Below are 112,256 nucleotides of genomic sequence, written 5' to 3'. Positions count from 1 at the left end.
TTGACGGTGTGCTGGACGAGGGAGCGCAGGTAGCGGGCGTCGGTCTCGTCCATGCCGGCGAGGGCGGCGGGGTCGTCGGGGTCGGCCCGGAAGGCGGCGACGCGCGAGCCGAAGGGCTGCGGCAGGGCCGCCGCCAGCTCCTGGAGCATGCGGTCGACGGCCGGGGTCATGAGGGTGCCCAGGCCACCGCCGTCGATGGCGGTGAGCAGCCGCTGGAGCTTGTGCGCGGCGCCGGTGGGGCCGGCCGCGCGGGAGGCGTGGCCGGGCGTGCCGTGCAGGGTCGCGCGGACCCATACGGCGCGCTTCTCGGCGACCACGACGGGGTGCAGCCGCACCTGGCGGCCGAGGCCGAGTTCGGCGCCGCCGTCCTCGCCGATGGCGTGGCGGACGCCCGCGAAGAGCTCGGGGTGTTCCTCGACGAGGAAGCGGGCGCCGGTGGCGCTGCCCGCCTCCTCGTCGGCGACGACCGCGAGGACGACGTCCCCGGCCGGCGGGGTCCCGGCGGCGGCGAGCCGCAGCAGGGCGGCCAGCATCATGGCCAGGTGGCCCTTCATGTCGACCGCGCCGCGCCCCCACAGTTCCCCGTCGACGACCTCGCCGCCGAAGGGGTCCCTGGTCCATTCCTGCCCGGCCACCGGGACGACGTCCACGTGGGCGTGGAGCAGCAGCGGCGGCACGAGGCCCCGGCCGGGCAGCCGGGCGATCAGGTTGGGCCGGCCGGGGTCCTTGGCCAGCAGCCGGGTGTCGAGCCCGGCGGCGTCGAGGAGGTCGCGTACCCAGTGCACGCAGGCGGCTTCCGCCCCGGGCGGGTTGACGGTCGCGAAGCGGATGAGCCGCTGGGCGATGCCGACGGGGTCGGTGGGGAAGCCGGTGGGGTTCTTCGTGCCGGTGCTCATGCTTCGACCAGTCCGTCCTGTACGGCGTCCCTCAGCAGGTCTTCCGCTCCGTCGCGCAGCCGGGCGGTCAGCGGCAGGTGCTTGATGCCGGCCACGAAGTTCGACTCCAGGTGCTCGACGGGGCCCGCGACCTCGAAGCGCTCCACCACGCGCACGATCTCCTCGAAGAGGAGGTTCAGGGCGATCTTCGCCAGGGGCGCGCCGATGCAGTAGTGCGGGCCGAAGCCGAAGGCGACGTGCCGGTTGGGGCGGCGGGTGATGTCGAAGCGGTACGGGTCGGGGAAGACGTCCTCGTCGCGGTTGGCCGAGCCGAGCCAGGTGACGAGCGCGTCGCCCCGTTTGATGGACACGCCGCGCAGTTCGAGGTCGTGGACGGCGTAGCGCATGAAGTGGTTGGCGGGTGAGGACCAGCGCAGGCCCTCGTCGACGGCGCCGGGCACCAGGGAGGGGTCGGCGAGCAGCCGCCGGTACTCCTCCGGGTGCTCGATGAGGGCGAGGACGGTCGAGGCGATGGCGTGCGGGGTGGTGACGTTGGCGCCCAGGAGCAGGCTGTAGCAGTTGTAGACGATCTCGTCGTGGCGCAGCCGGCGGCCGCCGGCCTCCATGCCGGTCAGGAAGCCGACGAGGTCGTCGTCCCCGCCGGGGTGCCGGCGGACGAACCGGGAGAAGTAGTCGAAGAGCTCGTGGTGGGCGGCGACCAGGGTGCCGTGGCCGCTGCCCTCCTGGAACTCGGAGTCGGTGGGGGCGACGGCCATGGTGGTGAGCTTGGTCAGCCGCGGCCAGTCCCGTTCGGGCAGGCCCATGAGGGAGCCGGTGAACGCCATGGGGAAGTCGGCGGCCGTGGTCGCGATGTCCCAGACGCCGCCGTCCAGCAGGTGGGAGAGCATGCGGCGGTGCACGATCCGGCGGATCTGCGGCTGCCGGTCCTTCAGGGCCCGGTGGGACATGACCTTCATCAGCGGCTCGCGCATCGCGGTGTGCGTGGGCGGGTCGCTGGCGGCCATCATCTTGCCGCCGGCCGGGTCCTGGGCGCCGAGGATGCTCAGCAGGGTGCCCTTGGTGGAGGTGAAGCGGGTGTGGTCCCGCAGTACGTCGTTGACGTCGTGGTATTTGGTCACCGACCAGAACGACCGCCCGTCGGGCAGGGTCTGCCGGTGGACGGGGGCCCGCTGCCGCAGGGCGTGCCAGACGGGGTGCGGGTCGCCGGTGGCGTACAGCCGGGGGTCGAAGAGGTCGACGGTGTCCAGGTCGATGTCCTGGCCCTCGACGGGAACGCTGATCCTCACCGCTTCAGCTCCTCGACGACCTGGGCCAGCTCGGCCACGGTGGGGTTCTCGTAGAAGGCGCGCGGCGGGACCTCGACGCCCCACAGGGTGGCGATGTCGGCCGTGATCTGGGTGGCCATCAGGGAGTGGCCGCCGAGCTCGAAGAAGTCGTCGTCGGCACCGATCTCGTCGATCTCCATGAGGTCGCCCCACATCAGCGCGAGGGCCGCCGCCACCTCGCCCTCGGGGGCGCGGTAGTCGCTGCCCAGGTCGGGGCGGTCGCGGTTGACGTCCTTGCGGAGTTCGGCGCGGTCGACCTTGCCGTTGAGGGTCAGCGGCAGGGCCATGAGCCGGGCGAAGGCCGCGGGGACCATGTAGGGCGGCAGGACCTCGGCCAGGCCGCGGCGCAGTTCGGGCACGGACAGGCCGTGGTCGGCGACGTAGAAGGCGACGAGCCGGCGGCCCATACGGGCGTGCTCCTGGGCGACGACGGCGGCGTCGGTGATCTCCGGCCGGGCGAGCAGCGCGGCCTCGATCTCGCCGGGTTCGACGCGGAAGCCGCGGATCTTGACCTGGTTGTCGGCGCGGCCGAGGAACTCCACGACGCCGTCGGCGCGGCGGCGTACGAGGTCGCCGGTGCGGTACAGCAGGCGGCCCGGGGCGGCGGGGTCGGGGACGAAGCGCTCGGCGGTCTGCTCCGGGCGGCCGAGGTAGCCGAGGGCCACGCCGTCGCCACCCGCGTAGAGTTCGCCGGGCTCCTCGCCGGTGACCGGCTGTCCCCGCTCGTCGAGGACGTGGATCCGGGTGCCGGTGACGGGCACGCCGATCGGCACGGTGTCGGAACCGACGGGCTCGGTCATCACGTGGCAGCAGGTGAAGGTGGTGTTCTCGGTGGGGCCGTAGCCGTTGATGACGCGGATGCCGGGGAGCATGGCCAGCGCCTTGTTCACATGGGCGACGGAGAGGACGTCGCCGCCGGCCAGGAGCTGGCGGACGCCGGAGAGCCGGTGCAGGGGGCCGTCGACCATCTGGTGGAAGAGCCCGGCGGTCAGCCACATGATGGTGACGCCCTCGTTCTCGACCGTTTCGGCGAGCTGGTCGAGGCTGGGCTCGTGGGACGGGAAGACCGCGAGGCGGGCGCCGTTGAGGAGCGGGGCCCAGATCTCCAGGGTGGAGGCGTCGAAGGCGACCGGCGCGAACTGGAGGACCGCGTCCTCGGGGCCGACGGTGAGGAAGTTCGGCTCGGTGACCAGGCGCAGCACGGCGCGGTGCGGGACCACGACGCCCTTGGGCGTGCCGGTCGAGCCGGAGGTGTAGGCGATGTAGGCGGGGCGCTCCGGGTCGCCGGGCAGGCCGGGGTCGGTGGCGGGCCGGTCCGCGAGGGTGGGGTCGGGGCGGTCGAGGAGCACGGGGTGCCCGACCAGCTCCTCCAGCCCGTCCAGCCCGGCGAGGAGGCGCTCCTGGGTGAGCAGGACGGTGGCGCCGGCGTCGGTGAGGATGGTGCGGTGCCGCTCGTAGGGCTGCTTGGGGTCGAGGGCGACGTAGGCGCCGCCGGCCTTGAGCACGGCGAGCAGTGCGACGATCACCTCGGGCGAGCGCTCGGCGCAGACGGCGACGTTGCTGCCGGGGGCGACGCCGCGCTCGCGCAGCAGGTGTGCGAGCCGGTTGGCCCTGGCGTTGAGTTCGGCGTAGCCGATCCGCTCGGTGCCGCGGCTGAGCGCGGTGGCGTCCGGGGTCAGCGCCACCCGGTGTTCGAAGAGCTCGTGGACGGACTGGGCGTTCCCGCTGCGGGCGGGTGCGCCGGCGTCTGCGGTGGTGGTCATCGGGGAATCCTTCTCCGCGGGAATTCGGATACCGGGGGCCGAGTGCCCGGTCAGGCGGCGTCGGCGGACGCCCGGCGCAGGCTCAGCGGACGCATGTCCAGCCAGATCTCCGCCACGTGGGCGAGGCATTCGGCTTTCCCGCCCTGGAATCCGGTGGGGCGCCAGCCGGCGGGAACGGGATTCCCGGCGGGCCAAATGGAGTACTGCTCCTCGTCGTTGACGACGACGGAGCAGATGGTGGAATCAGCTTCCTCGGCTGTTGTCATCGCGATTCCCTCTCTGCTGCGGGTATCCGCCTTCCACGGCACGTTTCGCAGGAAAGCTATGCGCCGGGGCGGCGGTACCGCGTCCACGCGGTGATGGATTCCGGGAGGGCTCAGCTGTGGACGCGCAACGCACCGGAGGTAGTCGTGTCGTTGACGGCGGCCCACACGGCCGAGGCGTGGGCGAGCAGCCGCCCGTCCTCGGTGTACAGGGCGGTGGCGTTGACGGCGGTGCGGCCGGCGCGCCGCACCCGCCGGCCCACGACGACGTACGGGTGGCCCGGCCGCGGCCGCTCGGTGATCCGCGCGGTCATCCGGCTGAGCACCATGGGTTCCCTGGCCGGATCGCCCGTCCAGCCGCCCGGGCAGTCCAAGGCGCCCCAGACGACGGGGAGTTCGGCGTATCCGTCACCGTCGGTGACGGACCGGCCGGGCGTCCACCGGCAGGCCACGGTGCCGGGCAGGCCCGGCACCGGGCCGGGGGTGAGCAGCAGCCCGTCCCCCTCCTCCCGGTCGACGCCGCACACGAAGCAGGTGCGGAAGGGGTGACCCGGCTCCCCTGCGAACCGCAGCTCCGCCTCGGCCGCCACCGCGCCGGACACCGGCTCGATGACGGGCGGCTCGCCGGTGTCGGCGGTGACGGTGGCGATCAGCCGGTCGCCGTGCTGGATCCGGGAGCGGCGCCCACCGAGGTGGAACTCCAGGTCCGTGTCCAGCGGTGGCGGGGCGAGCAGGGTGACGGCGACGTCCCGGCCGTGGTGGGCGGCGCCGAGGCCGGCGAAGAGCCCGCAGGCGTAGCCGCCGTTCGCGGAGTCGGCCGGTCCGTTGAAGCGGGACGGGACGGTGAAGGTGACGGTGGTGTCGACGGGGGGTTCCACGGGCACGGTCGGGGTCTCCTGGACGGGTGCGGGGCGGGGCTCAGGCCGCTTCACGCATGAGGCCCGTCTGGTAGGCGAAGGCGACGAGCTGGGCACGGTCCTTCAGGTCGAGCTTGTGGCGGATGCGGTGCAGGTGGGTGCGTACGGTGCTGATGCCGATGTACAGCTCCCCCGCCACGTCGTCGATGGACATGCCGCGACCTATGAGCTGGAGCACCTCGCGCTCGCGCCGGGTCAGTCCGCCGACCTCGGGCCGCTCGTCGGCGCGCGGCGCGGCGCCGCGCTCGCGGAACCAGTCGACGAGGCGGTCGACGAGCTCGGGGCCGAGCACGGTGCGGCCGCGGGCGGCCGTCCGGGTCGCGGCGATCACTTCGTCGCTGGTGGCGTCCCGGTTGACGAGCCCCTTGGCGCCGGCGCACAGCAGGTCGGCGACCATGGCGTCGGTGTAATCGGAGTGGAAGACGACCGCGTGCGGGGGGTTGTCGCGGGGGTGGTCCTCGACGCCGAGCCGGCGGATCAGGTCCAGGGCGGGTTCGAGCTCGGCGAAGCCGATCAGTACGACGTCCGGGCGCTGGGTACGGGTGAGGACCACGGTCTCCATGGCGCTGTCGGTCGTCGCGACCACGTCGATGTCGGGCAGGGAGCCGAGCAGGGTGCGCAAGCCGTCGCGCATGAGGGGGAGCTGGTCACAGATCAGGACTTTGATGGGCACGGGGTTCGATGCTCCTCGCGATTGCCGGACCGGCGCGGACCGGCGAAGAAGGTCAGTCAAAGTCGGAAGAGAGGGGCGCGACGCGGTCGCTGCCGGCGCCTTCATCGGCGAAGGGGACGGGATGCCCGTCAGGGCGTCCCGTGTGCGTGTCCGTACCGGGTCCGCGCGGCCTGTCCGGGCGCCGCGTGGGCCGCCGGCGGGCGGCTTCGGTGCGGTGGGGTGTTCCGGGGTGCAGTGGTGTCCGTACGCGTCACAGGACCCGGCTCTGTCGAGGTGGCTCGCCTGTCACCGCGCGCGGGCCCGTCGCGGCTGCTCCGGGAACGTCACGGGCGGGGACGGGGAGCGGGCGGGGCCGCGTGCGGCGGGGCCCACGGAGCCGTCCTGCCACCGGAGCCCCGCCCCGCCCCCGGCCGAGTCGTCAGGAGAGGGGAGTGGGAGGGGCTCGGAACGTCCGGCCCGCCGCTCAGGCGGCGGCCGACGGGTGGGTGACGGCCTGTCCGGGCTGTCCGGATCCGGCCACCGGCCAGTCGATGGCCACGGTGGACCGGCCGGGGCCGGGCCAGTCGATGCCGGACCCGGCGGGTCCGGTCAGAGCGGCGGCGAGGGCGGCCGCGCCGACGGCCATACACATGGCGACTGATACGCGGGCATACCGCAGGATCTTCTGCACTGCTTCCCCCTGAGATTGTGGAGCATCGCGAGACGCCACCGGGATTGCCAGGCTGTCGCCTCCAACCGCCCAGCAAACTAGTGGATTCCTCGAACGGTAGGCAAGATCTTGCCAAGTCTTTGGCAAACACAGTTGAATGTATTCCCTCCGTCGATCACGGAGGTCCTGCGGGAGCATTCCTCAACCCCCCGAACACTCAGGTCCGTCGGCGCCCGGACCGGCACCGGCCGGGCGGACGGCACCTACCTGACACCAGGCAACATTTTGTCAACCCTCGGCCGTCGGCTAGCCTGCGATCTCAACGATCGCCGCGTGCCGGGGCCGCGGACGGTCCGGACCACCGCTGGGGATTGATCACATGCTCGAACAGCCGTCCTTCGGACGACGGCTCAGGCAACTGAGGACCGAGCGCGGCCTGTCCCAGGCCGCGCTCGTCGGTGACGGAATGTCCACCGGCTATCTGTCCCGGCTGGAGTCCGGCGCCCGGCAGCCGACCGAACGAGCCGTCACCTTCCTGGCCGAACGGCTCGGCGTGCGGCTCGCCGACTTCGTGGAGCCCAAGGCCGACTCCCTGGCCCAGGCGCTCACCGTCGCGACGTCCGCCGAGACGGACGACGCCATCCTGGAGCTCGCCGGCACCCTGGGCCGGGGCATCGAAGGGGACCGGGCCCTGCGCTGGCAGGCCCTGTGGCTGCTGGCCAGGACCAAGCACAAGCAGGGCGAACGGGCGGAGGAGCTCGCCCACCTGGAGGAGCTCGTCGAACTCGGCGACGAGCTCGGCCTCCCCGAACTGCGCACCCGCGCCTGCACCAAGCTCGCCCAGTGCCTGCGGTCCATGGGCGACATCACCCGCGCCGGCGAGGCCGCGGCGGCCGCGTACCGCATCGCACGCGACAACGCCACGTCCGTACGCGACACCGCGGGTGCCCTGCTGGCGCTGGTGTCCGTGGAGGCCGAGGCCGGGCGCCTGTCGGACGCGCGGGCCCACGCGGACGAACTGTGCGATCTCACGCGCGAGTTGAGCGGCGCACTGCCCATCGAGGCCATGTGGACGGCCTCGACCGTGCGCTTCCGGCAGGGCGACCACACGGCCGCCCGCGAGCTGCTCGAACTGGCCCTGGAGCGCATGAGCGGCCACGACGGCCTCCTGCTGTGGATGCGCCTGCGGCTGGTCGCGGCCTCCCTCTACCTCCAGCTCACCCCGCCCGCCACCGAGGCCGCGCGCGGCCGCCTGGAGGAGGTCGAGCCCGTGCTCGGCCTGATCGGCACCGCCCTGCACTGCCAGGAACTGACCACGCTCCAGGCGCACCTCGCCTTCCAGGAAGGGCGGTTCGAGGAGGCGCGCGCCCTCCACGACGCCCTCCAGGGCACGAAGCTGCGCCTGACGTTCCGCGACCGGATCAAGCTGGCCGTCCTGGACAACCGGCTCCTCGCCCACGAAGGCCGCGTCGACGAGGCCGCGGAGAACCTCCGCGCGCTGGGCGACCGGACCCACCAGGGGTCCAACATCGACCTGGCGGCGGAGATCTGGCGCGTCCTGGCGGAGATCCTCTCCGCCGACCGGCTGCCGTCGCCGAAGAGCGCGACCTGAGGGCACGGGACCGACGGGCGGACGGGGCCGAGGCCGTGTCCGGGAGGAACACCGGACGCGGCGGCGTCCCCGGCCGCCGCCAGCCGCGCAGAGGCCGGCCCGTACCGGCCCGGTGGGCCGGTACGGGCCGGTGAGCAGTCGGCGCGGGCGATGTCAGCCGAAGCAGCCGAGCGTCTCGTCGAATCCCGCGCAGTGCCACTTCCCCCACCAGTAGCAGCCTTCGCCACTGACGGTCAGGCAGTGCTTGTCACCGCGGATGCCCACGGTGAGCTTGCCCCAGACGACTCCGAGGCGCTTCTCCCAGCTGATGCTGTTCATCTTGGAGTTGAGGTTGAAGCCCTCCGACCAGATGACCTTTCCGGAGAGCTTGATACCGGCCTCGGCGCGGGCGACCCATTCCTCGCCGCCGGAGAACTCGATGCCGCCGTAGACGCTGACGGGGCCGATGACGGCGATCTCCCAGGGATCCCACTTGTCGGCCTCCCCGGAGAGGGTCCGGGTGACCTTGGGGGGTTCCACCCCCTGGTCCTCGAATTTCCTGGCCTCCGCGATGTAGTGCTGCTTCAGCTGCTCGGCGGTCGTGGCGGGATCACCGCCCTGCTCCCGCTCGTTGACGACCCGGGCCAGCTGCTCCCAGACTCCCGGATCGATTCCTTGCAGGCCTGTCGAGGGGTCCGTCGCCATACCCCTTCATCTCCTCGTGATTCCGGACCACGTCGCCCGTGGCGCGTGGTGCGCACCTATGACCTCCCAGGTCATGGCCGTGAGCCTGAGTGGCGGACGGCCGTACCATCCGCCTGCCCGACCCGCTCACGGCAATCCTCGTGACCCTCCGATTCACGACAAAGGGTGAAGGTTCGCTTGTCCGCCCGAGCCGTATCACTCTTCGGTACCCAGCGGTAATCTGTGCGCCCGCCCGCAGCGAGGAGGGTGCGACGTGAGCGTTGCCCGCAGTGGCCCGGATCCCGTCGATGAACACGGGAAGACCCGCGCCGCGCTGCGGGCCACCGCCCCGCGCCTGGCGCGTCTGCTGCGTGACGTACCCGACCTCGGGGCGCCCTCCGGGGTACCGGTGTGGACGGTGGGCGACGTCGGCGCGCACGTGGGCGCCGTGTACCTCGCGTACTGTTCCGCCTTCACCCATGAGTTCGACGACTGGGACAGCGTCCTGCCGCCCGGCGACGTCCCGTTCGTCGAACGGATCACGAGCGTGAACGCCAGGTCGATCGGCCTCTTCGACGCGGACGGGCGCGGGCGTCTCGGCGACTTCGTGGCGGAACGGGGCGAGACGTTCCTGCGGGCCACCGAAGGACTCGCTCCGGACACCCCCGTCGTCACCCCCTGGTACGGGGAGGGGATGGTGCTGACACTGGCGGCGGCCACCGGGCTGGTGCTCAGCGAGAGCCTCCTCCACGGCCTCGACATCGCGCGCGGCGCCGGGCTGCCGTGGACGATCGGCCCCGAGGAGGCGCGACTGGTGATCGGCCAGGCGATGCCGACGATGATGCCGCTCGCCCTGGACACGGCGCGGGCCCGGGGCATCGGCATCGCCTTCGACCTCGCCGTGCGCGGTGGCCCCCGGCTGGCGGTCGTCATCGGCGACGGCACCGCCACGGTGACCCGGGACGCGCCGCCCAGGGCCTACGACTGCCGGATCTCGGCGGCGCCGGCCGCGTTCCTCCTCGTCGCCTTCCGGCGCACCCCGCTCTGGAAAGCGGTCGCGCGCGGCCGGATCCGGGCGGGCGGCCGTAAACCGTGGCTCGCCCCGCGGCTCGGCCGGCTCATCACCGGCCCCTGACCACCCGGGGCACGTGAATCATTTCCCCCGTACGAAACACCGATATCCAGAGGAACGTTTCCGCTTATTTCATCGAGTCGGATCAATGCAATCAAGAAAAGTCAATGTTATTGTTCTGGTCACGGCGCGACAGCATTGATCACCGATGAAATGGACGGGCGGCCGGTCACTCGATGACCGGGGCCGACGTCATCGAACATTCGCGCGACAGATCAGCAGTCAATGCTGACACTCGGGGGTGTCACGTGAAATCAAGCATGCATCGATTCGGGCGTTCGGCCCGAATTCCGGCGATAACCCTGGCCCTGCTGCTGGGACTCGGCGCCTGCGGCTCCGGGAGTTCCGGCGGTTCCGGGACGGGGGACGACAGTACGGGGGGCTCCACCAGCGCGGGCGGTGCGGGCAATGGCGGCAGCGCGAGCAGCTCCAGCAGCACGGGTGCCTCCGGCGGCACCACCACCGCGGGCAACTCCAGCAGCACAGGCAGCACCAGCGGCAGCCGCAGCACGGACGGCGCGAGCGGCTCCAGCAGCACGGGCGGCAGCGGAGCGCGGTCGCCGGTTCCGGAGGTCCTCGTGGGCGAGTGGTGCGGCGGCAGCAATCGCGCCCCCGAAGGCCACTGGACCTACATTTTCTCCAGGTCGGGGAAATTCATTGCCCGGAATCCGGTGGTGGGGGTCCGCTCCGGCTTCTTCGGCACCTCAGGCAATGCCATGGCGGTGAAATTCGACGGACAGAGCGGCACCGTGATGTCGAAATGGCGCGTGGAAGGCTCCGGCGAGATGGCCGTCCTCTTCATCAATGAATTCAGCTACGTCCGCGGAAGCTGTGAACGATGAAACCGTGAACGGTGAGGCCGTGAACAGTGAAACCGTGATCGATGAGGCCGCGCACAGCGGGCCTCAGTCCGTGGGAAGGCGGTCGGCCGCTTCCTTGAGGGCGTCGAGGACCGGCCGGATGAGCGGGTGGTCCTCGGCGCCCCGGCGGACCGCGGCGAAGACGCGGCGCGTGGCGGTCCGGCCTTCGACCGGGCGGACCACCGTGTCCTTGAGTTCGATGCCGCGCAGGGCCGAGCGGGGCACGAGAGCCACTCCGGCACCCGCGCCGGCCAGGGCGATCACCGCGCGGAAGTCGTCGGAGGAGTGCACCAAGCGGGGCTGGAACCCGGCGAGTTCGCAGGCCAGGACCATCACGTCATGGCAGGGGTTGCCGGGGTAAGGCCCGACCCAGTCGCTGTCGGCGAGGGCTTCGAGCCGGATGTGCGGTTCCTGCGCGAGCGGATGGGAGGAACGCAGGACGGCATCGAAGGGTTCGGCGTAGAGAGGGACCCGGGCCAGGCGCTGGTCGTCCTCGCGGGGCGCCCCGCGGTATTCGACGGCGAGGGCGACGTCGGCCCCGCCGTCGAGGACCAGGAGCAGGCTCTCGTCGCCTTCGGCGTCGCGCACGCGCAGGCGGATGCCGGGATGGCGCTCGGCGAGCAGGGTGACGACCGGGGCGAGGACCTCGGCGATGCCGGTGGCGAAGGCGGCGACGGTGAGCTCGCCGGCGGTGCCGCCCGCGTACGCGGCCAGTTCCGCCTCGGCGCGCTCCAGCTGGGCGAGGACCTCGTGGGCATGGGTGAGGAGGATCTCGCCGGGTGCCGTCAGGCGTACGCCGCGGCCGCTGCGGGTGAGCAGGGCGTGGCCGGTCTCCTGTTCCAGCGCCGCGAGCTGCTGGGAGACGGCCGAGGGGGTCAGGTACAGGGCCGCGGCCGCGGCGGTCACCGTGCGGTGGTCCGCCACGGCGCGCAGGATGCGCAGCCGCCGGGGGTCGATCACCAGGCCATTTTGCCAGGGATCACGTGGGTGCCGGTCCAGGGCGGCGGCCGCGCCGGAACGAGCGTGCCGCCGGCGCGGCCGGGCCCGTACCCGGAGCCGGATCGCGCGCGAAGTCGGCGGGTGTGCGTAGAGGACGCCCCGGGCGCGGCCCCCGCGTGGGGGCGCGCCCGGGACCGCCGGCGTCAGCCCTTCAGGGCTTCGCGGGCGTCGACGAACGCGGCCACGGCCCGCTCGACGTCGGCCGTGGAGTGGCCCGCGGAGAGCTGGACGCGGATGCGGGCGGCGCCCATGGGGACGACGGGGTAGGAGAAGGCGATGACGTACACCCCGCGCTCCAGGAGGAGTTCGGCCATGCGGGCGGCCTCGGCGGCATCGTGGATCATGACGGGGGTGATGGCGTGGTCGCCCGGCAGGATCTCGAAGCCGGCCTCGGCCATCTTGGTGCGGAAGAGCGCGGTGTTGGCGTTCAGGCGCTCGCGCAGGTCCCCGGCGGACTCCAGGAGGTCGAGGACCTTCAGGGAGGCGGCCGCGATGACGGGGGCGAGGGAGTTCGAGAAGAGGTACGGGCGCGAGCGCTGGCGCAGCAGGGCGACGATCTCGGCGCGGGCGGCGACATAGCCGCCGGAGGCGCCGCCGAGGGCCTTGCCGAGGGTGCCGGTGATGATGTCGACGCGATCCATGACGCCGTGCAGCTCGGGGGTGCCGCGGCCGTTGGGGCCGACGAAGCCGACGGCGTGGGAGTCGTCGACCATCACCATGGCGTCGTAGCGGTCGGCGAGGTCGCAGATCTCGCGCAGCGGGGCGACGTAGCCGTCCATGGAGAAGACGCCGTCGGTGACGATGAGGCGGCGGCGGGCGTCCTGGGTGTCCTTGAGCTGCTGCTCCAGGTCGGCGAGGTCGCGGTTGGCGTAGCGGTGGCGGCGGGCCTTGCAGAGGCGGATGCCGTCGATGATGCTGGCGTGGTTGAGGGCGTCGGAGATGACGGCGTCCTCGGGGCCGAGGATGGTCTCGAAGACACCGCCGTTGGCGTCGAAGCAGGAGGAGTAGAGGATCGTGTCCTCCTGGCCGAGGAAGGCCGACAGGCGCCCCTCGAGCTCCTTGTGGACGTCCTGGGTGCCGCAGATGAAGCGGACGGAGGCCAGGCCGTAGCCCCAGCGGTCGAGGCCTTCCTTGGCGGCGCCGATGATCTCGGGGTTGTCGGCGAGCCCGAGGTAGTTGTTGGCGCAGAAGTTCAGGACCTCGCCGGGGGTGCCGCCGGCCGTGACGTCGACGGAGGCGCTCTGCGGGGTGCCGATGACGCGCTCGGGCTTGAAGAGGCCGGCCTCGCGGATCTCGTCGAGGGTGGCGCGGAGGTCGTCACGGACGGACTTGTACATACGGGGGCTCCTTGAAGAGGGAGGAAGGAGTGGGGCGGCGGTGCCGCCGCCGGCCGGATGACGGGCTGCCGGCCGGCGGAAGGGTGAACCGTGCGGGGTCCCGGGGCATGGCCCTCGGGCCCGCCGGTGCCGCCGGTCAGGCGGTCCAGTCGAGGATGATCTTGCCGCTGCGGGCGGTGGCGGCCTCGTCGAAGGCCTTGTCGAAGTCCTTGTAGGAGTACCTGCCGGTGATCACGGGGCTGAGGTCGAGGCCGCTCTCGAGAAGGACGGTCATGGCGTACCAGGTCTCGTACATCTCGCGGCCGTAGATGCCCTTGACCGTGATCATCGAGGTGACGATCTTGGCCCAGTCGACGGGGAACTCCTGGGCGGGCAGGCCCAGCATGGCGATCCGGCCGCCGTGCGTCATGTTGTCGATCATGTCGCGCATGGCCTCGGGGCGGCCGGACATCTCCAGGCCGATGTCGAAGCCCTCGCGCAGGCCAAGTTCGCGCTGGGCGTCGGCGATCCTGGCCTCGGCGACGTTGAGGGCGATGGTCGCGCCGGCCTTGCGGGCCAGCTCCAGGCGGGGCTCGCTGACGTCGGTGATGACGACGTTGCGGGCGCCGGCGTGGCGGGCCACGGCCACCGCCATGATGCCGATCGGGCCCGCGCCCGTGATCAGGACGTCCTCGCCCACCAGGGGGAAGGACAGGGCCGTGTGGACGGCGTTGCCGAACGGGTCGAAGATCGCGGCGACGTCGAGGTCGACGTGCGTGCGGTGCACCCAGACGTTGGAGGCGGGCAGGGCGACGTACTCGGCGAACGCGCCGTCGCGGCCCACGCCGAGGCCGACCGTGCTGCGGCACAGGTGACGGCGGCCGGCCAGACAGTTGCGGCACTTCCCGCACACCAGGTGGCCCTCGCCGCTGACCAGGTCGCCGACGGCGATGTCACGGACGTCCGCGCCGACGGCCGCGACCTCGCCGACGAACTCGTGGCCGAGGATGCGCGGGGTGCTGACCGCGCCCTGTGCCCAGCCGTCCCAGGAGCGGATGTGCAGGTCGGTGCCGCAGATGCCGGTGCGCAGCACCTTGATCAGGACGTCGTCGGGGCCGGTCTCGGGCTCGGGAACGTCCATGAGCCACAGCCCGGGCTCGGCCTTGTGCTTGACGAGTGCCTTCATTGAATGCCGCTCCAGGCGTGGTGGGGCGCTGACCGAGCGCTGACGGGCCGATGGGTGCCGCCAGGGCGGACGGCCGCCGGGGTGATCCTTTGCGCGCACCAATGTGCCGATTCCCGGCCCTCAAGTCCATCGAGGTTTTCTTAAGCGCGGCAACAGCGGAGCTTCACGAAGGGCGGCTGAGCAGGCCGTTCGTCCTCCGGCGAGCGCGGCCGGTGCAGGCGGAAGCGCACCCGGAAGGGGCATCGGCGGGCACGGCGACGGGCGCTCGGCTCACGGCCCGACCGGGAGGCCCTTCGGCTCCTTGACACGCTTCATGACGATCTGCGAGTTCACCTCGGTGATCCCGGACAGCGCGGTGAGCCGCTCGATCCACAGCCGCTCGTAGGCCGCGAGGTCGGCGACCGCGATGCGGAGCATGCAGCCGGGGCTGCCGAAGAGACGGTAGGCCTCGATGACGTCGGGGATGTCCTGGAGGGCCGCCTCGAAGGCCTCCACCGCCTCGCGGTCGCGCTTGACCTCGATGGAGACGAGGACCTCGAAGCTCCGGCCGACGGCCTCGGGATCGATGACCGCCCGGTAGCCCTGGATCACGCCGTCCTGTTCGAGCTGGCGGACGCGGCGCATGCAGGGCGAGGGGGTCAGACCGACGCGGTGGGCGAGTTCCTGGATGGTCAGGCGGCCGTCGTTCTGGAGCTCACGCAAGATATTTCTGTCGATGCTGTCCACCGCGCAATTATCCACCACATATCGGCGGTAGCGCGCTCTGTTCAGCGATCCAATTGCGCGCGATTCGTCCTATTCTTCCCCTGCCTGGTCGCCACTCCCCCGTGGACGGCCGTAACGATCATGGGAAAGGCGGGCCGACGTGGGACAGGTCGTCGTCATCAGCACGGGCGGAACGATCGCCAGCCGCTGGCAGGGGTCCGGGTTCGCCGCCGACGCGCGCGGCGGGGACGTACTGGCCACGGCCGCGGTGCCCGAGGGCGTCGGCGTGCGGGTGGTCGACCTGATGAGCGTGAACAGCGCCCGGCTCACCACCCGCGACCAGCTCGCCCTGCTGCGCACCGCGCACGAGGTGCTGAGCGACCCCGGCGTCGACGGCATCGTCGTCACGCACGGCACGGACACCCTGGAGGAGTCGGCCTTCCTGCTCGACCTCCACCACGACGACCCCCGCCCGGTCGTCTTCACCGGCGCCCAGCTCCCGCTCGAAGCGGCGGACGGCGACGGTCCGCGCAACCTCCACGACGCCCTGCTCGCGGCCTCCTCCGCCGAGCTGCGCGGCCACGGCGTCCTGGTCGCCTTCGACGGGCGGATACACGCCGCCCGCGGCACGATCAAGGTGCGGACCCTGGCGGCCGACGCGTTCGCGGACCCGTCCGGCAGCCCGGTCGCCGACGTCGAGGACGGCCGCCTCCTCGTCCACCGGCGGCCCGAGCGCCCGGCGCCGCTGCCCTTGCCGCCGCCGGCCGAGGCCGCCGCCCTCCCCCGGGTCGACGTCGTCATGCACCACTGCGACGCGGACCCGCTGCTGTTCGAAGCCGCCGTCGGGGCCGGCGCCCGGGGCGTCGTCCTGGTCGCGACGGGCGCGGGCAACGCCACCCCCGAGGTCGTCGCCGCCGTCGAGGCCGCGGTCTCGCGCGGCGTGCTCGTCGCGCTCACCACCCGCGTCCCCGCCGGGCCGGTCGCCGAGATCTACACCCACGGCGGGGCCGTGGACCTCGCCGCCGCCGGAGCCGTGCTGACCGGCACCCTCCGCGCCGGGCAGGCCCGTATCGCCGTCCTCGCGGCCGCCCTCGCCGCTCCCGGTACGGACGCCGCGGACTCCGTGCCCGGCACGGACCCGCGGACCCGCGTGCTGCGCCGCCTCGTCGGCGCCCCCGCCGCCGACGCGCCCGCCGTCAGCGCGCCCGCCGCCGCCTGAACGTTCCTCCCCGCTCCCCCACTCGACCGATCGGATCCCCCCATGTCGGCCCCCGCCCCCGGCTCCACCCGCTCCGAGCACGACCTCCTCGGCGACCGCGACGTCCCCGCCGCCGCGTACTACGGCGTCCACACCCTGCGCGCCGTGGAGAACTTCCCCATCACGGGGACGCCCATCTCCGCGTACCCCGACCTGGTGACCGCCCTCGCCGCGGTCAAGCAGGCCGCCGCCCTCGCCAACCGCGACCTCGGCCTGCTGGACGGCCGCAAGGTGGACGCGATCGTGGCGGCCTGCGAGGAGATCCGCGCCGGGCGGTGGCACGAGCAGTTCGTCGTGGACGTCATCCAGGGCGGCGCCGGCACCTCCACCAACATGAACGCCAACGAGGTCGTCGCCAACCGGGCGCTCGAACTCCTCGGCCACGACAAGGGTGACTACAAGCACCTGCACCCGCTGGAGGACGTCAACGCCGGGCAGAGCACCAACGACGTCTACCCGACCGCCGTCCGCCTCGCGCTCCAGCTCGCCGCCGTCCGCCTGCTGGAGGCCATGGAGGTGCTGCGCGAGGCGTTCGCCGCCAAGGCGCTGGAGTTCGCGGACGTCCTCAAGATGGGCCGGACCCAGCTCCAGGACGCGGTGCCCATGACGCTGGGCCAGGAGTTCGCCGCCTACGCCGTCATGCTGGACGAGGACCGGGCGCGCCTGGCGGAGGCGTGCGCGCTGCTCCGCGAGATCAACCTCGGCGGCACCGCCATCGGCACCGGCCTCAACGCCCACCCCGCGTACCCGGCACTCGCCTGCCGCCACCTCGGCGCCCTCACCGGCGTCCCGGTGAGCGTCGCCGGTGACCTGGTGGAGGCCACCCAGGACATGGGCGCGTTCGTCCAGCTCTCCGGTGTGCTGAAGCGGATCGCCGTCAAGCTCTCCAAGACCTGCAACGACCTGCGCCTGCTGTCCTGCGGCCCGCGCGCCGGCCTCGCCGAGATCAACCTGCCGCCGGTCCAGGCGGGTTCGAGCATCATGCCCGGCAAGGTGAACCCGGTGATCCCGGAGGTCGTCAACCAGATCGCCTTCGAGGTCATCGGCAACGACGTGACGGTCACGTTCGCCGCGGAAGGCGGGCAGTTGCAGCTCAACGCCTTCGAGCCGGTCATCGCCCACAGCCTCCTCAAGAGCCTCACCCACCTGCGGGCCGGCTGCCTGACCCTGGCCGAGCGCTGTGTCACCGGCATCACCGCCAACCGCGAGCACCTGGCCCACCTCGTCGCCCGGTCCATCGGCCTGGCCACCGCGCTCAACCCGCACATCGGCTACGAGCAGGCCACCGCCGTGGCGCAGGAGGCGCTCACCACGGGTGCCTCGGTGCACGACCTCGTCCTGGCCAAGGGCCTGCTCACCCAGGAGCGGCTCCAGGAGATCCTCCACCCGGACAACCTCGCCCGGCCGCACGCCCGGGCCGCGGCGGCCGTCGCGGCCGTCGACGCCTGACCGGCCCCGGCAGCAGTAGCAGTCCCGCACACCAGCGACACCGGAAAGAAGAAGTTCCCTCATGGCAACGGCGCCAAGCGTCTCGTACTCGATGACGGTCCGGCTGGAGGTCCCCGCGAGCGGGACGTCGGTCGGTCAGATCACCACGGCCGTGGAGTCCTCCGGCGGATCGGTGACCGGCCTGGACGTCACCGCCTCCGGCCACGAGAAGCTGCGGATCGACGTCACCGTCGCCGCGACCTCCACGGCCCACGCCGACGAGATCGTCGAGAAACTCCGCGGCATCGAGGGCGTCCACCTCGGCAAGGTCTCCGACCGCACCTTCCTGATGCACCTCGGCGGCAAGATCGAGATGGCCTCCAAGCACCCCATCCGCAACCGCGACGACCTCTCCATGGTCTACACCCCCGGCGTCGCCCGCGTGTGCATGGCCATCGCCGAGAACCCCGAGGACGCCCGCCGCCTGACCATCAAGCGCAACAGCGTCGCCGTCGTCACCGACGGCTCCGCCGTCCTGGGCCTGGGCAACATCGGCCCCAAGGCCGCCCTCCCCGTCATGGAGGGCAAGGCCGCCCTCTTCAAACGCTTCGCCGGCATCGACGCCTGGCCCCTGTGCCTGGACACCCAGGACACCGACGCCATCGTCGAGATCGTCAAGGCCATCGCCCCCGGCTTCGCCGGCATCAACCTCGAAGACATCTCCGCACCCCGCTGCTTCGAGATCGAGGCCCGCCTGCGCGAAGCCCTCGACATCCCCGTCTTCCACGACGACCAGCACGGCACCGCCATCGTCGTCCTCGCCGCCCTCACCAACGCCCTGCGCGTGGTGGAGAAGTCCATCGGCGACGTACGGGTCGTCATGTCCGGCGCCGGCGCCGCCGGCACCGCCATCCTCAAGCTCCTCATCGCCGCCGGCGTCAAGCACGCCGTCGTCGCCGACATCCACGGCGTCGTCCACGCCGCCCGCCCCGACCTCGTCGACGCCGGCCCCGAGACCGCCCTGCGCTGGATCGCCGACAACACCAACCCCGAAGGCATCACCGGCACCCTGAAGGAAGCCGTCCGCGACGCGGACGTCTTCATCGGCGTCTCCGCCCCAACGTCCTGGGCGGCGAGGACGTCGCCGCGATGGCCGACGGCGCGATCGTCTTCGCCCTGGCCAACCCCGACCCCGAGGTCGAGCCCGGCATCGCCCGCCAGACCGCCGCCGTCGTCGCCACCGGCCGCTCCGACTTCCCCAACCAGATCAACAACGTCCTGGTCTTCCCGGGAGTCTTCCGCGGCCTGCTGGACGCCCAGTCCCGCACCGTCAACACCGACATGATGCTCGCCGCCGCCCGCGCCCTCGCCAACGTCGTCGCCGAGGACGAGCTCAACGCGAACTACATCATCCCCAGCGTCTTCAACGCACGGGCGACCGAGGCCGTGGCCTCGGCGGTGAAGGGAGCGGCCCTCGCGCTGCGTCCGTCCGAGTAGCCGACCCGGCCGGGCGAGTCAGGACGGGACCGCGCGCTCGCCGGGCGGCAGGGGCGCGGAGGCGGCCAGCGACGCCAGGTAGTCGTCGAGTAGCTCCGCCTGGCGATCGGGCGGGAAGTCCGCGGGGGCGAACAGCGCCTGCACCACCAGCCCGAGCACGAAGGCCTGGGTACCGGCGGCGACGCCCGCCGGGTCCCCGGCGGGCAGTTCACCGAGCCGCTGGGCCTCGGCGACCAAGGCGCACAGCTTGTCGCGGCTCTCCGCGTACCTGCGGGCGTGGTCGCCGCTCAGGGCCGGGTCGGCGAGCGCGACGTCCCAGGAGGACACCCAGATCCGGTTGGCGTCGGTGGCCTCGGCGGTCAGCGGCAGGATGTCGAGCAGGGCGGCCCGCACGGCCGCCAGGCCCGCCCCCGCGGCGCGCCGGGGGCGGGCGGCGCTGCGCTGTTCGAGCAGGTCGAGGGCGTACGCGACCAGGTCGCGTTTGGCGGGGAAGTAGTGGGTGAGCAGCCCGGTGGTGGCGCCGAGTTCGGTGGCGACGGCGCGCAGGGTGAGCCCGCCGAAGCCCTGCGCGGCCAGCACCCGCCAGACCGCTTCGGAGACGTCGCGGCGACGGGACTCGTGGTCCCCCTTGGTACGTGGCATGCTGCTACGGTACATAACCGTAACGCTTGTTATGTGAATGGGGTCATCATGTTCTCCCTCCCCCTGCGGGACAACGCCCTCCTCGAACCGCTGGAGATATGGCACGCCGAGGAGTTCGCCGCCCATCTGGACCGGGCCCGCGACCACATCCGGCCGTGGGTCGGGCCGGCGTTCGTCACCGAGGACCTCGACGGAGCACGGGCCACCCTGAGCCGGTACGCCGAGCGGCAGGCCGCGGACGGCGCCCGCCTGTACGGCATCCGGCTGGACGGCACCCTGGTCGGCGGCGTGATGTTCACGGACTTCAGCACCGCCTCCGGCTCCTGCGAGATCGGCTGCTGGCTGGAGCCCGCCGCCGAGGGCCACGGCCTGGTCACCCGGTCCTGCGGCGCGCTGCTGGACTGGGCCTTCGGCTCCCGGGGCCTGCACCGCGCCGAGTGGCACTGCCGGGCCGACAACGACCGGAGCGCCGCCGTGGCCGAGCGGCTCGGCATGACGCTCGAAGGCGTACGACGCGAGTCCTGGCCCTACGAGGGCGTCCGCCACGACAAGCAGGTCTGGGCGATCCTGGCCTCCGAGTGGCGGGCCGGGGAGACGCCCGCCCCCGAGGTCGGCCGGGCCGCGTAGCGGGCGACGCCTACGGCCGGGCACCGGCCGGGACACGGCGCCCCGCCCACCAGCCTCGGGGCGGGGCCGTCAACCCTTCGGGGAGATCCCCAGCGACCGGACGAGCTGGGCCAGTTCCTCGCGGAAGAGCTTGTCCGGACTCACGGTCTGCGTGCGGAGATGGCCGTAGATCTCCAGTGTGACCAGGCCGTGCAGGTGGCCCCAGATGCGCAGGGCGAGCGCCACACCGGCCGGGGGCAGGTCGGGGAAGGCCGGGCGGACCTTGGCGAGCAGACCGGGGTCGAAGTCGGACCACTGGAAGTCGCTGTCCGCGTAGAGATGTTCGGCGTGCGGCCAGGCGGTGGCCGCGAGGGCGGTGAGGCCCGTGCAGACCCGCTGCGCGGCGTCCGGGGCGGCGCCGCCCTCGGGGGCGGTGTAGCCGGGTACGGAGTCGCCGTAGATGAGGCGGAAGCCTTCGGGGCTGGCCAGCGCCCAGTCACGGAAGGCGTGTGCCCACACCTGGATACGGCCGGCCGGATCGCCGGCGGGAGCCGCGTCCCAGGCGGTGGCGACGGCGTCGGCGAGCGAGGTGTACACGTCGTCGACGAGCGAGGTGACCAGGTCGTCACGGGTGGCGAAGTAGCCGTAGATCGCGTTGGCGGTCATGCCCATCTCGCGGGCGATGGCGCGCAGCGTGATCGCGCCGGGTCCGCCCGAGGCCATCAGCCGAAGCGCCACGTTCTTGATCTCGGCCGCCGTCTCGGCCCGCAGCCGTTCGCGCCGCCCCGTGGCTCCCGTACCTGTCATGCCGTCACTCTACAGCGTCACCGAAATTGATTGCCGTATCAAAACTTCACACCGTATAGTTTTTGCACGGCGTCCAGTCGCGGCGATGACCACCGCGCGTCCGGGCGCGAACCACGCGCAGGAACAAGGGGAGAACCATGCACATCGGTGTGATCGGCGCCACCGGCACCATCGGCAGCCGGGTCGTCACGGAGGCACTCGGCCGCGGGCACCACGTCACGGCGCTCAGCCGCGACGCCTCAGGGATCGAGGAGAGCCGCGCGAACGTCACCTGGGCGAGCGTGGACGTCCTGGACCCCGCGAGCATCGCCGCTGTCCTGCCCGGCCTGGACGTACTCATCAGCGGGTTCCAGCCGGGCAACGCGGCCAAGGACTTCGCGGACACCGTGCGGCGCTCCATCGCCGACCCCACGGTCCACGTCACCGCCGCGCGGGCGCTGGTCAAGGCCCTGGAGCGGCACCCCCGGACCCGGCTCCTCGTCATCGGCGGGGCCGGCAGCCTGGAGACGGAACCCGGGGTGGTGCTCGCCGACGACGAGGACCGGATGCACGCGACCCTCGACGAGATAGGGCTGCCCCGTGAGTACGCGGTCGCGGCACGCGGAGCCCGGGACGGCCTCGACGTGCTCCGTACGTCCAACCGGCTCTGGACGTACTTCAGCCCCGCCGAGGACATCGCCCCCGGCGAGCGCACCGGCCGCTTCCGGATCGGTGGCGATCAGGTGATCCGGGACGCCGACGGCCGCAGCCACGTCTCCGCGGAGGACGCCGCCGTCGCCATCGTCGACGAGGTGGAGCTGCCCCGCTTCGTCCAGCGGCGTTTCACGATCGGCTACTGAACGCGCAGGTGCCGGGGCGCCGGCGGGACGCCCCGGGTCAGCTCCCGCGGCGGCCCGTCCGGTTCGGGGACGAGGCGGAGGACGGTCCGCCCACGCTGCCTGTCCGTGGGTGCGTTTCGAGCCGCGCCGGCGCCGCTCCCGCGGTCAGCCGACGCGGGCGGCGATGGTACGCGCGCACACCATGGACTCGGTCCGCGTCGTGTCGACCTCCAGGTCGTAGAAGACCCCCTCGTGCACCGCGTCGGCCTGCGACGCGGCCATTCCCTGGATGCGGTCCCCCGGGCGATCTCACGGCCCGCGGCGACCGCGCTCCCGCACCTGACGCCGACCCACAGCACGTCCAGTCCGCCCAGGGCCTTCCGCCACCGCTCCTGGGACGCCGCTCCGCCGAGGAAGACGTCATCGATGATGACCCTGGCGCCCGCACGGGCCATCGCCGCGATGCCGTCCGTCCAGGCAGCCTCCAGGGCCCGGAAGTCCGCGCCGACGGTCACCCCGCCGTCGGCCGCGAACGTGATCCCCTCGTCGGACTCCTGCATCCTCGCGGGCAAGGCGTCGACGAAGGAGTCGCACCCGAAGGCCAGCCACGGATCCGGCAGGACGGCCTGAAGACACCGTACGATCCCGGACTTCCCCGAGCTGGATCCACCGTTGAGAATGATCATCTGAGTCGCCACCGCGCCACAGTAGGACGTCATCCGCGCGGCGCGAAACGAATATCGGGCGGCGCCGCGCCCCACCGGGTCCCGGCCGGCCCGTCGGCCGGGACCCGGGACGGCTCAGCCGGCGAGCCTCGACGCCGCCGCGCCCTGGAGCGCCACGCCCCTGACGGCGCAGTAGACCTTGGCCGGGTCGCTGTAGTAGCGCCACGGAAGAGCCTCCACATAGCCGTCCACCAGCCGGAACTGTTCCAAGGCGGCCTCGTGGCGGCCCTGCTTGGTCAGGCAGTAGGCCAGCAGGTGCCGGACCTCCGCGATCCGGGGGTGGTCCGGCCGGGCCGCGGCGACATCCGCCAGGGCGGCCTCGATCAGGGCCGCCATCTCCGGCCAGCCGTAGGCCTCCTCGGGGGCCTCGTCGTCGTTGTGCTCGTACCAGCTGACCAGCGGGAACATCGTCAGCAGGCTGCCGCGCGGAGCCGTCGCCGCGGCCCGCGCGGCGAAGTCGCGGGCGAGCTCCGCGGAGCCGCACCACTTCGCGCTCCAGTACTGGAGCGCGCGCCAGTGGGCCTCGTAGTGGTACGGGGCGCGGGCGGTGATCTGGCCCCACAGCTGGTGCAGCGCCTCGTGCGGGGCGCTCAGGCCCATGTACAGCGGGAGCTGGAGGAGGTACGGGGTGGGGTCGTCGGGGTGGGCCAGGGACGTGGCGCGGTCGAAGTCCTCCCTGGCCTCGTTCAGCACCCGGTGGAAGCCGGCGAACCGCTCGGCCGAGGTGTCCTTGGCCCAGGCCCCGCCACGGATCTGCCAGGCCAGCGACACCTTCGCGGACGCGTGGACCACGGCCGCGTCGGGGTCGCCGGGGCGCGCGGCCTCCCAGGCCCGCAGCCAGGTGTCGTCGTCGGCCGCCCGCCCCGCGACGATGCCGACGAGGTACGAGCGGCGTTCCCAGTCGGTGCCCGCGGCGGTGAGCGCCTGGGAGGCGGGCAGCCAGTCGCCCCGGGAGAGGGCCGCCAGCACGGCTTCCGCCTCGGGGTCCGGGCCCGCCCGGTCCGTGTTCTGACGCTCCGCCGGCAGCAGGCCCGCGCCGATCTCGGCGGCGACCCCCTCCGCGCGCTTGGCGCGTCTCTTGGACCGCAGCCAGAAGCAGAGCATGACGATGACGATGATGAGCGGGAGGATCCCGGACATGGGTTTCTACGGTCCGATCAGTCGTGGGTTCTACGGATGTGCGAGAGGCTCGCGGGGGTGCGGGTCCGCGGATCCGCGAGCTCAGCAGGCGAGGAGCGCGCGCAGCGGCGCGGTGTCCGGAACGTCCGCGGTGGCCGCCCGTACCGCGGCGGACAGCGCCTCCTCCGTCTCGGACGGCTCCCCCGTCCCACCGGAGTACGCGGCCCCCGGCAGCCGCAGCCGCACCCGCTCGGACCAGGAGAGCTCCCAGTACGCCCCGGCCCTCTCCACCAGGGCCAGCTCGGCCAGCCGGTACGTCCCGGCCTCCAGCGCCGGGCGCAGGAACTCCCGTGCCGCCCGGCCCGTCGCCCGCGCCGCGTCCGGCGACTTGGGCAGGTGCCCCGCGACCAGCCACAGCCGTTCCGCGTCGGCGGAGTCCAGCAGGGCCGCGAGGTCGCCCGACGCGCTGCCCGCGGCGATCCCCGCGGTGGCCAGTGCCGTCCGCAGCGGCCCGGCGCCGGCGGTCGCCCGCGCGTGCATCGCCCGGTGCGCGAGCTCCGGCCATGCCGCCCGCTCCATGGCCAGGGCCTCCGGGGTGAGGAGGACGTCCTCCAGTTCCGCCAGCACCCGCTCGGCATCGCGCAGCAGCGCCAGCGCGGGCCGCGCCGGATCCGTCCCTCGGCCGTCGTCGGGCTGCGCCTCGATCAGCCGCACCCGCTCGGCCACCGGGGGGTGCGAGTCGTACGGGGACTCCTCGTCGGCCGGCAGTTCGCCGCGCAGCTCCGCCAGGGCGGACCGGCGCCGGGGGTCGGCGAGCAGGTGGCGCAGTCCGCCGAAGACCTCACCGCGCGGCGGGAGGAGTCCCGCCTCGACGCCCAGCATGGCGTACCGGCTCTGGTAGAAGTCGTGGGCGGCGTCGAGCACCGCGGTCTCCCGCAGCGCCGAGGCCGTGGCGTCCCGGCCCGCGACGCGGACCGCCATCCGGTCGGCGGCGAGCTCCTGCTGCCGGCCGACGCCGCTGGTGACCCGCAGGTAGAACCGCGCGTACGCCTGGAACGGCCTGGCCATGAGCCGGTACCGGAGCCCGGTGCGCCCGGTGTCCACGCCCTTCGCCTTCCTGCCCTTGCGCAGCCGCTTCGCGTCCGCCTTCTCCTGCCGGGAGCGCTCCTTGCCGATCCGCTTCCGCTCCTGCTCCTGGAACGCCGCGACGGTCCGCAGCACACAGTCGCGGCCGCGCCGGGTGATGCCCGCGAGGCGGGTGTCCGCGTTGCCGTAGTGGCCCAGCTCATGGGCGATCACCGAGTGGAGCTGCGGCTCGCTGAGGCCGCTCAGCAGCGGCACGCCGAGGTAGAGGCGACGCCGTCCGGGCAGCAGGCCCAGCAGCCGGGCGTCCTCGGAGACCGCCGCGTTGACCTCCCCGGTGAGGAGGATCTCGTCGGGCGGCCGGGTCCCGGAGCGCTCGGCCAACCAGCGTACGGTGCCCCACAGTTCGGGCTGGCCGGCCTCGGTGACCGGCAGTGCCTCCCGCTCGTCCCCGCTGCTCGCGCCCAGCGCGAAGGCGCCCCGCAGGACCGGGAGGCCGAGCAGGGCGGAGATCACGGTCACCTTGACCGCGACCGGGGCCGGCGCCCAGACCCAGGCCGCGACATCGGTCCCGACGAGCACGCCGAGCACGACAAGGGCGACCAGATAGAAGCCGGCCAGCAAGACCAACGCGCGCAGCGCGCGCGGAGATGCGCTCACAGAGCAGAGTCCCCCGCATGAAGAAGAATATGAGTGGAAAGATCATATGTGCGAATCGCGCACGGACTGGATCATTTTCGCCCGGGCCGACCGGCGGCAGGATGCCGGCCGGCCCGACCCCAGGGGAGGACGGATCATCGTGAGACGGACAGGGTCGGCGAGACGGACGGGACGGATGAACGGCGGGGCCGGAGGGCGCTGGCGCAGACGCGGGGGCTGCGTTCTCGCGGCCGTCGCCCTGGCGGGTGCGGCCGTACCGGCGCGGGCGGACACGGAGGGGGACGGCACCGTCCAGGTGAGCGTCGGCCTCGACGGCGCGCGGCCCGACGGCTGGTCGGAGCCGCTCGGGCTGAGCGCGGACGGCAGATACGGCCTTTTCTCGTCCCTGGCGTCCAACCTCGTGCCGGGCGACACCAACCGCCTGTACGACGTGTTCGTGCGGGACTTACGCACCCGGCGCACCGAGCGGGTCAGCCTCGCCGACGACGGCGCGCAGCTGAACGGGTCCACGAGCGAGGCGGCGATCAGCGGCGACGGCCGGTACGTGGCGTTCGGCTCCGACGCCGCCGGCGTCGTGCCGGGGCAGCCGGCGACCGGCGGGTCGAACATCTTCGTCCGGGACCGCCGGACCGGACGCACCGAGCTCGTCACCGCGGGCGACCCGGCCGGGGGCGACAGGGCCGGGAGTTCCCGAGCCCCCGCCCTCAGCTGGGACGGCCGGTACGTGGCGTACTCCTCCGACAGGCGCGACCTGGTGCCCGGGGCGAAGCCCGGTCCGGGCCGGAACATCTACGTCACCGACCGCGTCAAGGGGACCACCCGGCTGGTCACGGCCGGCCCCGACGGGTCCCCCGCCGACGGCGAGTCCCACGAGCCCTCGATCAGCGCGGACGGCACGGTCATCGGCTTCCGCTCGAAGGCGGCCAACCTGCTGTCCCGGGACCGGGCCCCCGCCGTGCGGCCGCCCGGGACGGCCGGCGCGCGGCCCTCGTCCGCCGCCCTCGCCGGTTCGAAGCCCCCTCCGCCGCGCCGTATGTTCCCCTTCTACGTGTACGACGCGCGCACCGGCCGGATCCAGGGCGCCGGCGTCGACCCCGCCGGTGTGCTGCGCGACGCGGCCCCGGACGCGAACCTGAGTCCTGACGGACGGTACGCCCTGTTCAGGATCTTCGAGCCCGGTTACGGGACGGACCCGGACGCCGCGCACAAGGAGCTCTACGTCCGCGATCTGCGGCGGGGGACGGTCACGAAGGTGGCCACTCCGCTGCCCGGCACCGAGACCGTCCTCGATTCCTTCCGCGCCACCATGACGGCCGACGACCGGGCGGTGTTCTTCGCCTCGGACGCCGACAACCTGGTCCCCGGTGACACCAACCGCGTCCCGGACATCTTCCGGCGCGATCTGCGGACCGGCCGGATCGACCGCGTCGCCACGGCCGGGGACGACCCGCAGGCCTCCCGGCCCGCCTCCGACCCGTTCGTCGACGCTCTCGGCACGACCGTGCTCTTCGGCGGAACGGGCGACGTCCTCGCCCGCAGGCTGCCGCCCATGTGACCGGGCGGGCCGGGCGGGCGGGAACGCCCGTACCTGGTGGCGGCAGCAGTCCGCCGGGGCCCCTGGCGAAGGGGGTCCCGGCGGACTGCTGATGAACGCCCGCGCGCGCCGGCCGCCCGTTCCCGGCCGGCGCGCGCCGCCGTTCCGCTACGGCGCCATCTCGTACGTCCCGGACAGCGCCGCGACGCGCTCCCAGACGCGTGCCGAGCGGCTGTCGTCGACGACCGGGCGACGGACCGCGCCCAGCGCCCAGCGCTGCTGGTCGGCGGTGGCGGAGTCCTTGCCGTGCAGCTCGACGGCGTGCGCGGAGAAGTCGCGGACGAGGACGGCGAACAGCTCGTCGAGGACGTCCTCGTCGAGGCCGGTCAGGTGCGCCTGCTCCAGGATCAGCTGGCTGTGCACGACCAGCGCGAACAGCTGGCCGACGGCGAGCAGCAGATCCAGGTCACGGCTCTGCTCCTCGTCGGGGGCGGCGGTGGTGACGAACTCGCACAGCGCGTCCGCCTGCTCCCGGAAGCGGCCGACGTTGGGCACCTGGGCGTACGGCTCGAAGGCGGCGCGCCAGTCGTGGAAGCGGATGGCGCCGAGGCCGCGGGCCGGCCCCTGGCGGAAGAGGAAGTCGTCGTCGGCCGCGTCGAGGCGGGTCGGCACGGGCGCGTACTCCGCCGGGTTCAGCAGGTGGTTGCCCATGAACTTGAGGATCAGCGCGAGGTTGACGTGGACGGTGCCCTCCAGCTTCGGCAGGCCCCGGATCTCGGTGGCGGCCTGGGCGAAGTAGGTGTCCTTCTCGAAGCCCTTGGCCGCGATGACGTCCCACATCAGGTCGATGACCTTCTCGCCCTCCGTGGTCACCTTCATCTTCGTCATGGGGTTGAAGAGGAGGTAGCGGCGGTCGTCGGGGCCGGCGGAGCGGAAGTAGTCGACGGCGCGGTCGCTGAAGAGCTTCATGCCGACCAGGCGGACGTAGGCGTCGGTCAGCTCACGGCGCACGTGCGGGAAGGCGGTGACGGGGCGGCCGTAGAGGACGCGGTTGTGCGCGTGGGTGACGGCCTCGTACATCGCGTGCTCGCAGATGCCGATCGAGGCGGTGCAGAGGTTGAACTTGCCGACGTTGACGGTGTTGAGGGCGGCGTCGAAGGCGGCGCGGCCGGTGTGCAGGACGTCCTCGGGCGCGACCGGGTAGTTCTCCAGGCGGAACTCGCTGACGTACTTCGACGAGTCGACGACGTTCTTGACCAGGTGGTACGCCGGGTGGCGGCTGTCGGCGGCGAAGAAGACGTAGCCGTCGGGGCCCTCGACGTCGGTGCGGCGGCCGAAGACGGAGACGAGGCCGGCGGCGTTGCCGTTGCCGATGTAGTACTTGGAGCCACTGGCCCGGAAGCCGCCGTCGCCGTCCGGCTCCAGCAGCATGTCGGTGGAGTAGATGTCGGCGCCGTGGGTCTTCTCGGACAGGCCGAAGGCGAACACCTCGCCCTGGGTGAGGAGTTCGGCGGCGCGGGCGCGGGCGGCGGCGTTGTCGCTCTGCCAGACCGGGCCGAGGCCGAGGACGGTGACCTGCCAGGCGTACCAGTAGTCGAGCCCGTAGAAGCCGAAGATCTCGTTGAGGGCGGCTATGCGGGCGGTGTCCCAGCGCTTGTCCTCGTGCCCGTCGGCGGCGGACGCCGGGGTGAGGAAGGTCGCGAACAGGCCCTCCTTGGCCGAGAAGGCGAGGAAGTCCGCGAGCCAGGCGCGGGAGCGGTAGTCCTCGATCAGCTTGCGCTTGCCGCGGTTCTCGAACCAGTCGACGGTGGCGCGCAGCAGCCTGCGGGTCTCGGGGTCGAAGTGCGCCGGGTCGTACGTGCGCGGGTTGAACAGCAGCGGGTCAGCCATGGGTGTTCGCCTTTCCTGCTGGAAGGTCGGTTGTCTTGTGCCGGTTCGGGGAGTGGTGCGGGTCGCCGGGTGTGCGGCGCGGCCCGCGCCGGTTCACCGCTCCGGCCGGAGGCGGTGGAGCGTGGCGAGTACGTCGTCGAGCCAGGCGAGCATCATCCGCTCGTACGCGATGCCGCCGCGCAGGACGGCGTGCTGGAGCTCCTGCCCGGCGTCCTGTGCCGCGGGGGCCTGGGGGCCGGTGAAGTCGCGCAGCTGCCCCGCGAGGTAGTGCGTGAGCCGGTCGGCGTGTGCCCGGTGGTGCCGTTCGACCTCGCTGATCAGCGCGGCGGGGTCGTCGAAGGCCGCGCCGCGGATCTTCACGGCGAGGTCGTGCCGGACGCTCTCGGGTTCGATCGGTTCGTGGAGCCACCCGGAGAGGACGGTCCGGCCGAGACCGGCGACGGAGTACTCCTTCTTGTCCGGCCGGCCCTGCTGCGGCACCTCGCGGACGTCGATCCAGCCGTCGCCCTCCATGCGCTTGAGGACGCGGTAGATCTGCTGGTGGGTGGCGGTCCAGAAGTAGCCGATGGACCGCTCGAAGCGCCGGGCCAGCTCATAGCCGGAGCCCGGCTTCTCCAGCAGGGAGACGAGGATCGCGTGCTCGAGGGCCATGCCCGGATCTTTCTATGCAACGAGTTGCATAGGCAAGAGCGTGCGAGTGAGACGCGGCTCACCCACGGGAGAGCCGGCGATGCGCCCGGGCTCTCGGGGACGTCAGCCCTGGAGGGCGTGAGCCGCCGGCTCGTGGGCGGTGAGGACGAGACGGGCGCCGTCCCCCGCCGCGACGACATCGACCAGGATCTCGCCACCCTCACCGAAGTGCAGGGTGAGGACGGGGTCGGCCTGGACCAAGGCGTCGAAGACCTCCTGACGCCCCTCCGGCAAGGGTCCGTCGAGGACCGCGTCGCACGTCCACTCGCCGTCGGCGGCGCGGGCCGTCACATGTACGCCGAACCCTCCCAAGCTCGTCGAGCGATCGGCCCACCACTCAAGCCTCGCGGGGCCCTCATACATATCCATCCCGGAAGTATCGCCGGTATCCGACACCGCCTGAACGAGCGTCAGGAGACGCGGCGGCCGCGCACCGGCGCCCAGGGGGCGTCATCGCGGCCCCCGCGCAAGAAGCGGCGCTCTCCCGGCATTTCCACCGTATATCAGGGAGGGGGCCTTGCCGCAAGGTCCCCCATAAGGGGCAAAATCGCTTCCTGTGTGCCGAAGGCGCGGCACACAGGACGGGGAGCACCATGCGTTTTCTGTTGTCCACCATCGGGTCGCGGGGCGAGGTCCAGCCGGTCGTCGCGCTGGCGGTCCGGTTGCGGGAGATGGGGCACGGCGCCGTGGTGTGCGCGCCGCCGGACTTCCGTGAATGGGCCGAATCCCTCGGGGTCGCCTACGTGCCCGTCGGACCCGAGCTGCGCGGGACCGCGAGGCGGGGCGCCGGAGCCGTCCCGACGGCCGAGCAGCGGCTGCGGATGGTCGAAGGCACGGTCACGGCGCAGTTCGAGGCGGTCCGCGCCGCTTCCGAGGGCTGTGACGCCGTCGTGGCGGGCGGCGCGCTGGCCGTCGCCGCCCGCTCGGTGGCCGAGCGGCGGGGCATCGGCTATGCCTACGCAGCCTTCGCCCCGGTCTCACTGCCGTCCGCCCACCACGCGCCGCCCGTCTTCAGGATGCTCGGGCAGCAGCCCGCGGCCGGGCCGGTCGACAACCGCGCGCTCTGGGCCGAGGACGCCGAACGCTGGAACTCCCTGTGGGGCCCGGCTCTCAACGCCCGGCGCGCGGCCGCCGGCCTGCCGCCGGTCGAGGACGTACGCGGCCACATCTTCACCGGCGCCCCGTGGCTGGCGGCCGACGCGGCGCTGGCCCCCTGGCCGGAGCCGTCCGAGCTGGAGGTGGTCCGGACCGGGGCCTGGCTGCTGGCGGACGACCGGCCGCTGTCCCCCGGGCTGGAGAGGTTCCTGGACGCGGGTGAGCCGCCCGTCTACTTCGGCTTCGGCAGCGGTCGCGTGCCCGAGGGCCTGACCGGGCTGGTGATCGACGCGGCCCGCGCGCTCGGCCGGCGCGTGATCCTGTCGCGGGGCTGGGCCGATCTGTCCCTCGTGGACGACGCCCCCGACTGCCTGCTGACCGGCGAGGTCAACCAGCAGGCGCTGTTCCCGCGACTCGCGGCGGCCGTGCACCACGGCGGCGCCGGCACCACGACCGCCGCCGCGATGTCCGGGACGCCGCAGGTGATCGCCCCGCAGAACTTCGACCAGTTCTACTTCGCCGACCGCGTCGAACGGCTCGGCATCGGCACCCATCTGCGCGGCGAACCCACCGCCGGCTCACTGACGGCCGCTCTCCACCGGGCCCTCGACGCCGAGGTGGTGGGCGCGGCCCGCGCCGTCGCCGGGCGCGTACGCACCGATGGGGCCACGGTCGCCGCCCGGCGGCTCATCGGGACCCGGTGACAGCCTTCCCCCGCCATGTGGCGCGGGGCCCGATCGCCGGCGCTCAGGCGCCGGCGGCCGGCCCGTCACCGCGGGCCGGCTCGAACGACCTCAGGCCGCCCGCCAGCTCGGCGAGGGTCTCCTCCGCCACTTCGCGCAGGAAGGCGGGGCACACCCACGCGTCCAGGGGTTCGTTCTCGTCGCCCGGCCCGTCCGCCTCGTCCCACTCGTCCCATCCGTAGTACTCGGCGATCTCCGCCCGGCCGCCGGGGCTGCGCAGGAAGTAGCCGACCTGGTTCGCGTAGTCCGGGTCGCCCGTCTCCGGGTGCTCACCGGGGCCGTGGGCGCACGGACGGTCCTCCAGCAGCAGCACGGCCTCCTCGACGCCCTTGATCATCGCGTCCAGCACCGAGCGGTCCGTGATCCTCTCCGATGCCGCGTACCAGCAGGTCGCGTTCATGGTCACGAGATAGCCGGCCAGCACCCCGCGGGTCGGCCGGGCGGGGAGGGAGGCCGCCTCGTCCTTGAGGTCCTCGTGCGGATCGCCGTACGGGTAGTCGTTCACGATGCCCGAGAGGGTGCTGATGCGGTCGTGGTGTGCTTCCGGCGCCCCCACGGGGATCCGGCGGACGGTCAACGGAGCGATCACGTCCGTGGCCAGCCGCGCCCACCCCGCGACGTTGGCCGGGCACAGCACCCGCTCGACGTCGGCGTCGGCGTCCGGCGCCGCGAGCTCGCCGGTCAGCAGCCCGGTGTCGCCGTTCCGGACCTCGTCCGCCATGGAGTCCATCTCGGCCTCGTACGGATGGCCGTCGTGCGAGCAGGGCGGCCGGCTGCCCAGCGCCTCCGCCGCGGCCCGCAGGGCGTCCAGGGCGGCGCGCCCGGCCGCCGGCTCGGGGCGCCAGGCGAGGTGGCCCGACATCGCCACCAGCCCGGACACCCATATGCGTGCCTGTTCACCGCCGGGGTCGGCGGCGAGCCGGCGGGCGCAGTCCAGGACGAGGGGGGTGGCTTCGTCCGCCGGGGACGTGTCGCGGATCCGCTCCCATGCGGCGGCGAGCCGGGAGACGTCGGGGTCGGTTGTAGTGATCATGCTCTGGACGACGAGCCGGTGCCCGGTACGGTTCCTGTCCACCGCGCCCGCGGGGCGGTGCGGAGCGGCAGGACCGTCCGGGCCCGGGCGGCGGCGCCGCTCCCCTTGTGCGGCTCGCCCGGCCGCCCTCACCATCTTGGCGTCGAGCTTTTGCAGAGGGGCGGGTGTGAATCAGCGTAATCCCGCATACGACTTCCAGGGCCTGCACCATGTACAGCTTTCGATCCCGCCGGGGGCCGAAGATCTTTGCCGTGAGTTCTGGGCGGGCGTTCTCGGTATGGCCGAGCTGGAGAAGCCGCCGGTGCCGGCGGCCCGCGGCGGCTGCTGGTTCCGTGGGGGCGGCCTGGAGGTCCATCTCGGCGTCGAGGACGACTTCCGCCCGAACAAGAAGGCCCGTCCGGGAATCCTGGTGAATTCACTGCACGCGCTCGCCCAGCGGTTGACCGACCGTGGGGTGAGCGTCACTTGGGACGACGACTTCCCCGGGCACCACCGCTTCTACGCCCTCGACAAACTGGGCAACCGGCTCGAGTTCCTGGAGCCCGCCTCCGACGACCGGCCGGCCGGCCGGCCGGGCACGGGGCGCACGGGCGATAAGTAAAGGCAAGGAGATTGCCCACTCCTTGCCACTCTCAACATATAGCGCACAGGGGGCCTTGCCGCAAGGCCCTGGTCGTGCCGCAAAATGGTCCGCCGAAGCCAGAACCCGCGGAAATGGCGCATTCGCGAAGCGCGTGTCCTCTGCCGATATCGCACGGACCCGGTGCCGGAGGTACGGGTGTGCGCGCCGTTGTACCGCGCGGAGCGGATGGCCGGAATCCGAATCTCGTGAAATGGGCGTTTCGATGATTGACGTGATCGTGGTCGGTGGCGGACCGACCGGATTGATGCTGGCCTGCGAACTGCGACTGGCCGGAGTGCGCGTGGTCGTCCTGGAGAGGTCGACCGAGCCGACCACGAACTCCCGTGGGCGCGGCCTGCACACGCGCAGCGTCGAGGTGATGGACCAGCGCGGCCTGCTGAACCGGTTTCTCGCGGTCAGTGAGAAGTTCCAGGTCGGCGGCTTCTTCGGCGGCATCTACAAGCCGTGGCCGGACCGGCTGGACACGGCGCACCCGTATGGCCTCACCACGCCGCAGCCGGTCACCGAGCGGTTGCTCGACGAGCGTGCCCGCGAACTCGGTGCGGAGATCCGGCGCGGCCACGAGGTGGTCGGGCTGAGCCAGGACGAGGACGGGGTGACCGTCGAGTCGGCGAGTGGGGGTGCCCCAGGCGGCGAGGGCGTGGCCGGCGGGGGAGGTACGCGGCTGCGCGCGCGGTATCTCGTCGGGTGCGACGGCGGCCGCAGCGTGGTGCGGAAGCTGCTCGGTGTCGGCTTCCCCGGTGAGCCCTCCAGGGTCGAGACGCTGCTGGGCGACATGGCGGTGACCGCGGAACCGGAGACGATCGCCGCCGTCGTCGCGGAGGTCCGCAAGGTCCAGCTGCGGTTCGGCGCCATCCCGCTCGGGGACGGGGTGTACCGCATCGTCGTGCCCGCCGAGGGCGTGGCCGACCGTACGGCCCCGACGACCCTCGACGAGTTCAGGCGGCAGCTGCGGACGCACGCGGGCACCGATTTCGGCGTGCACTCGCCGCGCTGGCTGTCCCGGTTCGGCGATGCCACCCGGCAGGCCGAGCGCTACCGGGTCGGCCGGGTGATGCTGGCCGGAGACGCGGCGCACATCCACCCGCCGACCGGCGGCCAGGGGCTCAACCTCGGTGTGCAGGACGCGTTCAACCTCGGCTGGAAGCTGGCCGCCGAGGTCAACGGCTGGGCACCGGAGGGCCTGCTGGACACCTACCACGCCGAGCGGCACCCGGTGGGCGCCCGCGTGCTGGCCAACACCCGCGCGCAGATCACGCTGCTGGGGACCGATCCGGGCGCGACCGCCCTTCGCGAGCTGCTCTCGGAGCTGCTGGACTTCGAGGAGGCGAACCGGTACGTGACCGCGATGATCACCGCGGTCGGGGTCCGCTACGACTTCGGCGAGGGCCACGAACTGCTCGGCCGCCGCCTGCGGGACGTCCAGCTGAAGCGGGGCCGTCTCTACGAGCTGATGCACGGCGGCCGCGGCCTGCTGCTCGACCAGGCCGGCCGGCTCTCGGTGGAGGGCTGGGCGGACCGGGTCGACCACGTCGTCGACGTCAGCGAGGAACTGGACGTACCCGCGGTGCTGCTGCGGCCCGACGGCCACGTGGCCTGGGCGGGCGAGGACCAGGCGGAGCTGCTGGGCGAGCTGCCGAAGTGGTTCGGCGCCGCCACCGGCTGAGCGCGCGGGACGGTTCGCCGCACGGCTGAACCGAGGTCCGGCCCCGGCGGCGCCGGCAGGTCCGCTCACCCGCCGGCGCCGTTCACGGGCCGCCCCGCCGCTCCGACGTCCCGCTACGGAGCGATGGGCAGCTGACGCTTGTGGTCGGTGAGGCGGTAGCGGCGGACGATCGTCTCGAAGGCGCGCTCGTCCACCGGCTTGCCCTCCAGGAAGTCGTCGATGTCGTCGTACGTGACCCCGAGCGCGTCCTCGTCGGCCTTGCCCGGGTCGAGGGTCTCCAGGTCGGCCGTCGGGGTCTTCCACACCAGCTCGGCGGGGGCGCCCAGGGCGTCCGCGACGGCGCGCACCCGGCGCTTGGTCAGGCCGGTCAGCGGGACGAGGTCGGCGGCGCCGTCACCGAACTTGGTGAAGAAGCCGGAGACCGCCTCGGCGGCGTGGTCGGTGCCGACGACCAGGCCGTCGTGCGCGCCGGCCACCGCGTACTGGGCGATCATGCGCTGCCGGGCCTTGATGTTGCCGTGCACGAAGTCCTGGTGGTGGGCGTCGCGGAAGCCGACGCCGGCGGCCACCGAGGCATCGAGCGCGGCGTCGCTCGCGGGCTTGATGTCCACGGTCAGCAGGTGGTCGGCCCGGATGAAGGAGAGCGCGAGCTGGGCGTCGTGCTCGTCGGCCTGGGTCCCGTAGGGCAGCCGCATCGCGTAGAACCGCGCCTCGTGCCCGGCGGCCCGGGCCCGCTCGACGGCGAGCTGGCACAGCCGGCCGGCGGTGGTGGAGTCGACGCCGCCGCTGATGCCGAGCACCAGGGAGCGCAGACCGGTGGAGGTCAGCCGCTCGGCGAGGAAGGCCACCCGGCGCTCGATCTCCCGCTCGGGCTCGAAGGTCTCGGCGACCTGGAGATCCCGGGCGATCTCCTGCTGAAGGGCGATGGACGCCGACTCGCTCACGTCTGCTCCTTGTTTCGTTCCACGATGTGCTGACCACCTTAGCCAGGGGCGTCCGGGGGTCGGGGAGGGGGCGTGCGGTGACGGTGCCTGTCCGGCGAGCCCTGCCCGGCCGTGATCCGCCTCCCCGGCGGCACGTCGTTGTCAGACCCCACCGCTAGCGTCCGCACATGGACCTGAAGATCGAATACGTGCACGGTGACGCGACCCGGCCGCAGGGGACGGGCCGCAAGATCATCGCCCATGTCTGCAACGACGTCGGCGGCTGGGGAGCGGGATTCGTCCTGGCGCTGTCCCAGCGGTGGCCGGAGCCCGAGGCCTCCTACCGCCGCTGGTACCGCGAACGCGCCACCAGCGGCTTCGCCCTCGGTCAGGTGCGGCTCGTCGAGGTCGAGGATGACCTGTGGGTGGCCAACATCGTGGGGCAGCACGGGATCCGTACCCGCGCCGGAGGCGGCACGGCGCCCGTGCGGTACGAGGCGATCGGCACCGCGTTGGACGCCCTCGGAGCACGGGCGGCGGTCCTCGGCGCCTCGGTCCACATGCCCCGCATCGGCTGCGGGCTCGCCGGCGGCCACTGGGACAGCGTCGAACCGCTCGTCACCCGGCACCTCACCCGGCGCGGGATACCGACCGCCGTCTACGACCGCGCGTAGTCGGTCGCGCCGGGGCGGCTAGCGCGCGCTTCGGGAGGCGGTGCCGGTCAGGCGCAGGGCGCCCAGGGCGAGCAGGGCGGCGACGGTCATGCCCGCGAACATCGGGACGGCCGTGTGCGCGCCCCCGACGCCGACCAGCGGGGCGGCCACCGCGCTGAGCAGGCTCTGGGCGGTGCCGAGGACGGCGGAGCCGGTGCCGGCGGCCTCGGGGACGCGTTCCAGCGCGAGCGCGGCCGCGTTGATGCTGGCCAGGCTGATGCCGGCGAAGGCGGCGTAGAGCAGGACCAGGACCACGACCAGGTTCAGCCGGCCGGCCAGGGCCAGCGCGCACAGGGCGGCGGAGCAGACCGGCATCGTGACCAGGCCGGCGCGCAGCAGTGACCTGGGGCTGAAGCGGCCGACGAGTCTGGTGACGGCGACACCGGCCAGGACGCTGACGATGCCGACGGAGGCGAAGGCCGCCGAGGTCCGGCCGACGCTCAGGCCGAGGAGGTTCTGGAAGAGGAAGGAGGCGCCGCCGAGGTAGCAGAAGAGGACGGCCAGGGCCATGCCGAAGCAGAGGGTGTAGCCGAGGTAGGGGCGGTTGCCCAGGACCTCGCGCGCGGTGCGCGCGGTGGCCGCGATGCCGCCGCGGTGGCGCCGCTCGGGCGGCAGGCTCTCGGGTACGGCGAAGGCCGCGGCCACCAGGGCCAGGAGCGACGCGGCCGACAGGACCCAGAAGACGTCGCGCCAGTCGCCGGCCTCGATCACGGCGCCGCCCACGACGGGCGCGACGACCGGGGCGATGCCCATGAGGGTCATCAGGACCCCGAGCAGCTTGGCGGCCTTGTCCCCCTTGGCCACATCGGAGATCACGGCGCGGCCGACGACCACGCCCGCGGCACCGCTGAACCCTTGGAGGAAGCGCAGGACGACCAGCCAGCCGAGGGAGGGGGCCAGCGCGCAGAAGGCGGTGGCCACGACGCAGGCGAGGCCACCGATGAGGATGGGAGCGCGGCGCCCGAAGCGATCGGAGAGCGGGCCGAGGACGAGCTGCCCCAGGCCCATTCCTATGAGGAAGGCGGTCAGGGTGAGCTGGACGCCTGAGGCGTCGGTGTGCAGATCGCCCGTCATCTGCGGGAAGGCGGGCAGGTACATGTCCGTGGCCAGCGGCATCACGAACGCGAGCAGCACCAGGGCTGCTGTCATCACAGGCATCCAAGAACTCCGTACGAACCGGGCGTGTGGAGCGGCAGCCGCGGCGCCCTGTCCTTGGCGGCCTGGGCATGCGGGACGGGCGGTGCCGTCCTCGGGCGTCGTGCCGTGCTGTCGCAGGTGACGACCGTAGGCAGCCGGGCCCGTGCGCCGCGTCGGCCGAAGGACCGGAAGGTCGCACTCCGCTAGACCTAAGGCAAAAGGTGCACACACGTCAATTTACGGTTCAACTAGCCGGAACCGCCGGCGCCGAGCCGCTCCAGGCCGGGGTCGAGGCGTACGCCACCGCCCGTCCGGCCAGGTCCGGCGGCGGACGGACCCGAACGACCCACCATTAACCGGCCTGTCCTCGCGATCTGGGCGAGACTACCCAGGACTGACCAATTCTGCGAGGAGTGAGTGGATATGGGCGGCAGGGAACGCGACCCGCGCGGGGATCAGGGCTACACGGAGGACATGACGGAGGAGACGCTCGCCGCCCGGGAGCAGGAGCGCCAGGAACGCCAGCATCGCCAGGAACGGCAACGCGGCCGGCAGACGGACGAGGGCGGTTCCTACGGCGACCAGGACGACACCGACGGCCCTCAGTGAGGGTGGGAACTCCTCCCGGCGTGGCATCCGCACGGACGGCGTGACGGTGGGAGAGCGACCCCGACGAGAACGGCGAGGGGAACCGCGACATGGGCGGCATCAGCGGAGCGCACATCATCTTCTTCACCCAGGACGCCGAGGCCGACAGGGCCTTCCTCCGTGACGTCCTCGGCTTCCCGGCCGTCGACGCCGGAGGCGGCTGGCTCGTCTTCAGGCTGCCGCCCGCGGAAGTGGCCGTGCACCCGACCGAGAGCGTGCCCAAGCACGAGCTGTATCTGATGTGCGACGACATCGCCTCCCTGCTCGGCGACCTCGACGCGCGGGGCGTCGAGATCACCCGGCCGCCCACCGACCAGGGATGGGGCGTGCTCGCGGCGATCCGCCTCCCGAGCGGCGCCGAACTCCCCCTCTACGAGCCACGGCACCCCACGGCGCTCGCCCTCTGACGCCTCCCGGGGCAACGCTCCACCCCGGACCGCATAATGGGGCGATGCCCGCGCCCTCCTCCCCCAGCCGTTTCCGGGACCCCGGACACGGGAAGCACCACTTCGCCACGGCCGGAAGCGTGCTCGTGCGCTGCCCCAGGTGCGAGCGGCAGGCCCAGGTCGTCACGGCCACCGGTGACGCGGAGGACACCCCGTCCGGCCCGTACGCGTCGCGGCGGCTCGTGTGCCGTCACTGCGGACTGTCACGGCAGCGGAGGCAGGGCGACCGGACCGCGTTCCACTGGGGCGGCACGGCGGTCATGCGCGACCCCTACTTCCACGTACCGCTCTGGCTCCAGACGGACACGCGGCACGGCCGCCTCTGGGCGTACAACCCCGAACACCTCGACCTGTTGCGGCGGTACGTGCGGGCGACGCTGCGCGAACACGACACCTGGTGCGAGCCGTGGCGCAAGATGGGGATCATCGGCCGCCTCCCCGCCTGGATCAAGCAGGCGAAGAACCGTGACGAGGTGCTGCGCGGACTGGACCGTATGCGGGGATCACTCATGAAGTGAGCCGCCGTGCCCACGACCGGCGGGCGCGGGGGGCCGGTCGTCGCCCCTCCGGGCGCTACTCCCCACGCACCGCCGCCAAGGGCAGCGGCTTCGCCATGACGTGTTCCCGCTGCCCGTCAGGCAGCACATCCCCGAGCCGGCCGGTGACCTCGAAGCCGTGCCGACGGTACAGCGCGATCGCGTGCGCGTTGCCGGGCCTGACCGCGAGTTCGAGGACCGCCGCCCGCTCCCGCACGGCCCACCGCTCCACGCCGCGGATCAGCGCGTCCCCCACGCCTCGCCCCCGTGCCCGCTCGCCGACCCACATGGAGATCAGCTCGGCGACGTCGTCCCGCGGACCCGGGACGCCACTCGCCATCCCGGCCGGCCTTCCGTCGAGCAGGGCAAGGAAGTTGCACGAGCCCGCGATGCCCAGCCGGGCCCGCCACCGTTCCTCCCGGTCACCGTCGCCCTGCCATTCCGCGAGCGTGGACCCGAAGGCGTACGGGGCCTCGGCGAGCGCCGCGAGCCTCAGCGCGCGCCACTCGGGCCAGTCGTCCGCTGTCAGCATCCGCAATTCGATCATGCGAGAAGGCTGTCCCACGAGGCCGGGAGCGGCAACCGAGATCCGCCGGCGCCCTCGGATCCGGGGCGTGCCGCGCAGGCCCTCTTCCCCCGCTCGCCTCCGGTGGGGCATGTTCCTTTTCCCTCTTCCCCGTTCCTGGAGGTACCGCTGTGTCCTCGCCTCTCCGTCGCGGCCGCCCCGATCCCGGCCAGGGGGCATGCCCCGACGACGACGCCCACCTGCGGCGGCTCGGCTACCGGCCCGTGCTGTCGCGGCGGATGAGTCCCCGCGGCAACTTCGCCATCAGCTTCAGCGTGATCTCGGTGCTGTCCGGCTGCATGACGCTGTACGGGTTCGGGCTGTCCACCGGCGGACCGGCCGTGATGATCTGGGGCTGGGCCGGCGTCGGCCTGATGGTGATGCTCGTCGGCGGGGCCCTCGCCGAGGTCACCTCCGCCTACCCGACCTCCGGGGCCCTGTACTTCATGGCCGACCGGCTCGGCGGCCGCCGCTGGGGCTGGTACACCGGCTGGCTCAACCTCCTGGGGTTACTCGGGGCGATCGCCGGCATCGACTACGGGGCCGCCCTGTTCACCGGCGCCTTCCTCAATCTCCAGTGGGGCTTCGCCCCCACCCCGGGGTCGGTCATGGTGATCTTCGCCGGCATTCTGCTCCTGCACGCCGTCCTCAACCTGTTCGGAGTGCGGCTGGTCAGCCGGCTCAACAGCGTCAGCGTGTGGTGGCACCTGACAGGCGTCGGCGTCATCGTCGTGGTCCTGGCCGTCGTCCCCGCCCACCACCGGACCGCCGGTTTCGTCTTCGGCCACTTCGCCAACGACACCGGCTGGTCGAGCCCTTGGTACGTGGCCGCCCTCGGCCTGCTCCTCGCCCAGTACACCTTCTCCGGATACGACGCCTCCGCCCATCTGTCGGAGGAGACGCCGGGGGCGGCCGTGGCGGCCGCGCGCGGCATCGTGCGGGCGATCCGGTGGTCGTGGCTGGCCGGCCTGATCCTGCTGGTCGGGCTGACCTTCGCGATCCAGGACTACGCCGGGACGCAGGCCAGTCCGACCGGCGTGCCACCGGCGCAGATCTTCCTCGACGCGCTGGGCGCCTCCGGGGCGAAGGCGCTGCTGCTGATCGTGATCGGTGCCCAGCTCTTCTGCGGCAACGCCGAGGTCGCGGCCACCTCCCGGATGGTGTTCGCCTTCTCCCGCGACGGCGCCCTGCCGGGCTCCCGGCTCTGGCGCCGGGTCCACGCCGGCACCGGCACCCCCCGGGCCGCCGTGTGGCTCTCGGTCGCGGCCGCGGGCGTCCTGGCCCTGCCGTCCCTGTACTCCCCCACCGCGTACGGCGCGGTCACCGCCATCAATGTCATCGGCATCACCCCGGCGTACGCCATTCCCGTGCTCCTGCGCCTGCGCGCCGGTTCGCGGTTCACGCCGGGACCGTGGCATCTGGGCGCGTGGAGCCGGGTGGTGGGCCGGGCCGCCGTCGGCTGGGTGGCCGTGGTCACGGTCCTGTTCTGTCTTCCGCAGAGCTACCCCGTCACGCCCAGGACCTTCAACTACGCGCCCGTGGCCCTGCTCGTGGCCCTGGGCCTGGCCGCCGCGTGGTGGGCCGCCGCCGGCCGCCGCTCGTACGGCACCCCCGCCCCCGTCAGCAGCGCCCCCACGGACGCCGTCGCGAAGGACATCGCGTAAATGCCCGCCATATCCCACCCCGGTTCCCCGGCCCCCGCGGGCGTCCTCACCCCGGAGCGGCTCGCCGGGATGATCGCCTCCGGAGACGTGGAGACCGTCCTGCTCGCGCTCCCCGACCTCCAGGGCCGGCTCAAGGGCAAGCTCCACGACGCCCACCACTACCTCCGGCAGGTCGCCGACCACGGCGCCGAGGCCTGCGCCTACGTCCTGGCCACCGACGTCGACATGCGGCCCGTCCCCGGCTACGCCCTCACCTCCTGGGACGACGGCTACGGCGACCTGCGGCTCGTACCCGACCCGGGCACGGCCCGCCTGCTGCCCTGGCTCCCGCGGACCGCGCTCGTCCTGGCCGACGCCCACCGCATGACCGGCCTCCCCGTGGAGGTCTCGCCCCGGCAGGTGCTGCGCCGCCGGCTCGACGAGCTCGCCGCCCTCGGTCTGAGCGCCAGGGCCGGGCTCGAAGCCGAGTTCTTCCTCTACCGGACGCCCGTGCCCGGCGACGGCACCGGACACGGCCTCGTCCCGGTCTGCGCGCACAACCTGGACTACGCGCTCGACCACCCGCCCGAGCTGATCCGGTACCTGCACACGCTCGCGGGCCGGCTGCGCGAAGCCGGGCTGCCCGTCGAGGCCGTGAAGACCGAAGGGGCGCCCGGCCAGGTCGAGGTGACCTTCCCCTACGGCGACCCGCTCGCCGCGTGCGACGGCCACCTCGTCCTCAAGCACGCCGCTCGCGCCCTCGCCGACGGGGCCGGTCTGGCGGCGACGTTCATGGCGGCGCCGGCCACGGGGCTGGCCAGCGGCCTCCACCTGCATCTCTCCCTGTGGGACGAGGCCCGCCCCGTACTCGTCGACGACGAAGGGGGCCTGTCGCGCACCGGGGAGCAGGCCGTCGCCGGTCTCCTCGCGGCCCTCCCCCACCTCGCGCCTCTCTACGCCCCCACCGTCAACTCCTACCGGCGGTTCAAGCCCGGTTCCTTCGCCCCCACCCACTTCACCTGGGGCCGTGACAACCGCACCTGCGCCGTCCGCGTGACCGGCCACGGCCGGGGGCTGCACCTGGAGATCCGCCTGCCGGGCGCGGACGCCAACCCCTATCTCGCCCTCGCCGCGGCCCTGGCCGCGGCTCTGCACGGCATCCGCGGCTCCCTCACGCCCCCGGCCGCCCTCACCGGTAACGCCTACCGTGCCGGCGCGGACGCCGCCGCGGTCCCGGCCGGCCTCCACGAAGCGCTCCTCGCCTTCGACGACCCTCTCGCCGACGAGGCCCTCACCCCCGAGGTGGCCCGACACTACCGCCACACCGCCCGCACCGAACTCGACGCGTACCGCTACGAAGTCACCGACGCCGAACGACGCCGCGGCTTCACCCGCGCCTAGGCGAAGGGAACCGCCGGATCAGCGGGCGTCCGCCACGGCGGGGCGCGGACCGGCCGGCGTCCCGGACAGGACGAAACCGCGGTATCCGTCGCGCGCGGCGGCGTCGCACTCCGCCCGGTACCGGTCCAGGCCCCCCGTGTAGGCGAGGAACACCCGGGGCTTGCCCGGTACGTTCGCCCCCGTGTACCAGGAGGCCACGTCCGGGTAGAGGGTGCGGGAGGCGAGGTCGGCGACCTGGGCGCACCAGTCCTCCTCGGCGTCCGGGGTGGTGTCGATCTCGGTGATGCCGTTCCGCCACAGGTGGGCGATGCAGTCGGTGATCCACTCCACGTGCTGTTCGATGGACACCACCGCGTTGCTGAGCACCGACGGGCTGAGGGGTCCGATGACGGTGAAGAGGTTCGGGAAGCCGGCCGAGAGCAGGCCCAGGTGGTTCCGGGGGCCGTCGGCCCACTTCTCCTTGAGGGTGGTGCCGCCCTTGCCGACGATGTCCACGGCGACCTGGGAGCCGGTCATGGCGTCGAAGCCGGTGGCGAAGACGATGACGTCGACGGGGTGTTCCCCGTCCGAGGTCGTGACGCCCTTCGGCGTGATTTCGACGATCGGGGTCCTGGTGAGGTCCACGACGTTCACGTGCGGCTTGTTGTAGGTGGCGTAGTAGTCGGTGTCCAGGCAGGGCCGTTTGGTGCCGAAGGGGAAGGTGCGCGGCGAGAGCGTCTCGGCCGTCTCCGGGTCGGTGACGATCGACCGGATCTTGGAGCGGACGAACTCGGAGACGGTCTCGTTGGCGTCCCGGTCGGCGAGGAGGTCGGTGTACGTGCGCAGGAGGCCGCTGAGCAGGCCGGATTCCCAGCCCGCTTCATAGGTGGCCGTGCGCTCCGCCTCGTCGACCTCCAGGGCGGAGCACGTGGGCGGCTCGAAGACGGTGCCGCCCCGGGACTTCCGCTGGGCGGCGCGGAACTCCGGGTAGCGGGCCTTGAACTCGGCGTTCTCCGCCGCGGTCAGCGGCCGGTTCAGGGCCGGCAGCGCGTAGACCGGTGTGCGCTGGAAGACCGTGAGCCCGGCGGCCCGCTCGGCCAGCAGCGGGATGACCTGGACGCCGGAGCAGCCGGTGCCGATCACGGCGACCCGTCTACCGGTGACGTCGACGCCCTCGTGCGGCCAGTCGGCGGTGTGCAGGGCCTGGCCGGCGAAGGTACCGGCGCCGGGTATGTCCGGTTCCTTGACGGCCGACATGCAGCCCGTGGCCAGCACGACGAACCGGGTGGTGACCGTCTCACCGGTGTCGGTGGTCACCTGCCAGACGTGGGCGCCCTCGTCGTACACCGCCCGGGTCACGCGGGTGCGCAGGGTGACGTCCTTGTGCAGGTCGAAGCGGTCGGCGACGTGGTGGAGGTAGCGGAGGATCTCCGGCTGCGTCGCGTAGCGTTCGCTCCACTCCCATTCCTGGTCCAGTTCGGGCGAGAAGGAGTACGAGTAGGACGTGCTCTCGACGTCGCAGCGGGCGCCGGGGTAGCGGTTGCGGTACCAGGTCCCGCCGATGTCCTCGCACGCTTCGAAGACGCGGGTGCGCAGACCCAGTTCGCGCAGCCGGTGCAGCTGGTAGAGGCCGGAGAAGCCGGCCCCGACGACGACGGCGTCGAGCTGCGGGGCGCCGGGGGCGGAAGGTGAGGGAGGCTGGGGGTCGGTGTGCATGCCGTTCTCCTGACAGGTGTCTCTCGCCGGGTGGTACGGGCGGGCGCGCACCGGTGCCGGGCGGTCTCCGGCGCGCGACGCCATACGGGTCCGTCCGGCGAGACCGCCGGTGCCGTTGACCGGCTCCTTCGCGCGCTTCCCGTAGCAGGACATCCTGGTTCACGTCCGGCCTGTTGAGAAGACCCGTCGGCCGGGTGACGAGGGGAGCCGCTTCTTACCGGATTCTTACCGACGCGGGGTCAGGTGGGGCCGGTGCTCCTGGTCGCGGAGGTCCTCGCCCTCACGGCTGGGGAGGCAGCAGGGGCAGTGTGACGTGGCAGCGGGGTGGCCGGGAGCCGGCCGGGTCGAGGGCGTCGCGGACCAGGCGCAGGGTGATGTCGTCGTAGACGGCGTTCGCGTGGTCCACGAGGTCGGTGGGGCACACGTCCTGGGTCACGATGTTGGTGACGTTACGGGCCGGTGGAAGCTGGGCCTCGGCCACGGTGACCAGGCCGTCGGCGCGGGAGATGATCGTGGTGTACTCGACGCCGGGCCGGGTGTGGCCGCCCTCGGCGGCCTCCCGCATGAAGGGCGATCCGGCCGTGAAGTCCGCGCACGCCGCGCAGACCAGGCCTTCGACCTGGGAGAGTCCGGGCGTACGGGCCATGACGGTGAGCACTCCGTGCAGGCGCACACCGCGGCTGACCGGCTCGATGCCGACCATGCGCCCGACCTTGGTGCGGCCGTCCAGGCGGTTGATGTAGTACAACGGCAGCAGGCCGCCCTGGGAGTGACCGACGAGGTCCACGCGCGCCGCCCCGGTCGCCGCGCGCACCCGGTCCACGAAGGCGGCGAGCTGCCGGCCCGATGCGCGCATGGGCCCGAGCTGCTGGAACGGGCTTCCCTCCTGGCCGCCGTAGTGGAAGCCGAAGACGCAGAAGCCGTCGCTCCGCAGTTGCGGTGCGAGCCGTGACCAGGTCGCGTAGACGTTCTCCAGGGTGCCGTTCACCAGGACCACCGGCCGAGGGTGCGCCGGGTCCGGCCGGCAGCCGGGCTCGTTGACGCCTCTCGGGTACGCCTGTGGGTGGGCCACCGAGTACAGCATGGCGGAGGCCCAGTTGTTCTGCACCGGGCCGGTCGGAGGTGGCCCCGGCGCCCGCGCTCCGGCGGGTGCCGGGACGAAGGCCGCCGCCACGCTCAGCAGCCCGGCCGCCGCCAGCCGGATCAGACGAGCCACCCTCATGTCACGCCTCTTCGTCCGCACAAGGGCTATGTGTCACCACGGACCACCGGGACCGAACGGCCGTCACGGGCATTTCACCTGCGGGAGGGACGGCCCGGACGCCGGTGCGAGACGGCGCGGCCGACCGGCGGCACCCGGGCCCTCGCCCCGGCTCCGTCAGCCGGCGCCGCGCCGGAAGCTCGCGCGGTAGTCCCTCGGCCGCCGTCCGGTGTGCTTGGCGAAGAGGGCGGCGAAGGTCCCGGAGTCCCGGTACCCGACCGCCGTGGAGATGCTGGCGACGGTCCGGTCCGTGGTCTCCAGGAGGTGACGGGCGCGCCGCACGCGCGAGGACTGGAGGTATTCGAGCGGACTGCGGCCCGTCTCGTCCGCGAAGCGGCGCAGCAGCGTCCGTGTGCTGACGTTGAAGGTGTCCGACAGCGCGGCGAGGTCGTACCGGGCGGCGAGGTTCTGGTCGAGGCGCCGCATGACCCTGCGGGAGAACTCGTTCCCCGGTTGCGGGAGAAGCCGCGCGTCGACGTACGGAGCCTGGGACGAGCGCGCGTCGTCGACGAGCGCCACCCGCGCGGTCGTCCTCGCCACGCCGGCCCCGCTGTGCCGGCGGATCAGTTCCAGCGCGAAGTCGTACATGGCGCTGAAGGCCGCCGTCGTCGTCACCCCCCGGTCGGTGACGACCAGGCACTCGGGCCGGACGTCCGCCTCGGGGCAGCGCCGGGCCAGTTCGTCCGCGAAGAGCCATGACGTCGTGGCCCGGCGGCGGTCGAGGAGCCCCGCTCCGGCGAGCAGGAACGCGCCGACGCAGAGGGAGACGACCGCCGTGCCCGCGGCGGCGTGCGCGCGGATCGCCGCGATCTCCGGGGCGAGGTGCGCGAGTTTCTCGTCCATGTCGAGTCCCGGCAGGAGCTCGAACCCCGGCACGACGAGGACGTCGACCTCGCGCAGCGGGGCGACGGCGATCGCCGCGCCGCCGGAGGCGGTGACGCGGAGGCGGGGCGAGACGACCGACACCTCGTATCCGGCGTGCTCCGGGCCGGCGACGTGCGTGGCCATCGTCAGGAGGTCGGGTATCCCGTACACCTCGGACGCGAAGCAGCCCGGATAGGCCAGGACACCGACCCGCAGCGCGCTCACGCTCGCCTCCTCACCGTCAACTCCCCATGGCGAGATTACCCTTGCACGTGGCGATCCGGCCCGTCCCCTTGTGCGGCACACCGGTTCACGCTGTCACCCATGAGTGCTGACAGCAGGTGTTCCGACGACGCGATCACGGATTTCTCCCGCCGGCTCGTGGAGGTGGACGGGGTGGCGAAGACGGTGTACGTCGCGGGTTCCGGGCCGGCCGTCGTACTGATGCCGGAGATGCCCGGCATCAGTCCTGACGTCCTCCGCCTGGCGCGGTGGGTGCGGGACGCGGGCTTCACCGTCCACGTCCCCTCGCTGTTCGGGTCCGACGGCGCCTGGCCCACGGCCGAGGGCGGGAAGGAGGTCGTCCGCCGCGCGTGCGTCAGCGCGGAGTTCCGCGCGTTCGCCGGGGGTGGCACCAGCCCCGTCACCGCCTGGCTGCGCGGGCTCGCGCGCCGGGCGCACGCCGCATGCGGCGGTCCGGGAGTCGGCGCGATCGGGCTGTGCTTCACCGGCAACTTCGCGCTGACCATGGCGGTCGAACCCGCCGTCATCGCCCCGGTGGTCAACCATCCGTCGCTGCCGCTGGACGACGACACCGCGATCGAGCTCGGCGACGAGGACGCGCGCGCGGTCCGGGACCGCGTCACGCGCGACGGGCTGAAGGTCCTCGCCTACCGCTTCGACGACGACCGCTGGTGCACCGGCCGGCGCTTCGCCGCCTACCGGGCGCTCCTCGGCGACGCCTTCGACGGCCGTGTCCTCCCGGGGAGTTCCGCCAACCCCGCGCCGCCGCCGTTCTTCCGTGACGTGGTGGCGTCCCCGCACAGCGTCGTCACCGCCCACTTCGTCGACGAGGAGGGGCACCCCACGCGGAAGGCCAGGGACGAGATCCTCGCCTTCCTGACGGACCGCTTGATCCGCTCCGCACGCCCGGCGGGCTGACGGCCGCCGCGCCCCGGCGGCGGCGTCGTGATCGAGCACGCCGACGCCCGGGGCGGCCAGGGGGCCGGCCGAGGGCGGCGGGTCACCGATGGGCCGGCGCGGTGGCCGACAGCGCGTCCCAGTCCTGGCCGGCGGCCCAGTCGGCGAAGGTGTGCCAGCCGACCTCGGGGTAGTCGCGGCGCAGTCCGGCGACGTCGACGTCGAGGCCGTGGGTGGTGAAGTACGCGAACATGGCCGCCAGGTCGGTGGACCAGTTCTGCACCTGCTCCAGAGGCACCTCCTGGTGGGCGACCGGACGGCCGAGGGCCGCCGTGAGGGTCTCCGCGATCCGGCCAGGGGTGAGTGTGTCGGAGGCGATGTCGATGCGCCGGCCGGTGAACTCGTCGCGGCGCAGGAGGACCAGGGCGGCGAAGGCGCCGATGTCGGCGGCGGGTATGAGGGTGAGCGGCAGGTGGGCGGGCATGGGCCAGGCGAAGGTGCCGTCGCGCAGCCCGTCGAGGGTCCAGCCGCCCGCGTAGTTGTCCATGAAGGCCGCCGGAGCGATCACCGTCCAGGGCACGCCGGCCTCGCGCAGGTGCCGCTCGATCAGGTGCTTGCTCTCGTAGTGCGGGATACCGGTGCCGCGGTCGGCGTGGGCGGCGGAGGTGAACACGACGTGCCCGAGGCGGGCGGCCGCCGCGGCGTCGACGAGGGTCCTGCCCTGCCGGGTCTCGGTGGCGGTGTCGGTGCCGAACGGGGTGGTGACGGCGAAGAGCGAGTCCGCGCCGGTGAGGGCGGCACGGAGCGAGGGGGCGTCGTCGAGGTCGGCGTGGCGCACGTCGGCCCCGAGGCGGCGCAGGGCGTCGGCGGCGGGGGATTTTGGACGGCGCGTGAGGGCGCGCACCCGGTGGCCGGCGGCGAGCAGGGCGCGGGCGGTGGCCCCGCCCTGGGCTCCGGTGGCCCCGGTGACGGCGACGGTGACGGTGAGCATGGTTCTCCCAAGGGATAGAATGACTGCGTGACGCAGTTAATGCGTCACACAGAAGACTAGGAGATTTCGCTGCGCCGCGCAGCGATTGGGAGTGTGATCCACGTGACAGACCCGCGCCGGGCCCGGCTCCACGAGGAGCTGGCGAAGGAGTCCCGCCGCCACCTGGCGGCGTACGTACTGTTCAACCAGGCCGTCGCCGATCACCTCGGACTGCACCCGACGGACGTACAGGCCCTGAGCCTGCTGACGGCCGGAGCCGAGCCGCTCACCGTCCGGCAGCTCGCCGACATGACGGGCCTGACCACGGGCTCGGCCACCCGGCTCGTCGACCGGCTCGAACGAGGGGGCTACGTCACCCGCACGCCCGACCGGCGCGACCGCCGCCGGGTGCTCGTCACCCCGGTGCCCGAGCGCATCGCCCGGGTCACCGCCGTGTGGGACGACCTCGGCCAGGGCTGGCAGGCCCTCCTCGACAGCCACACCGAGGACGAACTCGAAGTCATCACCCGCCACATGCGTCAGGCGCACGACCTCAGCCACGCCCAGATGCGACTCCTGCGGTCCCGGCCGAAGCCGGAATGAGGACGAACCCGGCGCGCGGCCACGGCTCCACGTCACCCGGCGGCCGGACCGGTCGCCCGTAGGGGTGACCGACCCCGGCCGTACGCCCTGCGCACCGGCCACCGCTGCCAAGATCACCCGGCGAGAGTGATCCAATTCGAGAGGGAGCGGCATGAACTCTGTGGGTGCGAAGGTGCGTTGGCTGCTGCGTACGGCCGTGAGCGCGGTCTGCGTCGGGGTGGTCACCGTCGGCGCGACGCCGACGGCGTCCGCCGGTGCGAACGGGTGCAACCACCGCACGTGCATCTCCGTCGAGGGCAGCGGGCTGCGCGTCGAGACGGTGTCCGCGTCGACCACCTGGAACGGCGACTTCACCGGGCACTTCCACATCTGGGGCGGCGGCATCGACCGCAACAGCGCGACGCAGTTCTGGGGCTACCACCAGAAGTTCTCCGTGCCCGTCCACCGCGACCTCCCCAACCGCGCGGTGCTCTGCGCCGAAGGCTGGGAGCACGTCAACGGACACCTGGAGTCGCGCGGCCGCGCCTGCGAGGAGGTCCGCTTCTGACACCTGCCGCGACGGCCCCGGATCGGCGTGATCCCGACCCCTGGCACGCGGCCGCTCCGCCGATAGACTCGACTTCCGTACGGCTGGTGCGGATCGGCGGAGCGGGCCGGGGGTCGGGATGGCCGACGAGGTGTTCGAGGCGGTCGCCGCCTGCGTGGTGGACGTGCTCCAGGTACCGGCCGGGAAAGTGGTCCGGGAAGCCGTCTTCACCGAGGATCTGGGGGCGACCAGCCTGACGCTCGTCGAGGTCGTCATGGCCCTGGAGGAAGCGTTCGGCATCGACGTGCCCGAGCCGGACGTGGAAGCGGTACGCACCGTGGGCGACGCCTGCGACCTGGTGCGCAGGCTCTCGTGAGGACCGATCGGCGGCGGACGGCGGGACGGCGCCGGGTCGTGGTGACCGGCCTGGGAGTCGTGCTGTCCCCGGGCACGGGCACCGACGCCCTGTGGCGGGCGCTGCTCGGCCCGCCGCCGGAAGGACACCGGGCGGTGGCCGACTGGGATCCCTCGCCGTGGCTGGGCCAGGCCGAGGCGCGGCACACCGACCGCTTCACGCAATTCGCCGTGGCCGCGGCGGAATCGGCCGTCGCGGACGCGGGGCACCCGCGTACGGCGCCGGACGCCGCGGGTGTCGTCCTGGGCACCGCGCTCGCCGGAGTGGGCACCCTGGAGCGGCAGGCGCTCGTGCGGTCCGAGCGGGGCGACAAGCGGGTGTCACCGTTCACGGTCCCCATGATCATGCCCAACGCGGCGGCCGCCGCCCTGTCCCAGCGCCTGGCCCGGCGCGGGCCGTGCCGGACCGTCACCACGGCGTGCGCGGCAGGCACCGACGCCATCGGCTCGGCGGCGCGGCTGATCGCCGGCGGCGTGTGCGACAGCGTGCTCACCGGTGGCACCGAAGCCGCCCTGAGCGACACGGTCGTGGCCGCCTTCCGCAACATGCGCGCGCTGTCGTCGGCCGGCCGCACCCGGCCGTTCGACGCCGGGCGGGACGGCTTCGTCATCGCGGAGGGCGCCGCCGTGCTGCTGCTGGAGGCGTACGGGACCGCGGCGGAGCGCGGGGCCCGTGTGTACGCGGAGGTCCTGGGTCACGCGAGCACGGCCGACGCGCACGACATCACCCTGCCGCTCCCGGACGGTTCCGCGGCGGCGCGGTGCATGCGCCTCGCCCTGCGCGACGCCGGGCTGGAGCCCACCGCCGTCGGGCAGGTGAGCGCGCACGGGACGGGCACGCGGCACGGCGACCTCGCGGAGGCACGGGCGCTGACAGCGGTGTTCGGTCCCGACGGACCACCGGTCACCTCCGCCAAGGGGGTCACGGGACACGCCTTCGGCGCGAGCGGGGCGATCGAGGCCGTCGCCGCGGTCCTGTCCATGGCGCACGGGCTGATCCCACCGGTGGCGGGCCTGGCGACGGAGGACGCCGGGCTCGGCGGCTCCCTGGACCTGGTGCGGGACGCGCCGCGCGCCTGGACGGCGGGCCCGGTGCTGTCCAACTCCTTCGGATTCGGCGGCCACAACGGTTGTCTGGTGCTGGGTCCGCCCATCACCTGACGACGGAGGGAGCGCGACCATGCGGGAACAGGCGCCCGGCGACGAACGGCACGGGCCGGAGGCCGCGTGGGCCTGGCTCGACGACACCGCGCGGCGCAGGGAGCGGGCCGGGCTGCGCCGTACGGCCCGCCCGCGCGACCCCGCCCCGGCGGGCATCAACCTCTCCGGGAACGACTACCTGGGGCTGGCCCGGCACCCCGAGGTGTGTGCCGCCGCCGCGGACGCGGCCTCGGTCTGGGGCGGCGGCTCCACCGGCTCCCGGCTCGTCACCGGGACCACACGGCTGCACGAGGAACTGGAGCGGGAACTGGCCGCGTTCGCCGGGACGGAGGCGGCGCTGGTGTTCTCCTCCGGATACCTGGCCAACCTCGGTGCGCTGACGTCGCTGTGCCGGCCGGGGAGCCTGATGGTGATGGACGGCCACGCCCATGCCTCCCTCATCGACGGCGGCCGGATGGCGGGGGCCGACATGGCCGAGTTCGCGCACGGCGACCTCCCGGCCGTGGCGAAGGCGCTGTCGGAGCGGCGGCAGCGACGGGCGGTGGTGGTCACCGAGTCGGTGTTCTCCGTCGACGGCGACCTCGCGGACCTCGCCGGCCTGCACGACGTCTGCCGACGGCACGGCGCGGCCCTGCTGGTGGACGAGGCGCACGCGCTGGGCGTGCTCGGCGACCGCGGCCAGGGCGCGCTCGCCGCCGCCGGGCTGGCCGGGGCGCCGGACGTCGTGATGACGACGACCTTGTCGAAGGCGCTGGGCGGGCAGGGCGGCGCGGTGCTCGGGCCGCGCCGCGTCGTGGAGCACGTGCTCAACGACGCGCGGAGCTTCCTGTTCGACACCGGTTTGGCACCCGCCTGCGCGGGCGGGGCGCTGGCCGCGCTGCGGCTGCTCGGGCGGGAGCCCGGCCGAGCGGCCCGGGTGCGGGAGGTGGCGGCCCGCATGCGCGACGGGCTGGCGGCCGCCGGGCTCCCGGTGAGCCCGGCGGAGGCGGCGGTGGTCTCCGTACGGGCGGAATCGGCGCGGGCGGCCGTCGCCTGGCAGGAGGCCTGCCGGGCGGCGGGCGTGGAGGTGAGCTGTTTCCGGCCGCCGTCGGTACCGGACCGTTTCTCCCGTCTGCGGCTGACGGCCCGCGCGGACCACACGGACGCGGAGGTGGAGCGAGCCGTCGAGGTGATCGTCGCGTGCCGGCCCGGCTGAGCGGGCACGGCGGTGACACCCGGCCGGGCGGCTCGCGCGCGGACCGGCCGGCGGCCTCCGGCGAAGCGTCACACGCCGGCCCGGCGTCAGAAGCGGACCGGCCGGCCCGGCTGCCGGCAGGGCGGCGCTCCGCCCCCGGGCGCGGTCAGCAGGCTCGGTGGACGGACGGTGACCGCGGCGCCCACGACGCCGTCCGCCACCCGTCCCTCGCCCCGTCCGTCCGTCCAGTCCGTGACCGCCCACCCCTGCCACCACGACCGGCGCACCAGCGCCCCGCCGCCGGGGTCGTCCAGCGGAAGCTCGGACAGATCCACGCGGCGCAGGCCCCCGAGGCGGGCCCGGCCCGCCTTGATCAGTGCCTCCTTGCGTACCCACTGGCGCAGGAACGCCGCCGGTGGGCACGGCGCGTGGGTGACGGCGGCCGCCTCGGCGCGGGTGAGCGACCGCGCGGCCGCCCGCCGCCACCCCGGGCCCGGTGGCAGCCGTTCGACGTCCACACCGACGGGCTGCCAGGAGGCGGCCGCCGCCACGTATCCGGAGCAGTGCGCCAGCGTCACGTACAGCCGGGGCTCCTGACGCAGCGCCGGCCGGCCGTGCGGTCCCTGGCAGCGTTCGCAGTGCTGGACGACGTCCAGGCCGTGGGCGGGGGCGCCGAGGAACGTGGCCGCGCACCGGCGGATCAGGAGATGGGCCGCGGTGAAGTCCCGCCGGGCGGCGGGCGCGAGGCGGGCGGCCCGGTCCCGCTCCTGGGGTGACAGGATCCGTGCGGGCCGGTCGTACGCGGTCAGGATGTGTGCCGACCGTCCGTGCAGCACCAGGGCGGCCCCACGCCCCTCCCCCTCGTCCGGTGCGGCGGTGAGCGGCGTGGTCAACCGGCGTCCAGGCGGACCGTCACCCGCGTGGGCGCCCGGAAGGACAGCAGCCCCAGGAGCGGTTCCTCGGAGGCCGGGCGGGCGAGCCGGAGCGCGGGGCACCGGCGGGAGACCGTGCGCAGCACCACGCGCGCCTCCATGCGGGCCAGTGCCGCGCCCGGGCACCGGTGGCGGCCGATGCCGAAGGACAGGTGGTCGCGGGCGCGCGGGCGGCCGGGGCGCAGGGCGTCCGGTGCGTCGAAGACGCGGGGGTCGGAGCCGGTCGCGGCGAGCATGAGCAGCAGCGGGGCGCCGGCGGGCAGGTCGGTGTCCCCGATCCTGACCGGGGTGGCGGTGACGCGGCGCCAGGCGGTCAGGGGCGGTTCGCGGCGCAGCATCTCCTCGGCCCAGGCCCGGGCGAGTCCGGGTTCCCTCCCGAGGCGTGGCCACAGGGCGGTGTCGTCCAGGGCGCGCCGGAGCATCGTGGCGAGCATCTGCCCGGTGGTCGCCTGCCCCGCGATGATCATGAAGTAGCAGACGGCGACGATCTCCTGGCGGCCGAGCGGGGTGCCGTCGGGGTGCCGGTGGGCGGCCAGCAGTCCGAGGAGGCCGGGTCGGCCGGGCGCCGCGCGGTCGGCGAGGCCGCCCAGCCAGGTGAAGAAGTCGGCCGCGAGACGGGCGAGGGCGGGCTGGCGGGCGCGGGGCGGGAGGCCCCAGAAGAGTTCGAGCGAGGCGTCGTTCCACCGTGCGAGGGTGGCGAGGTCGACGCCGGTGTCGGCCTCGACGTCGGCGCGCAGGCCGAGGATGTCGAGCATGACGGCGAACGGCAGGTCGCGGGTGAGCGTGGCGACCAGGTCGCAGTGCCCGTCGGCGGCGAGCGCGGCCTCCACCCCGTCCAGGTGCCGGTGGGTGAGGCGCTCCACGAGCGGCACGGCGGCCGCGACCCGGGCGCCCGAGAGCAGGCCGCTGACCAGGCGGCGCAGCCCGGCGTGCCGGTCGGTGCCGTTGTTCGCCAGGGTGGGCGGCAGGGCGAAGCGCGCGGCCGCCAGGTGGCGCAGGGCGGGCACGGACATGCGTACGACGGCGTCGAGGGTGTTGTCGGGCAAGAAGCGGTCCGGGTCGAGCAGGACGCGGCGTACGTCGCGGTACCCGCTCACCAGCCAGAGTCCGGTGACGGGGTCGCGGTGGACCGGCGCGGTGTGCTGGAGGCGGGCGAAGGCGGGCCAGGGATCGGCGATGAAGTCCGCCGAGAACAGGTCCGCCACGGGACAGCCGCCGGTGTGCTCTCCCGTGGCCGTTCGCTCTCCGCCCGTCCGTTCCATGCCTTGAGGGTTCCCGCCCGGCGCGGTTTCAGGCGTTGGGCGGCAGGACCGTGCCCGCGCCGCGCTTGCGGGGCGTCACGACGTCGTCGCGGTGTTCCGGCATGGTGACCTCGTCCACCCCTTCGACCCGGAAGCCCGCGTCGCGGATCATCTCCAGGTCGGCGGCGCCCGGCTGGCCCTCGCTGGTGAGGTAGTCGCCGAGGAAGACCGAGTTGGCGATGTGCAGGGCGAGGGGTTGCAGGGTGCGCAGGTGGATCTCGCGGCCGCCGCCGACGCGCACCTCGACGTCCGGGCAGACGAAGCGGACCATGGCCAGGATGCGCAGGCAGCGCTGCGGCGTGAGGGTCCACTCCTTCGCGAGCGGGGTGCCTTCGAAGGGCATGAGGAAATTGACCGGTACGGAGTCCGGGTCGAGCGCGCGCAGCGACAGGGCGACGTCCACCAGGTCCTCGTCGCTCTCGCCCATGCCGGCGATGAGGCCGGAGCAGGGGGAGAGCCCGGCGGCGCGGGCCTGGTCCACGGTCCCGACACGGTCCTCGTAGGTGTGGGTGGTGCAGATGTCGGCGTAGCGTTCGCCGGCGGTGTTCAGGTTGTGGTTGTAGGCGTCCGCGCCGGCGTCGCACAGCCGCGTGGCCTGCCCTTGGGAGAGCAGCCCGAGGCAGGCGCAGATCTCCACGCCGGGGCTCTCCTGGCGGATGGCCGAGATGGTGTCGGCGACGCGGTGGATGTCGCGGTCGGTGGGGCCGCGGCCGCTGGCCACGAGGCAGACCCGCTTGGCGCCGGCGGCCACGCCCGCGGCGGCGGCCTTCGCCGCCTCCTCGGGCTTGAGCCAGGTGTACTTGAGGACGTCGGCCTGGGAACCGAGGCGCTGCGAGCAGTAGGTGCAGTCCTCGGGACACAGCCCGCTCTTGAGGTTCACCAGGAAGTTGAGCTTGACGCGGAGCCCGAAGTAGTGGCGGCGGACCCGGGACGCGGCGGCGACGACGTCGAGGATGTCGCCGTCCCCGGTCCGCAGGACGGCCAGGGCCTCCTCACGGGTGGGGACCTCACGCCGCAGGGCCTTGTCGACCAGAGTGTCGAGTGTGCCGGGACCGTGCATGGGAGACGGACCTCTCTGAGTGGTTCGTGGGGGTGAGCGGGTGGCCGGGCGGATGCGTCCGGGGACCCGTTCGAAACCAGGGCGAGTGCCGTACTGGGGACGAGTATCACAGCGAGCGCCGGGGCCGTACAGGGACACAATCAGACAACCGGCATGACGGCATCCGTCGTGGTGCGTCCGGATCCGGTCAGACGGTGTGACGCGCGGTGAAGTCCGCGGCGTCGAGGACGCCGCCCAGTGACGGCGCCAGGCCCGCCCGGGCCGCCTCGGCGAAGGCCGCGGGCCCCCGGGCCGCCATACCCGCGGGCAGGACCCCCTCCAGCGGCGCCCCGGCGACCACCGGGAGGTCGCTCAGGTTGCACCGCATGGCCAGGTCCGGCGACTTCGGCCAGCTGCCGACGACCACGCCCGCGCAGTGCCCGCCGCGGTGCCGCAGGACCTCCGTGGTGAGGGCGGTCGCGTTGAGGGTGCCCAGCCCGGGAGCGGCGACGACCAGGACCGGCGCCCGGAGCAGGACCGCCAGGTCGGCCAGGGTCCAGCCGCGTTCGTCGAAGCGGGCGAGCAGGCCGCCCGCGCCCTCGCAGAGCACCAGGTCGTGCGTCTCCTGAAGGGCGTTCAGCGTGTCCGCCGCGCGTTCCAGGCCGACCGGTGGCATCCCGGCGCGCCGCGCGGCGGTGGCGGGGGCCAAGGGGTCGGGGTAGCGGGCGAGTTCGCGGGTGGTGACGGGGCCCGCGAGCCGGGTGACGTCCGCGAGGTCGCCGTCCCGGCCCGGCGGGAGCCCGGTCTGCACGGGCTTGACGACGGCCACCCGGCGCCCGGCGGCGAGGGCGAGCGCCGCCACCGCGGCCGTGGTGACGGTCTTGCCCACCTCGGTTCCCGTACCGCTGACCATCAGGAGCGCCACGTCACACCTCTCCACCGCTCGTCACGACCGTCACACCTGTCAACGGCACGCCTCCGCCGCCGGGCCGGCACGCCGTCACCCCGCCTCCGCCGCCGCCGTCATCGCGCGCGTCACGCGGGCGATGTCCTCCGGCGTGGAGCAGTACGGGGGCATGGCGTACACCAGGTCGCGGAAGGGGCGCAGCCACACGCCGTGCCGGGCGGCGGCCCGGGTCGCGGCGGGCACGTCCACGGGGTGGTCGAGCTGGACGACGCCGATGGCGCCGAGCACCCGTACGTCGCGTACGCCGGGGAGGTCCGCCGCGGCGGTGAGGCCGGCGCGCAGGCCGGTCTCGATCCTGCCGACGTCGCCACGCCACCCGCCGTCCTCCAGGAGGTCCAGGGAGGCGTTGGCGACGGCGCAGGCGAGCGGGTTGCCCATGAACGTGGGGCCGTGGGCCAGGACCGGTGTCTCGCCGGCGGAGATGCCGCGGGCGACCTCCGGGGTGCACAGGGTGGCGGCGAGGGAGAGGTAGCCGCCGGTGAGGGCCTTGCCCACGCACAGGACGTCCGGGGTGACGCCGGCGTGGTCGGCGGCGAGGAACTCCCCCGTCCTGCCGAAGCCGGTCGCGATCTCGTCGAGGACCAGCAGGACGCCTCGTTCCTCGGTGACGCGGCGCAGCTCCCGGACGTACCCGGGGTGGTGGAAGCGCATCCCGCCCGCGCCCTGGACCACCGGTTCGACGATGACGGCGGCCAGCCGGTCCTCGTGGCGTGCGACGAGCGCGGCCAGGCGGGCGGTGTACGCGGGGTCGACGGGGTCGTCGAAGCCGCCGGGCGGGGTGTCGGCGAAGACCTGGCGGGGCAGGATGTCGCGCCACAGGCCGTGCATGCCGCCGTCGGGGTCGCACACGGACATGGCGTGCAGGGTGTCGCCGTGGTAGCCGCCCCGCCAGGTGAGGACGCGGTGGCGTTCGGGGTGGCCGCGGGAGCGCCAGTACTGGAGGCACATCTTCAGGGCCACTTCGACCGCCACCGAGCCGGAGTCGCAGAGGAAGACGTGGTCGAGGTCCCCGGGTGCCAGGGCGGCCAGGCGGGTGGCCAGGCGCACGGCGGGCTCGTGGGTGAGGCCGCCGAACATCACGTGGCTGACGCGGTCGAGCTGGTCGCGGGCCGCGGCGTCGAGGGCGGGGTGGGCGTAGCCGTGGATGGCGGCCCACCAGGAGGCCATGCCGTCGACGAGTTCGGAGTGGCCTTCGAAGGGTGCGGCCAGGCGGAGTCGCACGCCGGAGGCGGAGGTGACCACCAGGGGGCTCCGCTCGCCGGGCATGGGGGCGTAGGGGTGCCAGACATGCCGTCGGTCGAGGGCGAGCAGCCCGGTTAACGCGTCGGGGGTCACGCTCCACGAGCATAGGAGCCCGCGCGAGGGAGCGGAACGGGGCCTTCGCCGGGGGTCGACCGTACGACCGCATGCCAAACTTCCGCACGAGGGCCGCGGCGACCGGGAAGCCGGCGAAGGCCGTCGAAGCCCGGCGGTCAGCCCGCGTGCAGAAGGATCTTCCCCGTCCGGCCGGGGGCGGCCTCGCGGCGCAGGGCCTCCCGGACGTCGAGCAGCGGCAGCACGTGCGCGACGGAGGTGGCGGCGGTGCCGTCGGCCACCAAATGCTGGGCCCGCGCGAAGGCGTCGGCGAGCGGGGCGGCCTCGGCGGTGTGCACCCAGTCGCGCAGGCGGAACAACACGATCCGGACGTCGGGGCGTTCGGCGGCGAGGGCCGCCGGGAGGGGACGGCCGGAGAGCAGTCCGTAGTGGACCAGCGTCCCGCCGGGCGCCAGGGCGCGGGCGAGGTCGCCGCCCTCGGGCCCGCCCACCGCGTCCAGGACGACGGCGGGCGGCCGGCCGCCGGCGGCCTCGCGGACGACCGCGGGGAGGGCTTCGCGGACGGCGGTGTCCGAGGTGCACAGGACGGCCGCGGTCCGCAGCCCGGCGAGTCGCTCACGGCCGCGGGGGTGGCGGACCACGGCCACGGGTTCGACGCCCTCCCGGTTCAGCATGCGGATCGTCATGCGGCCGATGGCGGAGGCCGCGGCGTTGACGACGACGCCCGGTGCCTCCGTGACGCGCGGGGCGTCGGCGGCCCCGGCAGCTCCCCCGCCCCCGGCGGGGATCACGTACTGCCGCAGCATCAACAGCGCGGTGAGCGGGTTGATGTACGAGGTCGCCGCCTGCTCGTCGGTCAGGAGCGGCAGCACCGGCAGGCACCAGCGGGCCTCGGCCACCTTCACCTGCTGCCAGGCGCCCGCGCTGCCGAGCGGCAGCACCCGCTGACCGGCGGCGAGCTCCCGCACCCCGGGGCCGGTGGCCTCGACCACTCCCACGCCCTCGAAGCCGGGCACGAAGGGCAGGGCGGTGCGGGAGGCGTACGCCCCCGAGATCGTCACGAGGTCCGAGGGGTTGACGCTCGCCAGGAGCATCCGCACGGAGACCTCCCCGGGGCCCGGCCGCGGCGGGTCGTACGTCTCGGTGGCGACCACGTCCGCGGCCGGGCCGAAGGTCCTGACGACGCATCTGAGCACGGGAGTTCCCCCCATGGTGGTGACGTTCCGGCGGCGGGCTGTGTACGGTGGCAGCGCGAGTGCACACCCCTTTGGGAAGCCGGTCTGGAAGCCAGTCGGAAGGAGACGGTCCGTGCGTGTGCGTGTGCCGTTCTCCGACGTGGACATGCACGGCCACGTGCACAACGGAGTCTACTTCTCCTACGTGGAGACGGCCCTCAACACCTTCCTGCGCGAAGCCGGGTTGTCCGGATCGTTCGACCCCCGGCACAACGACGTCGTCTACCACGTACGCAGGACCGAGTTCGTCTACCACTCCCCGGCCGGGTTCGAGGACCTGCTGGACATCACGCCGCAGGTGAGCCGTGTGGGCACCAAGAGCCTGACGTTCGCGGCCGCGGTCACCCGCGCGGAGGACGGCCGGCCGGTCGCGGACGCCGAGGTGGTCTGGGTGTGCGTGGACCGCCGCACCGGGCGGACCGCTCCGGTCCCCGGCCCGACCCGGACCGCCCTCGCCGCGGCGGCCGAGGGCGGGAGCCCCGCCCCGGAGGACGGGTGACGTGCGCATCGCCCTGGAGTCCGTCACCGTCCGCTTCGGTTCCCGCACCGTGCTCCACGACGTCCGCCTGGAGCTGTCCGAGTCCCGCATCGGTGTGATCGGGGCCAACGGCTCCGGCAAGAGCACCCTGGCCCGGCTGCTCAACGGCCTGGTCCTGCCCAGCGAGGGGACCGTCCGCGTGGACGGCCTGGACACCTCCGAGGACGCCCGGGCCATCCGCAAGCGCGTCGGCTTCGTCTTCCAGAACCCCGACAACCAGATCGTGCTGCCCATCGTCCGCGAGGACCTGGCGTTCGGTCTGAAGAACACCGGGGTGCCCCGCCGGGAGATACCCGGGCGCGTGGAGCGGCAGCTGGAGCACTTCGGCATCGCCCACCTCGCCGACCGCCCGAGCCACGCGCTCAGCGGCGGCGAGAAGCAGCTCGTGGCGCTGGCCGCCGTGCTGGTGATGCGGCCGGACCTCGTCGTCCTCGACGAGCCCACCACCCTGCTCGACCTGCGCAACCGCAATGTCATCCGCGCCGCCGTCGCCGCCCTGCCGCAGCAGGCCGTCGTCCTCACCCACGACCTGGACCTGCTGACCGGCTTCGACCGCGTGCTCGTCCTGGACGGGGGCCGTGTCGTCCACGACGGCAAACCGCGGACGGCCGTGCCGTGGTACGTGGAGCACTGCTCATGACGCCGCGGCTCTCCCTCTACGTGCCCGGTGACACGCTCCTGCACCGCGCCCCGGCCTCCTGGAAGATGGCGGCCCTGCTGCTCGCGGGCATCGGCATGTTCCTCGTCACCTCCCCCGCCGTGCTCGGCCCCTGCGCCGGCGTCGCCGCGGTGGCCCTGCTGTCGGTCCGGACGCCGCCCCGGCAGCTGGCGCGCCATCTGACCGGCCCGTTCGTGGTCCTGGCGCTCGTGGCGGTCGCGGCCGTCCTCTTCCAGTCGGCGGCCACCGCCGTCACCGTGGGCCTGCGGCTGTCCGCCCTGCTGCTGGCCGCGCTGGCCGTCACGCTCACCACCCGTACCTCGGAGATCCTCGACGTCCTGGAGCGCGTGCTCCGCCCGTTGGAGCGCACCCGGCTGGTGAACGCGGCGGCCGTCGGGCTCGCGGTCTCGCTGGCGCTGCGGTTCATCCCCGAGGCGTTCCACCGCTTCCACGAGATCCGGGAGGCCCAGGCCGCGCGGGGCCTGTCGGGGAGTCCGGTCGCGCTGCTGGTCCCGCTGGCCGTGCGGATGCTGAAGTCCGCCGAGGACATCGCGGCGGCGGTGGACGCCCGTTGCTACCCGCCGCCGGCCGCCTCGCGGCACGCGGACGCCGCGCCGCCGCCGGCCCGCTCCCCCGCCCCCGCCGGCCGTACGGACGAAGAGGCCACCGGATGATGAACGCGCACACCGCCCGGGGCAGGACGGCCCGTCGGCGCATGGAGACCAAGGACGTCGTCCTGATCGCGCTGTTCAGCGCGATCATCGTGGTGCTGGGCCTGGTCCCGCCCGTCGACCTGGGCGTCGCCGGTGTCCCGATCACCCTCCAGACCCTCGGGGTGATGCTCGCGGGTGCCGTGCTGGGCCCGGTCAGGGGCGCGCTCGCGTGCGCGCTGGTGGTGCTGCTGACGATCGCGGGGCTGCCCGTGCTGGCCGGGGGCAGGGGTGGCTTCGGGGTGATCCCCGGCCCCACGGGCGGCTATCTGCTCGGCTGGATCCCCGGCGCGTTCGTCACCGGACTGCTGGTCACCGTCCTCGCCACGCGGCCGCGTTCCCGCCTCGCCCGGCAGGCGGCGACGGTGGTCGCCTGCCTCGTCGGCGGGATCCTCGTCGTCTACGCCCTGGGCGTGCCCTGGACGTCCGTCTCGACCGGCCTGAGCCTGCGGCAGTCCACCGTCACCGCCCTGTACTTCCTGCCGGGCGACGCGTTCAAGGCCGTGGTGGCGGGGCTCGTCGCCCACAACGTACGGCAGGCGTACCCGATCGAACGGAGGTGAGCGGGACATGCCGGTGGCCCACCGGGTCGCCCGCGCGGCGGCCGGACCGGACGCGGACCTCCCCGCGTTCGTCATGGACCACGACGCCCTCACGCACCGGGAACTGGCCGGACGGGCCGCGGCGGTCGCGGCCGGGCTCCGCGCCGCCGTCCCGGCCCGCCGCCGGGACCGGCTCGCCGGCGGAGCCCGGCTGCTGGCCGTCGCCACCGGGAACGACCCGTGCTTCGCGGAGCTCCTCACCGGCGCGACCGCGGGCGACGGGGCCTGCGCGGTCCTCGACCCGCTGTGGGGGCCACGGCAGGCGGAGGCCGTGCTCGACCGGCTCCGGCCCGATCTGCTGGTCGTGCCCGGCGACCGGGAGGACCTGCGCGGCACCGCCGAGGCGCTCGGCATCCCCGTGCTGGCCACCGGCGGCCGTCCGGACGGGTACGAGGCCTGGCGCGAGGCGCACGCCCCCGCCGATCCGGCCCGCTTCCTGACGGCCGGGCGGGAGGCGTCGACGTTCCTGGTCGGCTTCACCTCCGGCACCACGGGAGTGCCCAAGGCCTTCCGCCGTACGCGCGGTTCGTGGCGCGCCAGCCTGTCCCTGGGCCGCTCGGTGCCCGGCATGGGTGCCGACCGGCCCACGCTCGCCCCCGGCCCGCTGGCCCACGGCCTGAGCCTGTACGCGCTGGCCGAGTGCCTGTCGGCCGGAGCGGCCTTCCACGGCCTGCGGGCCTTCGGCGCCGCCGCGTTCACGGAGCGCCTGGCGGCCGGTGGCGTCCGCCGTCTGGTCGTCGCCCCGACCATGCTGACCGCCCTGTGCGCGGCCGCCGGCGGCCGCGCCTTCCCCGGCGTGGACACCGTGGTCACCGGCGCCGCCAAGCTGCCGCCGGGCCTGCTGCCCGACCTCGCGAAGGTCCTGCCCGGCGCACGGGTCACCGAGTACTACGGGGCCTCCGAGCTCGGCTTCATCACCGTCCGCGAACTGGGCCCCGTAGGGGACGCGGTCCAGGACACCGGCCCGGACGCGTCCGCCGGGCCGCCGGGCGGCCTCGACGTGGGCGTCCCCTTCCCGGGGGTGGAGCTCCAGGTGCGCGACAGCCGGAACGGCACCGTCCTGCCGCCGGGCCGCACGGGAACGGTCCACGTCCGCACGCCGCTGCGCTGCGACGGGTATCTGTGGGACGACGGTGACGGGTACCGCGTGGACGGGGCCTGGGCCACCGTCGGCGACATGGGGCGGCTCGGGGCCGACGGCCGCCTCCACCTCGTCGGCCGCGGCGAGATGGTGATCAGCGGCGGGCTCAACATCTACCCGGCGGAGGTCGAACAGGCCCTGACCGCACTGCCGCAGATCGAGCAGGCGGTGGTCACCGGGGTGCCGGACGGCTACCTCGGCCGCGTCCTGGTGGCCGTGGTGACGGGCCCCGGCGCGGCCGGGCTCACCCAGGCGCGGCTGCTCGAACTGTGCCGCCCCTCGCTGGCCCGCTACAAGGTGCCGCGGCGCGTCTACACGCTCGGCCGGTGGCCGCTGACCTCCAGCGGCAAGATCGCGCGCGGAGTGGTCGAGCGGTGGATCGCCGAGGGCGACGACCGGCTCGTGCCCCTGCCGTCCGGGGGCGACCGTGGAACGGGCTGAGCACCGGCCCGCTCCTCCCCCGCTGCCCGACGAGCGGCGGCCCGTGGTCGTCGCCGCCCGCCGTACCGCCGTCGGGCGGGCGGGCGGCGCGCTGGCCCCGGTCGGGCTCTCCGGGCTCCTGGCCACCGTGATCCGGGGTGTCCTGGCGGACGCGCGCGCCGACCCGGAGCGGGTGGACGACGTCGTGGTCGGCAACGCGGCCGGTGGCGGCGGCAATCCGGCCCGGCTGGCCGCGCTGGAGGCCGGTCTGCCGGTCGGCGTGCCGGGGGTGACCGTGGACCGGCAGTGCGGTTCGGGTCTGGAGGCGATCGTCCTGGCCTGCCGGCTGGTCGCGTCGGGGGCGGGCGAGCTGTATCTGGCGGGCGGGGGCGAGAGCGTCAGCACCGCGCCCTGGCGGGTGCGCCCGCCCACGCGCCCCGGCGCGCTGCCGGAGTTCTACGCCCGCGCCCGCTTCGCACCGGATTCCGTCGGCGACCCCGACATGGGTGTCGCCGCGGAGAACGTGGCCGCCGCGTTCGGCGTCACCCGGCGGCGGCAGGACGAGTTCGCGCTGCGCAGTCACCGCCGCGCGGTGGCCGCGCGGCGGGAGGGCCGGTTCTCCGGGGAGATCGTTCCGGTGGTCACGGCGGCCGGTGCGGTCGCCGAGGACGAGTGCCCGCGCCCGGGCACGTCGTTGGCCGCGCTGTCGGCGCTCCCCGCGGCCTTCGCGCCGGAGGGCACGGTCACCGCGGGGAACTCCTGCCCCCTCAACGACGGCGCGTCGATGGCCGTCGTCACCAGCGTGGCCACCGCCCGGCGGCTCGGCCACGTCCGGGGCCTGGGGTTCGTCGACGCGGCCGCCGCGGGCGTGGACCCGAACCTGCTCGGGATCGGCCCGGTCGCCGCCACCCGCAGGCTCCAGGCCCGCGACCCGGGCCTGGATCCGGGCGCGGTGGACCGCGTCGAGTTCAACGAGGCGTTCGCCTCACAGGTCCTGGCGTCGCTCGACGCGCTGGGGATCGATCCGGAGGGGGTCAACCGGGACGGGGGCGCGCTCGCGCTCGGGCATCCGTACGGTGCCTCCGGGGCGATCCTGGTGACGCGGCTGTTCTCCCAGCTGGTCCGGGACCCCGGTCCCGGGCTGCCGGCTTCGGGGGCGCGCGGACTGGCCATGCTGGGGATCGCGGGCGGGCTGGGGATCACGGCGCTGTTCGAGTCCTGGGCGTGGTGAGGGGCGGCTCGCCCGTCGCCGGGCGGCGCCCTCACGCGTGGTGCGCGCGGCGGCGGAGCACGGTCAGCGCGGCCAGGCAGAGGACGGCGACGACCGCGGTGAACAGCTGGACGGCGTGCAGGAGGCCGGTCCGCTGGGCCAGGAGACCGCAGCCGATGACCGGGACGGCGACGCCGAAATAGCCGACGACGTAGAAGCTGGAGAGGACGTCGGCGGAACGGTGCGGCGGCGCGGCGCGGTTCACCTCCGTGATGCTGCCGAGGTACAGCCTGCCCTGGCCGATCCCGCCCAGCACGGTGGCGGCGCCGAGCAGCGGCAGCGAGGAGACGGCGCCGGCCGCGGCGAGCAGCACGGAGCCCGTGGCGAGCAGCGCCAGTCCGGTGATCTGGAGGACGCGCGTGCTCTTGCCGTAGGCGAGGAGCTGGGCGCCGCACGCGCAGCACAGCATCAGGGCGACGGCGCCGCCGGAGAGGGCGAGGTTGTCGCTGCCGGACAGTCCGGTGACGTAGGCGGGCACCAGGGTGAGGAACAGGCCGACGACGGTGAAGCCCAGGAAGCTGACCGCCGCGCTGGTGCCGAAGGTCCCGCGCATGGCCGGCGGGATCGACGGGCGGCGCGGTCGCCACGCGGCGCCGGGGCGGCCGACCGGCAGGAGGGCCACGGCGACGAGCGCCGGGACCAGCAGGACGATCTCGACGACGAACGGCAGCCGGTACGGCGCCGGCCCGTACTGCGCCAGGACCCCGGCGAGCAGCGGGCCCGCGCCCAGGCCGCCCGCGGACGCGAGGGTGGCGGCGAGTGCGGCGCGCCGGCGGTCACCGGAGGGCTCCGCCTCGTTCAGGGCCGCGGTGAGGGGGCCGGAGGCGGCCCCGACGGCGACGCCCTGGAGCAGGCGGGCGCCGAAGAGCCAGGTGAGGTCGGTGGCCAGCGCGAAGACCATGGAGCCCAGGGCGGCGACGGCCACGGCGGGCACCAGGACCCGGCGTCGTCCGACGGCGTCGGAGAGCGGCCCGAAGAACAGCAGGGACGGGACGAGGACGGCCACGTAGACGGCGAAGAGGAGCGTCACCGTCAGCGAGGAGAAGCCGAACCGCTGCTGGAGACCGTGGTAGAGGGGTGTGGGGAGATTGGTGCCCGCGATGAGGAACAGCAGGGCGTAGAAGGCGCCCCAGAACCTCAGCCGGCTCCCGGTAGCCGGACCCGGTGCCGTGGGCGGAGGCGCGACGTGCCTGATCCTCATCCCGTCTCCTCCTCGCCCCTCCTCGTCGCCGCGGAGAGCCGGCGGCCCGGGAGGACGAGGCCCCGAGGGCCAAGGGGCGGGCCGGTCTCCGCTTCCTGCTCCGGTGGACGCCCCGGGGGCCGCCGACCGTTGCCCGACGAGTGCCGTTGTGCGAGAAACGTCCCTCGAACGGCCGAATCCCCAGCACCTGACGTACCCTCACCCAGGCTAGCCACAGGGGCCCGACCACGCCCGGCGGGACCCACGGGTTTCGGCCGCCGCCCCCGATCCCCCGGGAGCGGCGGCCGCGCGCCGCGTCCCCCCGCGCGTCAGGAACCGGCGGAGGACACCGTCATGAAGGCCTGGAGCGGCTGCGGCCGCATCCCGTAGCGGACCTTGAAGTCGCCGTTGCGCCGGCCGCCTTCCAGGGTGGGCACGCCGGCCCGCAGGCCGAGCTTGATGATGGCGGACATCAGCACGTAGTAGGAGCTGAACGGGCGCCCGCTCGCCACGTCGGCGTTGCGGTCGTAACCGCCCGCCCAGGCGTGGATCTTCCTCGGCTCCAGGAAGACCACCGCCTTGGCGATGACCTCGCCGTCCATCGTCACCTCGAGGATGCGGGCGCCCTTGCGGGTGTAGCGCAGGAAGGCGGCGATGCGTTCCTTGCTGTAGTAGCCGGCCGAACCGACGTTGGCCATCAGCACCTCGAAGATCTGGAGGCTCTCCGGGTCCTCGTCCCCGTCCGGAACCCGTTCGGTGATCTTCACGCCGCAGTCGTCGGCGCGGCGCAGCTGACGGGCGTACTCGCGGCGGGCGTTGTAGCGCAGCGAGGAGAGGTAGCCCTCCCAGCTGCCCAGGGCGGCCAGGTCGACGGTGTAGCGCGTGTCCAGGTCGATGCCGGTCAGACCGGCTCCCTCCAGCGCGAGCGCGGTGGGCGAGCCGGTGGCGACGTTGATGAAGCCGCAGCGCTCCAGGCCCGCGTCGGCGGCGATCTCCCGCATGCGGGTGACGATCGCGCCGGCGACCCGCGGATCGGTGCGGGTACTGGCCAGTTGGGTGTCGCTGCAATGCCAGACGTGGCTGAGCAGCGCCTTCTCGTCGGGGGCCATGTCCAGGGCGCGCAGCGGGTCGCCCTGGACGTAGCAGGGCGTCAGGGCGATGACGCGGTCGTCCTCGTCGAGCACCTCGATGTAGTACACCGCGTGCACCGGCTGGATGGGCTCCCGCTCGTAGGCGCGCAGGAACTCGTGGCCGTAGTAGAACTCGGAGGCGCCCGCGGCGGCGGCGAGTTCGCCGGTCTCAGGGGCGAGGTCCTCGACGGTGCGGACGACGCGCGTGCGATAGGTCTCGGTCTCAGTACGTCGCAAAGTACTCACGGTGCTCCCATTCCGATACGTGTGCCTCGTCTCCCTGCGCGGTGCCAGCCTGCCACGCCGTGTACCGCCGCAGCTCGCTGGTCTTCAGCCGGAGCAGACAGTCCACCAGGGGCGCGCCGAGCACTCCCCGGTAGAAGTCGCTGGCGGCGAGGGCGTCGCGGGCCTCGCGGAGGCTGCTCGGCAGTGCGGGCAGCGCGCTGTCGTACGGGTCGGCGGCCGGCTCTCCCGGGGCGAGCGCGCGCCCCACTCCGTCCAGTCCCGCGGCGAGTTGACCCGCCAGGTACAGATAGGGGTTGGCGCAGGGTTCGCCCATGCGGTTCTCGATGTGCGTCGCCGGATCGCCGTGGGCGCCGAGCACCCGCAGGAACGCGCCCCGGCTCTCGACGGACCAGGCGCGGCGGCTGGGCGCCAGTGAGAAGCAGCCGTTCATCCGGCGGTAGCCGTTGACGGTCGGTACGCACAGCAGGGCCGCGTCGGCCGCGTGGTCGAGCAGTCCGGCCAGGAAGCGCCGGCCGGTCTCCGAAAGGACGTCGGCTCCGTCGGGTGAGGTGAACAGGTTCTCGCCGGTGCCGGCGCGTGCCAGGGACTGGTGCAGGTGCCAGCCGCTGGCGTCGAAGCCGGGGATGCCGGGGAGCGCCATGAACGAGGCGTGGTGGCCCAGCCGGGCGCAGATCTGCTTGGTCGCGGTGCGGAACAGCAGCATGGAGTCCGCCGCGTCCAGCGCGCTCTGCGGGGCGAAGGTGAACTCCAGCTGGCCGGGCCCGGATTCGTGCTCGACGGATCGCAGCGGCAGGCCCAGGCCGGTCAGGGACCGGGTGAGCGGCGCGAGGACCGGTTCCAGGGCGTCGACGAGGCCGTCCAGGTTGAACTGGTAGCCGCCGTTCACGGGTTCGACGGCGGGCGGGTGGCCCTGGACGCCGAACCCGCCCGGGCGGCCGGAGAAGTGCTCGCCGGTGAGCCGCGTGAGGTACCACTCGACCTCCAGCCCGACGACGTAGTCCTGGCCCCGGTCGCGCAGTCCGGCGCAGAGCCGGCGCAGCACGGCGCGGCCGGAGAGCGGGTGCGGGGCGCCGGAGCGCAGGTACTCGTCGCCGATCACCCAGCCGGTGCGCGGGCCGGTGTACGGCAGCCGCCGGAAGGTCAGCGGGTCGGGCACCAGGACGAAGTCGCCCGCGCCCAGCAGCTCGTCGACGCCGATGCCGCCGCCGGCGACGGTGAAGTCGACGGCGGTGGCGTGCCCGGTGTCGAAGACGAAGGGGCCGGGGCTGTGGTCCATGCCGTTGCGCAGGACGGTGCGGAAGGCTTCGGCGGTCAGCGTCTTGGAGCGCGCCAGGCCGTGCGGGTCCGCGAACACGAGCCGTACGAAGTCCAGGGATTCCAGGGCCGCCTCCAGTTCGGCGGCCGCTTCCTCGTGCCGGTCGTCCCAGAGGCCGTGGCGCGCGATGAAGTCCCGGCTTCCGGTGCTCATGTGCGCGTAGTCGCGAGGGGCCGCCGGGTGGGGGGTGTCGGTCACGTCAGGTGCCGGTCCTTTCAGGGTGTGCGTGGGCGTCGCGCCGGGGGTTCGCGGCCTCGACCTCCCGTGCGACGCGCAGGACGAGCGCGTCGTGGTGACGGGCGGCGGCGAGCTGGAGGCCCACGGGCAGTCCGCCGGGGCCGGAGCCGGCCGGTACGGAGACGGCCGGCAGGCCCGCCATGTTGAAGGGGAAGGCGGCGGGCGCCCAGGACAGCCACGCCAGCGGGTCGTCGTAGGCGGGCGCGTCGGGGTGCCAGGCGTCCACGGCGAACGGCCGTACCGGCACGGTGGGCATGGCCAGTACGTCGAACCGTGCCAGGCAGGCCAGCAGTTCGCGGGTCAGCTCGGCGCGCTCCGCCTCCGCGCGGACGAGCTGGACCGCGGTCAGCGTCCTGCCGTGCCGGACCACCGGCAGGCGGGCGGGGTCGGCCCAGGCCTCGTCCGCCTCGGGGGTGCCGGCCGCCTCGGCGGCGGCGAGCAGGGTGACCAGCGCCGGGTAGGCGTCGTCGAACGGCGGCGGTATCTCCTCCACGTGGTGCCCGGCGGCGGCGAGCCGTTCGACCGCCGCCCGCTGGGGGTCCGCCGGGACGCCCGCGGCCGGGGGCCGGAGCCCTTCGATCCAGGCGATGCGCAGCGGTCCGTCCGGGGCGGGCGGCGCGTCGTGCGGCGGGAGGAGGGAGTCGGGGTCGCGCGCGTCCGGCCCGGTCATCACGCGGACGAGCAGTTCGGCGTCGGCGACCGTGCGGGTGAGCGGGCCGAGGTGCGCCAGCCGGTCCGGGCAGTAGGGCACGTACGGGACGCGGCCGTGGGTGGGTTTGAGGCCGACGAGGCCGCAGAAGGCCGCGGGGATGCGGATCGATCCGGCGCCGTCGGTGCCGGTGGCCGCGACGCCCAGGCCCGCGGCGACGGCGGCGGCCGCGCCGCCGCTGGATCCCCCGGCGCTGAGCGAGGGGTTCCACGGGTTGGCGGCGGGCGGACCGACGCGGTTGACGGTGCCGGCGCTCCAGCCTCCTTCCGAGGTGGTGGTCTTGCCCAGGACGACCGCCCCGGCGCGGCGCAGCCGGGCGACGGCGGGCGCGTCCCGGCCGGGCACCGCGTCGCGCAGTGCCAGGGAACCGCGCGTGGTGCGGATGCCTTCGGTCGCGGTCAGGTCCTTCACGCTCAGCGGTACGCCCAGGAGCGGCTGCCCTTCCCAGGCGGCCTCGCCGAGGGCGAGGAGACGCTGCTCGGCGCGCGCGGCGTCGGCCAGGGCCCGGTCGGCGGCCACGGTGACGAAGGCGTTCAGGAGGGGGTCGAGATCGGCGATCAGGCCCAGGGTGGCCTCGGTGAACTCGACCGGGGACAGCTGCCGGGCCGCGTACAGGCGACGCAGGCCCGCGGTGTCGAGGTGGCGGAGGGCGTCATCCATAGAAGGCGCGGAACCATTCGTTGCCGAAGTCGCGGACGGCCGGGCGGTGCCGGCTCATCGCCTGGTGCAGTGCGGCGAGGACGCCTCCGCAGGCGACGGCCGCCCGTAGGTCCTCCGTCGTGTACGGCTCGCCGGTGGCGCGCATGAGCCGCAGGTCGTAGAGGCCGGGCAGACGGCGGCCGGCGTGGTCGATGCCGAGCGGGACGCGGATGGCGAAGCGCACGCTGAAGGTGACGTGTCCGGTGTGGTGCTGGTCGGAGTGGTGCGTGACGTCCGGCATGGCCGGGGCGAAGAACCAGTCGTCGCGCCCGGGGACGCGGTCGGTGATGCCGAGGGTGTGGGGCAGGTAGTGCCAGGTGTTGAAGCGCATGCGGGCGCTGTAGGCGCTCAGGGTCTTCACCAGGGTGGCGCGGTCCTCGCCGAAGGACTGGGTGAAGGCGGCGCTGGGGGCGACACAGCAGAAGAAGTCGCTGGTCCTGAGCGCCAGCGGATCGTCCGGGCCGCTGCTGCCGGGGTCCAGGGGGGCGAAGGAGCGCGGGCCCCGGCCCATCGCGACGTCGGACGCGGTCGCCTCGGCGAGGGTCGTCATGAAGCGGGTGAGCAGGGCCTCGTAGGCGCTGCTGAAGCCGCGGGGGGCGGGGGCGGCGTGGAGCGCCTCGCCGAACGCCTCGAAGGCGGGCGCGGTCTCCTCGACGGTCGTGGTGTCCGTCGCGATGCCCGCCTCCCGTTCCAGGAGGGCGCGCAGCGGGAGGGGGACGTCGGGGTAGCCCGCGGCCGGCCGCAGCAGGTGTTCGGTCTTGTTGAGGTTCGCCCCGTGGATGAGCCGGTAGAAGACCGTCCCGTTCCTCAGGTGGTCCTGCCGCAGGGCGGCGCAGCGCTCGGCGAGGGAGGTGAGCCGGGCGACGGTGGAGGTCTCCCCGGCGTCGGGGGGCTCGCCGCCGTATCCGCGGATCCGCTCGGTCATGAATGCCGCGACGGCGGCGGACGTGAGGTGGGTGCCGTTGGCCTCTTCGAGCCGGGCCTGGGTGCCGCTGCTCAGCAGGAAGGCCGAGAGGGCGACGAAGGCGGCTTCCTCGTCCGGCCATTCCGCGACCGGGGTGGCCTGGAGTCCGGCGATGATATTCCCGGCCGCCGTGCGGGACATGGATTTTCCAGGGAGATTACCAGTCTTCCCTAGATTGGAAAAGAACTTGTCGCCGACATAGAGCTGGACGGGCGCCATGTGGAGTAACGTGTGGCCGATGCGCTCCAGGTCGTCCTGGATCTCGTCCCGGGGGCGGCTCATCAGATACTTATGGAGTTCGGCGCGGTCCGCCTCTTCCGCCGCCTGCCTTTCCCGATATCGGCGGCGTAACTCCGTGCGCGTCGGCTCGTCGGTCACGAGTGATCCCACGATATGAGAGCCGGCCGGGAAATCGGACGCATTCCATAGGAAGCGCAGTCGGCCGGTCTGCTCGACGATCAGCAGGTCGGAGCCTTCGGATACCGGGCCCAGGCGTAATGCCCGCGCGGATATCTCCCGGACGAGAAGGCGGTCGGCGCCGGTGAGGGCCGCTCGGCCGACTTCTTCGGGGAGGCGCCCGTCGAGGGTGAGGACGGTGCGCACGGCCTTCCTCGCGCTTCGGTGCCGCCGGGCGTTTCCGGCTGTCGACTCGAGCAGATGAGGAAATCCCTCGGGCTGGATTGAAATGATTTTCCCCACCTCTTTTCGGGCTGCCCTATTACGGCAGCCTGAGGTCGTTACCAATTCAAATTCCAATAATTCCAGACGCTAGCACCGTGAACAGCGGGTGCACTAGAGGTTAACAGTGTGGTCAAGATCACACTCGCGGATGGTTGACTGAATCATGGAAAAGAGGAAACTCCGCCCTGCCGGTTATGCAATCAATATCGTCGGCCGGCGACCCGTTGCCGCCCGGGTGCCTTTCATTGGAATCTTGTGATAGGTGTGATAGGAAGGCGCTCGGCTGACCCCTGAGGCGGCCGATGAAAGAAGATGGAAAGCACACGAGGTAATCTCGAAAGAGGCATCGCCTTCCGACTGTCGCAGACCCGGCCGACGGGCCGGGCAATTCACGGGTGAGGTATCTGGATGAGCGAATTACTCACCGAGTCGGCGCGCCCGGCCACCGCGGCCGAGCTGGCGGACCTGTACGCCGCCCTCGACGGGCGGGGCCTCGTGCCCGACACCGTCGTCCCCTCCGTCGTCGTCGTGGAAGTGCCCGGCCACGACAGCCTGGTACCCCGGCTGACCGAACGGCTAGGGCCGTTCGGGGTCAGGGTCGTCGCCCTGGAGGCCGCCGCGCCGACCGGCCCCGGCGCGGGGCGCGGCCCCGGCCGGGCGGCGCACGGCACCTACTTCCTGGGCGGCGAACTGCACGGGTGGTACCTGGAGCCCCCGGCCCCCGCCGCCCTCACCGGCACCCAAGGCGCCCAAGGCACCGACAGCACCGACAGCACCGACAGCACCGACAGCACCGACCAAGCCGAGCCGATCGCCTCCGCGGTCATCGCCGCCCGGCTGCGCTCCTGGGCCGCGGCCACCCGCCCGGTCCCCACCGTCACCCGCTTCCACCGGCCGGGGTCCGACTCCACCGGGGTCGTCCAGTTCGACGCCGGGGACGGACCCGGCACCGAACTCGTCGCCAAGATCGGCGAAGCCGGGATGATCCGCTCCGAGACGGGCTTCACCTCCCGCACCAACGACAGCCTCGGCGGCATCGGCCGGGACCCCCTCTTCCCCCGGCTGCACGGCGTGCGCATCGAAGGCCACCAGGGCATCAGCATCATGGAGGCCGCCGAGTCCGCCGATCTGGAGCAGCGGCTCTTCAGCGACGAGGCCAGGACGGAACTCGCCCCCGACGCGCCCGGCATCCTCGCCCCTTACCTCGGCCAGCTGGCCCGCTGGTACCGGCTGACCGCCGGCGACCAGCGCCCCACCAGCGCCGACTACCTCTACCGCGAGCGCTTCCACGCCCTGCGGGAGCAGCCGGCCCTGCGCTCCACCTTCCGGCTGTGCTTCGGCGACCGCGACCTCGACGAGCACCTCGCCGCCGAGCTCACCCTGCCCGACGGCACCCGGATCCCCGGCTACACGGCGGCGACCGCGTGGCTCGACGAGCACGCCCCCGGTCTGCTGCCGCACACCGGCAGCCAGGTCCACGGCGACATCTACCCGACCAACATGCTCAGGCGCGCCGGCGGCGGCCCGGTCTTCATCGACCCGCGCACCGTCTGGGAACAGCGCCCGCGCCCCGACATCGGCTACGGCGACCCGGTCTTCGACCTCGCCACCCTGCTGCACGGCCTGCTGCCGATGCCGGCGATCCTGCACGCCGCCCGGCAGGGCAAGGCCGCGGCCCTCTTCGGTGACGCCTTCGACCCCGCCCGGCCGCACGACGTCAGCGCCCTGCGGCTGCCGCTGCGGTTCTCCGACCGCCTGCGGGCGATGGAGGACCGCCTGATCGGGACCGCCCCCGGCACCGAGCCGGCGCACCTCGTGCGCTGCCGCCTCTACATCGGCGCGGCCTGCTCGCTGGCCGGGTGGCTGAAGTACGAGAACACCCTGCGCACCCCGCACGCGTGGACGGCGACCTACGCCTACACCGTCTGGTACCTGTCGCAGGCCCGCACCGTTCACGAGCAGCACATCGCCAAGGAGCTCGCGTGACCGCATTGGACTACAACCAGCTCGCCGCCGAGTACGCCCGGCACCGCCGCCCGTACCCCGGGCTGGTGGAATTCCTGGCCGAACTCGCCGGTGTGAACGGCGACTCGAACGTCCTCGAGATGGGGTGCGGCACCGCCAACCACCTGGCCGCGCTCCAGCGGCTCACCGGCGCCCGCGCGCTGGGCGTCGACCCCTTCCCCGAGATGCTCAAGGCCGCCGCCGGCCACGAGGCCGAGCTCGAACTGCGCACCGGACGCGCTGAGGAGATCGACGGACTCGGCCTCCCCGAGGCGTCCTTCGACCTGATCTTCTCGGTCGACATGATCCACTACGTCCGTGAGCCCGCCCGCTACTTCGAGGGCGCGCTGCGGGCGCTCAAGCCGGGCGGCGTGCTGTGCACCGCCACCGACTCGGAGGAGATCATCCGCACCCGGGTGCCGGTGGCGCGGTACTTCCCGTCCACCGTCGAGGTCGAACTCGGCCGCCACCACGCCATCGACGACCTGCTGGCCGCGCTGCGGTCCGCCGGGTTCACCGACGGGCGGCGGCGCGTGTTCGAGAGCACCTACGAGCTGACCGACGTCACCAAGTACCGCGAGAAGGCGTTCTCCTCCCTCCACCTCATCCCGGACGAGGAGTTCGAGTCGGGCGTCACCGCGCTGGCCGCCCGGCTCGCCGAGGGGCCGATCCTGGCCAACAACCGCACCTGCGCCGTCCTGGCGCGGAGGCCCGAGTGATCCCCCGGTACGCCCGCCCCGAGATGGCCCGGCTGTGGACCGACGAGGCGAAATACGCCTCGTGGGTCCGGGTCGAGGTGCTCGCCTGCGAGGCGCAGGCGCGGCTGGGCACGATGCCGGAGGCGGATCTCGCCGCCGTCCGCGCCGCCCGGGTGCCCACCCCCGAGGAGGTGCGCGAGCAGGAGCGCACCCGCGACCACGAGATCCTCGCCTTCCTCGCCGCGTACACCGCCGGCATCCCCGACGACGCGGCCCGCTGGGTCCACTACGGCATGACCAGCTACGACCTGGTGGACACCGCGCTCGGCCACACCCTCGCCGCCGCCACCGACCTGCTGCTCGCGGCCGCGGGGCGGCTGCGGGACGTCCTGGCGTCGCGGGCGGTCGAGCACTGGGACACTGTCTGTGTGGCCCGCACCCACGGCATCCACGCCGAGCCGACGACCTTCGGGCAGAAGCTGGCCGGATTCGCGTTCGGCGTCCAGCGGTCCGTCGTCCGGCTGCGGGCGGCCCGCGCCGCGGTGGCGGTCGGTACCGTCTCCGGCCCGGTCGGGACGTACGCGAGCGTGGACCCGTTCGTCGAGAGTTATGTGTGCGAGGCGCTCGGACTGGGCGTCGAGCCGGTGCCCACCCAGGTGGTGGCCCGCGACCGGCACGCCGAACTGCTCGGTGCCGTGGCCGTCCTGGGCGCCGTCGTCGAGCAGATCGCCCTGGAGATGCGGCTCCTCCAGCGCACGGAGGTCCGCGAGGTCGAGGAGCCGCGCTCCAGCGCGTACCAGGGCTCCAGCGCCATGCCGCACAAGCGCAACCCCACCTCCAGCGAGCGGCTGTGCGGGCTGGCCCGGGTGCTGCGCGCCAACCTCGGCGCCGCCCTGGAGAACGTCGCGCTGTGGCACGAGCGGGACCTCGCCCACTCCTCGGTCGAGCGCGTGGTGCTGCCCGACAGCCTCATCGCCGCGCACTACCAGGTGACCGCCGCCGCCGAACTCGTCGAAGGCCTGCGCGTCTTCCCCGACCGGATGCGCGCCAACCTCGACAACACCGACGGCCTGATCCACAGTTCGACCGTGATGCTCCGGCTGATGGCCGACGGCGCCGAGCGGGAGAAGGCCTACCGCTCGGTCCAGGACGCGGCCACCGAGACCTGGGAGACCGGCCGGCACCTGCGCGAGACCCTGCGCGACCGTGGCATCGTCACGGACGAGGACGCCTACGACCCCACCCGCTTCCTGCGCTCGCGGGACGCCATGCGGCGACGACTGGAGGAACTGCTCCATGTGGAAATGTGAAGTGATCGACGCGGCCGACCTCGACGTGGCCGAGGTCGCCGAGCTCTACCGGGCGTCCGGCCTTGCCGAGCGGCGCCCGGTGGAGGACACCCCCCGCTTCACGGCGATGGTGGCCAACGCCAACCTCGTCGTGGTCGCCCGGATCGACGGCCGCATGGTCGGCATCGCGCGCTGCCTGACCGACGGCTCGTACGTCACCTACCTCAGCGACATCGCCGTCGACCGCGCCCACCAGCGGCGCGGCATCGGGGTGGACCTCATCAAGGCGGTGCGGGAAGCGGCGCCGCAGGCGAAGATCGTCCTGTTGTCCGCGCCGGCCGCGACGGAGTACTACCCGCACATCGGGTTCACCCGGCACGGCTCCGCCTGGGTCATGGACGGGACGAAGTGAAGGAGAGCACCATCGACAAGCCGACGGTGGGCATCACCACCTACCAGGAGGACGCCTCCTGGCGCGGGTGGCACCGGCACGCCTCCCTCGTCCCGACCGACTTCGTCGCCGCGGTGACCGCGGCCGGCGGCGTCCCCGTCCTCTTACCGCCCTCGGGCGCCGAGCCGGAGGCCGCCTCCGTCATGGCCGGGCTCGACGGGCTGCTGCTGGTCGGCGGCGCCGACATAGACCCCGCCCGCTACCGGGCCGAACCCGGACCGTGGACCGGCGTGCTCGCCCCCGAGCGGGACATCTGGGAGAGCGCCCTGCTGCGGCTGGCCCTGGAGGGCGACCGGGCGGTCCTCGGCGTGTGCCGCGGCATGCAGCTGATGAACGTGCTGTACGGCGGCACCCTCCTCGCCCACCTGCCCGACCGGGTCGGCAACGACGACCACATGCCGTCCGAACCGGTGTTCTCCTCCACCCGGCTCACCCTGCGCCCGGACGCCCTGCCCGGCACCCTCCTGGGCGCCGAGTACGACCTCCCCTGCTTCCACCACCAGGCCGTCGACACCCTCGGTGCCGGTGTCGTGGCCACCGGCTGGAGCGCCGACGGCGTCGTCGAGACGCTCACCGTGCCCGACGCGCGCTTCGCCCTGGGCATCCAGGGGCACCCCGAGGTCGGTCCGTGCCGCCCGGTGTTCGGGGCGTTCGTGGCGGCGGCCGCCGCCCACCGGTTCGCCCGCGACCGAGGCGGTGTCACCGCCGTATGACCACGCCCGACCCCGGCCACGTCGCCGGCCTGCTGCGGCGCACCGCCTTCGCCGACCGGGTGGAGCACGCGCGGCGGCGCTCGGAGCTGCCGTGGGAGCCCTGGCCCCCCACGGCCCCCGCGCCGTCCCACGACACCGGCGCGGCCCTGTGGAACCTGCTCCACCTCGGCCGGCGACCGGACCACCGCCCCGACCCCGATCTCGTCCCCCGGCTCGCGGCACTCGGTCTGACCGACGGGACGGGCGCGCCCGGCCGCTGGGAGGTCACCGCGTTCCGCGGGCTGCTCGCCGCCCGCGACCGGCCCGGGACCGCGGGCGGCGGCGCCGGCGACGTCTACATCGGCGAGGACTCGCTCCGGTTCGTCGACACGATCCTGCGGGCCCGCCCCGGCGGCCGTGCCCTGGACGTGGGCTGCGGCTCCGGCATCACCACCTGCGCCCTCGCCCTCGGGTGCGCCGAGGTGACCGGGGCCGACCTCCAGCGGAGCTGCGTGGAGGCCACCGCGCTCTCGGCCGCGCTCAACGGACTGGGCGACCGCGTCCGCACCTGGCACGGCGACTTCTTCCGGGACTACGCCCCGGACGCCCCGCTCAACTGCGTCGTCGCCAATCTGCCCTACGTGCCCGTGCCGCCCGGCCTGCGCTATTCCCCGGCCGGCGACGGCGGGCCCGACGGCCTGGACCTCAACCGGCGGCTGCTGCGGCGGGCGGCCGGTCTCCTGGATCCCCGGGACGGGCTGCTCGTCACCCGGTTCCAGAGCCTGGGGGACGCCTCCGGGCCTCTGCTGCTGCCCGACATCGAGGCCTTCGCCAAGGAGGCCGGCCACGACGTCACCGTCGTCGCCGACGGCCGTACGGTCCCCGAGGTGCGGGCCGCGCTGACGGCGCTGCACGCCCTGCGGCACAACCCGGAGCTGACGGCCGGCGAGGTGCTGGCCACCGTCGACGCCCACATGGGCCGCTTCGGACAGCCGCACTACTTCGCCTGCGGGATGATCAGCCGCTCCGGGGGCACCGGCGTGGTCACGTTCACCGACCTCTCCGGGGCGGTCACCCTCGACGACGCGCTCGCCGCCGTCCACGATCCGTCGCCCGGCGCGTCGGAGGCGGCGCTGCGGCTGTACCGCGGGCGGGCGCTGGACCTGCCCGACGGTTTCTGGGAGCTCGGCACGGCGGACGACGTCGCGGCGCCCGGGCGGCGGCTGCCGGACCTGCTCGGCGCGCTGGCCGGCGCGGGCCCCGCCGGCGTCACCGGCCGCGACCTCGCGGCCGCGGTCTTCGCGGACCGCTTCGCCGCCGATCCGCTCCGCGCGCGGGCCCTGTTCGTCACCACCGAGCTGATGGCGGGCTGCCTGGCCGACGCGGGCCTCGTGGAACTCGTGGAAGCAGAAGGCGGTACCGCTCGGTGAGTCCGACGAACGGTCGGGGCGGGACCGGGATGCCGCACCGGTCGGCGGTCCTGGTCCTCGCCCTCGGCGCCTTCGCCGTCGGTACGGACGGGTACGTCACCACCGGCATCCTCCAGTCGATCGCCGACGACTTCCACGTCTCCGTCTCGGTCGCGGGCCAGTTGGTCACCGTCTTCGCCCTCAGCTACGCCGTCAGCGCGCCCGTGCTGATGACGCTGACCGCGAACGTCGGCCGGCGCGTCATGCTCCACGGCTCCCTCGGGCTCTTCCTGTTCGCCAATCTGCTCGGCGCGCTCGCCCCCGGGTACCCGACGCTGCTGGCGGCCCGGGTGCTGGCGGGGGCCTCCGCGGCGGTGTACATGAACACCGCGGTGGCCGCGGCGACGGCCATGACCGACGAACGCCACCGCGGCCGCGCGGTGGCGTTCGTCGTGGGCGGTCTGTCGCTGGCCACCGCGCTCGGCGTGCCCCTGGGCACCCTGATCGGCGCCCTGGGCAGCTGGCGCGTCACCCTGGGCCTGATCGCGGGACTCGCCGCCCTGGGCATGGCCGCGCTGGCCCTCACCCTGCCGGCCACGCCGTCGCCGCCCCCGATCACGATGGGGGCGCGGCTGCGGGTGGCGGCCGAGCCGGCCGTCCTGCTCGCGGTGCTGGCGAACACCTGCGCGGTGGCGGGCAGCTTCACCGTCTACACCTACCTCGCGGTGTTCGCCCGTGACGTGACGGGCCTCGGCGCGGCGGGCGTCAGCGGGGTGCTGTTCGCCTGGGGCGTCGCCGCCGCGGTGGGCACGGCGGTGGGCGGCCGGATCAGCGACCGCCGGGGGCCGGACCGCGCGTATCTGACCGGGCTCCTCGGCGTGGTCGCGGCATTCGCGGCCCTGGCCCTGACCGCTGTCCTCTCCCGGGTCGCCGAGGGCCCGGCCACGGTCGCCTTCCTGGTGGCGACCGTGGCCTGGGGCGTCCTCTACTGGATCGTCCCGGGGGCCCAGATCCAGCGCGTCATGGACCGCGCGCCGGCCGCGCCCACCATCGCCGTCTCCGTCAGCAGCGCCTCCTCCTACCTCGGTGTCGCGCTCGGCGGCGGCCTGGGCGGGGCCACGCTCTCCCTGACCTCGTCCCCGTTCCTGCCCCTCGCGGGTGCCGCGCTCCTCGTCGTCGCCACCGTCCTGACCACACGGCAGATGAAGGAGCCGGTGGCGTCGTGCGCGGGGCGACGGCGAGGCGCGTGACGCGGCGGACGCCGGACCGGACCGGCCCTTACCGTGAGGTGCCGGTCCGGTCCAGCGTCGGCAGGTAGCGCGGTGCCCGCCAGGCGTCCAGGCGGTGCTCCACCGCGGCGCCGAGGGTGAGCAGTCCGGCGTCCTGGTGGCCGCCGGTCAGCAGGAGCAGGCCGACGGGGAGCTCGCCGACGAAGCCGGCCGGCACCGACAGGGACGGGTACCCGGCCACGGCGGCCGGCGTGGAGGACGGGATCACGTCGTTGTCGCCGCGCTCGCAGTCGGTCGTCCAGGCGGGCGGGTTCGTCGGGGAGGCGATGGCGTCCAGGTGGTGGGCGGCCATGGTCTCGTCGATGGAGCGCCGGGAGAGGTCCTTGAGCTCGGCCCTGATCGCCCGGTAGCGCGCGTCGGTGGTGGGAGGCGCGGCGAGCGCCTGCTCGAACAGCTCCTGGCCGGCGAAACAGGTCCGCTCGGCGGGGTGGGCACGGTTGAACTCGATCAGTCCGGCGAGGTCACGGGGCCCGCTCCGGGTGGCGAGGTAGGCGTCGATGTCCCGGTGGAACTCGCTCAGCAGCGCGGGGAATTCGAGTTGCGCGAGCCGCTCCTGGTACGGGGGTGTCACCTGGACGACCTCGGCCCCGGCGCCGCGCAGCCTCTCGGCCGTACGGGTCATCAGGGCGTCCACCTCGGGTCCGAGCGAGGGCAGCCGCCACAGACCGATGCGCTTGCCGCGCAGCCCGGATCCGGGGCGCGTCAGCCCGTCCGGGAGGGAGGCGGTGCTCCGGGGCCCGTCTCCGCTGAGCACGGCGAAGGTGAGCGCGGTATCGATCACGTTGCGCGCCATGGGGCCGGCGGTGTCCTGCTCGGCGGAGATCGGCACCACGCCGGCCCCGCTGACCCGGCCGAGGCTGGGCTTGAGGCCGACGACCCCGTTCATCCCGGCGGGGCACACGATCGAGCCGTCCGTCTCGGTGCCGATCGCCACCTGCGCCAGCGACGCGGCGAGGGCGGCGGCCGAGCCGGAGGAGGAGCCGCAGGGGTTCCGGTCCAGGACGTAGGGGTTGTTCGTCTGCCCGCCCACCGCCGACCACCCTGATGTCGGCTTCGTCGAACGGAAGTTGGCCCATTCCGAGAGGTTGGTCTTGCCGAGGATCACCGCTCCGGCGTCCCGCAGCCGGGTCACCAGGGCGGCGTCGGTGCGGGGCGGGCTTCCGGCCAGCGCCCACGATCCGGCCGTCGTCGGCATGCCGCGGGTGTCCACGTTGTCCTTGAGCAGGACGGGGATGCCGTCGAGCGGGCCCCGGGCGCGGCCCCGGCGGTGCCGGGCGTCGCTGGCCGCCGCCTGGCCGAGGGCCGTCGGGTCGGTGCGCAGCACCGCTCCGATGCCGGGGTTGACGGCTTTGATCCGCCGCAGGTAGGCGGCGGTCAGCGCCGACGAGGTCAGCGAACCGTCCGTCATGCGGGCCTGGAGTTCCGGGATGGTCACGGTGTCGAGATCGACTCCCGGCGCCGGCGGACCACCGGTCCCGACCGGCTCGGCCTGCGCTCGTGGGACCGCCGGTGCCCCGGCCAGGAGGGTCCCCGCGATCAAGGCGGCGACCATGGTGGCGACGCTTCTCTGCCTCATGGGGGTAGCCGACAACACCGCCCCCCTCCGGCACAAGAGGGCCGTGGCGCCGCGGCGTCCGTAATCCCCTTGCGGGAGGCGGGGGCCGTCGGTTCTGATTCCCCTACGGGGGCCGGTGGGGCGGGGCGGAAGGGGCGGTTCGGTGCGACCAGTGCTGCTGGTGGACGTGGACGGGCCGCTGAATCCGTACGCCGCGAAACCCACCCGCCGGCCCGACGGCTATCTCACGCACCGGCTCTCGACGCCTCGTTGGCAAGCCGCCGAACGGCGACGGCCGGCCGCGTGGGGGATGCCGTACGAGCGGCTCAGACCCCTCCGGGTGTGGCTCAACCCGGACCACGGGCCGGCGTTGGCCACGCTTCCCTTCGACCTCGTCTGGGCGACGACGTGGGAGGAGGAGGCCAACGACTACGTGGCACCGGTGCTGGGGCTGCCTCCGCTGCCCTTCATCGCCTGGTCCTCACCGCGGCCCGAGCCCGGGGACGGTGTGTTCTGGAAGACCCCCGAGGTCGTCGCGTGGGCGGAGGGCCGCGCGTTCGCCTGGGTCGACGACGACATAACCGAGGCCGATCGCCGTTGGGTCGGTGCCCACCACGACGGCCCCGCCCTCCTGCACCGGGTCGACCCCCGGACCGGCCTGACCGCCGGCGACTTCGGCGTGCTGGAGGAATGGGCCGCGGGGCTGGGCCGAGAGGCCGGCCCCGCCCGCGTCCCGGGGGCCGGGCTCATTCGCGCGCTCCCGGGGCCTCGCGCCGGGTGAAGCGGTGCCACCAGTGGTGGCGCCGGGGGTGTACGGCCCGGCCCAGCCTGCGGCCGAGGAGCAGATAGCCCAGCAGGGCGCCCGCGGTGTTGAGGAGCACGTCGTCGATGTCGAAGGCCCGGCCCGTGATGAGGGCGCCCTGGACCAGCTCGACCAGCAGCATCACCACCGCCGTGACGGCGACGACGCGGAGCGGTCCCCGGGCGCGCGGCACCAGCACCGGCAGCAGCAGGCCGAACGGGACGCCCAGCGCGATGTTGCCGCCGACCTGCTTGACGGTGTCCCGGAAGGCCGGCCGGGAGAGGTAGTCGCGGATGGAGTCGCCCGGGCGCAGGTTGCTGTGCGTCAGCGGTTCCGAGGCGGCGGAGGGTTCCAGGGTCAGCCGGGCCAGCACCACGCCGAAGGCCACCATCCCCGCGAAGGCCAGCAGCATGACCACGATGCGTAACGGCCGGGTGAGACGGCGCCCGCCGACGGCCTCCGCACGGTCGTCCGTGTCCTTCGCGGCCTTGTCGTGCGGGTCCTCGCGCGCCATCACGCCCTCCGTCGGGGTCGGCCTGCCTGTCCCTTCGGTTACCCCCGGCGGGATGCGGCACGCCCTCCGAAGAGGTCGGGGGTGTCCGTTCAGAGCACGGGCGGTACGCACGCGCGCCCCGGGGCGCCGCCGCCACGTCGGCGTACGGGCCGGTCCGCCCCGGCCGTGCCACGGGTCACGGGTCACGGGTACGACCGGGTGCGCCGGGCGCGTGTTGCGCTCCTCCGTGCGGGGAGGTGTCCTGACGGCAGACGGGGGCCGTGACATCCCGACGGCAGTGAAGGACTGTGCCATGGCATCACCACCGTCCCGCACCCGCACACCGGTCATGTTCATCCACGGTCTGTGGCTGCATTCGAGCAGCTGGCAGGGGTGGGCGGACAAGTTCCGCGACGCCGGGTACGAGCCGATGACACCCGAATGGCCCAACGTCCCGGATTCCGTGGCCGAGGCCCGCCGTCACCCCGACCGGCAGGCCGGCGTCGGGCTCGCGGAGATCTCCCGGCAGCACGCCACCGCCATCCGCGATCTCGGCGGGGTCAAGCCGGTGCTGGTGGGGCACTCCGTCGGTGGTTTCATCGCGCAGCACCTGCTCGGTCAGGGGCTGGCGGCGGGGGCCGTCGCGATCTGCCCGGGCCAGATCAAGGGCGTCAAGGCCGTCGGGCCGGCGCAGGCGAAGGCGACCTTCGCCTTCCTCGGCAACCCCGCCAACACCAAACGTGCCGTGTCGCTGGACGCCGGCCAGTTCAGGTACGCGTTCGCGAACGCGGTCTCCCGCGAGGAGTCCGACGAGCTCTTCGAGAAGTGGACCATCCCCAGCCCGGCCCGCCCGCTCTTCCAGCTGGCGCTGTCCAACTTCGCCCGGCACTCCCCCGCCAAGGTCGACACCCACAACAACAACCGGGGGCCGCTCCTGTTGCTGTCCGGGAAGCTCGACCACACCGTCCCCGACGTGCTGACCCGTTCGACGTTCAAGCGGTACCGCGAGTCGAGCGCTCTCACGGAGTACCAGCGGTTCGACGACCGCGGGCACTCCCTGATCGTCGACAGCGGCTGGCCCGAGGTCGCCGACGCGTCCCTGACCTGGCTCGCCGACCAGGGGCTCACATGACCGGCGGCCGCGGCCCCGGGCGCCTCCCCGCCCGCCCGGACCGCGCGGCCCCGTATCCGACGCCCTCGTCCCCACGACCCGCGGAGGAGTTCCCGTGAAACCACACCTGACACGACACCCGAAGCAACACCGCCCCGGCGCACGCGCCCTCGCCCTCGCCCTCCCCCTGCTGGCCGCCCTGCTGACGGCCGTGACACCACTCGGCCCGGCCGGGACCGCCCGGGCCGCCGACCCCTGCGGCACCAAGCCCGACGACTACATAGGCGCCACGTACCGCGTCGTCGCACCGGAACTCATCATCAGGATCACCTTCCTCGCCGGCGGCGTGTTCGAGTACGCGCTCGAGGACGGTGTGGTGCACAACGGCACGTACACGGCCACGGCACAGGCCCTGACGCTCGTCTCCGAAGGCACGGACCGCAGCGTGTTCCGGGGCTGCGACGGGACCTCGTCCAGCCCCGGCTTCATCGCGTTCCCGAGCGCCCTCATCAGCCGGGGCACCTGACCGCCCCGGGGCCGTCGTTCACCGACGACTCCTGGGAACCGGTGCGGGGCCGCCCCCGCCAGAGGCTGGTGCGCTCCCCCCTGGCCGTGCCACGGTTGCCTCCATGGACTGGACGGCGCCGGTCGGTACGGCCTTGGGCGGGCTCATCGGAGTGGTCTCCACGCTCGTCGCGCATCGCGCGCAGTGGAGAAAGGAAGCGAGGAAACAGGAGCGGGAGGAGTTACGGACCGCGTGTGTCCAGTTCTTGTCGGCGGTGACCCAGGCCAGGGAACAGATATTCCGTGCGAGCCGGGAGAGCCGCGCCGAGGAGCGGGCGGGGCGCGCCCAGGACGCGCTGGCCGAGCACGAGGTGTTTCCCGCGCGCATACAGCTGCACCTGGCCGCACCGCCCGAACTCGCCGACCTGTCCCGGGAGTCGGTGCACCTGCTGATCGCGTACAGAGACGCGGTGGTCAACGGTGAGCCCCACCAGGAGGCGGAGGCGGAGTTCACCCGGCACCGCGCGGGGCTGACGCGGGCCATGCAGGAGGCTCTGTCCTACTCGCGGTAGCGGGCCGGCCGGCCCTGGAGGCGGCCCGCGTGCGCGCGTCACCCGGGCGACGCGCGCACGGAAGGCCTTCGGTACCCGCGTGTTGTCGGACCCCTGGGCTACCGTCCGGGCCATGGACAACACCTCGTCGCCGGTACGGCTCGACCTGTGGTCCGCGCAGGACCTCGGGCTGCTGCGGGCGTTGAACACACCGGAAGTGATGGCCCATCTCGGCGGTCCCGAGACCGAGGAGCAGCTCCTCGCCCGCCATGAGCGGTACGTGCGGCTGAGCTCCGACCGTACGGGCGCGGGCCGGATGTTCCGGATCACCCTGCTCCCGGAGGAGGCCGTGGTCGGCAGCATCGGCTTCTGGCGGCAGGTCCGGGACAGCGAGCAGGTCTACGAGACGGGGTGGACGGTGCTGCCCGGGTTCCAGGGCCGGGGCGTGGCGACCGCCGCGACGCGGGCGGTCACCGAGCGGGCGCGGGCCGAGCGGACCCACCGCTTCCTGCACGCCTTCCCGTCGACGGACAACGGGCCGTCGAACGCGGTCTGCCGCAAGGCCGGTTTCGAGCTGCTCGGCGCACGCGACTTCGAGTACCCGCCGGGCCGGCCGATGCGGTGCAACGACTGGCGGCTGGCTCTCTGACCTCAGAGCCGCGGCGAGGAGCCGGGGCTCACCGGGCGGCGTGGCGTTCGAGGTAGATGGAGGTGAAGACGGCGACCTTGGCGCGCAGGGCCCACGGGTCGAAGGGCTTGCTGATGTAGTCGACCGCCCCGGCCGCGTACCCGCGGGCGGAGTGTTCCGGGTCCACGCCCATCGCGGTCAGGAAGATGATGGGCACGTCGCGGGTGCGGGGCCTGCGCTTGATGTGCGCGCACGTCTCGTAGCCGTCCATCTCCGGCATCTGCACGTCCATGATGATGACCGCGAAGTCGTCATGGTCGAGGAGCGCCTTGAGCGCCTCCCTGCCGGAGGAGACGGTGACGAGGTCCTGGTCGAGCGTCTCCAGTACCGCCCTCATGGCCAGCAGGTTGTCGGCCTGGTCGTCGACGATCAGGATCCTGGGCATGTCGCGGGGCTCGGACGCGACGGCGGGCAGGGCGGCCGCGGGCCGTTCGACGGCCTCCAGCTGCCGTTCGAGCAGATCGCACCGGGCCTCCGCGGCGGCGCGCTGTTCCCGTGCCTCGCGCAGCTCCTTCCCCAGGCGCGATACCTCGGCCTCCAGGGCGTTGCGCTCCTGGAGGAGGTCGGAGACGTCGGGGTGGGCCGCGGCGAGCTTGTCCGCCCGCTCCCTCTCCGCGCTCCGGTCGGCCTCCAGTTGGTTGAGGCGTACTTCCAGGTCGGCGATGCGGTGGGTGCGGTCCAGCAGCGCGTCGCCCAGTACGTCGCCGCGGACGCTCGACCTGCGCGAGACCCGGTCGGCGTCGGCCAGCTGCTGTTCCAGGATCTCCACCGCGTGCTTGGGGGAGGAACCCGCGTCGACCGCCGACCCGTACAGCTCGCGTACGAACTCGATGGCCTCGGTGGTGACGGCGGTGCCACGGTGTTCGGCGAGGTCCGCGAACAGGTCCATGATCACCTGCCAGGGAGGTAAGCGGGTTCCGTTCAGGTAGCGCGAGAACGTCCCGGGGTCGCGACGGCGCCGGGCCGCGTAGCGCCGCACGGACACCTCCATCCCCGCGAACAGCTCCCGCAGCGCCTGGGCGAGCGCGCGGGACGACTCCGTGAGGTCGTTCCCCAGTGGCCGGAGCTCACCCATGCCCTGCCCCCTTTCCGGTGCGGGCGTCCGCGTGCCGACGCGGACCGCCGGTGTCGGGCTCGCCGGCGACGAGCCGGTCGAAGAACCGCACCGCCAGCCCCGCCGCGACGAGGCCCGCGAGCACGCCGCGCGGCGTTCCCTCGCCGGCGAGCGCGGTCAAGGCGCCCGTCGTCGCGCCGGCGAGCGACGCGAGCAGGAACACCAAGGTCGTTCTCTGTGACAGCAGCGGCCGGTCCACCGAAGTCTCCATCCATCCGGCCCGTCGCACAACGGGACTTGTCACCCGTCCAGCGGATTGCGGGAAGGTGACTCACAGAATGGAGGGGCGTGGAGCCGTTGCGCCGTGCGATCGGGAAAGAAACGCAACGCTGCCCCTCGTCGCCGGCGCCGCCCACCGTCAGGGCACGCCCTTTCCCCCGGACCGGTGCGCTGTGGCCGCGACCGTTGCGCCGTTGCGCCGCAACGCTGCCGCCGAGGCGCGACGCCCGCCCGTCGCACGCTCTTCGCGTGGACGGGCGGGTGTCGGTTCCGGCTCGGAGGGGCCGAAGCGCGGGGCCGGCGTGGCGCGAGCCGACAGCACCGACCGCCTCCCCCGTGCCGACGGCCTCGATCACCGGCATGAAGCAGTCCCTGTCGGTCTGGCAACGGCCTGCGCCTTCGCCCCGGCGCGGTAGCCCCCGGCGGACCGCGGCGGGTGCGCCGCACCACCCGGAGGCCACAGTCGATCACCACCCTCAAGGCAGCCGCACGGAAAGGCTCGCCCCGGGCCCTACGCGGCCTCCGTGCTCCGTTCCGCCGCCCGGTTCACCTGCCGTGCCGCGCCGCGCCGCCGGTACAGCGGGACGGCCACGAAGAGGCAGACGACGAAGGCGGCCGCCAGCCAGCGGAAGGCCGCGTGGTAGCCGGCCAGGGCGGCGTGGGCGCGGGTCAGGGCGCCCGGGGTGTCGTGGTCGGCCAGGTAGGAGGCGGTGGTCGTGGTGGAGACCGTGTTGAGCAGCGCGACGCCGATCGATCCGCCCACGTACTGCATGGCGTTGACGGTGGCCGAGGCGACGCCCGAGTCGGCGGCTGCCACGCCGAGGGTGGCCAGGCTGGTGGTGGCTGTGATGATCGTCCCGAGGCCGGCGCCGGTGAGGACGAGGGCGGGGAGGACGGCGGTGGCGTAGGCGCTGTCGAGGCCGAGGGTGGCCAGCAGGGCGAGTCCGCCCGCGGCCGACGCCGCGCCCGCCGCGATCACGGTCTTGGGGCCGAACCGGGGCAGGAGCACGTTGGTGGCCAGGGGCGAGGTGCCGATGAGGCCGCCGATCATCGGGAGGTAGGCGAGCCCGGTCGCGGCCGGGCCGTACCCCAGGGAGTGCTGAAGGTAGTAGGTGGCGAACAGGAAGGTGCCGAAGACCGCCGAACTCGCCTGGAACAGGGCGATCAGGGAGGCCCCGCGGTCGCGGTCCAGGACGATGTGCAGCGGCAGCAGCGGGTGCGCCGCCCTGGTCTGCCACCAGGTGAACGCCACGAGCAGGGCGGCCGCCGCGGCGAGGAATCCCCAGGTGGCGACGGAACTCCACGGGTGGTTCTCGGCGGCGGCGAACCCGTAGACGAGACAGAACAGCCCGGAGCCGACGAGCACCGTGCCGGGCACGTCGAGGCGGGACGTCCGGGCGCGGGGGGCGGGGGCGAGGAGGAGGATCCCGGCGGCGAAGGCGAGGACCGCGGCCAAGGTGTTCATGTACATGGCCCAGCGCCAGCTCAGGTACTCCGTGAGGACGCCGCCGAGCGGCATCCCCACCGCGCCGCCGGCGCCGGCCGCCGCGCCCCACACGCCGAAGGCGGTGGCCCGCTCCTTGGCGTCGGTGAACGTGATGCCGACGAGCGAGAGCGCGGCGGGCGCCAGGAGCGCGCTGGACAGCCCCTGTCCGGCGCGCGCCCCCACCAGCATCCCGAAACCGTCGGCCATGCCCGCGAGGGCGGAGGTCCCGGCGAAGCCCGCGAGGCCGACGAGGAACGTGGCGCGGCGGCCGAACAGGTCGGCGACGCGCCCCCCGAGCAGCAGGAGGCTGCCGAAGGCGAGCGCGTAGGAGGTGACGACCCACTGCCGCCGGCCGTCGGGGAACCCCAGGTCGGCCTGGGCCGAGGGCAGCGCGATGTTCATGATGGTGCCGTCGAGGACCACCATCAGCTGCGCCGTGCTCAGGACGCCCAGGATCCACCAGCGGCGACGCGGTGCCGTCGCTCCGCTCCGGAGCCCGGGCACGGGGGTGGTGTGGCGCGGAGGCATCGTGGCGGTCTCCCGGAATGGCGCTGGTGGCTCACTGACGGCCCCGCACGGAAAGTGGCGGGCCAGGACCCGTCGGGGGCGGAAGGCAACAGAAGGCGGCCGAAGCGCGAAATGCCGCGGCCAGCAGCATAATTGAGTTTCGCCCGGACCCGAAGTCGAGTTCCCGAAGAACGATGGTCATGACACTCGTTCAACCGATCGTCCGATAACCCCCGGATCCTTTTTACCTCGTTGGAGGGGTTCCGGACGACGGCGGCAATTCAGTAACCTCTTGGCGTTATGGTCGCTGTGTGCTGGTCGCCAAATTTACTCGGCCGTGACGGGGAATCCGCGCGGGCCAGGAGTGAGGACGGGGACGATGAAACACACTGAGACCTCCGGAATGAAGGACCAGGGATTCCGGGCGGCGATGCGGCATCTGCCCACCGCCGTCGCCGTCCTGACGGTCAGAACCGGGACCGGCCCGGCCGGCATGACCGCCGGGTCGGTCACCTCCGTATCCATGGACCCCGAGCTGCTTTCGGTGTGTCTGCGACAGGGCAGCCGCCTCACCGCCGCGATCGCCGAATCCGGTGGGTTCGTCGTCAATCTGCTCCAGGAGCACCAGTCGGCGATCGCCCGGTGGTTCGCCTCGGCCGAACGCTTCGGCATGACCGACGAGTTCCACGGCATCGGCTGGCACCCCGCCGCGAACGGGGGCCACCCGGTCCTGGCGGACGCGGCCTGCGTGTTCGAGTGCCGCACGGAGGGGCAGGTGCCGAACGGCGACCACCTCCTCACCATCGGCTGGGTCACCGCGTGCAGGGTGAGCCCGTCGGCGCGCCCGTTGCTCAGTTATCAAGGCCGCTATCACAAGATCAGCAACCTCACCGGCGACGATTCGCCGGCCTCCCGGCTCCGGGCGTGACCGGGCCCTGAGGCGCGCACAGGCCCCTGGCCGGCAAGCGGGAACATCGGTCGCGGGGGCCGGTCTCCGCGCCGCCGGGCCGGCCGTCCGCCACATCCGTGGGAGCCGCCTTCGACGCCGACCGGCACGCCGTGCCCGCCACGGTGCGTCGGGACGGCTCGCCTCGGATCAGCGGCGGGGCGGCCCCGTCACCGGTGCCTCCACGGCTCGTCGGCGGGGCTTCGCACGGGTCACGGGTGCGGCGGCGCCCGTGCCCCGTCGCCGGCTCATACGACGCGGATCACGATCGCGCCGGACCAGCTGTCCCCGGGCTCCGGCCGGACCGTACGCCCGTCGACGGTCATCTCCAGGTCGCGGCCCCTGGGCGCGGTCACCCGCGCGCCGCGGTCCAGGCGGAGGGCCGACAGGTAGCAGGTGCCGGTGGGGATCCAGTGGCTTCCGGGGCCGAGGGTGAGGATCACTCCGTTGTTCACCACGGCGGACGGGGTGTTGGTGACGACGCCGAGCTCCCGGTAGCGGGAGATGCCGATGGTGCTCACCCGGTGCTTGACGGTGGTGGCCGAGACGGCGCCGGTGAGGCGGCAGCGGGTGAGGTTCAGGGAGAGGTTCAGGCCGTGGGCGGGGCCGGTTCCGCCGCGGAATCCGTTGAAGACGTCACCGGTCAGATCCATGTCGGCGAACTCGGCCATGGCGTCCATGGGGTGCGCGACGGTGGTGTCGAAGTCCGGCATGCGCTGGGGCGCGGGTGTCGGCTCGTGGAAGACGCCTTCGGCGACGCCCCAGCCGTCCGCGTGCGTCGGACAGGGGTCGTCGTCGTCCATCAGCTGGAGCAGGACGCCGTTGCCGGGCAGCAGCCGCGCGCCGTCGGATCCGTCGACGTCGAGCCGCGCCGGCTGGCCCTTGACGAGGAACGTCGTCTCCGTGGTGCGGAGGACGGTGCCACCGTCGATGCGCACCGACCCCGGGCCGTGCCACATCAGCCCGAAGCGGTGGGAGCGGAGTGCGCAGGCGCGCGGGGTGAGGTCCGTCAGATCGCTCGCGCTCAGGCCCAGGTTCCATTCGGCGTCCAGCCGCCGTACGGCCTGTGAGGTGCTGTCGCCGTAGTGCAGGGCGCCGCTGCGGATGATGCCGACATAGGCCGTGACGTCGAACTCGCAGCCGAGGAAGTGCTGGGTGACGTTGTCGACGACGTACGAGCCGTAGCCGTCACCGGCGACCGTGATCCGGCTGTTGACGGCCGCCAGCCGGCACTTGTCGCCGCTGATGTCGGCGGAGGACCCGTCGCCGCTCATGGGCCCGAAGGGGAAGGCGTCGCCGCTGGTCTCGGAGGAGAGCACGCCCCAGCTCTCCGAGGAGAGGGTGGAGGCGAGGTAGACGGTGGTGGTGTCCTTGCCGGAGAGATTGGTGGCGCGCACGTTGCCGGAGAGGCCGAGGACCCAGGGCGCGGTGCGCATGTACCGGGGGTTGACGTTGGGGATGTACTCGTCGGGCAGGACGCCGTTGGCCGTGTGCAGCCGGGAGTTCTTGACCACGACCGTGGCGCCGCCGAGGGCGACGACGGCGGTGCGCATCACACCGCGGCAGTCGATGCGGGCCCCGTCGGCCACCAGCCGGCCGCGGGGGCCGGAGGCCGTCAGGGCGGCGCCGTAGCCGACGAAATCGCTGCGGCCGTTCCCGGTCAGCTCGATGCGCGGGTCGCGCAGCAGGTATGCGGCGTCGGCCACGTAGACGCCGTTGAAGGCCTCGCCGGTGGAGACGACGGTCAGGCCGTCGGCGGCCGAGGTGCCGACCCGTCCGCCGCTCCGCGCGGCCGTCACGGAACGGGAGTCGTCCGGTCCGCGGGCGCCGACGAACAGCGCTTGCCGGAGGGCGAAGACCAGGCCCTTGAAGTGGACCGTGTGGGGGTCGCAGACCGTGACCACCACATCGCCGCGGTAGGTGCCCGGGGAGATCCGGACGGTCTCGGCGTGGGTCAGCGCCGCCCCGGTCTCGGTCCCGTCCACGGTGAGGGTCAGGGCCTTGCCGGCGGGGGCGGCGAGCGTGCCGCCGGGTTCGACGGTGAGGGTGTTCAGCCGTGTGGTGCGCTTGAGGACGACGGTGCGGCCCTTGCGCACGGTGAGGGACGGCTCGGGCGGGGGTGCCGCACGGTCGTCCCTGGTCGTGAGGGGCGCGGCGGCGGGGAGGAAGAGGGCTCCGCCCAGGGCGGCGCCGAGCCCCAGGACGCGGCGCCGGACCGGCCGGCGGGCCGTGGCCGGTGGTGGGGGGTCCACTGCCATGTCATGTGCTCCCTCGCGTCGCCCGGCGGCCGAGCTGCGATGCTAACCCCGCTCGCGGGGGATTTCGGAGTACCGCCGTTCGGCCGATCGGGTAATCCCAGAAATTTCAGGAGGCATTCATCTCCGTAAACATCAGGGACGCGTCGGATGACGGCGTGCCACATTTCCGCTGGCAGCGAGGCCGTCGTATTGGCATACAGATGCCCCGTTCGGGTCCATATCGCGCGACCCCGTATTCATGGATGGGACAGCAGCCTACGATCGTTGTGGGTGGGAAACCACGAACGAGGGGGTCTCCGTTGGCGCTTACACGTACAGTGCCGCAGGCCGAGGAAACCAGCACGGCCCTGGTACTGGGATCAGATGCATTGCGCGCCGAAGAAGTCGCGGACTTCGCGCGGCGCCCTGAGAAATGGGAAATCCGCCTCGACGGCGACGCCTGCGCGCGCATGGCCGCCGCCCAGCGGGCCAAGGACGCGCTCGTCGCCTCCGGTCAGCCGGTCTACGGCGTGACCACCGGGTTCGGCGACAGCTGCGGGCGGCACATCGGGCCGGCGAAGGCGGCCACTCTGCAACGCAATCTCATCTCGGGCCATCTGGCCGGCAGCGGCGATCCGGCGCCGCCCGAGGTGACCCGGGCGACCATGCTGATCCGGGCCAACTGCCTGGCCCGCGGGTACTCCGGGGTGCGGGTGTCCCTGGTGCAGCTCCTGGCGGACTGCCTGCGCGAGGACATCCTGCCGCTGATCCCGGAGCGGGGCTCCGTCGGCGCCAGTGGTGACCTCGTCCCGCTGGCCTATCTCGCCGACATGCTCACCGGCAACGGCACGGTGCTGCACCGGGGCACGACGCGCTCCGCCGCCTCCGCGCTGCACGACGCCGGGCTCACGCCGGTGGAGCTCGCGCCGAAGGAGGGGCTCGCGCTCATCAACGGCACCTCCTTCATGAGTGGCTACGCGGTCGCCGCCGTCCGCGCCGCGCGTGACCTGTCCGCGATCGCGGACCTGTGCACGGCGTTCGCGGTCGAGGCCCTCCAGGCCAGCGCCGGGCCCTTCGAGCCGTTCCTCCACACGCACAAACCGCACCCGGGGCAGCGGACCAGCGCGGCGAGGATCCATCACCTGCTGAAGGGCTCGAACCTCGCCATCGAGCACCGGGACAGGGTCACCGCCAACCCCCGGCTCAAGGGCGCCAGTTACCAGATGCTGCGTACGGGTCTCCAGGACCGCTACTCCGTACGCTGCGCGCCCCACGTGACAGGGGTCCTCAACGACACCCTGAGCTGGGTCACCGACTGGGTCGACACCGAGATCAACTCCACCAACGACAACCCCCTGTTCGACCCCGAGACCGGAGAGGTCCACCACGGAGGCAACTTCTACGGCGGTCACATCGGGCAGGCGATGGACGGCCTCAAGCTCGCCGTCGCCAGCCTCGGGGACCTGCTGGACCGGCAGGTCGCGCTGGTGGTCGACGAGAAGAGCAACCAGGGCCTGACGGCGAACCTCGTCCGTCCGACGGACGGCGCGGACTACGACTCCGGGCTCCACCACGGCTTCAAGGCCGCGCAGATCGCCTCCTCCTCGCTGGCCGCCGAGGCCCTGAAGAACAGCGCCCCGGCGACGGCCTTCTCCCGCTCGACGGAGTCCCACAACCAGGACAAGGTGAGCATGGCGTCCATCGCGGCCCGCGACGCGTGGCGGATCGTCGAGCTGGTGCAGAACATCGCGGCCATCGACCTGGCCGCGCTGTGCCAGGCCGTGGACCTCCGGGGCGGCGACCGCATGGCGCCCGCGACCCGGGCGGCCTATGACGTGGTGCGCACCGCGGTCCCCTTCGTCGACCAGGACCGCCGGCTCGACAAAGACCTGGCCGGGCTCGTCGACCTGATCAGGTCCGGGGAGGTCACCGCGGCGCTCAGGGCCGCCGGCGCCGACGTGGAGAGCCAGTTGCCCGAACAACCGCGGAGGTACTGTGTCCACTGACCTGCCCGACGCAGAACGCGTCGTCCGCGACACGGTCGGGGCCGTGCTCAACACCTCGGCGGCGGAGTGGCCCCGCGACCGGCCCCTGGACGAACTGCCGGACGCGATCTACGACAGCCTGGCGCAGCTGGAAGTGCTCACCCGTGTGGAGCGGGCGTTCCGCCTGGCGCCGCGCCCCGTCGACCCGGACCACCTGATGAGCATCGACACCATCATGGCCATGGTCGTGGAGTCCGGCCCCGTCCGCACACCCGCCGACGCCGGTGCGGCCGAGGGCGGTGACGGATGAGCGAGACCCCCCGACGGGTCGCCGTCACCGGGGTGTACCTGGCCTCCGGGCTGGGCGTCGGGACCGAGGAGGTCTGGCAGGCCGTGTGCGCCGGCTCCTCGGCCGTCGGACGCTGCTCCGACCTCGCGGACGTCTTCGCCGCGCGGCTTCCCGACGCCCCCGCCGCCGCGCTCCTGGTGGAGCGCGCGGGCCTCGGTGCGCTGCGGCACGCCGCGCTCGACCCGGACTCCCTCGACCCGTACGAGATCGGCATCGCCCTCGGGACCAACTCCGGCTCCGAGGAACTCTGGACGCACTACCGGCGGGCGGCCGAGGACGGCTCGGCGCCCGCCCGGCACCCGGCGCACACCTGCGCCGACCGGCTCGGCGCCGCGCTCGGCGGCCGGGGGCCCAAGGCGGTCTTCGCCACCGGGTGCATCGCCAGCGCGAACGCCATCGGCTACGCCTACGACGCGGTGGCCACCGGGCGCGCCACGGTCATGCTGGTGGGCGGTTACGAGGCGCTCAACATCACCACTGTCGCCACGTTCGCCAGCTGGAAGTCGATCGACTCCGCGCCGTCCGCGCCCTACGCCCGCAGCAGCGGGCTGAACCTCGGGGAGGCGGTGGCGTTCCTGGTCCTGGAGTCGGAGCGGTCCGCGCGGGCGCGCGGCGTGCCGATCCTCTCCTATGTCCGGGGCTACGGCCTGACCAGCGACGCCTACCACATCACCGCCCCGCCGCCGGACGGCTCCGGGCTGCGGACCGCCATGTTCGGCGCACTGGGCCGCGCGGGCCTCGCTCCGGACGAGGTCGGCTACGTCAACGGTCACGGCACGGGCACCCGCGCGAACGACACCGCCGAGCTCAACGCGATGCGGGCCGTCTTCACCGGGCCGAACCCCCCGCCGATGAGCAGCTCCAAACCCCAGGTGGGGCACACGCTGGGGGCCTGCGGGGCGCTGGAGGCGGTGCTGACCACGCTGGCCCTGCGGGACGGTCTCCTCCCGCCGACGGCCAACGCCGAGGGCACACCGCCCTGGGACGTCGTGCCCGGGACCGCGCGGCGGGCCGGGATCGAGGTCGCGCTGTCCAATTCGATCGCCTTCGGCGGGGCCTGCTGCTCGCTGGTCCTGGGCCGGAGCGGCGGGGAGCCGCAGGACCGGCCCCGGAGAAGCCTGTCGTTCACCGGTGCCGGGGTGGTCTCGGGGCTGGCCACCGGGCGGCGCCCGTTCCTCGCGGCGCTGCGCCGGGAGCGGCCCGGAGGGGCGCCGGACGGCTTCCGTTCCGCCCGTGACCTCCACGACTCCTTCAAGGATTTCATCGACCCGAAGTTCCGTCCGCGGCTCGACGGCCTCGGCGCCATGACCGTGGCCGCCGCGCGCATGGCGTGGGACGACGCGGGCCTGCGGGACGGCACCCGGGTCGGCATCGTGCTGGCGACCGCCGCCGGCCCGATCGGCACCGTGGAACAGATGAACGAGACCGTCGAACGGGAGGGACCGGAGTACATCAGCGCCGTGCACGCCCCGAACATCGTCTCCAGTGTGACGGCGGGTTACGCCACGCTGGAGCTGGGGCTGGGCGGCCCGCTGGCGGCCGTCTCCACCGGCGACGCCTCGGGGCTGATCGCGCTGGGCCACGCGGCCGACCTGATCCGCCAGGGGCAGGCCGACGCCGTCATCGTGGTCGCGGCCGACGACGTCACCGACACGCTCGCGGGGGCCTACGGCCGCTACGGCCTGCACGGCCCCGGTGCGTGCCGGCCGTACTCCCGGACCGCCGCCCCGGGGTCCGTCTCGGCCGGAGCGGCGGCCGTGGTCCTGGAGGCCTCCGAGCACGCCCGCGCCAGGGGTGCCACCGAGCTCGGCACCCTGCTCGGACACTCCGTGTCCTCGGGCCCCGGCCGGACGGAGGACGCCCCGCTGTGCGCCGAGTCGTGGTCCCGGGCCATGCGCCGGGCGCTGGACGAATCCGCTCCGGACAGGGCGGGCGCACGGGTCACCGAGGCCGTCGACGTCTACGGCGCCGCCCGGGGCGTTCCCGTCGTGGACGACGCCGAACTCACCGCGCTCACGTCCTGCCTCAAGTCGGCCGGCACCAGGCTCACCGCCGTCGCCGGGGCGACCGGGCACTGTCAGTCGGCCGGCGCCCTGCTGTCCCTGATCGCCGCTCTCGACGGCTGCGGCGGCGGTCTGCTGCCGCACCTGGCCGAACCGTCCGATCCGCTGCCCGGCGCGCACGCCTATCTGTCGGCCGGGCCCGCCGGTGGCCGCCGCCGGGCCCTGGTGACCGCCGCCAGCTGGGGTGGTACGTACGCGGCCGCCGTCGTCGGACCGGCCGGTGAGGGACCGTGATGGGGAGTTATCAGGAGCTGGCACCCCTGGAACTCCTCACCCGCAGCCTGGGTGCCGGGCCGGCCGGCCCGCTGGGGCCGACGGTCACCCGATGGGACCGGCTCGGGCGGGAGGCCGCCGAGGAGCTGGTGGTGAAGGCGCTGCCGGAGGTGATCGAGCTGTGCACCTCCGGCAGCACGGGGCCGGCCGCCCCCTGGTGCCACAGCGGACGGCAGCTGTGGACCGAGGCCGGGATGCTGGCCGACCTGGTCCGTGCCGACCGTCCCCGGGCGATCCTGTCCTTCGCTCCCCCCACCCACCTCTACGGCCTCATCGCCACCGCGCTGCTGCCCGCCGTGCTCGGCCTCCCGCTGTGCTACTGGCCGCGTTACGGGCTGCCGACACCGGCCATCGACGAGGACCGCTGGCTGGTCGTGGCCATCCCGTGGGCCTTCCCCGTCCTGCTCCGCGACCAGTCGGTGCTCGGCCGGCGCGAGCACGTCACCGTGCTGCACAGCACCGCCACGCTGCCCTCGACCGCCGGGGAGTTCATCGCGGCCTCCGGACCCGGCGGGGTCCGGCTGATCGAGCTCTTCGGGTCGACCGAGACCGGCGCCATCGCCTATCGCGAGCAGGCCGCCGGCCCTTCCCCATGGACCCTGATGGACGACGTCCGCTTCACCGGCGACCCCGCCGACGCCCGGCTCGGGGTGACCAGCCCCCGGCTCGCCCTCACCCCGGAAGGCCGCCCCATGACGAAGTGGACCACCGACGACTACGTCCAGCGGCTGGACGACCGCAGCTTCCACTTCCACGGCCGGCGGCACCGGCTGATCAAGGTCAACGGCCGCAGGATCGACCTCGACCTGGTCGAGGAGCGGCTGCGCGCCGCCCTCCCCTGCGCCGACCTCACCTGTGTGCCCGTCACCGACCGGATCCGCGGCGAGCACGTCGAACTGCTCGTCGCGGCACCGCGCGAGCCGCAGCTCGTGCACCGGCGGACGGCGGAGACGCTGCGGAAGCTCGGCGTCACCGTCGGGCGGATCACGATCGTGGACGCCATCGACCGCAGCGACACCGGCAAACCCCGGCGGATCACCGACCGACGGGCGGTCACCCCATGAGGATCGCCATCATCGGTGACGGCATCTCCGGCCTCCACCTCGCGCTGCGGCTCCAGCAACTGGACATCGACGTCACCCTCTTCGGGGCCAAGTCGCCGGAGGCCGTGCGCAACGGCCGGGCGCTCAACTTCGTCGCGCGCTCGGGCAGCACCCGGCACCGCGAGGAGCTGCTCGGCCTCGACCTCTGGGCGTCGCCCGACACGCTGGCCGAGGCCCGGACGGTCACGGTGCACGGCCCCGAGCCGCTGACCTTCCGCGCCGACCCGGACCCCGCGTACAGCATGGTCGACTTCCGGCTCTACCTGCCCGCGCTGGTGGAGGAGTACCTCGCGCGCGGCGGCCGGCACCTCGTCACGCAGCTCACCGCCCGCACGGCGCACGACGCCGCCGCCGACCACGACCTGGTCGTCGTCGCGGGTGGCCGGGCGGCCGGGGAGCTGTTCCCCCGGGACCCCGAGCGCTCCCCGTTCGACGCCCCGCAGCGGGTGTTGTGCGGCGGGCTGTACCGGGGCATCGGCGAAGCCGTCCCCCACAGCATCGAGTTCCACGTCATGCCGGGTGTCGGCGAGGTCCTGCGCATGCCGTTCCACTGCGCGGACGGTCACGTCGACGTACTGGGCCTGGAGGCCGTCCCCGGCGGCCCCCTCGACCCGCTCTGCCGCACCCCCTACGACGACGCCGATCCGGGGCGCTTCCACTCCGTCGTGCTCGACGCGCTCCACCGCTACGTGCCCGATCTGCGCGAGCGCGTCGACGAGCGGGCCTTCGGCCTGAACCGGCCCGCCGACCTGGTGCAGGGCGGGGTCACCCCGGTGGTGCGCCGGGCCTGGCGGCCCCTGACCGACACCACCTACGCGCTCGCGGTGGGCGACGCCTGGATCGTCAACGACCCCATCACCGCGCAGGGCGCCAACCTGGGCTCCCACTGCGCCCTGGAGATCGCCGAGGCGATCGCCGCCGGGCCGCCCTTCGACGACGCCTTCTGCCGGGCCGCCGAGGAACGGATGCGTCCCTTCGCGGAGAGCGTCGTGGAGTGGACGGCCGCCTTCCTGCGCCCGCCCACCCCCAGCTCCTGGAGCTCTTCCGGGCGGCGGACGCCGATCCCGCGGTGGCCGCGGCCTTCGCCACCAACTTCGACGACCCGCCGGCCATGTGGCACAGCATCGCCGCGCCCGAGCGGACGGCCGCCTTCCTCGCCGAGGTGCGTTCCACGCCGCCGGGCGGCTCCGCCTCCATCCCCTCCTCCGCCTCCGCGGAGGCCGGCACCTCAAGGACACCACAGTGGGCCGACTTGACCGCAAGACCGTCCTGATCAGCGGATCCAGCACCGGGATCGGCAGGGCGGCGGCACTGGAGTTCGCCAGGGAGGGGGCCCGGGTCGTCGGCTGCGGGCGCAACCCCGAAACCGCCGACGAGACCGTCCGTCTGGTCAAGGAGGCGGGCGGCGACATGGTCTCGCTGTCCCCGGTCGACCTGTCGGCCAGGGACGGGGCCCGGGCCTGGATCGACTTCGCGCTGGCCGAGTACGGCCGCTTCGACGTCCTGTGCAACAACGCCTCGTCGCTGCGCAACGCCCCGTTCGACCGGCTGGGGCCGGAGGACTGGCACCACACCATCCGCAACGAACTCGACCTGGTGTACCTGTGCACCCAGCTCGCCTGGCCGCACCTGGTCGGCCAGGGCGGTGGCGTCGTCCTCAACGTCGCGTCCATCTCCGGCTCCCGCGGCGCGCTGTTCGTGCAACAGGCCGCGCACGGCGCGGCGAAGGGCGGTGTCCTCGCGCTGACCCGCCACCTGTGCGGCGCCGGGGCCGCGCACGGCATCCGCGTCAACTCCATCAGCCCCGGGCTGATCCGCACCCGCGCCACGGCACCCCACATCGACGACCCGGGCAGCGGCGTACCCGCCCTGCTGAAGAAGATCCCGGCCGGGCGGGTGGGCGAGCCCGAAGAGGTGGCCAGACTCGCGGCGTTCCTCGCCTCCGACGACGCGGCCTACATCAACGGCGCCGACTTCGTCATCGACGGCGGCATCAGCGCCATGGCGGGCTGAGGCCGGGGGCCCGCGGTGCGGACGCACCCGGGCCCCGAGCACGCGGCAGCCGCGGAACCCGCGGGAACGGAACGACCGGCAAGAGGAGCGTCATGCCCGATCAGCACGTCAGCAGTGCGACAGCCCCGAGGCCGGACACCGGCCGTCGCACCCCCGACCGGCCGATGACCGGCGAGGAGTACCTGGAGAGCCTGCGCGACGGCCGCGAGGTGTGGATCTACGGCGAGCGCGTCGACGACGTCACCGCGCACCCGGCGTTCCGCAACAGCTGCCGGTCCCTCGCCTGGCTCTACGACGCCCTGCACGACCCCTCCTCCCAGGGCGTGCTCACCTCGGACACCGACTCGGGCGGCGCCTTCACCCACCCGTTCTTCCGTGCCCCGCGCGATTCGGCGGACCTGCGGGCCGCGCGCGACGCCATCGCGGCCTGGCAGCGGATGACCTACGGCTGGATGGGCCGGACCCCGGACTACAAGGCATCCTTCCTCGCCACGCTGGGGGCCGACCCGGACTACTACGACCCCTTCGCGGCGAACGCCCGCGACTGGTACGAGCGCGCCCAGAACAAGGTCCTCTTCCTGAGCCACGCCCTGGTCAACCCTCCGGTGAGCCGCCACGCGTCCCCCGGGCAGGGCACCGGCATCTGTGTCCGCGCCGTGGACGAGACGGACGCCGGAATCGTCGTCAGCGGGGCGAAGGGGGTGGCCACCGGGGCGGCGCTCACGCAGTACGCGTTCGTCGGCCACACCGGCCCGGCCCCGGAGGACCCGGCACAGGCCGTCTCCTTCATCGCCCCGATGAACACCCCCGGCATCAAGATCATCTGCCGTCCCAGCTACGAGAACCAGGCCCACCGGGCGGGCAGCCCCTTCGACTATCCGCTGTCCAGCCGGTTCGACGAGAACGACGCGCTCCTCGTCTTCGACCGCGCGCTCATCCCCTGGTCGCACGTACTGATCCACCGCGATCTCGACCGGGCCGGCGGATTCGCCCACCGGAGCGGGTTCCTGCCCCGGTTCCTCTTCCACAGCGCCGTCCGCATGTCGGTCAAGCTCGACTTCCTGTGCGGCCTGCTCCTGAAGGCCGTCCACAGCAACGGCAGCGACGTCCACCTCGGCGTGCAGTCCGGCGTCGGCGAGGCACTGGCCTGGCGGCACACCGTGCACGCCCTGGTCACCGCCATGACCGAACAGACGGAACCCTGGGCGGAGAAGTACGTCCACCCCCATCTGCACCCCTGCTTCGCCTACCGCGTGCTGGCCCCGACCGCCTACCGGACCGTCAAGGAACTCATCAACCGCCTCGTCGCCAGCCCCCTCATCAGCCTCGCCTCGCACGCAGACGACTTCCGCTCCCCCGAGCTGCGCCCCTACCTGGACACCTATATGCGCGGCGCCAACGGGATCGGGTCCGAGGAGCGCGTCAAACTGATGAAGCTGGTGTGGGACAGCGTCGGCAGCGAATTCGCGAGCCGTCACGAGCTCTACGAGAACCTGCACGCCGCCAACCCCGAGGTCACCCGCTTCGAGACCTACCAGTTCGCGGCCCGCACGGGGCTCCGCGACGAACTGTGCGACTTCGTCGACAAGTGCATGTCCGACTACGACACCGAGGGGTGGACCGTCCCGCACATGCGCACCCCCGACCCGCTGCCCGACCTCGGCGGCCGTTGAGGCTTCCCTGGCGGGCCGGCGCGCCCGGCCGCGTCCCGCCCCGGCGGCTCACGGTGCCCTCCGGTAACGCCTCCGCGCGGGCGAACCGTCCGGCGCGTGGGGCGGGAGGTCGAAGCCGACCTCCGCGCCACCGCCGTCCGCCGTGGTGGCGAAGACGGTTCCGGCGTCGGCCGCGATGATGTCGTGCACGATGGCCAGACCGAGACCGGAGCCGGGCACCGCCCGGGCCCGGGGGCCGCGGTAGAAGCGGTCGAAGACGGCGTGCCGCTCGCCGGGCGCGATGCCCGGGCCCCGGTCCCGTACGGCCAGCCTTCCCCCGGCGATGTGCACGGCGACCGGGGTGCCCTCGGGGCTGAACTTCACGGCGTTGCCCAGCAGGTTGTCGATGCACCGCTGGAGCGCGCGCGGCCGGGCGCGCACCGGCACCGGCGGGTGCGCGTCGTCCTCGATGACAAGGACGGCGCGCCCGGTCCGCAGGCGGAAGCGCTGCGCGCTGTCCTCCGCGGCGGCGGCCAGGTCGACGGCCTCGGGCTCCTCCTCCGTGCAGCGGTCGGTGGCCAGCTCGACGAGCTCGCGGACCAGGTCGTCGAGGGCGGCGGTCTCGGTGACCAGGGTGGTGAGGATCTGCTCCTCGTCCTCGGGGGCGAGCCTGCCGCGCGCCCGCTGGAGCAGCTCGGCGCTCCCGCGCACCGAGGTGAGCGGGGTGCGCAGTTCGTGGCTGGCGTCCTGGACCAGTTGCTGCTGCTGGGCGCGGGAACGGCGCAGCGCGGCGAGCATGTGCGCGAAGCTGTGCGTCAGTTGGCCGATCTCGCCGGAGCCTGCGGGCGGCAGCGGCGTGGTGAGGTCCTGTGTGGTGGTGATGCGCCGGGTGGCGCCGGCCAGCCGGCGGACCGGCCGCAGGATCCGGCCCAGGGCGAGCCAGCCGAGGAGCGCCGCGAGGGCGACGGCGGCCGCGGTGGTCCAGGAGATCCGCCGCAGTGACCGGTCGTCGACGCGCGCGGCGCCCTCGTAGCTCTGGCCGACCATGACCGCACCACCGCCGGGCAGGGGCCGGGTCAGGGTGCCGTACTCGGTGCCGGAGACGACGACGTCCGCGCGGCTCTCGCCCTTTCCCGTCCGGGCCACGCGCAGCGCGTCCGGCAGGACGGGCAGCGCGTCGCGGCCGGGCGCCAGCGGCCGTACCGCTCCCTGGGCGGACACGACCTGCTCGATCATGTCCGGCCGGGCGGGCGGGGTCAGGTCGGCGGCGAGGAGGGTGACGACGGTGTTCGTACGGTCGTCGAGGCCCCGTTCCAGCTCGCCGGCGACCAGGTCGCTCACGCCCCGGTACGACATGAAGGCGGCGAGGGAGATGGCGAGCGCGGCGGCCGCGGCGACGACGGCGGTGATCTTCGTACGGAGCATCACGCGGGCCGGATCGTGTAGCCGACGTTGCGGACGGTGTGGATCAGCCGGGGCGCGCCGCCCTGCTCCGTCTTCTGGCGCAGATAGCCGATGTAGACGTCCAGGGAGCGGGAGGTGGTGTCGAAGTCGAAGCCCCAGATGCGCTCGTACATCTGTGACCGGGTGAGGACCACGCCCGGGTGGTGCAGCAGCAGTTCCAGCACGTCGAACTCGGTCTTCGTGAGGTCCAGCCGCCGCTCCCCGCGGAACGCCTGCCGGGAGGCGGGGTCCAGGGTGAGGTCAGCGACCGTCAACGCCCCGCTGTCCGCCGGCGGCTCGGTGCGCCGCAGCAGCGCGCGTATGCGGGCGAAGAGCTCCTCGGTCGCGAACGGCTTGGCCAGATAGTCGTCGGCGCCCGCGTCGAGTCCCGCGACGCGGTCGCCGACCTCGTGCCGGGCGGTCAGGACCAGGACGGGCAGCCGGTCGCCGCGCCTGCGCAGCATCCGGCACAGGCCGAGGCCGTCGAGGCCCGGCATGACCACGTCCACCACCGCCAGGTCGGGCCGCTCCCGTTCCAGGAGGCCGAGGGCCTCCAGGCCGTCGGAGGCCAGCAGCACCCGGTAGCCCTCGAAGCGCAGCAGCTGGTCCAGGGTGCTGCGCACGCCCGGGTCGTCCTCGGCGACCAGCACCGTCCGGCGGTGTCCCGTTTCGTCAGTCATGTGATCATCTTCGTCGGTGGCGGAAACGCGGGGGAAGCGTGGCGCGGGTGGTCACGGTCCCGGTCCTCAGCCGCGGACGGGGGTGACGGCGATCGGCGGGAGGGCGCGCAGGCAGGAGGTGTCGCCCGGCTCACCGGTGCGGAGGAAGCGCGAGGAGACGCCTGTGACGCAGCGGCTGGGCTCCAGCTCGGGTACGTGCCCCGTGTTGCGGACCGAGAAGAACCGGCTGTTACGGAACTGCCCGGCGGCCTTCTTCCCGCTCGCGTCGGGTGTGTTGGCGTCGAGATCGCCGGAGAGCACGAGGACCGGGACGTCCGGCAGCCCGGGCTTCGTGGGCTGCGGGCCGGGGGTGTTCTCCCGCGGCCAGCCGATGCACACGTCGCCGGCGTCCGTGGTGCCCTCGGTGAAGCCCTTGGCACTGAACGCCCCGTGCTCACCGGGGCGTGCGGCGGCCAGCGCGGCGTCGTACTGGCGCCACCGGACGGACGGCGGCGCGTCCTTCGACCAGGCCCTGCGGTAGTCGTTGCAGGTGACCGCGATGTACGGCGCCTGGTCCACCGTGCTGCCCGTCTCGCCCTCCTCCTGGACGAGCTTCCGCAGCGGCGCGGTGTCACCGTTCACGAAGCGGTCGAGGGCGTGGGGCAGCCGGCCGAGCAGCGAGGGCTTGTCCGGCTCCAGGCCGACCTGGCTGCTGGCGGCCTCGAACATCAGGTTGGCGAGCTTGTCCTCGGTGAACCGCTTCTTGTAGACGCCGTGTCCGGTGGTGACCGGCACCGTCATGGGTTCGGCGCGCAGCCGCGCGGCCGTGGTGGCCAGGTCCTTCACGGCCCGCTCGCCGTCGCAGGCGACGGGGGTGCCGCGCTCGCACACCCGGCGCAGGGTCGAGGAGACCGCCTGGGCGCTGGGCCGCGCCAGCGGGTCGAGCGCGAGAGGGAACGCGCCGGACAGGACGATCGAGCGCACGCGCTCGGGGTGGCGGGATGCGTACACCGGCATGAGGTACGTGCCGTAGGACAGCCCGTACAGGCTGAGCTTCCGCACACCGAGACGGGCGCGGACGGCGTCGATGTCGTCGGCGGTGGCCGCCGAGGTGTATCCGGCGGCCTTGGGCCCGAGGTTCTCGGCGCACCGCTCGACCGCCGCCCGCTGCCGGTCCCGGGTGCCGAAGCGGTACTCGGCGTCGGTGACCCCGCAGGGTACCGGCTGCGACTCGCCGGTGCCGCGCGGGTCGACGAGCAGCAGGTCGTGGTCCTTCAGCAGGCCCTCCAGGCCCCAGGCGAACGCCTCGGCCTTGTCTATCGAGGTCTCGCCCGGGCCGCCCGGGTTGACGGCGACGGTGCCCTCGGCGGGGCCGGGCGCTCTGTGGCGTACGACCGCGTAACTCACCTTGACCTTGCCGAGCTCCGGCTTCCCCGCGACGAGCGGGCGGTCCACCTGGCCGCAGTCGACCTGGTGCCCGGCCACCGCCGGGCACCAGGCGGGTGCCGCCGTGGCCGCGCGACCGTGCACGGGCGCGGACGCGGTGGCGGTCGCCGTCGGCAGCACCGAGGCCATCACGCCCATCATGCTCACAGCCAGTCCCGCGCGCCGCGCCGTGCTCTTGTACGTCATCGCCTTCTCCTCCGCCTCGGGTTCCCCGGACTCCCCGGATCCCCCGGGTGTTCCTCGGTTGCGGGCACCACGTTGCCGGGCGCGTTTCGCAGGCGCGGCAGAGGGACGACAAAAACGTGTAAGAACCGGGGCGGTGTGCCGGAGGCCCGTTCGGCGAGGAGATCGCCGGTCGCGCGCCCTTTTCGGCCACCGTTCCCCACTCGTCCTCGCCCGTCCGAGGGGTGAAGGTGTCCCCCACACATCGTCGGGACACCGGGACGCGGGCCCACCGCGGGCCACGCGGTGACCGGTTCACGGGGAGGGGCTCGGCGGCCGGCGTTAGAATTTCCGGGTGTCCCGGCGGACGGCCGCGGTGGGTTCCATCTCCGTGGGGAAGGACAACGGATGAGCAGTACCGAATCGGCGCGCGAAGAGGTCGACAGGCCTCTGCTGCTGCAACTGGAGCGGCGGCTGAGACAGCTGATCGAGACGCTCTACCCCGACGAGCGCACCCGCCCGGGATACGCCCGTCTGGCCAAGGAGATCCGCGAGAGCACCGGCGGCGCCATCTCCGCCACCTACCTGTGGGAGCTGGCCACCGGTAAAAAGCGCAATGTGACGCTGGAACAGCTCGACATCCTCGCCCAGTTCTTCGGCGTCCCGCTGGAGTACTTCCTCAGCGACGAGGTCTGCGAACGCGTCAACACCCAGCTCGCCCTCGCCACCGCACTGCGCGACTCCAAGATCCGCAACCTCGCGCTCCGCGCGGAAGGACTCTCCTCCGCCAGCCTCGACGCCCTCCTCACCATGGTCACCGAAGCCCGCAAACTACAGAATCTTTCGAACGTCGACGACCCGGATCACGCCACCCGTCCCGTCGGGGAGTAGGACACGGGGCGGGGGGCAGCGGGTCGGGCCCGCCGCCTGGGGCACCGGCTGCCACCGGGGTCACGGGCGGGCGGGCCGCACGGCGCGGAGGTTCACGGTCGACGCACGGGGGTGCACGGTCATTTCTTCCCTCCACGGCAGGCTATGGGAGATACATGATTACCAAGTACACCCAGCTGCACCGGCGTTGCCAGGCCGTGCTGGACCAGCTGACGCTACCGCGCCCCTTCTCCATCGACGCCCTCTGCGAAGAGCTCTCCCGCAGCCGCGACCGCCCCCTGCACCTCCATGCCCTGCCCGACCAGGCCGCCGACGGCAACATCTGCGGACTGTGGCTCGCCACCCCCACGGACGACCACATCTTCTACGAACAACGCACCACCCAGATCCACCAAGAGCACATCATCCTCCACGAGATCGGACACATGCTGTTCGACCACCACGGAATCCGCCCCACCACCCCACCACCCGGTGTCCTCACGGGCGGAGGCGCGGGCGCGCTCGCCTTTCCGGGCCCGAGGAAGCGCGGCGGCGCGAAGGCGAGAGACACCGCCGTCGCCGGGGCGGGGGCGGGGGCGGAGACCGGCGACAGTGGTACGGCGGTCGGTGAGAACGCCGGGGTGCAGGCGCTGTTGCCCGACCTCAGCCCCCAGCTGATCCAGCGGCTCCTCGGCCGCGCCAGCTACACCACCCGCCAGGAACAAGAAGCCGAAATGCTCGCCACCCTCCTCCGCATCCGCGCCTCCACCCTGCCCGAGACCGGCACACCCCGGGACGTCCTGGGGCGCCTCGGCGCCGCCCTGGGGACCCCGGTCACCGACGCCCGGTGACCCCGGGGCGGGTGGCCGGTACCCACCTCGCGAGGCGCCGGGTGCGGCCCTCCGCCGTCCGGGCGGTAAGTCCGGCCCCGGGGGCCCCGGGGGTTTCCCGTGTCGCGCTCACGGATACCCGGTCCGAGGACCGGGATCGCGCCCACCGCCAGGAGGACACCACATGCGTATTTCTTCGACGCGCCCCGTACACCGGTGGATGCGCTGGCGTGACCGGCCCGACCTGCGCGTCACCCCGGGCGCGGACGACGTGGAGAACGCCACCCGCAGGTTCCTGATGTACGGGGTGCTGCCGCTGTGGTTCGTGCCGGCGGTGGCCGACTGGGTGATGCACCGGCGTACGCGCATCGAGGAGACCAGCGGGGTGCGCGAGTCGGCGGTGCACGCGCTGATGATGACCGAGGCGGGCGTCCCGGTCGTGGCGGGCCTGGTCGCGAAGATCAATCCGCTGGTCCTGTCCCTGATGGGCGGGGCGGCCCTCGCGCACGGCGCGACCGCGGTGTGGGACGTCACGATCGCCACGCACGACCGGGAGGTACGCCCGATCGAGCAGCACATCCACAGCTTCCTCGAAGTGATCCCGCTGTCGGCGGCCGCTTTCACCGCCTGCCTGCACTGGGACAAGGTCCGCGCGGGCCTGCGGGGCGGGAAGGAGTCCTCGGACGACTGGAAGCTCGTGCCGAAGGACCGGCCCCTGCCCGCCGCGTACCTCGCGTCGATCGCCGCGGCGGTGGGTGCCTTCGTGGCCCTGCCGTACGGCGAGGAGATGCTGCGGTGCGTGCGGGCGCGGCGGGGGCGGAGCACCCATGCCGCGTGAACCGCGCATGGCACCCGTCGTCTGGCAGCCCCCGCCCCGGCCCGGCCGGCGGCGGAGCGGGGCGGGCGGCCCGACGATGCCGCCCTTACGGCTCCTCCCGATCGACGGGGACGGCCCCGAACACCTCGCCCTCGACGCTTCCGGGAACCTCCTGACCGGTGTGGCCGACGGACGCGTCCTGCGCGTGGACACCGTCACCGGGCGGGTGACGGAGGTCGCCCGCACCGGCGGCCGGCCGCTGGGGATGCGGCGGCTTCCGGACGGGGAGCTCCTGGTCTGCGACGCCTACCGCGGGCTGCTGCGGGTCGACCCGGCGTCCGGCGCGGTCGGCACGGCGCTCTCCGCCGCCGCGGGCGAACCGCTGGGGCTGTGCAGCAACGTGGCCGTCACCAAGGACGGCACGGTCTTCGTGACCGACTCCAGCCGCCGGTTCCCCTTGCGCCACTGGAAGGGCGACATCCTCGAACACTCCGGTACGGGCCGCCTCGTCCGCTGGGAGCCGGGCGGGCCCGCGGAGGTCGTGATGGACGGGCTCCAGTTCGCGAACGGTGTCTGCCTGGCGGCCGACGAGTCCTTCCTGGTGGTGGCGGAGTCCGGGGCCTACCGGCTCCGGCGGCTGTGGCTCACCGGCCCGCGCGCGGGTGCCACCGACGTCTTCGCCGACGGCCTCCCCGGGTTCCCCGACAACCTCACCACCGGCCCCGACGGCCTGATCTGGGTGGCCCTCGCCGGACCGCGGAGCGCGCTCCTCGACTTCCTGCACCGGCACCACCCCGCGCTCCGCAGGGCCCTCTGGGCGCTCCCGCCCGGGCTGCTGCCCGAGGCCCGCCGCACGACACGGGCGCAGGGCCTCGACTCCCGGGCCGCCCGGTGCGGGACCTGTGGCGCGACGCGCGGAACTTCCACATGGCCACGAGCGCGCTGGAGCACGAGGGAACGCTGTACCTGGGAAGCCTGGTGGAGCCCGCGATCGCCGCGGTGCCCCTGCCGCCGCTCCGGGCCGCCGCTGTCACCGGCCCGGCGACGGCCGCACCCGGCTGACACCCGGACCGCGACGGGTGAGGCGCCGGGCGTGACGGGCGACGGCCGCACGGGTCCGGGGAAGCCGCTCCAGACCGGTCTCACCGTCCTCCTCGGTCTGGCGACGGCGGCCATGACCGCCTGGTGGCTCGCCCGGCAGCCCGTCGGCCGGCCCGCCGTCCTGCCGCGCCCGCCGCGCCGCGCCCCGCTGTGGACCGCCCTCGGCGTACTGCCCGCGGCAGGGCGCGGAGGGGGGCCGGGCAGCACCGGGCGGACGCCTCCTGACATCCCGCAGGGAGCGCTCGCGTCGTTCCTCGTCGTCAGGGGCCGGTGCTCGTGCCGGGGGCGCTGTCCAGGAGCTGGGGGCCGTTGTTGCGGACGTTGTTCACCGCGTCGTTCACCTCGCGCACGTCGAGCCGGCCCCCGGCGGGGGTGGTCAGGAGGGCGCGGAGTTCGCCGGGGTCCTGATGCGAGGGGTCGAGCCAGGCCGCGTAGTCGGCGTGGGGGATGACCAGAGGCATGCGGGGGTGGACGCGGCCGGCGGCGTCGGTGGCCTCGGTGGTGATGACGGTGCAGGTGGTGCGCCAGGCCGCCGGGTCGTCGTCCCCGGTCACCGCGGGGTCGCGCCAGAACTCGTACAGCCCCGCCATCGCCATGACCTGGCCGTCCGCGGGGCTGATGAAGTACGGCTGCTTGCGGGCCTTCGTCGTCGCGGTCGCCTCGACGGTCCGCCATTCGTAGAAGCCGTCCGCGGGGAGCAGGCAGCGGCGCTTGGCGAAGGCACGGCGGTAGGCGGGCTTCTCGTGCACCGTCTCCACCCTGGCGTTGATCATCTTCGCGCCGGTGTCCGGGCTCTTCGCCCATGACGGCACCAGGCCCCACCGCACCACTCTCAGCTGCCGTTCCAGCACGCCGCTCGCCCGGTCGGGCCGTTCCAGCACCGCCCACACCTCGTCGGTGGGGGCGACGTTCCAGCTCGGTTCCAGGAGCCGCTCCTGGTTCCAGCGGGTGACCTCGAACAGCCCGACCAGGTCCTGCGGACTGCGGGTGGCAACGTATCGGCCGCACATGGCCCCCACTCTGCCCGTACCCCGGGGCGGCCGCACCCGCACCGGAGCGTCTGCGATGATCTTGGCCTATGAGCAGTCGTGGAGGCGCGTGCGGGCGCTGTGGCAGGGGGCGCCGCTTCTGGCAGCGCAAGTGCAGGTCGTGCCGGTGGTCGTCGCGTGCGGAGCGCGCGGACTCGATCGCCGACGTGGGGGAGGCCGCCGTCGAGTTCGGCGCCCTGAAGTGGATAGGACGCGGCATTCGCGGCGTGGTGCGGGCGATCGTCGACTGACGGCGACGGCCGGCCCCGGCCGTCGCCGCACGGGACGGGAGGCGTGAGACGGGAGATATGAGGCGTGAGGACCGTCACCGGAAAATGGTGTGCGGATCGGGTATGCGGTTGACAGGCTGAGATCATGAATTCTCAGCACGACCCCGTCCCCGGCCCCTTGGCCACTCCTCCGGGGACGGACCGGACCGCCACGCCTCTCACCACCCCCCTCACCCCGGACCTCCTGCGCGGCGCGCTCGACGTGGAGCGCACCGCGCACGGGCTCCTGCCGCACCGGCTGCCCGCCCGGGCCCGCGCGCAGTGCGCCGACGGGCAGCTGGCCATGGCGGAGTCCCAGCCCTCCGGCGTGCGGCTGGTGTTCCGCACCCGGGCCACCGCCGTCGAGCTGGACACGCTCCGCACCAAGATGGCGTACGTCGGCGCCCCGCCCCGCCCGGACGGCGTGTACGACCTGCTCGTCGACGGCCGCCCGGCCGGGCGGGCGAGTGTGACCGGCGGCAACGTCCGGACGGTGGACATGACCACCGGGTCGGTGGAGAACAGGCCCGGCCCGGTCGGCACGGTCCGGTTCGCGGGTCTGCCCGAGGGTGTGAAGGACGTCGAGATCTGGCTGCCGCACAACGAGATCACCGAGCTGGTCGCCCTGCGCTCCGACGCCCCCGTCGAGGCCGTCGCCGGCAGCGGCCGCAAGGTGTGGCTCCACCACGGCAGTTCCATCAGCCACGGCTCCGACGCCGCGAGCCCCAGTACGACCTGGCCCGCGCTGGCCGCGGCCCTCGGCGGCGGGGAACTGATCAATCTGGGGTTCGGCGGCAGCGCCCTGCTCGACCCGTTCACCGCGCGCGCCATGCGCGACACCCCCGCGGACCTGATCAGCGTCAAGATCGGCATCAACCTGGTCAACGCCGATCTGATGCGCCTGCGCGCCTTCGGCCCGGCGGTGCACGGCTTCCTCGACACCGTCCGCGAGGGTCACCCGGACGCGCCGCTGCTGGTCGTCTCCCCCATCCTGTGCCCCATCCACGAGGACACCCCCGGCCCCAGCGCCCCGGACTTCAGCAGGCTGGACGAGGGGCGGCTCCTGTTCAAGGCCGCGGGCGACCCCGCGGAGCGGGCCGCCGGGAAGCTGACGCTCAACGTCATCCGGGACGAGCTCGCCCGCATCGTCGCGCGGCGCGCGGCCGACGACGCGAACCTGCACTACCTGGACGGCCGCGAGCTCTACGGCGAGGCGGACTTCGCCGAACTGCCGCTGCCCGACCAGCTGCACCCGGACGCCGCGACGCACCGCCTCATCGGCGAGCGCTTCGCCGCCCGGGTCTTCGGACCCGGAGGGGCCTTCGCGGTCCAGGGCGGCTGACCGCCCCGCTCCCCGTCCGGCTCCGGTGCTGTCCGGAGCCGGACGGGGAGCGCCCGGTGGTGGCGGTGACGAGGCACATGTCCCCCGCACGGGGGCGACCGGGTGAGAATCGGTGCCATGGGAAAGACGTACGACCGCATAGACGGCAGGCTCCGCGCCTTCATCGAGGCCCAGCCCCTCTTCTTCACCGCCACGGCGCCGTTGTCCGACGACGGCACGATCAATCTGTCCCCCAAGGGTGTGTCCGGCTCGTTCGCGGTGCTCGACGAACGGACGGTGGCCTACCTGGACTTCGCCGGCAGCAACGCCGAGACCATCGCGCATCTGCGGGAGAACGGCCGCATCACGTTGATGTGGTGCGCGTTCCAGGGCCCGCCGAACATCGTCCGTGTCCACGGCCGGGGCGAGCCGGTCTTCCGCGACGACGAGCGTTTCGAGGAACTGCTCGCGCGCTTCCCGGGCGTCGACCCGGTTCCGCACGGGCTGCGCGCCGTCATCGTCGTGACGGCCGACCTCATCCGTGACACCTGCGGTTACGCCGTGCCGCTCATGGCCTACGAGGCCGATCGCGACCTGCACCGCAGGCGGTTCGAGCGGGAGGACGACGCCTCCCTGGCGCGCTACTTCGAGAAGAAGGAGCACATCGCCACGAGCATCGACGGTCTGCCCGGGCTTCCGCTCCCCCTGCCGCCACGCGGCTCCTAGCGGGCCTCTCCCCGAGGCCCTGCCGGGCGGGCTTCGCCCGGCCCCTCCCCGCTACCGCACAACGGGGCTTTCGCAATGCTCACTTCACGAAGTCCTC

At 73.5% G+C, this 112,256-nt stretch carries 106 protein-coding genes and 3 pseudogenes (2 of these 109 running past the window's edge); 58 read left to right on the top strand and 51 right to left on the bottom strand.

Going from position 1 to position 112,256, the window contains the following annotated elements; all coding sequences use genetic code 11:
• The 7 genes from SMD11_RS32895 to SMD11_RS35640 all read right to left on the bottom strand — a co-directional run.
• Positions 1-896: the 5' portion of a M20/M25/M40 family metallo-hydrolase gene (locus tag SMD11_RS32895; RefSeq protein WP_087929910.1), read on the bottom strand. It extends 451 nt beyond the left edge of the window; the window shows 896 of its 1,347 coding nt (coding positions 1-896); its start codon is at positions 894-896; its stop codon lies beyond the left edge, outside the window.
• Positions 893-2,182 carry a cytochrome P450 gene (locus SMD11_RS32890; RefSeq protein ID WP_087929909.1) on the bottom strand — a complete coding sequence of 430 codons (1,290 nt, stop codon included), beginning with the start codon at positions 2,180-2,182 and terminating at the stop codon, positions 893-895. The genes SMD11_RS32895 and SMD11_RS32890 overlap by 4 nt, the downstream gene beginning before the upstream one ends.
• Complete coding sequence (locus SMD11_RS32885) at positions 2,179-3,984, bottom strand: non-ribosomal peptide synthetase (protein WP_087929908.1); 1,806 nt, start codon at positions 3,982-3,984, stop codon at positions 2,179-2,181. The genes SMD11_RS32890 and SMD11_RS32885 overlap by 4 nt, the downstream gene beginning before the upstream one ends.
• A gap of 50 nt (positions 3,985-4,034) precedes the next feature.
• The gene (locus SMD11_RS32880) at positions 4,035-4,250 is read right to left on the bottom strand and encodes an MbtH family protein (protein ID WP_087929907.1); all 216 of its coding nucleotides are present in this window, start codon (positions 4,248-4,250) and stop codon (positions 4,035-4,037) included.
• Between the two features lie 110 nt (positions 4,251-4,360).
• Positions 4,361-5,131, bottom strand: coding sequence for a hypothetical protein (locus tag SMD11_RS32875; RefSeq protein ID WP_087929906.1), 771 nt, complete (start codon positions 5,129-5,131; stop codon positions 4,361-4,363).
• A 34-nt stretch (positions 5,132-5,165) separates the two neighbouring features.
• The gene (locus SMD11_RS32870; RefSeq protein WP_087929905.1) at positions 5,166-5,837 is read right to left on the bottom strand and encodes a response regulator transcription factor; all 672 of its coding nucleotides are present in this window, start codon (positions 5,835-5,837) and stop codon (positions 5,166-5,168) included.
• 463 nt (positions 5,838-6,300) lie between these two features.
• The gene (locus tag SMD11_RS35640; protein WP_159395434.1) at positions 6,301-6,507 is read right to left on the bottom strand and encodes a hypothetical protein; all 207 of its coding nucleotides are present in this window, start codon (positions 6,505-6,507) and stop codon (positions 6,301-6,303) included.
• Positions 6,508-6,865: 358 nt separating this feature from the next.
• On the opposite strand from SMD11_RS35640, the gene SMD11_RS32865 reads away from it, so the two are divergent.
• Positions 6,866-8,098, top strand: a complete 1,233-nt coding sequence (locus SMD11_RS32865; protein WP_087929904.1) for a helix-turn-helix domain-containing protein — start codon at positions 6,866-6,868, stop codon at positions 8,096-8,098.
• A 153-nt stretch (positions 8,099-8,251) separates the two neighbouring features.
• Here SMD11_RS32865 and SMD11_RS32860 read toward each other — a convergent pair whose 3' ends face one another.
• On the bottom strand, positions 8,252-8,782 hold the full coding sequence (locus SMD11_RS32860; RefSeq protein ID WP_087929903.1) for a hypothetical protein: 531 nt from the start codon (positions 8,780-8,782) through the stop codon (positions 8,252-8,254).
• Between the two features lie 253 nt (positions 8,783-9,035).
• Between SMD11_RS32860 and SMD11_RS32855 the strand changes: the two genes are divergently transcribed.
• Entirely contained in the window at positions 9,036-9,896 is an 861-nt protein-coding gene (locus tag SMD11_RS32855; RefSeq protein WP_087929902.1) for a maleylpyruvate isomerase N-terminal domain-containing protein, read from the top strand.
• Between the two features lie 241 nt (positions 9,897-10,137).
• On the opposite strand, the gene SMD11_RS35635 is transcribed toward SMD11_RS32855, so the two are convergent.
• Positions 10,138-10,431, bottom strand: coding sequence for a hypothetical protein (locus tag SMD11_RS35635; RefSeq protein WP_087929901.1), 294 nt, complete (start codon positions 10,429-10,431; stop codon positions 10,138-10,140).
• Positions 10,432-10,471: 40 nt separating this feature from the next.
• On the opposite strand from SMD11_RS35635, the gene SMD11_RS35630 reads away from it, so the two are divergent.
• Positions 10,472-10,735, top strand: coding sequence for a hypothetical protein (locus tag SMD11_RS35630; RefSeq protein WP_159395433.1), 264 nt, complete (start codon positions 10,472-10,474; stop codon positions 10,733-10,735).
• Positions 10,736-10,798: 63 nt separating this feature from the next.
• Here the strand turns inward: SMD11_RS35630 and SMD11_RS32845 are convergent, their stop codons facing one another.
• The 4 genes from SMD11_RS32845 to SMD11_RS32830 all read right to left on the bottom strand — a co-directional run bounded on the left by SMD11_RS32845 (position 10,799) and on the right by SMD11_RS32830 (position 14,980).
• Positions 10,799-11,713, bottom strand: a complete 915-nt coding sequence (locus tag SMD11_RS32845) for a LysR family transcriptional regulator (RefSeq protein ID WP_087929900.1) — start codon at positions 11,711-11,713, stop codon at positions 10,799-10,801.
• A 182-nt stretch (positions 11,714-11,895) separates the two neighbouring features.
• Positions 11,896-13,089 carry a glycine C-acetyltransferase gene (locus tag SMD11_RS32840; protein ID WP_087929899.1) on the bottom strand — a complete coding sequence of 398 codons (1,194 nt, stop codon included), beginning with the start codon at positions 13,087-13,089 and terminating at the stop codon, positions 11,896-11,898.
• Positions 13,090-13,225: 136 nt separating this feature from the next.
• On the bottom strand, positions 13,226-14,254 hold the full coding sequence (tdh, locus tag SMD11_RS32835) for an L-threonine 3-dehydrogenase (protein WP_087929898.1): 1,029 nt from the start codon (positions 14,252-14,254) through the stop codon (positions 13,226-13,228).
• A 270-nt stretch (positions 14,255-14,524) separates the two neighbouring features.
• Positions 14,525-14,980 carry an Lrp/AsnC family transcriptional regulator gene (locus SMD11_RS32830; RefSeq protein WP_087929897.1) on the bottom strand — a complete coding sequence of 152 codons (456 nt, stop codon included), beginning with the start codon at positions 14,978-14,980 and terminating at the stop codon, positions 14,525-14,527.
• Positions 14,981-15,119: 139 nt separating this feature from the next.
• Here SMD11_RS32830 and SMD11_RS32825 point away from each other — a divergent pair, with 139 nt between their 5' ends.
• The 3 genes and pseudogenes from SMD11_RS32825 to SMD11_RS32815 all read left to right on the top strand — a co-directional run bounded on the left by SMD11_RS32825 (position 15,120) and on the right by SMD11_RS32815 (position 19,142).
• On the top strand, positions 15,120-16,178 hold the full coding sequence (locus SMD11_RS32825) for an asparaginase (RefSeq protein ID WP_087929896.1): 1,059 nt from the start codon (positions 15,120-15,122) through the stop codon (positions 16,176-16,178).
• Positions 16,179-16,220: 42 nt separating this feature from the next.
• Positions 16,221-17,666 carry an aspartate ammonia-lyase gene (gene aspA, locus SMD11_RS32820; RefSeq protein ID WP_087929895.1) on the top strand — a complete coding sequence of 482 codons (1,446 nt, stop codon included), beginning with the start codon at positions 16,221-16,223 and terminating at the stop codon, positions 17,664-17,666.
• Positions 17,667-17,727: 61 nt separating this feature from the next.
• Positions 17,728-19,142: pseudogene (locus SMD11_RS32815) on the top strand (NAD-dependent malic enzyme).
• Between the two features lie 18 nt (positions 19,143-19,160).
• Here the strand turns inward: SMD11_RS32815 and SMD11_RS32810 are convergent.
• Positions 19,161-19,784, bottom strand: a complete 624-nt coding sequence (locus tag SMD11_RS32810) for a TetR/AcrR family transcriptional regulator (protein ID WP_087930879.1) — start codon at positions 19,782-19,784, stop codon at positions 19,161-19,163.
• A 48-nt stretch (positions 19,785-19,832) separates the two neighbouring features.
• Between SMD11_RS32810 and SMD11_RS32805 the strand changes: the two genes are divergently transcribed.
• Entirely contained in the window at positions 19,833-20,411 is a 579-nt protein-coding gene (locus SMD11_RS32805) for a GNAT family N-acetyltransferase (protein WP_087929894.1), read from the top strand.
• A gap of 69 nt (positions 20,412-20,480) precedes the next feature.
• Here SMD11_RS32805 and SMD11_RS32800 read toward each other — a convergent pair whose 3' ends face one another.
• Positions 20,481-21,197 (bottom strand): TetR/AcrR family transcriptional regulator, encoded by a 717-nt coding sequence (locus tag SMD11_RS32800; RefSeq protein ID WP_087929893.1) that lies wholly within the window; start codon positions 21,195-21,197, stop codon positions 20,481-20,483.
• A 137-nt stretch (positions 21,198-21,334) separates the two neighbouring features.
• Here SMD11_RS32800 and SMD11_RS32795 point away from each other — a divergent pair, with 137 nt between their 5' ends.
• Positions 21,335-22,036 carry an NAD(P)-dependent oxidoreductase gene (locus SMD11_RS32795; protein ID WP_087929892.1) on the top strand — a complete coding sequence of 234 codons (702 nt, stop codon included), beginning with the start codon at positions 21,335-21,337 and terminating at the stop codon, positions 22,034-22,036.
• 144 nt (positions 22,037-22,180) lie between these two features.
• Here SMD11_RS32795 and cpt read toward each other — a convergent pair.
• The 3 genes and pseudogenes from cpt to SMD11_RS32780 form a co-directional block, all read right to left on the bottom strand.
• Positions 22,181-22,701: pseudogene (gene cpt, locus SMD11_RS32790) on the bottom strand (chloramphenicol phosphotransferase CPT).
• A gap of 114 nt (positions 22,702-22,815) precedes the next feature.
• On the bottom strand, positions 22,816-23,880 hold the full coding sequence (locus SMD11_RS35625) for a DUF4034 domain-containing protein (protein WP_087929891.1): 1,065 nt from the start codon (positions 23,878-23,880) through the stop codon (positions 22,816-22,818).
• Positions 23,881-23,961: 81 nt separating this feature from the next.
• Positions 23,962-25,602, bottom strand: a complete 1,641-nt coding sequence (locus SMD11_RS32780) for a M48 family metalloprotease (protein ID WP_087929890.1) — start codon at positions 25,600-25,602, stop codon at positions 23,962-23,964.
• Between the two features lie 175 nt (positions 25,603-25,777).
• On the opposite strand from SMD11_RS32780, the gene SMD11_RS32775 reads away from it, so the two are divergent.
• A complete protein-coding gene (locus SMD11_RS32775; RefSeq protein ID WP_087929889.1) occupies positions 25,778-27,157 on the top strand; it encodes a TolB family protein in 1,380 nt (459 codons plus the stop codon).
• A gap of 147 nt (positions 27,158-27,304) precedes the next feature.
• Here SMD11_RS32775 and SMD11_RS32770 read toward each other — a convergent pair whose 3' ends face one another.
• The 3 genes from SMD11_RS32770 to SMD11_RS32760 all read right to left on the bottom strand — a co-directional run bounded on the left by SMD11_RS32770 (position 27,305) and on the right by SMD11_RS32760 (position 30,007).
• On the bottom strand, positions 27,305-29,026 hold the full coding sequence (locus SMD11_RS32770) for an acyl-CoA dehydrogenase family protein (protein WP_087929888.1): 1,722 nt from the start codon (positions 29,024-29,026) through the stop codon (positions 27,305-27,307).
• A gap of 93 nt (positions 29,027-29,119) precedes the next feature.
• Positions 29,120-29,677 carry a PadR family transcriptional regulator gene (locus SMD11_RS32765; protein ID WP_087929887.1) on the bottom strand — a complete coding sequence of 186 codons (558 nt, stop codon included), beginning with the start codon at positions 29,675-29,677 and terminating at the stop codon, positions 29,120-29,122.
• Positions 29,678-29,779: 102 nt separating this feature from the next.
• Complete coding sequence (locus tag SMD11_RS32760; protein WP_234366284.1) at positions 29,780-30,007, bottom strand: hypothetical protein; 228 nt, start codon at positions 30,005-30,007, stop codon at positions 29,780-29,782.
• Between the two features lie 302 nt (positions 30,008-30,309).
• On the opposite strand from SMD11_RS32760, the gene SMD11_RS32755 reads away from it, so the two are divergent.
• A complete protein-coding gene (locus SMD11_RS32755) occupies positions 30,310-31,515 on the top strand; it encodes a glycosyltransferase (protein ID WP_087929885.1) in 1,206 nt (401 codons plus the stop codon).
• 43 nt (positions 31,516-31,558) lie between these two features.
• On the opposite strand, the gene SMD11_RS32750 is transcribed toward SMD11_RS32755, so the two are convergent.
• The gene (locus SMD11_RS32750; RefSeq protein WP_159395432.1) at positions 31,559-32,587 is read right to left on the bottom strand and encodes a hypothetical protein; all 1,029 of its coding nucleotides are present in this window, start codon (positions 32,585-32,587) and stop codon (positions 31,559-31,561) included.
• A 166-nt stretch (positions 32,588-32,753) separates the two neighbouring features.
• Here SMD11_RS32750 and SMD11_RS32745 point away from each other — a divergent pair, with 166 nt between their 5' ends.
• Positions 32,754-33,188, top strand: a complete 435-nt coding sequence (locus SMD11_RS32745; protein ID WP_087929883.1) for a glyoxalase — start codon at positions 32,754-32,756, stop codon at positions 33,186-33,188.
• A gap of 244 nt (positions 33,189-33,432) precedes the next feature.
• Complete coding sequence (gene rox / locus SMD11_RS32740; protein ID WP_087929882.1) at positions 33,433-34,896, top strand: rifampin monooxygenase; 1,464 nt, start codon at positions 33,433-33,435, stop codon at positions 34,894-34,896.
• 113 nt (positions 34,897-35,009) lie between these two features.
• Here rox and nadE read toward each other — a convergent pair whose 3' ends face one another.
• Positions 35,010-35,840 (bottom strand): ammonia-dependent NAD(+) synthetase, encoded by an 831-nt coding sequence (gene nadE, locus SMD11_RS32735; protein ID WP_087929881.1) that lies wholly within the window; start codon positions 35,838-35,840, stop codon positions 35,010-35,012.
• A 167-nt stretch (positions 35,841-36,007) separates the two neighbouring features.
• Between nadE and SMD11_RS32730 the strand changes: the two genes are divergently transcribed.
• On the top strand, positions 36,008-36,493 hold the full coding sequence (locus SMD11_RS32730) for a macro domain-containing protein (RefSeq protein WP_087929880.1): 486 nt from the start codon (positions 36,008-36,010) through the stop codon (positions 36,491-36,493).
• Between the two features lie 18 nt (positions 36,494-36,511).
• Here the strand turns inward: SMD11_RS32730 and SMD11_RS32725 are convergent, their stop codons facing one another.
• The gene (locus tag SMD11_RS32725) at positions 36,512-37,690 is read right to left on the bottom strand and encodes a multidrug effflux MFS transporter (RefSeq protein ID WP_234366283.1); all 1,179 of its coding nucleotides are present in this window, start codon (positions 37,688-37,690) and stop codon (positions 36,512-36,514) included.
• A 402-nt stretch (positions 37,691-38,092) separates the two neighbouring features.
• Here SMD11_RS32725 and SMD11_RS32720 point away from each other — a divergent pair, with 402 nt between their 5' ends.
• From SMD11_RS32720 to SMD11_RS32710, 3 genes are all read left to right on the top strand, one after another.
• On the top strand, positions 38,093-38,278 hold the full coding sequence (locus tag SMD11_RS32720) for a hypothetical protein (protein WP_087929878.1): 186 nt from the start codon (positions 38,093-38,095) through the stop codon (positions 38,276-38,278).
• A gap of 89 nt (positions 38,279-38,367) precedes the next feature.
• Positions 38,368-38,724 (top strand): VOC family protein, encoded by a 357-nt coding sequence (locus SMD11_RS32715; RefSeq protein WP_087929877.1) that lies wholly within the window; start codon positions 38,368-38,370, stop codon positions 38,722-38,724.
• A gap of 44 nt (positions 38,725-38,768) precedes the next feature.
• Positions 38,769-39,281 carry a hypothetical protein gene (locus SMD11_RS32710; protein ID WP_087929876.1) on the top strand — a complete coding sequence of 171 codons (513 nt, stop codon included), beginning with the start codon at positions 38,769-38,771 and terminating at the stop codon, positions 39,279-39,281.
• A gap of 55 nt (positions 39,282-39,336) precedes the next feature.
• Here SMD11_RS32710 and SMD11_RS32705 read toward each other — a convergent pair whose 3' ends face one another.
• Positions 39,337-39,846, bottom strand: coding sequence for a GNAT family N-acetyltransferase (locus SMD11_RS32705; RefSeq protein ID WP_087929875.1), 510 nt, complete (start codon positions 39,844-39,846; stop codon positions 39,337-39,339).
• A gap of 149 nt (positions 39,847-39,995) precedes the next feature.
• Between SMD11_RS32705 and SMD11_RS32700 the strand changes: the two genes are divergently transcribed.
• Complete coding sequence (locus tag SMD11_RS32700; protein ID WP_234366282.1) at positions 39,996-41,528, top strand: amino acid permease; 1,533 nt, start codon at positions 39,996-39,998, stop codon at positions 41,526-41,528.
• Positions 41,529-42,908 (top strand): glutamine synthetase family protein, encoded by a 1,380-nt coding sequence (locus SMD11_RS32695; protein ID WP_087929874.1) that lies wholly within the window; start codon positions 41,529-41,531, stop codon positions 42,906-42,908.
• A gap of 18 nt (positions 42,909-42,926) precedes the next feature.
• Here the strand turns inward: SMD11_RS32695 and SMD11_RS32690 are convergent, their stop codons facing one another.
• From SMD11_RS32690 to SMD11_RS32680, 3 genes are all read right to left on the bottom strand, one after another.
• Positions 42,927-44,603 carry a flavin-containing monooxygenase gene (locus SMD11_RS32690; RefSeq protein ID WP_087930877.1) on the bottom strand — a complete coding sequence of 559 codons (1,677 nt, stop codon included), beginning with the start codon at positions 44,601-44,603 and terminating at the stop codon, positions 42,927-42,929.
• A gap of 280 nt (positions 44,604-44,883) precedes the next feature.
• Positions 44,884-45,825, bottom strand: coding sequence for an esterase/lipase family protein (locus SMD11_RS32685; RefSeq protein WP_087929873.1), 942 nt, complete (start codon positions 45,823-45,825; stop codon positions 44,884-44,886).
• A 156-nt stretch (positions 45,826-45,981) separates the two neighbouring features.
• Positions 45,982-46,953, bottom strand: a complete 972-nt coding sequence (locus tag SMD11_RS32680) for a GlxA family transcriptional regulator (RefSeq protein WP_087929872.1) — start codon at positions 46,951-46,953, stop codon at positions 45,982-45,984.
• Positions 46,954-47,052: 99 nt separating this feature from the next.
• On the opposite strand from SMD11_RS32680, the gene SMD11_RS32675 reads away from it, so the two are divergent.
• Positions 47,053-47,889, top strand: a complete 837-nt coding sequence (locus tag SMD11_RS32675; RefSeq protein ID WP_087929871.1) for a dienelactone hydrolase family protein — start codon at positions 47,053-47,055, stop codon at positions 47,887-47,889.
• 82 nt (positions 47,890-47,971) lie between these two features.
• On the opposite strand, the gene SMD11_RS32670 is transcribed toward SMD11_RS32675, so the two are convergent.
• Entirely contained in the window at positions 47,972-48,859 is an 888-nt protein-coding gene (locus tag SMD11_RS32670) for an NmrA/HSCARG family protein (RefSeq protein WP_087929870.1), read from the bottom strand.
• A 93-nt stretch (positions 48,860-48,952) separates the two neighbouring features.
• Here SMD11_RS32670 and SMD11_RS32665 point away from each other — a divergent pair, with 93 nt between their 5' ends.
• The 5 genes from SMD11_RS32665 (at position 48,953) to SMD11_RS32645 (ending at position 52,737) form a co-directional block, all read left to right on the top strand.
• Entirely contained in the window at positions 48,953-49,441 is a 489-nt protein-coding gene (locus SMD11_RS32665; RefSeq protein WP_087929869.1) for a MarR family winged helix-turn-helix transcriptional regulator, read from the top strand.
• A gap of 151 nt (positions 49,442-49,592) precedes the next feature.
• Positions 49,593-49,988, top strand: a complete 396-nt coding sequence (locus tag SMD11_RS32660; RefSeq protein ID WP_159395431.1) for a hypothetical protein — start codon at positions 49,593-49,595, stop codon at positions 49,986-49,988.
• A gap of 118 nt (positions 49,989-50,106) precedes the next feature.
• The gene (gene acpP, locus SMD11_RS32655; protein WP_087929867.1) at positions 50,107-50,343 is read left to right on the top strand and encodes an acyl carrier protein; all 237 of its coding nucleotides are present in this window, start codon (positions 50,107-50,109) and stop codon (positions 50,341-50,343) included.
• Positions 50,340-51,542 carry a beta-ketoacyl-[acyl-carrier-protein] synthase family protein gene (locus tag SMD11_RS32650; protein WP_087929866.1) on the top strand — a complete coding sequence of 401 codons (1,203 nt, stop codon included), beginning with the start codon at positions 50,340-50,342 and terminating at the stop codon, positions 51,540-51,542. Before acpP ends, SMD11_RS32650 begins: the two co-directional genes overlap by 4 nt.
• A 19-nt stretch (positions 51,543-51,561) precedes the next feature.
• Complete coding sequence (locus tag SMD11_RS32645) at positions 51,562-52,737, top strand: 8-amino-7-oxononanoate synthase (RefSeq protein ID WP_087929865.1); 1,176 nt, start codon at positions 51,562-51,564, stop codon at positions 52,735-52,737.
• A gap of 86 nt (positions 52,738-52,823) precedes the next feature.
• Here the strand turns inward: SMD11_RS32645 and SMD11_RS32640 are convergent, their stop codons facing one another.
• The 6 genes from SMD11_RS32640 to SMD11_RS32615 all read right to left on the bottom strand — a co-directional run bounded on the left by SMD11_RS32640 (position 52,824) and on the right by SMD11_RS32615 (position 59,480).
• Entirely contained in the window at positions 52,824-53,609 is a 786-nt protein-coding gene (locus SMD11_RS32640; RefSeq protein WP_159395430.1) for a 4'-phosphopantetheinyl transferase family protein, read from the bottom strand.
• On the bottom strand, positions 53,606-54,910 hold the full coding sequence (locus tag SMD11_RS32635; protein ID WP_087929863.1) for a cytochrome P450: 1,305 nt from the start codon (positions 54,908-54,910) through the stop codon (positions 53,606-53,608). Before SMD11_RS32635 ends, SMD11_RS32640 begins: the two co-directional genes overlap by 4 nt.
• A gap of 28 nt (positions 54,911-54,938) precedes the next feature.
• Positions 54,939-56,009, bottom strand: a complete 1,071-nt coding sequence (gene bioB / locus SMD11_RS32630) for a biotin synthase BioB (RefSeq protein ID WP_087929862.1) — start codon at positions 56,007-56,009, stop codon at positions 54,939-54,941.
• 187 nt (positions 56,010-56,196) lie between these two features.
• Positions 56,197-56,913 carry a dethiobiotin synthase gene (gene bioD, locus SMD11_RS32625; RefSeq protein ID WP_087929861.1) on the bottom strand — a complete coding sequence of 239 codons (717 nt, stop codon included), beginning with the start codon at positions 56,911-56,913 and terminating at the stop codon, positions 56,197-56,199.
• 75 nt (positions 56,914-56,988) lie between these two features.
• Positions 56,989-58,290: an adenosylmethionine--8-amino-7-oxononanoate transaminase gene (locus tag SMD11_RS32620; protein WP_267896879.1), complete on the bottom strand. Its 1,302-nt coding sequence runs from the start codon at positions 58,288-58,290 to the stop codon at positions 56,989-56,991.
• Positions 58,291-58,427: 137 nt separating this feature from the next.
• Positions 58,428-59,480, bottom strand: a complete 1,053-nt coding sequence (locus SMD11_RS32615; RefSeq protein ID WP_087929860.1) for a zinc-dependent alcohol dehydrogenase family protein — start codon at positions 59,478-59,480, stop codon at positions 58,428-58,430.
• 97 nt (positions 59,481-59,577) lie between these two features.
• Between SMD11_RS32615 and SMD11_RS32610 the strand changes: the two genes are divergently transcribed.
• Genes SMD11_RS32610 through SMD11_RS32585 form a run of 6 tightly spaced genes read left to right on the top strand, consistent with a single transcriptional unit; the run spans position 59,578 to position 64,804 of the window.
• Positions 59,578-60,003, top strand: a complete 426-nt coding sequence (locus SMD11_RS32610; protein WP_234366281.1) for an acyl-CoA thioesterase — start codon at positions 59,578-59,580, stop codon at positions 60,001-60,003.
• A gap of 1 nt (position 60,004) precedes the next feature.
• Complete coding sequence (locus SMD11_RS32605; RefSeq protein ID WP_087929859.1) at positions 60,005-60,682, top strand: energy-coupling factor ABC transporter ATP-binding protein; 678 nt, start codon at positions 60,005-60,007, stop codon at positions 60,680-60,682.
• The gene (locus SMD11_RS32600; protein ID WP_087929858.1) at positions 60,679-61,374 is read left to right on the top strand and encodes an energy-coupling factor transporter transmembrane component T family protein; all 696 of its coding nucleotides are present in this window, start codon (positions 60,679-60,681) and stop codon (positions 61,372-61,374) included. The genes SMD11_RS32605 and SMD11_RS32600 overlap by 4 nt, the downstream gene beginning before the upstream one ends.
• Positions 61,371-61,973 (top strand): biotin transporter BioY, encoded by a 603-nt coding sequence (locus tag SMD11_RS32595; RefSeq protein WP_234366280.1) that lies wholly within the window; start codon positions 61,371-61,373, stop codon positions 61,971-61,973. Before SMD11_RS32600 ends, SMD11_RS32595 begins: the two co-directional genes overlap by 4 nt.
• Positions 61,974-61,980: 7 nt before the next feature.
• Positions 61,981-63,594 carry an AMP-binding protein gene (locus SMD11_RS32590; protein WP_087929857.1) on the top strand — a complete coding sequence of 538 codons (1,614 nt, stop codon included), beginning with the start codon at positions 61,981-61,983 and terminating at the stop codon, positions 63,592-63,594.
• Positions 63,581-64,804, top strand: a complete 1,224-nt coding sequence (locus SMD11_RS32585; protein ID WP_087929856.1) for a thiolase family protein — start codon at positions 63,581-63,583, stop codon at positions 64,802-64,804. The genes SMD11_RS32590 and SMD11_RS32585 overlap by 14 nt, the downstream gene beginning before the upstream one ends.
• Before the next feature lie 31 nt (positions 64,805-64,835).
• Here the strand turns inward: SMD11_RS32585 and SMD11_RS32580 are convergent, their stop codons facing one another.
• The 5 genes from SMD11_RS32580 to SMD11_RS32560 all read right to left on the bottom strand — a co-directional run bounded on the left by SMD11_RS32580 (position 64,836) and on the right by SMD11_RS32560 (position 71,926).
• On the bottom strand, positions 64,836-66,044 hold the full coding sequence (locus SMD11_RS32580) for an MFS transporter (protein ID WP_087929855.1): 1,209 nt from the start codon (positions 66,042-66,044) through the stop codon (positions 64,836-64,838).
• 308 nt (positions 66,045-66,352) lie between these two features.
• Positions 66,353-67,390 carry a GNAT family N-acetyltransferase gene (locus SMD11_RS32575; protein WP_087929854.1) on the bottom strand — a complete coding sequence of 346 codons (1,038 nt, stop codon included), beginning with the start codon at positions 67,388-67,390 and terminating at the stop codon, positions 66,353-66,355.
• Positions 67,377-68,912 (bottom strand): glutamine synthetase family protein, encoded by a 1,536-nt coding sequence (locus SMD11_RS32570; RefSeq protein WP_234366279.1) that lies wholly within the window; start codon positions 68,910-68,912, stop codon positions 67,377-67,379. Before SMD11_RS32570 ends, SMD11_RS32575 begins: the two co-directional genes overlap by 14 nt.
• A gap of 1 nt (position 68,913) precedes the next feature.
• Positions 68,914-70,320, bottom strand: a complete 1,407-nt coding sequence (locus SMD11_RS32565; RefSeq protein WP_087929853.1) for an amidase — start codon at positions 70,318-70,320, stop codon at positions 68,914-68,916.
• Positions 70,313-71,926: a hypothetical protein gene (locus SMD11_RS32560; protein WP_159395429.1), complete on the bottom strand. Its 1,614-nt coding sequence runs from the start codon at positions 71,924-71,926 to the stop codon at positions 70,313-70,315. Before SMD11_RS32560 ends, SMD11_RS32565 begins: the two co-directional genes overlap by 8 nt.
• Before the next feature lie 486 nt (positions 71,927-72,412).
• Between SMD11_RS32560 and SMD11_RS32555 the strand changes: the two genes are divergently transcribed.
• The 7 genes from SMD11_RS32555 to SMD11_RS32525 are packed head-to-tail and all read left to right on the top strand — an operon-like array spanning position 72,413 to position 79,797.
• Positions 72,413-73,990, top strand: a complete 1,578-nt coding sequence (locus SMD11_RS32555) for a phosphotransferase (protein WP_087929851.1) — start codon at positions 72,413-72,415, stop codon at positions 73,988-73,990.
• On the top strand, positions 73,987-74,727 hold the full coding sequence (locus tag SMD11_RS32550) for a class I SAM-dependent methyltransferase (protein WP_159395428.1): 741 nt from the start codon (positions 73,987-73,989) through the stop codon (positions 74,725-74,727). Before SMD11_RS32555 ends, SMD11_RS32550 begins: the two co-directional genes overlap by 4 nt.
• The gene (gene purB, locus SMD11_RS32545) at positions 74,724-76,016 is read left to right on the top strand and encodes an adenylosuccinate lyase (protein WP_087929849.1); all 1,293 of its coding nucleotides are present in this window, start codon (positions 74,724-74,726) and stop codon (positions 76,014-76,016) included. The genes SMD11_RS32550 and purB overlap by 4 nt, the downstream gene beginning before the upstream one ends.
• On the top strand, positions 76,003-76,407 hold the full coding sequence (locus SMD11_RS32540; protein ID WP_087929848.1) for a GNAT family N-acetyltransferase: 405 nt from the start codon (positions 76,003-76,005) through the stop codon (positions 76,405-76,407). The genes purB and SMD11_RS32540 overlap by 14 nt, the downstream gene beginning before the upstream one ends.
• Positions 76,404-77,159, top strand: a complete 756-nt coding sequence (locus tag SMD11_RS32535) for a gamma-glutamyl-gamma-aminobutyrate hydrolase family protein (protein WP_087929847.1) — start codon at positions 76,404-76,406, stop codon at positions 77,157-77,159. Before SMD11_RS32540 ends, SMD11_RS32535 begins: the two co-directional genes overlap by 4 nt.
• A complete protein-coding gene (locus SMD11_RS32530) occupies positions 77,156-78,568 on the top strand; it encodes a 50S ribosomal protein L11 methyltransferase (protein WP_087929846.1) in 1,413 nt (470 codons plus the stop codon). The genes SMD11_RS32535 and SMD11_RS32530 overlap by 4 nt, the downstream gene beginning before the upstream one ends.
• Before the next feature lie 29 nt (positions 78,569-78,597).
• Positions 78,598-79,797, top strand: coding sequence for an MFS transporter (locus tag SMD11_RS32525; protein ID WP_087929845.1), 1,200 nt, complete (start codon positions 78,598-78,600; stop codon positions 79,795-79,797).
• Positions 79,798-79,825: 28 nt separating this feature from the next.
• Here the strand turns inward: SMD11_RS32525 and SMD11_RS32520 are convergent, their stop codons facing one another.
• Positions 79,826-81,412, bottom strand: coding sequence for an amidase family protein (locus SMD11_RS32520; protein WP_087929844.1), 1,587 nt, complete (start codon positions 81,410-81,412; stop codon positions 79,826-79,828).
• Positions 81,413-81,563: 151 nt separating this feature from the next.
• On the opposite strand from SMD11_RS32520, the gene SMD11_RS32515 reads away from it, so the two are divergent.
• Positions 81,564-82,172: a hypothetical protein gene (locus tag SMD11_RS32515; RefSeq protein WP_234366505.1), complete on the top strand. Its 609-nt coding sequence runs from the start codon at positions 81,564-81,566 to the stop codon at positions 82,170-82,172.
• Here SMD11_RS32515 and SMD11_RS32510 read toward each other — a convergent pair.
• Complete coding sequence (locus tag SMD11_RS32510; RefSeq protein ID WP_234366278.1) at positions 82,138-82,707, bottom strand: VanZ family protein; 570 nt, start codon at positions 82,705-82,707, stop codon at positions 82,138-82,140. The two genes, SMD11_RS32515 and SMD11_RS32510, sit on opposite strands and share 35 nt — an antisense overlap.
• A gap of 292 nt (positions 82,708-82,999) precedes the next feature.
• Here SMD11_RS32510 and SMD11_RS32505 point away from each other — a divergent pair, with 292 nt between their 5' ends.
• The 4 genes from SMD11_RS32505 to SMD11_RS32490 all read left to right on the top strand — a co-directional run bounded on the left by SMD11_RS32505 (position 83,000) and on the right by SMD11_RS32490 (position 85,501).
• Positions 83,000-83,818, top strand: coding sequence for an alpha/beta hydrolase (locus SMD11_RS32505; protein ID WP_087929843.1), 819 nt, complete (start codon positions 83,000-83,002; stop codon positions 83,816-83,818).
• Positions 83,819-83,912: 94 nt separating this feature from the next.
• Positions 83,913-84,323 carry a hypothetical protein gene (locus SMD11_RS32500; protein WP_087929842.1) on the top strand — a complete coding sequence of 137 codons (411 nt, stop codon included), beginning with the start codon at positions 83,913-83,915 and terminating at the stop codon, positions 84,321-84,323.
• A 103-nt stretch (positions 84,324-84,426) separates the two neighbouring features.
• Positions 84,427-84,873, top strand: a complete 447-nt coding sequence (locus tag SMD11_RS32495) for a hypothetical protein (protein WP_087929841.1) — start codon at positions 84,427-84,429, stop codon at positions 84,871-84,873.
• Positions 84,874-84,985: 112 nt separating this feature from the next.
• On the top strand, positions 84,986-85,501 hold the full coding sequence (locus tag SMD11_RS32490) for a GNAT family N-acetyltransferase (RefSeq protein ID WP_087929840.1): 516 nt from the start codon (positions 84,986-84,988) through the stop codon (positions 85,499-85,501).
• A 28-nt stretch (positions 85,502-85,529) separates the two neighbouring features.
• Here SMD11_RS32490 and SMD11_RS32485 read toward each other — a convergent pair whose 3' ends face one another.
• From SMD11_RS32485 to SMD11_RS32475, 3 genes are all read right to left on the bottom strand, one after another.
• On the bottom strand, positions 85,530-86,615 hold the full coding sequence (locus SMD11_RS32485) for a response regulator (protein WP_087929839.1): 1,086 nt from the start codon (positions 86,613-86,615) through the stop codon (positions 85,530-85,532).
• Complete coding sequence (locus tag SMD11_RS32480) at positions 86,608-86,853, bottom strand: hypothetical protein (protein WP_087929838.1); 246 nt, start codon at positions 86,851-86,853, stop codon at positions 86,608-86,610. The genes SMD11_RS32485 and SMD11_RS32480 overlap by 8 nt, the downstream gene beginning before the upstream one ends.
• 531 nt (positions 86,854-87,384) lie before the next feature.
• Positions 87,385-88,887, bottom strand: coding sequence for an MFS transporter (locus tag SMD11_RS32475; RefSeq protein WP_087929837.1), 1,503 nt, complete (start codon positions 88,885-88,887; stop codon positions 87,385-87,387).
• Positions 88,888-89,245: 358 nt separating this feature from the next.
• Between SMD11_RS32475 and SMD11_RS32470 the strand changes: the two genes are divergently transcribed.
• A complete protein-coding gene (locus SMD11_RS32470) occupies positions 89,246-89,794 on the top strand; it encodes a flavin reductase family protein (protein ID WP_087929836.1) in 549 nt (182 codons plus the stop codon).
• A 266-nt stretch (positions 89,795-90,060) separates the two neighbouring features.
• Here SMD11_RS32470 and SMD11_RS32465 read toward each other — a convergent pair whose 3' ends face one another.
• On the bottom strand, positions 90,061-92,070 hold the full coding sequence (locus SMD11_RS32465) for a hypothetical protein (protein ID WP_159395427.1): 2,010 nt from the start codon (positions 92,068-92,070) through the stop codon (positions 90,061-90,063).
• A gap of 368 nt (positions 92,071-92,438) precedes the next feature.
• Here SMD11_RS32465 and SMD11_RS32460 point away from each other — a divergent pair, with 368 nt between their 5' ends.
• From SMD11_RS32460 to SMD11_RS32430, 7 genes are all read left to right on the top strand, one after another.
• Positions 92,439-94,055 (top strand): HAL/PAL/TAL family ammonia-lyase, encoded by a 1,617-nt coding sequence (locus SMD11_RS32460; protein ID WP_234366277.1) that lies wholly within the window; start codon positions 92,439-92,441, stop codon positions 94,053-94,055.
• Complete coding sequence (locus SMD11_RS32455; RefSeq protein ID WP_087929834.1) at positions 94,045-94,344, top strand: hypothetical protein; 300 nt, start codon at positions 94,045-94,047, stop codon at positions 94,342-94,344. The genes SMD11_RS32460 and SMD11_RS32455 overlap by 11 nt, the downstream gene beginning before the upstream one ends.
• Positions 94,341-96,680, top strand: coding sequence for a beta-ketoacyl-[acyl-carrier-protein] synthase family protein (locus SMD11_RS32450; protein WP_087929833.1), 2,340 nt, complete (start codon positions 94,341-94,343; stop codon positions 96,678-96,680). The genes SMD11_RS32455 and SMD11_RS32450 overlap by 4 nt, the downstream gene beginning before the upstream one ends.
• Positions 96,680-97,783, top strand: coding sequence for an AMP-binding protein (locus tag SMD11_RS32445; RefSeq protein WP_087929832.1), 1,104 nt, complete (start codon positions 96,680-96,682; stop codon positions 97,781-97,783). The genes SMD11_RS32450 and SMD11_RS32445 overlap by 1 nt, the downstream gene beginning before the upstream one ends.
• Positions 97,780-99,078: a styrene monooxygenase/indole monooxygenase family protein gene (locus SMD11_RS32440; protein WP_087929831.1), complete on the top strand. Its 1,299-nt coding sequence runs from the start codon at positions 97,780-97,782 to the stop codon at positions 99,076-99,078. The genes SMD11_RS32445 and SMD11_RS32440 overlap by 4 nt, the downstream gene beginning before the upstream one ends.
• On the top strand, positions 99,065-99,835 hold the full coding sequence (locus SMD11_RS32435; RefSeq protein ID WP_087929830.1) for an SDR family NAD(P)-dependent oxidoreductase: 771 nt from the start codon (positions 99,065-99,067) through the stop codon (positions 99,833-99,835). The genes SMD11_RS32440 and SMD11_RS32435 overlap by 14 nt, the downstream gene beginning before the upstream one ends.
• A gap of 92 nt (positions 99,836-99,927) precedes the next feature.
• Entirely contained in the window at positions 99,928-101,508 is a 1,581-nt protein-coding gene (locus tag SMD11_RS32430) for a 4-hydroxyphenylacetate 3-hydroxylase family protein (protein WP_087929829.1), read from the top strand.
• A gap of 48 nt (positions 101,509-101,556) precedes the next feature.
• Here SMD11_RS32430 and SMD11_RS32425 read toward each other — a convergent pair whose 3' ends face one another.
• The 3 genes from SMD11_RS32425 to SMD11_RS32415 all read right to left on the bottom strand — a co-directional run bounded on the left by SMD11_RS32425 (position 101,557) and on the right by SMD11_RS32415 (position 105,221).
• Entirely contained in the window at positions 101,557-102,912 is a 1,356-nt protein-coding gene (locus SMD11_RS32425) for a HAMP domain-containing sensor histidine kinase (protein ID WP_087929828.1), read from the bottom strand.
• On the bottom strand, positions 102,912-103,610 hold the full coding sequence (locus SMD11_RS32420) for a response regulator transcription factor (protein WP_087929827.1): 699 nt from the start codon (positions 103,608-103,610) through the stop codon (positions 102,912-102,914). Before SMD11_RS32420 ends, SMD11_RS32425 begins: the two co-directional genes overlap by 1 nt.
• Positions 103,611-103,676: 66 nt before the next feature.
• Positions 103,677-105,221 carry an alpha/beta fold hydrolase gene (locus SMD11_RS32415; protein WP_234366276.1) on the bottom strand — a complete coding sequence of 515 codons (1,545 nt, stop codon included), beginning with the start codon at positions 105,219-105,221 and terminating at the stop codon, positions 103,677-103,679.
• Positions 105,222-105,605: 384 nt separating this feature from the next.
• Between SMD11_RS32415 and SMD11_RS32410 the strand changes: the two genes are divergently transcribed.
• The 5 genes and pseudogenes from SMD11_RS32410 (at position 105,606) to SMD11_RS36940 (ending at position 108,776) form a co-directional block, all read left to right on the top strand.
• Positions 105,606-106,088, top strand: coding sequence for a hypothetical protein (locus SMD11_RS32410; RefSeq protein WP_199844005.1), 483 nt, complete (start codon positions 105,606-105,608; stop codon positions 106,086-106,088).
• A gap of 155 nt (positions 106,089-106,243) precedes the next feature.
• Complete coding sequence (locus SMD11_RS32405; protein WP_087929826.1) at positions 106,244-106,918, top strand: hypothetical protein; 675 nt, start codon at positions 106,244-106,246, stop codon at positions 106,916-106,918.
• A 163-nt stretch (positions 106,919-107,081) separates the two neighbouring features.
• Positions 107,082-107,735 carry a diguanylate cyclase gene (locus tag SMD11_RS32400; protein ID WP_418952499.1) on the top strand — a complete coding sequence of 218 codons (654 nt, stop codon included), beginning with the start codon at positions 107,082-107,084 and terminating at the stop codon, positions 107,733-107,735.
• Positions 107,725-108,408: pseudogene (locus SMD11_RS36685) on the top strand (SMP-30/gluconolactonase/LRE family protein); the annotation flags it as partial. The gene SMD11_RS32400 and the pseudogene SMD11_RS36685, both read left to right, overlap by 11 nt.
• 233 nt (positions 108,409-108,641) lie before the next feature.
• Complete coding sequence (locus tag SMD11_RS36940) at positions 108,642-108,776, top strand: hypothetical protein (protein ID WP_267896897.1); 135 nt, start codon at positions 108,642-108,644, stop codon at positions 108,774-108,776.
• 299 nt (positions 108,777-109,075) lie between these two features.
• Here the strand turns inward: SMD11_RS36940 and SMD11_RS32390 are convergent, their stop codons facing one another.
• Positions 109,076-109,825, bottom strand: a complete 750-nt coding sequence (locus SMD11_RS32390; RefSeq protein ID WP_087929824.1) for an SOS response-associated peptidase — start codon at positions 109,823-109,825, stop codon at positions 109,076-109,078.
• A 68-nt stretch (positions 109,826-109,893) separates the two neighbouring features.
• On the opposite strand from SMD11_RS32390, the gene SMD11_RS35620 reads away from it, so the two are divergent.
• The 3 genes from SMD11_RS35620 to SMD11_RS32380 all read left to right on the top strand — a co-directional run bounded on the left by SMD11_RS35620 (position 109,894) and on the right by SMD11_RS32380 (position 112,159).
• The gene (locus SMD11_RS35620) at positions 109,894-110,094 is read left to right on the top strand and encodes a hypothetical protein (protein ID WP_159395425.1); all 201 of its coding nucleotides are present in this window, start codon (positions 109,894-109,896) and stop codon (positions 110,092-110,094) included.
• Positions 110,095-110,218: 124 nt separating this feature from the next.
• Positions 110,219-111,454 (top strand): GDSL-type esterase/lipase family protein, encoded by a 1,236-nt coding sequence (locus SMD11_RS32385; protein WP_087929823.1) that lies wholly within the window; start codon positions 110,219-110,221, stop codon positions 111,452-111,454.
• A 117-nt stretch (positions 111,455-111,571) separates the two neighbouring features.
• On the top strand, positions 111,572-112,159 hold the full coding sequence (locus SMD11_RS32380) for a pyridoxamine 5'-phosphate oxidase family protein (protein WP_087929822.1): 588 nt from the start codon (positions 111,572-111,574) through the stop codon (positions 112,157-112,159).
• Between the two features lie 79 nt (positions 112,160-112,238).
• Here the strand turns inward: SMD11_RS32380 and SMD11_RS32375 are convergent, their stop codons facing one another.
• Positions 112,239-112,256, bottom strand: partial view of a helix-turn-helix transcriptional regulator gene (locus SMD11_RS32375; protein WP_267896878.1) — the 3' end only. The gene runs 594 nt beyond the window's last position; 18 of the gene's 612 nt are visible here — the last part of the coding sequence; the start codon falls outside the window, past its right edge — the gene reads right to left on this strand; its stop codon occupies positions 112,239-112,241.

Source organism: Streptomyces albireticuli (assembly GCF_002192455.1).
GTDB lineage: Bacteria > Actinomycetota > Actinomycetes > Streptomycetales > Streptomycetaceae > Streptomyces > Streptomyces albireticuli_B.
The sequence above is the reverse complement of the archived record's forward strand: the minus strand, read 5'-3'. Positions and strand labels throughout refer to the sequence as shown.

Excerpts from the sequence above, each read along its gene's own strand:
- SMD11_RS32885 (WP_087929908.1), bottom strand. The coding sequence starts at position 3,984 with ATGACCACCACCGCAGACGCCGGCGCACCCGCCCGCAGCGGGAACGCC.
- SMD11_RS32880 (WP_087929907.1), bottom strand. The coding sequence starts at position 4,250 with ATGACAACAGCCGAGGAAGCTGATTCCACCATCTGCTCCGTCGTCGTC.
- SMD11_RS32865 (WP_087929904.1), top strand. The coding sequence starts at position 6,866 with ATGCTCGAACAGCCGTCCTTCGGACGACGGCTCAGGCAACTGAGGACC.
- SMD11_RS32860 (WP_087929903.1), bottom strand. The coding sequence starts at position 8,782 with ATGGCGACGGACCCCTCGACAGGCCTGCAAGGAATCGATCCGGGAGTC.
- SMD11_RS32840 (WP_087929899.1), bottom strand. The coding sequence starts at position 13,089 with ATGTACAAGTCCGTCCGTGACGACCTCCGCGCCACCCTCGACGAGATC.
- tdh (WP_087929898.1), bottom strand. The coding sequence starts at position 14,254 with ATGAAGGCACTCGTCAAGCACAAGGCCGAGCCCGGGCTGTGGCTCATG.
- aspA (WP_087929895.1), top strand. The coding sequence starts at position 16,221 with ATGTCGGCCCCCGCCCCCGGCTCCACCCGCTCCGAGCACGACCTCCTC.
- SMD11_RS32810 (WP_087930879.1), bottom strand. The coding sequence starts at position 19,784 with ATGCCACGTACCAAGGGGGACCACGAGTCCCGTCGCCGCGACGTCTCC.
- SMD11_RS32805 (WP_087929894.1), top strand. The coding sequence starts at position 19,833 with ATGTTCTCCCTCCCCCTGCGGGACAACGCCCTCCTCGAACCGCTGGAG.
- SMD11_RS32800 (WP_087929893.1), bottom strand. The coding sequence starts at position 21,197 with ATGACAGGTACGGGAGCCACGGGGCGGCGCGAACGGCTGCGGGCCGAG.
- SMD11_RS32795 (WP_087929892.1), top strand. The coding sequence starts at position 21,335 with ATGCACATCGGTGTGATCGGCGCCACCGGCACCATCGGCAGCCGGGTC.
- SMD11_RS35625 (WP_087929891.1), bottom strand. The coding sequence starts at position 23,880 with ATGTCCGGGATCCTCCCGCTCATCATCGTCATCGTCATGCTCTGCTTC.
- SMD11_RS32775 (WP_087929889.1), top strand. The coding sequence starts at position 25,778 with ATGAACGGCGGGGCCGGAGGGCGCTGGCGCAGACGCGGGGGCTGCGTT.
- SMD11_RS32770 (WP_087929888.1), bottom strand. The coding sequence starts at position 29,026 with ATGGCTGACCCGCTGCTGTTCAACCCGCGCACGTACGACCCGGCGCAC.
- SMD11_RS32765 (WP_087929887.1), bottom strand. The coding sequence starts at position 29,677 with ATGGCCCTCGAGCACGCGATCCTCGTCTCCCTGCTGGAGAAGCCGGGC.
- SMD11_RS32755 (WP_087929885.1), top strand. The coding sequence starts at position 30,310 with ATGCGTTTTCTGTTGTCCACCATCGGGTCGCGGGGCGAGGTCCAGCCG.
- SMD11_RS32750 (WP_159395432.1), bottom strand. The coding sequence starts at position 32,587 with ATGATCACTACAACCGACCCCGACGTCTCCCGGCTCGCCGCCGCATGG.
- rox (WP_087929882.1), top strand. The coding sequence starts at position 33,433 with ATGATTGACGTGATCGTGGTCGGTGGCGGACCGACCGGATTGATGCTG.
- SMD11_RS32730 (WP_087929880.1), top strand. The coding sequence starts at position 36,008 with ATGGACCTGAAGATCGAATACGTGCACGGTGACGCGACCCGGCCGCAG.
- SMD11_RS32725 (WP_234366283.1), bottom strand. The coding sequence starts at position 37,690 with ATGCCTGTGATGACAGCAGCCCTGGTGCTGCTCGCGTTCGTGATGCCG.
- SMD11_RS32720 (WP_087929878.1), top strand. The coding sequence starts at position 38,093 with ATGGGCGGCAGGGAACGCGACCCGCGCGGGGATCAGGGCTACACGGAG.
- SMD11_RS32715 (WP_087929877.1), top strand. The coding sequence starts at position 38,368 with ATGGGCGGCATCAGCGGAGCGCACATCATCTTCTTCACCCAGGACGCC.
- SMD11_RS32710 (WP_087929876.1), top strand. The coding sequence starts at position 38,769 with ATGCCCGCGCCCTCCTCCCCCAGCCGTTTCCGGGACCCCGGACACGGG.
- SMD11_RS32705 (WP_087929875.1), bottom strand. The coding sequence starts at position 39,846 with ATGATCGAATTGCGGATGCTGACAGCGGACGACTGGCCCGAGTGGCGC.
- SMD11_RS32695 (WP_087929874.1), top strand. The coding sequence starts at position 41,529 with ATGCCCGCCATATCCCACCCCGGTTCCCCGGCCCCCGCGGGCGTCCTC.
- SMD11_RS32690 (WP_087930877.1), bottom strand. The coding sequence starts at position 44,603 with ATGCACACCGACCCCCAGCCTCCCTCACCTTCCGCCCCCGGCGCCCCG.
- SMD11_RS32685 (WP_087929873.1), bottom strand. The coding sequence starts at position 45,825 with ATGAGGGTGGCTCGTCTGATCCGGCTGGCGGCGGCCGGGCTGCTGAGC.
- SMD11_RS32675 (WP_087929871.1), top strand. The coding sequence starts at position 47,053 with ATGAGTGCTGACAGCAGGTGTTCCGACGACGCGATCACGGATTTCTCC.
- SMD11_RS32670 (WP_087929870.1), bottom strand. The coding sequence starts at position 48,859 with ATGCTCACCGTCACCGTCGCCGTCACCGGGGCCACCGGAGCCCAGGGC.
- SMD11_RS32660 (WP_159395431.1), top strand. The coding sequence starts at position 49,593 with ATGAACTCTGTGGGTGCGAAGGTGCGTTGGCTGCTGCGTACGGCCGTG.
- acpP (WP_087929867.1), top strand. The coding sequence starts at position 50,107 with ATGGCCGACGAGGTGTTCGAGGCGGTCGCCGCCTGCGTGGTGGACGTG.
- SMD11_RS32645 (WP_087929865.1), top strand. The coding sequence starts at position 51,562 with ATGCGGGAACAGGCGCCCGGCGACGAACGGCACGGGCCGGAGGCCGCG.
- SMD11_RS32635 (WP_087929863.1), bottom strand. The coding sequence starts at position 54,910 with ATGGAACGGACGGGCGGAGAGCGAACGGCCACGGGAGAGCACACCGGC.
- bioB (WP_087929862.1), bottom strand. The coding sequence starts at position 56,009 with ATGCACGGTCCCGGCACACTCGACACTCTGGTCGACAAGGCCCTGCGG.
- SMD11_RS32615 (WP_087929860.1), bottom strand. The coding sequence starts at position 59,480 with ATGGGGGGAACTCCCGTGCTCAGATGCGTCGTCAGGACCTTCGGCCCG.
- SMD11_RS32600 (WP_087929858.1), top strand. The coding sequence starts at position 60,679 with ATGACGCCGCGGCTCTCCCTCTACGTGCCCGGTGACACGCTCCTGCAC.
- SMD11_RS32595 (WP_234366280.1), top strand. The coding sequence starts at position 61,371 with ATGATGAACGCGCACACCGCCCGGGGCAGGACGGCCCGTCGGCGCATG.
- SMD11_RS32590 (WP_087929857.1), top strand. The coding sequence starts at position 61,981 with ATGCCGGTGGCCCACCGGGTCGCCCGCGCGGCGGCCGGACCGGACGCG.
- SMD11_RS32580 (WP_087929855.1), bottom strand. The coding sequence starts at position 66,044 with ATGAGGATCAGGCACGTCGCGCCTCCGCCCACGGCACCGGGTCCGGCT.
- SMD11_RS32565 (WP_087929853.1), bottom strand. The coding sequence starts at position 70,320 with ATGGATGACGCCCTCCGCCACCTCGACACCGCGGGCCTGCGTCGCCTG.
- SMD11_RS32555 (WP_087929851.1), top strand. The coding sequence starts at position 72,413 with ATGAGCGAATTACTCACCGAGTCGGCGCGCCCGGCCACCGCGGCCGAG.
- SMD11_RS32540 (WP_087929848.1), top strand. The coding sequence starts at position 76,003 with ATGTGGAAATGTGAAGTGATCGACGCGGCCGACCTCGACGTGGCCGAG.
- SMD11_RS32530 (WP_087929846.1), top strand. The coding sequence starts at position 77,156 with ATGACCACGCCCGACCCCGGCCACGTCGCCGGCCTGCTGCGGCGCACC.
- SMD11_RS32525 (WP_087929845.1), top strand. The coding sequence starts at position 78,598 with ATGCCGCACCGGTCGGCGGTCCTGGTCCTCGCCCTCGGCGCCTTCGCC.
- SMD11_RS32520 (WP_087929844.1), bottom strand. The coding sequence starts at position 81,412 with ATGAGGCAGAGAAGCGTCGCCACCATGGTCGCCGCCTTGATCGCGGGG.
- SMD11_RS32510 (WP_234366278.1), bottom strand. The coding sequence starts at position 82,707 with ATGGCGCGCGAGGACCCGCACGACAAGGCCGCGAAGGACACGGACGAC.
- SMD11_RS32505 (WP_087929843.1), top strand. The coding sequence starts at position 83,000 with ATGGCATCACCACCGTCCCGCACCCGCACACCGGTCATGTTCATCCAC.
- SMD11_RS32495 (WP_087929841.1), top strand. The coding sequence starts at position 84,427 with ATGGACTGGACGGCGCCGGTCGGTACGGCCTTGGGCGGGCTCATCGGA.
- SMD11_RS32490 (WP_087929840.1), top strand. The coding sequence starts at position 84,986 with ATGGACAACACCTCGTCGCCGGTACGGCTCGACCTGTGGTCCGCGCAG.
- SMD11_RS32485 (WP_087929839.1), bottom strand. The coding sequence starts at position 86,615 with ATGGGTGAGCTCCGGCCACTGGGGAACGACCTCACGGAGTCGTCCCGC.
- SMD11_RS32475 (WP_087929837.1), bottom strand. The coding sequence starts at position 88,887 with ATGCCTCCGCGCCACACCACCCCCGTGCCCGGGCTCCGGAGCGGAGCG.
- SMD11_RS32470 (WP_087929836.1), top strand. The coding sequence starts at position 89,246 with ATGAAACACACTGAGACCTCCGGAATGAAGGACCAGGGATTCCGGGCG.
- SMD11_RS32465 (WP_159395427.1), bottom strand. The coding sequence starts at position 92,070 with ATGGCAGTGGACCCCCCACCACCGGCCACGGCCCGCCGGCCGGTCCGG.
- SMD11_RS32450 (WP_087929833.1), top strand. The coding sequence starts at position 94,341 with ATGAGCGAGACCCCCCGACGGGTCGCCGTCACCGGGGTGTACCTGGCC.
- SMD11_RS32445 (WP_087929832.1), top strand. The coding sequence starts at position 96,680 with ATGGGGAGTTATCAGGAGCTGGCACCCCTGGAACTCCTCACCCGCAGC.
- SMD11_RS32440 (WP_087929831.1), top strand. The coding sequence starts at position 97,780 with ATGAGGATCGCCATCATCGGTGACGGCATCTCCGGCCTCCACCTCGCG.
- SMD11_RS32430 (WP_087929829.1), top strand. The coding sequence starts at position 99,928 with ATGCCCGATCAGCACGTCAGCAGTGCGACAGCCCCGAGGCCGGACACC.
- SMD11_RS32425 (WP_087929828.1), bottom strand. The coding sequence starts at position 102,912 with ATGCTCCGTACGAAGATCACCGCCGTCGTCGCCGCGGCCGCCGCGCTC.
- SMD11_RS32420 (WP_087929827.1), bottom strand. The coding sequence starts at position 103,610 with ATGACTGACGAAACGGGACACCGCCGGACGGTGCTGGTCGCCGAGGAC.
- SMD11_RS32415 (WP_234366276.1), bottom strand. The coding sequence starts at position 105,221 with ATGACGTACAAGAGCACGGCGCGGCGCGCGGGACTGGCTGTGAGCATG.
- SMD11_RS32410 (WP_199844005.1), top strand. The coding sequence starts at position 105,606 with ATGAGCAGTACCGAATCGGCGCGCGAAGAGGTCGACAGGCCTCTGCTG.
- SMD11_RS32405 (WP_087929826.1), top strand. The coding sequence starts at position 106,244 with ATGATTACCAAGTACACCCAGCTGCACCGGCGTTGCCAGGCCGTGCTG.
- SMD11_RS32400 (WP_418952499.1), top strand. The coding sequence starts at position 107,082 with ATGCGTATTTCTTCGACGCGCCCCGTACACCGGTGGATGCGCTGGCGT.
- SMD11_RS36940 (WP_267896897.1), top strand. The coding sequence starts at position 108,642 with ATGGCCACGAGCGCGCTGGAGCACGAGGGAACGCTGTACCTGGGAAGC.
- SMD11_RS32390 (WP_087929824.1), bottom strand. The coding sequence starts at position 109,825 with ATGTGCGGCCGATACGTTGCCACCCGCAGTCCGCAGGACCTGGTCGGG.
- SMD11_RS35620 (WP_159395425.1), top strand. The coding sequence starts at position 109,894 with ATGAGCAGTCGTGGAGGCGCGTGCGGGCGCTGTGGCAGGGGGCGCCGC.
- SMD11_RS32385 (WP_087929823.1), top strand. The coding sequence starts at position 110,219 with ATGAATTCTCAGCACGACCCCGTCCCCGGCCCCTTGGCCACTCCTCCG.
- SMD11_RS32380 (WP_087929822.1), top strand. The coding sequence starts at position 111,572 with ATGGGAAAGACGTACGACCGCATAGACGGCAGGCTCCGCGCCTTCATC.